The 113091-nt window shown below is 71.8% G+C and carries 110 protein-coding genes and 2 pseudogenes (2 of these 112 cut by a window edge); 60 read left to right on the top strand and 52 right to left on the bottom strand.

Features of this window, described 5'->3' with window-relative positions; translation table 11 throughout:
• From Pdca_RS25035 to Pdca_RS38085, 3 genes and pseudogenes are all read right to left on the bottom strand, one after another.
• On the bottom strand, window positions 1–313 hold the 5' end (the start) of the coding sequence (locus Pdca_RS25035) for a PDR/VanB family oxidoreductase (RefSeq protein ID WP_085915913.1). 674 nt of this gene lie to the left of the window's left edge; the window shows 313 of its 987 coding nt (coding positions 1–313); it begins with the start codon at window positions 311–313; its stop codon lies beyond the left edge, outside the window.
• A 127-nt stretch (window positions 314–440) separates the two neighbouring features.
• Window positions 441–881, bottom strand: a complete 441-nt coding sequence (locus Pdca_RS35775; RefSeq protein WP_158092316.1) for an MFS transporter — start codon at window positions 879–881, stop codon at window positions 441–443.
• A gap of 46 nt (window positions 882–927) precedes the next feature.
• Window positions 928–1755 (bottom strand): annotated as a pseudogene (locus Pdca_RS38085) (MFS transporter); the annotation flags it as partial.
• 189 nt (window positions 1756–1944) lie between these two features.
• Here Pdca_RS38085 and Pdca_RS25025 point away from each other — a divergent pair.
• Both Pdca_RS25025 and Pdca_RS25020 read left to right on the top strand, forming a co-directional pair.
• Window positions 1945–2490 carry a TetR/AcrR family transcriptional regulator gene (locus Pdca_RS25025; protein ID WP_125911546.1) on the top strand — a complete coding sequence of 182 codons (546 nt, stop codon included), beginning with the start codon at window positions 1945–1947 and terminating at the stop codon, window positions 2488–2490.
• Window positions 2491–2667: 177 nt separating this feature from the next.
• Window positions 2668–3903: a cytochrome P450 gene (locus tag Pdca_RS25020; RefSeq protein ID WP_158092315.1), complete on the top strand. Its 1236-nt coding sequence runs from the start codon at window positions 2668–2670 to the stop codon at window positions 3901–3903.
• 95 nt (window positions 3904–3998) lie between these two features.
• Here Pdca_RS25020 and Pdca_RS25015 read toward each other — a convergent pair whose 3' ends face one another.
• The 6 genes from Pdca_RS25015 to Pdca_RS24995 all read right to left on the bottom strand — a co-directional run bounded on the left by Pdca_RS25015 (window position 3999) and on the right by Pdca_RS24995 (window position 9207).
• Window positions 3999–5765 (bottom strand): LLM class flavin-dependent oxidoreductase, encoded by a 1767-nt coding sequence (locus Pdca_RS25015; RefSeq protein ID WP_085915909.1) that lies wholly within the window; start codon window positions 5763–5765, stop codon window positions 3999–4001.
• A gap of 40 nt (window positions 5766–5805) precedes the next feature.
• Window positions 5806–6105, bottom strand: coding sequence for a putative quinol monooxygenase (locus Pdca_RS25010; protein ID WP_085915908.1), 300 nt, complete (start codon window positions 6103–6105; stop codon window positions 5806–5808).
• Window positions 6106–6302: 197 nt separating this feature from the next.
• Entirely contained in the window at window positions 6303–6377 is a 75-nt protein-coding gene (locus Pdca_RS38080; protein ID WP_408635073.1) for a putative leader peptide, read from the bottom strand.
• 100 nt (window positions 6378–6477) lie between these two features.
• Complete coding sequence (locus Pdca_RS25005) at window positions 6478–7362, bottom strand: DMT family transporter (protein WP_085915907.1); 885 nt, start codon at window positions 7360–7362, stop codon at window positions 6478–6480.
• 242 nt (window positions 7363–7604) lie between these two features.
• Window positions 7605–8168, bottom strand: coding sequence for a molybdopterin-binding protein (locus tag Pdca_RS25000; protein WP_125911545.1), 564 nt, complete (start codon window positions 8166–8168; stop codon window positions 7605–7607).
• Window positions 8169–8334: 166 nt separating this feature from the next.
• Window positions 8335–9207 carry an enoyl-CoA hydratase/isomerase family protein gene (locus Pdca_RS24995; RefSeq protein WP_125911544.1) on the bottom strand — a complete coding sequence of 291 codons (873 nt, stop codon included), beginning with the start codon at window positions 9205–9207 and terminating at the stop codon, window positions 8335–8337.
• Here Pdca_RS24995 and Pdca_RS24990 point away from each other — a divergent pair.
• The 18 genes from Pdca_RS24990 to Pdca_RS24905 all read left to right on the top strand — a co-directional run bounded on the left by Pdca_RS24990 (window position 9182) and on the right by Pdca_RS24905 (window position 29329).
• A complete protein-coding gene (locus Pdca_RS24990; RefSeq protein WP_085915904.1) occupies window positions 9182–9847 on the top strand; it encodes a GntR family transcriptional regulator in 666 nt (221 codons plus the stop codon). The genes Pdca_RS24995 and Pdca_RS24990 overlap by 26 nt on opposite strands.
• A 108-nt stretch (window positions 9848–9955) precedes the next feature.
• Window positions 9956–11107, top strand: a complete 1152-nt coding sequence (locus Pdca_RS24985; protein ID WP_085915903.1) for an acyl-CoA dehydrogenase family protein — start codon at window positions 9956–9958, stop codon at window positions 11105–11107.
• The gene (locus Pdca_RS24980; protein ID WP_085915902.1) at window positions 11104–13221 is read left to right on the top strand and encodes an acetate--CoA ligase family protein; all 2118 of its coding nucleotides are present in this window, start codon (window positions 11104–11106) and stop codon (window positions 13219–13221) included. Before Pdca_RS24985 ends, Pdca_RS24980 begins: the two co-directional genes overlap by 4 nt.
• Window positions 13222–13235: 14 nt before the next feature.
• Complete coding sequence (locus Pdca_RS24975; protein ID WP_197719817.1) at window positions 13236–13622, top strand: Zn-ribbon domain-containing OB-fold protein; 387 nt, start codon at window positions 13236–13238, stop codon at window positions 13620–13622.
• Window positions 13619–14767, top strand: a complete 1149-nt coding sequence (locus Pdca_RS24970) for an acetyl-CoA acetyltransferase (RefSeq protein WP_085915901.1) — start codon at window positions 13619–13621, stop codon at window positions 14765–14767. Before Pdca_RS24975 ends, Pdca_RS24970 begins: the two co-directional genes overlap by 4 nt.
• A gap of 36 nt (window positions 14768–14803) precedes the next feature.
• Window positions 14804–15721: an SDR family oxidoreductase gene (locus tag Pdca_RS24965; RefSeq protein ID WP_085915900.1), complete on the top strand. Its 918-nt coding sequence runs from the start codon at window positions 14804–14806 to the stop codon at window positions 15719–15721.
• Window positions 15718–16599 carry a MaoC/PaaZ C-terminal domain-containing protein gene (locus Pdca_RS24960; RefSeq protein WP_085915899.1) on the top strand — a complete coding sequence of 294 codons (882 nt, stop codon included), beginning with the start codon at window positions 15718–15720 and terminating at the stop codon, window positions 16597–16599. The genes Pdca_RS24965 and Pdca_RS24960 overlap by 4 nt, the downstream gene beginning before the upstream one ends.
• Complete coding sequence (locus Pdca_RS24955; protein WP_085915898.1) at window positions 16592–18697, top strand: acetate--CoA ligase family protein; 2106 nt, start codon at window positions 16592–16594, stop codon at window positions 18695–18697. The genes Pdca_RS24960 and Pdca_RS24955 overlap by 8 nt, the downstream gene beginning before the upstream one ends.
• Window positions 18694–19656 carry an NAD(P)H-dependent flavin oxidoreductase gene (locus tag Pdca_RS24950; RefSeq protein ID WP_085915897.1) on the top strand — a complete coding sequence of 321 codons (963 nt, stop codon included), beginning with the start codon at window positions 18694–18696 and terminating at the stop codon, window positions 19654–19656. The genes Pdca_RS24955 and Pdca_RS24950 overlap by 4 nt, the downstream gene beginning before the upstream one ends.
• Window positions 19646–20419 carry an enoyl-CoA hydratase/isomerase family protein gene (locus tag Pdca_RS24945; protein ID WP_085915896.1) on the top strand — a complete coding sequence of 258 codons (774 nt, stop codon included), beginning with the start codon at window positions 19646–19648 and terminating at the stop codon, window positions 20417–20419. Before Pdca_RS24950 ends, Pdca_RS24945 begins: the two co-directional genes overlap by 11 nt.
• 1 nt (window position 20420) lies before the next feature.
• Window positions 20421–21602, top strand: coding sequence for an MFS transporter (locus tag Pdca_RS24940; protein WP_085915895.1), 1182 nt, complete (start codon window positions 20421–20423; stop codon window positions 21600–21602).
• 154 nt (window positions 21603–21756) lie between these two features.
• A complete protein-coding gene (locus tag Pdca_RS24935) occupies window positions 21757–22893 on the top strand; it encodes an ABC transporter ATP-binding protein (protein WP_085915894.1) in 1137 nt (378 codons plus the stop codon).
• Complete coding sequence (locus Pdca_RS24930; protein WP_085915893.1) at window positions 22890–24656, top strand: ABC transporter permease; 1767 nt, start codon at window positions 22890–22892, stop codon at window positions 24654–24656. The genes Pdca_RS24935 and Pdca_RS24930 overlap by 4 nt, the downstream gene beginning before the upstream one ends.
• 1 nt (window position 24657) lies before the next feature.
• The gene (locus tag Pdca_RS24925; protein WP_085915892.1) at window positions 24658–25800 is read left to right on the top strand and encodes an ABC transporter substrate-binding protein; all 1143 of its coding nucleotides are present in this window, start codon (window positions 24658–24660) and stop codon (window positions 25798–25800) included.
• 277 nt (window positions 25801–26077) lie between these two features.
• On the top strand, window positions 26078–27181 hold the full coding sequence (locus Pdca_RS24920; RefSeq protein WP_085915891.1) for a cupin domain-containing protein: 1104 nt from the start codon (window positions 26078–26080) through the stop codon (window positions 27179–27181).
• A complete protein-coding gene (locus Pdca_RS24915) occupies window positions 27178–27936 on the top strand; it encodes a maleylpyruvate isomerase family mycothiol-dependent enzyme (RefSeq protein WP_085915890.1) in 759 nt (252 codons plus the stop codon). The genes Pdca_RS24920 and Pdca_RS24915 overlap by 4 nt, the downstream gene beginning before the upstream one ends.
• Window positions 27937–27989: 53 nt before the next feature.
• A complete protein-coding gene (locus tag Pdca_RS24910; protein ID WP_085915921.1) occupies window positions 27990–28433 on the top strand; it encodes a MarR family winged helix-turn-helix transcriptional regulator in 444 nt (147 codons plus the stop codon).
• Between the two features lie 71 nt (window positions 28434–28504).
• Window positions 28505–29329: a fumarylacetoacetate hydrolase family protein gene (locus Pdca_RS24905; RefSeq protein ID WP_085915889.1), complete on the top strand. Its 825-nt coding sequence runs from the start codon at window positions 28505–28507 to the stop codon at window positions 29327–29329.
• 59 nt (window positions 29330–29388) lie between these two features.
• Here the strand turns inward: Pdca_RS24905 and Pdca_RS24900 are convergent, their stop codons facing one another.
• Entirely contained in the window at window positions 29389–30570 is a 1182-nt protein-coding gene (locus Pdca_RS24900; protein ID WP_085915888.1) for an acyl-CoA dehydrogenase family protein, read from the bottom strand.
• 233 nt (window positions 30571–30803) lie between these two features.
• Between Pdca_RS24900 and Pdca_RS24895 the strand changes: the two genes are divergently transcribed.
• Entirely contained in the window at window positions 30804–31805 is a 1002-nt protein-coding gene (locus Pdca_RS24895; RefSeq protein WP_158092314.1) for a zinc-dependent alcohol dehydrogenase, read from the top strand.
• A gap of 187 nt (window positions 31806–31992) precedes the next feature.
• Here the strand turns inward: Pdca_RS24895 and Pdca_RS24885 are convergent, their stop codons facing one another.
• The 8 genes from Pdca_RS24885 to Pdca_RS24850 form a co-directional block, all read right to left on the bottom strand.
• Complete coding sequence (locus Pdca_RS24885; RefSeq protein ID WP_158092313.1) at window positions 31993–33615, bottom strand: thiamine pyrophosphate-binding protein; 1623 nt, start codon at window positions 33613–33615, stop codon at window positions 31993–31995.
• 74 nt (window positions 33616–33689) lie between these two features.
• Complete coding sequence (locus tag Pdca_RS24880; RefSeq protein ID WP_232021179.1) at window positions 33690–34547, bottom strand: ABC transporter ATP-binding protein; 858 nt, start codon at window positions 34545–34547, stop codon at window positions 33690–33692.
• Between the two features lie 48 nt (window positions 34548–34595).
• Complete coding sequence (locus Pdca_RS24875) at window positions 34596–35435, bottom strand: ABC transporter permease (protein WP_085915885.1); 840 nt, start codon at window positions 35433–35435, stop codon at window positions 34596–34598.
• On the bottom strand, window positions 35432–36244 hold the full coding sequence (locus Pdca_RS24870; protein ID WP_085915884.1) for an ABC transporter permease: 813 nt from the start codon (window positions 36242–36244) through the stop codon (window positions 35432–35434). The genes Pdca_RS24875 and Pdca_RS24870 overlap by 4 nt, the downstream gene beginning before the upstream one ends.
• A gap of 86 nt (window positions 36245–36330) precedes the next feature.
• Window positions 36331–37341, bottom strand: coding sequence for an ABC transporter substrate-binding protein (locus Pdca_RS24865; protein ID WP_085915883.1), 1011 nt, complete (start codon window positions 37339–37341; stop codon window positions 36331–36333).
• Between the two features lie 329 nt (window positions 37342–37670).
• Window positions 37671–38480, bottom strand: a complete 810-nt coding sequence (locus tag Pdca_RS24860; RefSeq protein ID WP_085915882.1) for an SDR family NAD(P)-dependent oxidoreductase — start codon at window positions 38478–38480, stop codon at window positions 37671–37673.
• Window positions 38477–39364, bottom strand: a complete 888-nt coding sequence (locus Pdca_RS24855; RefSeq protein WP_085915881.1) for a LysR substrate-binding domain-containing protein — start codon at window positions 39362–39364, stop codon at window positions 38477–38479. Before Pdca_RS24855 ends, Pdca_RS24860 begins: the two co-directional genes overlap by 4 nt.
• The gene (locus Pdca_RS24850; RefSeq protein ID WP_085915880.1) at window positions 39364–40140 is read right to left on the bottom strand and encodes an alpha/beta fold hydrolase; all 777 of its coding nucleotides are present in this window, start codon (window positions 40138–40140) and stop codon (window positions 39364–39366) included. Before Pdca_RS24850 ends, Pdca_RS24855 begins: the two co-directional genes overlap by 1 nt.
• Window positions 40141–40361: 221 nt before the next feature.
• On the opposite strand from Pdca_RS24850, the gene Pdca_RS24845 reads away from it, so the two are divergent.
• Window positions 40362–41282 carry a fumarylacetoacetate hydrolase family protein gene (locus Pdca_RS24845; RefSeq protein WP_085915879.1) on the top strand — a complete coding sequence of 307 codons (921 nt, stop codon included), beginning with the start codon at window positions 40362–40364 and terminating at the stop codon, window positions 41280–41282.
• Window positions 41279–42043: an SDR family NAD(P)-dependent oxidoreductase gene (locus Pdca_RS24840; RefSeq protein WP_085915878.1), complete on the top strand. Its 765-nt coding sequence runs from the start codon at window positions 41279–41281 to the stop codon at window positions 42041–42043. Before Pdca_RS24845 ends, Pdca_RS24840 begins: the two co-directional genes overlap by 4 nt.
• 85 nt (window positions 42044–42128) lie before the next feature.
• On the opposite strand, the gene Pdca_RS24835 is transcribed toward Pdca_RS24840, so the two are convergent.
• Window positions 42129–44486 carry a penicillin acylase family protein gene (locus tag Pdca_RS24835; protein WP_197719816.1) on the bottom strand — a complete coding sequence of 786 codons (2358 nt, stop codon included), beginning with the start codon at window positions 44484–44486 and terminating at the stop codon, window positions 42129–42131.
• Window positions 44487–44489: 3 nt separating this feature from the next.
• Window positions 44490–45407 carry a polysaccharide deacetylase family protein gene (locus tag Pdca_RS24830; RefSeq protein WP_085915877.1) on the bottom strand — a complete coding sequence of 306 codons (918 nt, stop codon included), beginning with the start codon at window positions 45405–45407 and terminating at the stop codon, window positions 44490–44492.
• A gap of 202 nt (window positions 45408–45609) precedes the next feature.
• Between Pdca_RS24830 and Pdca_RS24825 the strand changes: the two genes are divergently transcribed.
• A complete protein-coding gene (locus Pdca_RS24825) occupies window positions 45610–45948 on the top strand; it encodes a hypothetical protein (protein ID WP_125911543.1) in 339 nt (112 codons plus the stop codon).
• A gap of 88 nt (window positions 45949–46036) precedes the next feature.
• On the opposite strand, the gene Pdca_RS24820 is transcribed toward Pdca_RS24825, so the two are convergent.
• Window positions 46037–47803, bottom strand: coding sequence for an IS1634 family transposase (locus Pdca_RS24820; protein ID WP_085916930.1), 1767 nt, complete (start codon window positions 47801–47803; stop codon window positions 46037–46039).
• Here Pdca_RS24820 and Pdca_RS24815 point away from each other — a divergent pair.
• Window positions 47715–49430, top strand: a complete 1716-nt coding sequence (locus tag Pdca_RS24815; protein WP_425048635.1) for an ABC transporter substrate-binding protein — start codon at window positions 47715–47717, stop codon at window positions 49428–49430. The two genes, Pdca_RS24820 and Pdca_RS24815, sit on opposite strands and share 89 nt — an antisense overlap.
• A gap of 33 nt (window positions 49431–49463) precedes the next feature.
• Here the strand turns inward: Pdca_RS24815 and Pdca_RS24810 are convergent, their stop codons facing one another.
• The 7 genes from Pdca_RS24810 to Pdca_RS24780 form a co-directional block, all read right to left on the bottom strand.
• The gene (locus tag Pdca_RS24810) at window positions 49464–51044 is read right to left on the bottom strand and encodes an AMP-binding protein (protein ID WP_085915654.1); all 1581 of its coding nucleotides are present in this window, start codon (window positions 51042–51044) and stop codon (window positions 49464–49466) included.
• Complete coding sequence (locus tag Pdca_RS24805) at window positions 51041–52213, bottom strand: thiolase domain-containing protein (protein ID WP_085915653.1); 1173 nt, start codon at window positions 52211–52213, stop codon at window positions 51041–51043. Before Pdca_RS24805 ends, Pdca_RS24810 begins: the two co-directional genes overlap by 4 nt.
• A gap of 43 nt (window positions 52214–52256) precedes the next feature.
• A complete protein-coding gene (locus tag Pdca_RS24800; RefSeq protein ID WP_085915652.1) occupies window positions 52257–52979 on the bottom strand; it encodes an SDR family NAD(P)-dependent oxidoreductase in 723 nt (240 codons plus the stop codon).
• Window positions 52980–53016: 37 nt separating this feature from the next.
• On the bottom strand, window positions 53017–53982 hold the full coding sequence (locus tag Pdca_RS24795; protein WP_085915651.1) for a PDR/VanB family oxidoreductase: 966 nt from the start codon (window positions 53980–53982) through the stop codon (window positions 53017–53019).
• Window positions 53983–54088: 106 nt separating this feature from the next.
• On the bottom strand, window positions 54089–54583 hold the full coding sequence (locus Pdca_RS24790; RefSeq protein ID WP_085915650.1) for a Rieske (2Fe-2S) protein: 495 nt from the start codon (window positions 54581–54583) through the stop codon (window positions 54089–54091).
• A gap of 4 nt (window positions 54584–54587) precedes the next feature.
• Window positions 54588–55721, bottom strand: coding sequence for an amidohydrolase family protein (locus Pdca_RS24785; RefSeq protein WP_085915649.1), 1134 nt, complete (start codon window positions 55719–55721; stop codon window positions 54588–54590).
• 14 nt (window positions 55722–55735) lie between these two features.
• A complete protein-coding gene (locus Pdca_RS24780) occupies window positions 55736–56791 on the bottom strand; it encodes an amidohydrolase family protein (protein WP_232021176.1) in 1056 nt (351 codons plus the stop codon).
• A gap of 320 nt (window positions 56792–57111) precedes the next feature.
• On the opposite strand from Pdca_RS24780, the gene ilvC reads away from it, so the two are divergent.
• Window positions 57112–58122: a ketol-acid reductoisomerase gene (ilvC, locus tag Pdca_RS24775; protein WP_085915647.1), complete on the top strand. Its 1011-nt coding sequence runs from the start codon at window positions 57112–57114 to the stop codon at window positions 58120–58122.
• A 149-nt stretch (window positions 58123–58271) separates the two neighbouring features.
• The gene (locus Pdca_RS24770) at window positions 58272–59000 is read left to right on the top strand and encodes a GntR family transcriptional regulator (RefSeq protein WP_085915646.1); all 729 of its coding nucleotides are present in this window, start codon (window positions 58272–58274) and stop codon (window positions 58998–59000) included.
• Window positions 59001–59054: 54 nt separating this feature from the next.
• On the opposite strand, the gene Pdca_RS24765 is transcribed toward Pdca_RS24770, so the two are convergent.
• Genes Pdca_RS24765 through mmsB form a run of 4 tightly spaced genes read right to left on the bottom strand, consistent with a single transcriptional unit; the run spans window position 59055 to window position 63519 of the window.
• Entirely contained in the window at window positions 59055–60263 is a 1209-nt protein-coding gene (locus Pdca_RS24765; RefSeq protein WP_085915645.1) for a CaiB/BaiF CoA transferase family protein, read from the bottom strand.
• A 1-nt stretch (window position 60264) separates the two neighbouring features.
• The gene (locus Pdca_RS24760) at window positions 60265–61125 is read right to left on the bottom strand and encodes an enoyl-CoA hydratase/isomerase family protein (RefSeq protein ID WP_085915644.1); all 861 of its coding nucleotides are present in this window, start codon (window positions 61123–61125) and stop codon (window positions 60265–60267) included.
• Window positions 61126–61132: 7 nt separating this feature from the next.
• The gene (locus Pdca_RS24755; protein WP_085915643.1) at window positions 61133–62596 is read right to left on the bottom strand and encodes an aldehyde dehydrogenase family protein; all 1464 of its coding nucleotides are present in this window, start codon (window positions 62594–62596) and stop codon (window positions 61133–61135) included.
• Between the two features lie 35 nt (window positions 62597–62631).
• Window positions 62632–63519, bottom strand: a complete 888-nt coding sequence (gene mmsB, locus Pdca_RS24750; RefSeq protein WP_085915642.1) for a 3-hydroxyisobutyrate dehydrogenase — start codon at window positions 63517–63519, stop codon at window positions 62632–62634.
• Window positions 63520–63982: 463 nt separating this feature from the next.
• Here mmsB and Pdca_RS24745 point away from each other — a divergent pair, with 463 nt between their 5' ends.
• The 7 genes and pseudogenes from Pdca_RS24745 to Pdca_RS24720 all read left to right on the top strand — a co-directional run bounded on the left by Pdca_RS24745 (window position 63983) and on the right by Pdca_RS24720 (window position 70838).
• Window positions 63983–65332, top strand: a complete 1350-nt coding sequence (locus Pdca_RS24745) for an MFS transporter (protein ID WP_085915641.1) — start codon at window positions 63983–63985, stop codon at window positions 65330–65332.
• Between the two features lie 37 nt (window positions 65333–65369).
• The gene (locus Pdca_RS37830) at window positions 65370–65708 is read left to right on the top strand and encodes an ATP-binding protein (protein ID WP_125911688.1); all 339 of its coding nucleotides are present in this window, start codon (window positions 65370–65372) and stop codon (window positions 65706–65708) included.
• Between the two features lie 337 nt (window positions 65709–66045).
• Window positions 66046–66945 carry a LysR family transcriptional regulator gene (locus Pdca_RS24735; protein WP_085915640.1) on the top strand — a complete coding sequence of 300 codons (900 nt, stop codon included), beginning with the start codon at window positions 66046–66048 and terminating at the stop codon, window positions 66943–66945.
• Window positions 66946–67112: 167 nt separating this feature from the next.
• Entirely contained in the window at window positions 67113–67466 is a 354-nt protein-coding gene (locus Pdca_RS24730; RefSeq protein ID WP_125911541.1) for a hypothetical protein, read from the top strand.
• A 374-nt stretch (window positions 67467–67840) separates the two neighbouring features.
• Window positions 67841–67981: a hypothetical protein gene (locus Pdca_RS35765; RefSeq protein WP_158092294.1), complete on the top strand. Its 141-nt coding sequence runs from the start codon at window positions 67841–67843 to the stop codon at window positions 67979–67981.
• 147 nt (window positions 67982–68128) lie between these two features.
• Window positions 68129–69903 (top strand): annotated as a pseudogene (locus Pdca_RS38075) (aldehyde dehydrogenase family protein).
• Between the two features lie 92 nt (window positions 69904–69995).
• Window positions 69996–70838 carry a cupin domain-containing protein gene (locus Pdca_RS24720; RefSeq protein ID WP_085915638.1) on the top strand — a complete coding sequence of 281 codons (843 nt, stop codon included), beginning with the start codon at window positions 69996–69998 and terminating at the stop codon, window positions 70836–70838.
• A gap of 115 nt (window positions 70839–70953) precedes the next feature.
• Here the strand turns inward: Pdca_RS24720 and Pdca_RS24715 are convergent, their stop codons facing one another.
• Window positions 70954–71271, bottom strand: coding sequence for a helix-turn-helix domain-containing protein (locus Pdca_RS24715; protein WP_158092293.1), 318 nt, complete (start codon window positions 71269–71271; stop codon window positions 70954–70956).
• A 68-nt stretch (window positions 71272–71339) separates the two neighbouring features.
• Here Pdca_RS24715 and Pdca_RS24710 point away from each other — a divergent pair, with 68 nt between their 5' ends.
• Window positions 71340–71789, top strand: coding sequence for a cupin domain-containing protein (locus Pdca_RS24710; RefSeq protein ID WP_085915636.1), 450 nt, complete (start codon window positions 71340–71342; stop codon window positions 71787–71789).
• Between the two features lie 71 nt (window positions 71790–71860).
• On the opposite strand, the gene Pdca_RS24705 is transcribed toward Pdca_RS24710, so the two are convergent.
• Complete coding sequence (locus Pdca_RS24705) at window positions 71861–72376, bottom strand: antibiotic biosynthesis monooxygenase family protein (RefSeq protein ID WP_197719815.1); 516 nt, start codon at window positions 72374–72376, stop codon at window positions 71861–71863.
• 205 nt (window positions 72377–72581) lie between these two features.
• Here Pdca_RS24705 and pdxR point away from each other — a divergent pair, with 205 nt between their 5' ends.
• Window positions 72582–74090 carry a MocR-like pyridoxine biosynthesis transcription factor PdxR gene (gene pdxR, locus Pdca_RS24700; protein ID WP_197719814.1) on the top strand — a complete coding sequence of 503 codons (1509 nt, stop codon included), beginning with the start codon at window positions 72582–72584 and terminating at the stop codon, window positions 74088–74090.
• 13 nt (window positions 74091–74103) lie between these two features.
• Here pdxR and Pdca_RS24695 read toward each other — a convergent pair whose 3' ends face one another.
• Together Pdca_RS24695 and Pdca_RS24690 are read right to left on the bottom strand one after the other, a co-directional pair.
• The gene (locus Pdca_RS24695) at window positions 74104–74967 is read right to left on the bottom strand and encodes a class I SAM-dependent methyltransferase (protein ID WP_085915634.1); all 864 of its coding nucleotides are present in this window, start codon (window positions 74965–74967) and stop codon (window positions 74104–74106) included.
• A 106-nt stretch (window positions 74968–75073) separates the two neighbouring features.
• Complete coding sequence (locus Pdca_RS24690) at window positions 75074–75664, bottom strand: helix-turn-helix domain-containing protein (RefSeq protein WP_085915663.1); 591 nt, start codon at window positions 75662–75664, stop codon at window positions 75074–75076.
• A gap of 89 nt (window positions 75665–75753) precedes the next feature.
• Here Pdca_RS24690 and Pdca_RS24685 point away from each other — a divergent pair, with 89 nt between their 5' ends.
• Together Pdca_RS24685 and Pdca_RS24680 are read left to right on the top strand one after the other, a co-directional pair.
• Entirely contained in the window at window positions 75754–76839 is a 1086-nt protein-coding gene (locus Pdca_RS24685; RefSeq protein WP_085915633.1) for an NAD(P)/FAD-dependent oxidoreductase, read from the top strand.
• Window positions 76840–76870: 31 nt separating this feature from the next.
• Window positions 76871–77074: a hypothetical protein gene (locus Pdca_RS24680; protein WP_085915632.1), complete on the top strand. Its 204-nt coding sequence runs from the start codon at window positions 76871–76873 to the stop codon at window positions 77072–77074.
• Between the two features lie 38 nt (window positions 77075–77112).
• On the opposite strand, the gene Pdca_RS24675 is transcribed toward Pdca_RS24680, so the two are convergent.
• Window positions 77113–77553, bottom strand: a complete 441-nt coding sequence (locus Pdca_RS24675) for a MarR family winged helix-turn-helix transcriptional regulator (protein ID WP_085915631.1) — start codon at window positions 77551–77553, stop codon at window positions 77113–77115.
• Window positions 77554–77678: 125 nt separating this feature from the next.
• The gene (locus tag Pdca_RS24670) at window positions 77679–80438 is read right to left on the bottom strand and encodes a helix-turn-helix transcriptional regulator (RefSeq protein ID WP_085915630.1); all 2760 of its coding nucleotides are present in this window, start codon (window positions 80436–80438) and stop codon (window positions 77679–77681) included.
• A 203-nt stretch (window positions 80439–80641) separates the two neighbouring features.
• Here Pdca_RS24670 and Pdca_RS24665 point away from each other — a divergent pair, with 203 nt between their 5' ends.
• The 5 genes from Pdca_RS24665 (at window position 80642) to Pdca_RS24645 (ending at window position 85097) form a co-directional block, all read left to right on the top strand.
• Window positions 80642–81319, top strand: a complete 678-nt coding sequence (locus Pdca_RS24665; RefSeq protein ID WP_085915629.1) for a flavodoxin family protein — start codon at window positions 80642–80644, stop codon at window positions 81317–81319.
• Between the two features lie 32 nt (window positions 81320–81351).
• On the top strand, window positions 81352–81651 hold the full coding sequence (locus Pdca_RS24660; RefSeq protein ID WP_085915628.1) for a GNAT family N-acetyltransferase: 300 nt from the start codon (window positions 81352–81354) through the stop codon (window positions 81649–81651).
• 174 nt (window positions 81652–81825) lie between these two features.
• Window positions 81826–83343, top strand: coding sequence for an MFS transporter (locus Pdca_RS24655; protein WP_085915662.1), 1518 nt, complete (start codon window positions 81826–81828; stop codon window positions 83341–83343).
• A gap of 42 nt (window positions 83344–83385) precedes the next feature.
• A complete protein-coding gene (locus Pdca_RS24650) occupies window positions 83386–84324 on the top strand; it encodes a DUF5996 family protein (RefSeq protein ID WP_085915627.1) in 939 nt (312 codons plus the stop codon).
• Between the two features lie 194 nt (window positions 84325–84518).
• Window positions 84519–85097, top strand: coding sequence for a GNAT family N-acetyltransferase (locus tag Pdca_RS24645; protein ID WP_085915626.1), 579 nt, complete (start codon window positions 84519–84521; stop codon window positions 85095–85097).
• Between the two features lie 24 nt (window positions 85098–85121).
• Here the strand turns inward: Pdca_RS24645 and Pdca_RS24640 are convergent, their stop codons facing one another.
• The 3 genes from Pdca_RS24640 to Pdca_RS24630 form a co-directional block, all read right to left on the bottom strand.
• The gene (locus Pdca_RS24640; protein WP_197719813.1) at window positions 85122–85628 is read right to left on the bottom strand and encodes a MarR family winged helix-turn-helix transcriptional regulator; all 507 of its coding nucleotides are present in this window, start codon (window positions 85626–85628) and stop codon (window positions 85122–85124) included.
• A gap of 259 nt (window positions 85629–85887) precedes the next feature.
• Window positions 85888–86238: a hypothetical protein gene (locus Pdca_RS24635; protein WP_232021174.1), complete on the bottom strand. Its 351-nt coding sequence runs from the start codon at window positions 86236–86238 to the stop codon at window positions 85888–85890.
• Window positions 86235–86891: a DJ-1/PfpI family protein gene (locus tag Pdca_RS24630; RefSeq protein ID WP_085915625.1), complete on the bottom strand. Its 657-nt coding sequence runs from the start codon at window positions 86889–86891 to the stop codon at window positions 86235–86237. Before Pdca_RS24630 ends, Pdca_RS24635 begins: the two co-directional genes overlap by 4 nt.
• An 83-nt stretch (window positions 86892–86974) precedes the next feature.
• Between Pdca_RS24630 and Pdca_RS24625 the strand changes: the two genes are divergently transcribed.
• The 3 genes from Pdca_RS24625 to Pdca_RS24615 all read left to right on the top strand — a co-directional run bounded on the left by Pdca_RS24625 (window position 86975) and on the right by Pdca_RS24615 (window position 88466).
• Window positions 86975–87439 carry a MarR family winged helix-turn-helix transcriptional regulator gene (locus Pdca_RS24625; RefSeq protein ID WP_085915624.1) on the top strand — a complete coding sequence of 155 codons (465 nt, stop codon included), beginning with the start codon at window positions 86975–86977 and terminating at the stop codon, window positions 87437–87439.
• Window positions 87440–87705: 266 nt separating this feature from the next.
• Complete coding sequence (locus tag Pdca_RS24620) at window positions 87706–88185, top strand: DUF2269 family protein (RefSeq protein WP_085915623.1); 480 nt, start codon at window positions 87706–87708, stop codon at window positions 88183–88185.
• 2 nt (window positions 88186–88187) lie between these two features.
• A complete protein-coding gene (locus tag Pdca_RS24615) occupies window positions 88188–88466 on the top strand; it encodes a hypothetical protein (RefSeq protein WP_232021173.1) in 279 nt (92 codons plus the stop codon).
• A 67-nt stretch (window positions 88467–88533) separates the two neighbouring features.
• Here the strand turns inward: Pdca_RS24615 and Pdca_RS24610 are convergent, their stop codons facing one another.
• The gene (locus tag Pdca_RS24610) at window positions 88534–89064 is read right to left on the bottom strand and encodes a helix-turn-helix domain-containing protein (protein WP_085915622.1); all 531 of its coding nucleotides are present in this window, start codon (window positions 89062–89064) and stop codon (window positions 88534–88536) included.
• Window positions 89065–89124: 60 nt separating this feature from the next.
• Here Pdca_RS24610 and Pdca_RS24605 point away from each other — a divergent pair, with 60 nt between their 5' ends.
• Together Pdca_RS24605 and Pdca_RS24600 are read left to right on the top strand one after the other, a co-directional pair.
• A complete protein-coding gene (locus Pdca_RS24605) occupies window positions 89125–89628 on the top strand; it encodes a hypothetical protein (protein WP_174824345.1) in 504 nt (167 codons plus the stop codon).
• A gap of 97 nt (window positions 89629–89725) precedes the next feature.
• Window positions 89726–90469, top strand: a complete 744-nt coding sequence (locus tag Pdca_RS24600; RefSeq protein ID WP_197719812.1) for a GntR family transcriptional regulator — start codon at window positions 89726–89728, stop codon at window positions 90467–90469.
• A gap of 39 nt (window positions 90470–90508) precedes the next feature.
• Here Pdca_RS24600 and Pdca_RS24595 read toward each other — a convergent pair whose 3' ends face one another.
• Window positions 90509–91909 (bottom strand): aldehyde dehydrogenase (NADP(+)), encoded by a 1401-nt coding sequence (locus Pdca_RS24595; RefSeq protein ID WP_232021172.1) that lies wholly within the window; start codon window positions 91907–91909, stop codon window positions 90509–90511.
• A gap of 275 nt (window positions 91910–92184) precedes the next feature.
• Here Pdca_RS24595 and Pdca_RS24590 point away from each other — a divergent pair, with 275 nt between their 5' ends.
• The 4 genes from Pdca_RS24590 to Pdca_RS24575 all read left to right on the top strand — a co-directional run bounded on the left by Pdca_RS24590 (window position 92185) and on the right by Pdca_RS24575 (window position 96007).
• Entirely contained in the window at window positions 92185–93201 is a 1017-nt protein-coding gene (locus Pdca_RS24590) for a dihydroxyacetone kinase subunit DhaK (protein ID WP_085915621.1), read from the top strand.
• Window positions 93198–93803, top strand: coding sequence for a DAK2 domain-containing protein (locus Pdca_RS24585; protein WP_085915620.1), 606 nt, complete (start codon window positions 93198–93200; stop codon window positions 93801–93803). The genes Pdca_RS24590 and Pdca_RS24585 overlap by 4 nt, the downstream gene beginning before the upstream one ends.
• Before the next feature lie 141 nt (window positions 93804–93944).
• A complete protein-coding gene (locus tag Pdca_RS24580) occupies window positions 93945–94964 on the top strand; it encodes a LacI family DNA-binding transcriptional regulator (protein ID WP_085915619.1) in 1020 nt (339 codons plus the stop codon).
• A 149-nt stretch (window positions 94965–95113) separates the two neighbouring features.
• Window positions 95114–96007, top strand: coding sequence for a dihydrodipicolinate synthase family protein (locus Pdca_RS24575; protein WP_085915618.1), 894 nt, complete (start codon window positions 95114–95116; stop codon window positions 96005–96007).
• A 127-nt stretch (window positions 96008–96134) separates the two neighbouring features.
• On the opposite strand, the gene Pdca_RS24570 is transcribed toward Pdca_RS24575, so the two are convergent.
• Window positions 96135–97139, bottom strand: coding sequence for a LacI family DNA-binding transcriptional regulator (locus tag Pdca_RS24570; RefSeq protein WP_197719811.1), 1005 nt, complete (start codon window positions 97137–97139; stop codon window positions 96135–96137).
• 107 nt (window positions 97140–97246) lie between these two features.
• Here Pdca_RS24570 and Pdca_RS24565 point away from each other — a divergent pair, with 107 nt between their 5' ends.
• From Pdca_RS24565 to Pdca_RS24550, 4 genes are all read left to right on the top strand, one after another.
• Entirely contained in the window at window positions 97247–98245 is a 999-nt protein-coding gene (locus Pdca_RS24565) for a tripartite tricarboxylate transporter substrate binding protein (protein ID WP_085915616.1), read from the top strand.
• The gene (locus Pdca_RS24560; protein ID WP_085915615.1) at window positions 98232–98780 is read left to right on the top strand and encodes a tripartite tricarboxylate transporter TctB family protein; all 549 of its coding nucleotides are present in this window, start codon (window positions 98232–98234) and stop codon (window positions 98778–98780) included. Before Pdca_RS24565 ends, Pdca_RS24560 begins: the two co-directional genes overlap by 14 nt.
• Window positions 98780–100297 carry a tripartite tricarboxylate transporter permease gene (locus Pdca_RS24555; RefSeq protein ID WP_085915614.1) on the top strand — a complete coding sequence of 506 codons (1518 nt, stop codon included), beginning with the start codon at window positions 98780–98782 and terminating at the stop codon, window positions 100295–100297. The genes Pdca_RS24560 and Pdca_RS24555 overlap by 1 nt, the downstream gene beginning before the upstream one ends.
• Before the next feature lie 187 nt (window positions 100298–100484).
• Complete coding sequence (locus Pdca_RS24550) at window positions 100485–101666, top strand: DUF418 domain-containing protein (RefSeq protein ID WP_085915613.1); 1182 nt, start codon at window positions 100485–100487, stop codon at window positions 101664–101666.
• 264 nt (window positions 101667–101930) lie between these two features.
• On the opposite strand, the gene Pdca_RS24545 is transcribed toward Pdca_RS24550, so the two are convergent.
• Entirely contained in the window at window positions 101931–102581 is a 651-nt protein-coding gene (locus Pdca_RS24545) for a TetR/AcrR family transcriptional regulator (protein ID WP_085915612.1), read from the bottom strand.
• An 85-nt stretch (window positions 102582–102666) separates the two neighbouring features.
• Between Pdca_RS24545 and Pdca_RS24540 the strand changes: the two genes are divergently transcribed.
• Together Pdca_RS24540 and Pdca_RS24535 are read left to right on the top strand one after the other, a co-directional pair.
• The gene (locus tag Pdca_RS24540) at window positions 102667–103323 is read left to right on the top strand and encodes an acyl-CoA synthetase family protein (protein WP_085915611.1); all 657 of its coding nucleotides are present in this window, start codon (window positions 102667–102669) and stop codon (window positions 103321–103323) included.
• A gap of 139 nt (window positions 103324–103462) precedes the next feature.
• Window positions 103463–104173: a GAF and ANTAR domain-containing protein gene (locus Pdca_RS24535; RefSeq protein WP_085915610.1), complete on the top strand. Its 711-nt coding sequence runs from the start codon at window positions 103463–103465 to the stop codon at window positions 104171–104173.
• Between the two features lie 69 nt (window positions 104174–104242).
• Here Pdca_RS24535 and tatA read toward each other — a convergent pair whose 3' ends face one another.
• From tatA to Pdca_RS24515, 4 genes are all read right to left on the bottom strand, one after another.
• Window positions 104243–104470, bottom strand: a complete 228-nt coding sequence (gene tatA, locus Pdca_RS24530; RefSeq protein WP_085915609.1) for a Sec-independent protein translocase subunit TatA — start codon at window positions 104468–104470, stop codon at window positions 104243–104245.
• A 35-nt stretch (window positions 104471–104505) separates the two neighbouring features.
• Window positions 104506–105477 (bottom strand): ferritin-like domain-containing protein, encoded by a 972-nt coding sequence (locus Pdca_RS24525; protein WP_232021170.1) that lies wholly within the window; start codon window positions 105475–105477, stop codon window positions 104506–104508.
• A gap of 202 nt (window positions 105478–105679) precedes the next feature.
• Window positions 105680–107248 (bottom strand): alpha/beta fold hydrolase, encoded by a 1569-nt coding sequence (locus Pdca_RS24520; RefSeq protein ID WP_085915608.1) that lies wholly within the window; start codon window positions 107246–107248, stop codon window positions 105680–105682.
• Between the two features lie 36 nt (window positions 107249–107284).
• On the bottom strand, window positions 107285–107959 hold the full coding sequence (locus Pdca_RS24515; RefSeq protein WP_085915607.1) for a CPBP family intramembrane glutamic endopeptidase: 675 nt from the start codon (window positions 107957–107959) through the stop codon (window positions 107285–107287).
• Between the two features lie 130 nt (window positions 107960–108089).
• On the opposite strand from Pdca_RS24515, the gene Pdca_RS24510 reads away from it, so the two are divergent.
• Both Pdca_RS24510 and Pdca_RS24505 read left to right on the top strand, forming a co-directional pair.
• Window positions 108090–109256, top strand: coding sequence for a sensor histidine kinase (locus Pdca_RS24510; protein ID WP_085915606.1), 1167 nt, complete (start codon window positions 108090–108092; stop codon window positions 109254–109256).
• The gene (locus Pdca_RS24505) at window positions 109244–109933 is read left to right on the top strand and encodes a response regulator (protein WP_085915605.1); all 690 of its coding nucleotides are present in this window, start codon (window positions 109244–109246) and stop codon (window positions 109931–109933) included. Before Pdca_RS24510 ends, Pdca_RS24505 begins: the two co-directional genes overlap by 13 nt.
• A 24-nt stretch (window positions 109934–109957) precedes the next feature.
• Here Pdca_RS24505 and ribB read toward each other — a convergent pair whose 3' ends face one another.
• The 3 genes from ribB to Pdca_RS24490 form a co-directional block, all read right to left on the bottom strand.
• On the bottom strand, window positions 109958–111046 hold the full coding sequence (gene ribB / locus Pdca_RS24500) for a 3,4-dihydroxy-2-butanone-4-phosphate synthase (protein ID WP_232021169.1): 1089 nt from the start codon (window positions 111044–111046) through the stop codon (window positions 109958–109960).
• 14 nt (window positions 111047–111060) lie between these two features.
• Window positions 111061–111555: a flavin reductase family protein gene (locus tag Pdca_RS24495; protein WP_085916542.1), complete on the bottom strand. Its 495-nt coding sequence runs from the start codon at window positions 111553–111555 to the stop codon at window positions 111061–111063.
• 235 nt (window positions 111556–111790) lie between these two features.
• Window positions 111791–113091 carry the 3' portion of a spinster family MFS transporter gene (locus Pdca_RS24490; protein ID WP_085916543.1) on the bottom strand. Its footprint extends 61 nt past the window's final position, so 1301 of the gene's 1362 nt are visible here — the last part of the coding sequence; its start codon lies beyond the right edge, outside the window; its stop codon occupies window positions 111791–111793.

The raw sequence follows: 113091 nt of genomic DNA, 5'->3' as shown, positions 1-113091 counted from the left end.
GGCTGCCGGTACGCACGGTGTCATGCAGGTACTCCGACCCACCACGCCCGTTCGGTTCTCGCAGCACTGCGATCCGGTAGCTCGCCCGATGCGCCGGGTCTCCGCACAGTGAGTACTGCCGGATCATCCCGTTGCCGAGCTCCACGTCGACGTGCGCCCCCGCCTCCCACGCCGGAAGGTCACGGCCGTCGGGATCGACGAGCTCGAGTTCGAGGACATCGGGTGTGAGCCGCCGGAGCGCCGACACCTCGAGGTCCAGTGCGTTCCCGGCGAGCGCGACATCGCCGTGTCCTGCCTGGTCGTGCCGTGTCATGAAGCCTCCGCTCCCCATCCGGACGCGAGTGCCGTCGCGTCCCTGCTGTACGGGCGATCCCCGCCCGGACGTCGCCGAGCGCAACGACGGAGTTGTGATCCGGCTGTGGACCGGCTGGTTCCCGGGGTCATCGGTGCAGGTCCTTCCCCTTCGTCTCCGGGGCCGAGTAGAGAACGACGACCGCCAGGAGCGACATGACGGCGACGTAAGCGACGAAGGCCTGATCCCAACCCGCGACGTGCAGCCACTGCTGTAGATAGGGCGCCGTTCCCGCGAAGACGACCGCGGCAAGGGAGTAGGGAAGGACGATCCCCGAGGCCCGAACCCCGGTCGGGAAGTACTCGGCGAGTACGGCGGGATAGACCGACCCGAGGAACGCGAAGACGACGAGAGCTGTCGACATCGCCAGCCAGAACCCCCAGACCGACCCCGACGTGGCGAGATCGAACAGCGGCCAGGACAGCACCGCCGCGGATACCCCGAAGATGAGCACGACCGGCCGGCGACCGATCCGGTCCGACAGCCATCCCGCACACGGAAGCGCGAGCAGGCCCCACCGTGAATGCACCGACGCTCGCCCACAGGGCGGCCTCCGGTTCGAGCCCTCCGGCGCTGATGCTCCAGGTCGATGCCCCGATCGCCCATGTGTAGTAGAAGACGCCGACCGCTCCGCCCAGGATGAAGACCCGAAGCCCGCCCTTCCAATTCGCGCGCAAACCGCCCAGCAAGCTCGGTGCTGCACCGTCGGGCTTCGACTCGGCCATCGAGGTGAAGGCATCGCTCTCACTCATGTTTCTCCGCAGGACGAGCGTGAACAGGCCTGCCACGGCGCCGATGGCGAAGGGGATCCGCCAACCCCACTCGTACATCGCACCGTCGGGCAGTGCGCTGCTGAGCAGGGCACCGAGCGCCGACGCTATGACGATCGCGGCCGTTCCGGAGGTGAAGATCGAGCTCGCCCAGAGCCCTCGACGGTGCTGCGGGGCGACCTCCGCCACGTAGGCGTAGGCGGCCGCCACCTCACCGGTGTGAGCGGCCCCCTGCAGGAGCCGGGCGAGCAGCACGATCACTGCAGCCCATACGCCGACCTGCTCGAACGTCGGGACGACCGCGATCATCGCCATGCCGACCGAGGCGCATGAGATGGCCACGATGAGGGAGATCTTCCGGCCCCGGCGATCGGCGAGCCAGCCGAAGAAGACGGCGCCGATCGGGCGGATGACGAAGCCGACCGCGAACACCCCCAGCGAGGCCAGCAGTGCGGCCGCCGGATCGGCCGGGTTGAAGATCTGTTGAGCGAAGAAGGGGGCCAGGACGGCGTAGATCGTCCAGTCGAACCACTCGAGTGCATTACCGAGGGCAACGCCCAGCAGGTTCTTCCGCTGCCGCCGTTGCTCTCCGGGCCCTGCAGGTCTCGATGTCTCGCGGAGGGATTCGGGCATGGGCGGGACCTCCTTGTCCACTGCTCGATCTGGGTTGCGGGTTCGCGTTCGACGGTTCACCGCCACCGAGTGCACGGTGGCCGGTGGGATAGGCTCCGGTGGTCCGTCGGAGGGGGAGACGTGACGCGGGACGTCCGGGCAGCACTCTCGGCGCAGAGGCCGGCGGATGTGCGACGGCCGAGCAGGCAGGTGTACGACCGGGTCGTCGCTGCCTCGGCGCAGCTCTTCGACCAGGGCGGCTACTTCGCTCTCACCGTCGACGCGCTCGTCGTGCTCTCCGGGGTCAGCAAGAAGACCGTTTACCGGTGGTGGAACAACCGTGCCGAGGTCGCGCTGGACGTGATCGGCGAGGTCTACGGGCCGCCCCCGGGGGTACCGGGCGATGGCAGTGCGCTGGACCGCCTCCTGTCCTATGTGGTTGCCGAAGCTCGTTACGTGGGTGGACCGGCGGGCCCGGTTCTCGCGGGCCTGCTGGCGGATTGTCAGCAGCGGCCGGCCCAGCTCGCGACCGTGCGCGACCGCTTTCTCGCCGGCCCGCGGAGTACCGTGCGCGCACTCGTGGCCGACGCCGTCGACGAGGGGGTCATCGCCGCCGACTCGGATCTCGATGTCGTGACGTCGATGTTGCTCGACCCGATCTACCACGCCCTGCTCACAGGGGAGGGTCCCGCGGGGCCCGACGCAGCCGCCGCGCGCATCCGCCATCTCCTCGTCGGGGTCCGCCGCGAGTCCTGATACCGGATGTCCGTGCGCTGGTGTCTCGGCGCCCGACCCGGGGCGTCGATCCGTGTCGGAATCGTAGATTATTCATCGATGCAGTCAGCAGTCAAGGAGTTTCTGCTGATCAAGATGGTAGACGCGCCGTGTCGTCTGCGCTTACGGTCGAGGTGTAGCCGCCGACGGAGGTGGTACGTGATCGACTCACAGGAGAGCGAAATGGCCCTCGAGCAGTGTCCTGCCCAGGCGACGCCGAGTGCCGGCGGGAGCGGATCCGGCCGGACAGGTTTCGATCCCTACGACCCGGAGTTCACCGAGCCGCGGATCTGGGACGTGTACGAGCAGCTGCGGGAGGACGGCCCGGCCGGGTACTCGCCGGACCGCGGTGGGTTCTGGACGATCACCGACTACGCCCACGTCCGGTCCGCGCTCCGCGATCCACGGACCTTCTCCTCCGCCTCCGGACACCGGATTCCGACCGACGGGACCCAGTGCGCGATCCCGATCGACTACGACGGAGCGGAGCACCGGGCCTACCGCGGTGTGATGATGCGGGCCGTCACTCCCGAGCGGGTCCGGCATCTGCAACCTTTCCTGGGGAGGCTGATCGGCTCGCTGGTCGGCGATTTCCGGGAACGGGGAGGCGGCGACTTCGTCGCCGAGGTCGCGCTGCCGTTACCCCTGCAGGTGCTCACGGAGGTGATCGGTTTCGCCGAGTCCACCGTTGTCCGGCTCCGCGCGCTCACCGAGCAGATGTGGGGGGTGATCACCGAGGTCGATTTCCGCGAGGCGCACAGCGGTGTCCACGAACTGATGCTCGTCGAGATCGAGGAGCACCGAGCGACGCGTCCGGACGACTTCGTCACCAGTCTGCTCGACGCGGAGGTCGAGGGTCGCCCACTCGACGACGACGAGCGGGCCCGGATCCTCGTCACGTTCGCGGTGGCAGGGCACGAGACCACGATGAATGCCGCGAGTTCGCTGGTCTACCTGCTGGCGACACACCCGGAGCAGCAGGATCGATTGCGCGCGGACGCGGAGCTCGCGCCGCGGCTGATCGAGGAGATGCTGCGGCTGCGGAGTCCGGCGCAGAACTTCGCCCGCAGGACCACCCGGGAGGTGGACATCGCCGGAACAACCGTTCCCGACGGCGCCGGCGTACTGCTGTCGTTCGCCGCGGCGAACCGGGATCCGGAGCGGTTCAGCGATCCCGAGATCTTCGATCCTGACCGAGACACCCGCGGTCACCTGGCATTCGGTTGGGGCGTCCACCAGTGCATCGGTGCCACCTTGGCCCGGACCGAGCTGCGTGTCCTGCTGGACTCGCTGCGAGACCATCCCCCGTTCGCCATCGACGGCGATGTCGTGTGGAGCAGCCTGGAGGGGGGCAACCACCTCGGCCTCAAGCGCCTCCCGCTCCGTTTCGGGTAGCTCGGCCCGGGCTCTCGTGGGTCGCAGTCGTCCGGCCGCTCCGGTGTCACCGTGGCCGGGCGGGTCTCTCGCTCCGCCCGGCCGCGCCGAACCCGTTAGCCGGAGCTCGTCTGCTTCACCGCGAGCAGATCGACCTGCCGGATCTTCGGCGGCTCGGCGAGCAGCTCCTGCTGACGGACCCGCAGGGACTTCACGATCTCGCCGTGGATGTGGGCCTCGCGGTCCTGCTGGCCGGGGAAGGTGTCGTAGATCCCGAACGTGTCGTCGTCGACGCGGTAGGCGTACCAGGTCGTCGTCCCGGTCTCCTGCTGGGCGTGGGCCTGCATCTCCCGCAGCCAGTCGGCGAGCTCCTCGCGCTTCTCGGGCTTCGCCCGCAGCGTCACGACCAGGCCGACCCGGCGGGGCACGGTCTCGACCGAGCCGTCGGTACCCACCTCGGTCGTCGTCCGTGGCGCCGGCGACACCCGCTCCGGTGCCCCCGGGCGGAACGCGGCACCGGGATGGTCGTCGCGCAGGCGATCGCGGCCCAGCAGGCGCGAACGGATCGTCGTGTGTCCGGCCGCGTCGGGGTCCTCCGGGATCATCCCGCGGCGGCGCAGCTCCGGCGTGATCAGGTCGCGGAAGTCCTCGAAGGTCCCGAAGTTGGTGACCCGGGCGATGTTGAACCCGTCGACGTCGGCGACGTCGATCCACTCCTGCATGTGGTCGACCACGGTCTGTGGGGAGCCGACGACGCTCGCGCTCATCCCTCCGACACACAGCCACTCGGCCAGGCGCCGCGGCGTCCACACCAGCTCGCTGTCGACCCGGGTCAGCATGTCGCTGAACGCGCGGATCCCGTCGCCCTGGAACTGCTCCAGCGGCGCGTCCGGGTCGGCACCCTGCAGGTCGATCCCGGTCCACCCGCCCCACAGGGCCAGGGCCGCGTCGACCTGGGCGCTGCCCTGGATCTGCGCGAGCTTCTCCTGCGCCTCCTCGTCGGTGGGCGCCACGATGGGCGTCAACATGATCAGGACCTTGAGGCTGCGCGGGTCACGTCCCTGTTCGGCGGCCATCATCCGGTACTGGTCGACCAGGGTGCGGGTGTCCTGGGGATTGACCCCGATCAGGAAGACGGCCTCGGAGTGCGTGGAGGCGAACCGCCGCCCACGGGCCGAGGCCCCGGCCTGGAACAGGAACGGGGTGCGCTGCGGCGACGGCTCGCTCAGGTGTGCGCCGGGCACCGAGTAGTACTTGCCCTTGTGTGCGATGTCGTGGACCTTCGCCGGATCGGTGTAGATCCCGCGCTGGTGGTCCCGGACGACCGCGTCCTCCTCCCAGGAGGACTCCCAGAGCTTGTAGCAGACCTCCATGAACTCGTCGGCCATCTCGTAGCGCTCGTCGTGCTCGATCTGGCGCTCCAGACCCAGGTTGACGGCCGCGGACTGCTGGTAGGAGGTGACGATGTTCCACGCGACCCGGCCCTTGGTGAGGTGGTCGAGCGTGGTCATCGTCTTCGCGAACTTGTAGGGCAGCTCGTAGGTCAACGACACCGTGGCGCCGAAGCCGATCCGCTTGGTCGCCGCCGACATCGCCGGGATGGTCACCAGCGGGTCACCGACCGGGGCCTGGGCCGCGGTGCGCAGTGCGGCGTCGCGGTTGCCGCCGTAGATGTCGTAGAAGCCGAGCACGTCGGCGATGAACAGGGCGTCGAAGCCCGCCTCCTCGAGCAGCTGGGCGAGCTGGACCCAGTACTCGATGTCGGTGTACTGGTGGGTCCGGTCGCCGGGGAGGAGCCACATCCCCGGGTTCTGATGCACCACGCAGTGCATGTCGAACGCACTCAGGATGATGTCGCCCTTGCCGGGCCGCTCGTCGGTCATGTCGTCACTCCGATGCCGTCGGGGGGTCAGTGGTGCGGCGTCAGCCGGCGGCCTTGGCAGCGATGATGTCGACCTTCCGGACGGTGGGCGGACCGGCCAGGAACTCGCCCGCAGCGCCCTGCAGCGCCGTCGCGACCTCGCCGGACAGGTGCGCGTCACGTGCCGCCTCGTCGGGGAACGTGTCGTAGATGCCGAACAGCGAGTCGGTGATCCGGTAGGAGTACCAGGTGGTCGTGCCCGGCTCGCCCAACACCGGGGTGAGGCTGTCCCGGAGGAACTGGGCCAGATCCTCCTGGCGGCCGTCCTTGGCCTCGAGTGTGACCTGCAAGCCGTAGCTCATCGTGGTGAAACCACCTTCGCGGTGTTGGGGCCCGGCGCCACTCGGCCGGCCGGGTTTCTCGTGGACGTCGCGAGAGGGGAGTGCCCCGCAGTCCTGCGAGAACGGGTACTCGACCAGTAGGGATGTCGTGGGCATCGGCCGCGGGCGTCACTGCGCACGGGGCCGCACGTCCGAGGACGCGCTTCGGTCGACGCCGGTCAGTGCGGCAGACAGAGCGCCGCGGCGACGCGGCAGAGGTCGACGGCTCGCCGTCGGGTCAGTCCGTAACGCACAACCGGCACCCTAGACGACCCATCGGCGTCCGACCGGGGGTGTGATCAGCCGCGGGAAAGTCGTACGACCCCGTTCGACCCGGGTGAGCTGTCCGCGGAGTCAGCGGTTCCGTAACGCGGTGACCGCGCCGAGGATCAGCACGACCCCGGCGACACCGTGCGCCGGCAGTGACTCCCCGAGCAGCAGTACGGCCAGTACCGCGGCCGTCGCCGGTTCCAGCAGTGTCGCGACGGCGGCGGTGCCGGCTGACGCGGTGCGCAGGCCGGCGTAGAGCAGGAGGTAGCCGCCCGCCATCGTGACGACGCCGAGATAACCGAGCGCCAGCAGCGAGTCCGGCGCGCTGGTCATGACCGGTCCGGTGAGCACGGCGAGTGGCAGCAGGCCGAGCGCGCCCACGGTGGTCGTCGCCGTGGTCAGGGCCAGTGGTGCGATCCGCGGAGCGGCGTGCCGTCCCACCACGGTGACGGCGGCGTAGGTGAGCCCGGACGTGATGGCGAGCAGCACCCCGGCCGTCGGTGCGGTACCGGTCCGGGCGTCGACGGTCGACACCAGCACGAGCCCGGCGAGGGCGACGGCGATCGTCGCGAGCCCGCCGGGCGACGGCGTCCGGCGGGTTCGCAGGGCCTCCCATGCCGTGACGGCGACCGGCGCGAGACTGATCGCGACGACGGTGGACACCGCGGCGCCGGCCAGCGGGATCGAGGCGAACCACAGTGCTTGGTAGGCGGCGACCCCGAGCCCGATGACGACGACCGGTACCGGGCTGGTCCGCACGGCGGCGAGCACCGCGGTCGTGACGCCGGTCGCGACGGCGAACATGCCGAGGACGACTGCGGCCACCGCGATCCGCCACATGCTGACGGCGAGCGGGGGCAGGTCGCCGACCGCGGCGAACGCGACGGGTGCGGTGCCCCAGAGGGCACCGGCGGAACAGACCTGAAGGACCCCGGCCCGCGAGCGGACAGGGGTGGATGACGAGAACAACGAGGGGCTCCTGCGCGGCAGAGGTGACGGGCGGGCGCACCGGAGCACGGGAGATCGACCGGCCGCACCTCACGCGCGGTCGGTGGTGCCGGCTCCGGTCAGGAGCGCGGCGGGGGAAGGACGAGAAGCCCGATCACGGCGACGACAGTAGCGTGTGCGAACCGTCCGGTCGCCGGGTTTCGCCGAGCGCGCAGCACCCGCTCAGCAGTCGGTCGTGAGCCGGGCCGCGACCGCTCGGTGGATCACCCGGCGATCCGGACCACCCGCAGCTCGACCAGGTCGCTCACGTAGCGGCCGCCCTTCACATCACCCGGCACGGCGAGCCGCGGACGCTCCAGGGCCTTCCCGTCCTCGGTCAGCGCGACGAGCAGGCCCCGGTTGCCGAAGTCGGGGGAGACCTCGCCGTAGGAGACGAGCGCGCGGTAGGCGTCCTCGCCGACGGCCAGTACGCCGAACGACAACAGGTCGTTCTTCGCGTCGGTGGTCGCGAGCGCATCGGGTGGGAGCACCTCGGTGAGCCCGACGCCGGTGAGGGTGCGTTCCTGCGGGCCCTGGCCGCTCTCGTAGCGCACCTCGATCGTCGTCTGCGGCAACGCCGCGAGATCGGAGCGGGTCCACGTGCGCGGCTCCCGGACGTCGCCGGAGACGACGACGTCGCCGGCCGGCGGCACGGGCGGCGCGGACGTCGCGGGCGGCGCGGACGTCGATGTCAGTGCGACGGAGGTCGCCGCCGGTGCGGATCCGCAGCCGCCGAGCAGCGCGAGCATCGCGACGAGCACCGGCAGCAGGACGCGCATGTGAGACATGCGCCGACTCTAGGCTCTGATCCTGCGATGCGGAACTGTTCGCTATTTCGATCCGCATGTGCGGATGGTCTTCGCGAATGCGCGGTGCGAACGCCGACCAGGACTCGACCGGCGGAACAGGTCACGGGTGTGCCACCCGGAGGCGGCGGCGAGCGTCTCGATGAGGTCAGCGAAATCGCGGGTCACGACGTTCGGCGAAGGCCAGGCGGCCTTCGGCGGCGTCCGCGCCGTGCCCGGCGAGCGCCACGGCCATCCGCTCGGACGCGAGGAACGACGACAGATCCGCCGTGGATGACGTCATGAGGCGTTTCGTGACCGCGTTCGACTCCCGCGGCCCGGCCGCGAGCCGTGCCGCGAGATCGCGGGCTCTCCCGGTAGAGGTGGAGGGCTCGACGACCTCGCTCACGAGGCCCGCGTCGAAAGCGGCGTCGGCGGGCAGCCGGTCGCCGAGCAGCAGGTGACGTGCTGCTCGCTGCGGTCCCAGTCGTCGCGACAGGTGGTAGGCCGCGCCGCCGTCGGCGGCGAGGCCGCGCTCGGCGAACGGGGCGGCGAAGAAGGCGTCTTCGGCGGCAACGACGAGATCGCAGGCCAGGACCAGGCCCCAGGACACACCCACGGCGTAGCCCTCGACGGCGGCGATCACCACCATGTCGGAGCGGCGGATGTGTTCGATCAGGTCGTGGATCAGCGCGAGCCGGCCGGCGGCGCCGAACAGGCCGTCGCTCGCGGACGGCATCGAACCGACGTCACCACCTGCGGAGAAGAACGAGTCCCCGCCGGTGAGGACGACCGCTGCGTCCCCTCGCCGTTCCGCGTCGCGGAACCCGGAAGCGAGACCCTCCACCAATGCGTGATCGATCGCGTTCCTCCGGTGCGGCCGATTCAGTCGCAGGACCGAGATTCCCGCATCGACCTCGGTCACGACAACATCTCCGTGCGTCATGGCCACACCGTAAGCAGCCCTGAGCTGGTGCTCCTCCATAACCTCCCTCGAAGGTTTGTACGATCCGACCATGTACGGGATCGAGCGTGGCTCCACGCCGACCGAGTCCGGCAAGGGGTTCGCCCTCTACATCCAGCTCCGTGACGACGTGGTGAACGGCAGGTACCCGCCCGGTACCCGGCTGTCCGAGTCCTCGCTGGGGCGGGAGTACGGGGTGAGCCGGACGCCGATCCGGGAGGCGATCGCCCGCCTCGAGCACGACGGTCTGCTGCTGCGCCAGGGGGCGTACGCGAGCGTGCGGACGCGCTCGGCGGAAGAGGTGATCGACATCTACCGGATCCGGGTGATCCTGGAGAAGGCGATCGCCCACGACGCGGCCCTGCGCCGGCGCGAGACCGATCTGATCCAGCTCCACCGAGCATTCGACGCGGAGGCCGACGTCGACCGGTCCGATGCCGAAGCCGTCGCGGCGGCCAACCGGGAGTTCCATTCGGCGCTCGCGCTGGCAGCACACAACGAGCCGCTCCTGGAGCTCCAGTACCGGCTGACCCTGCAGATCTCGATCATCTCGGGCACCACGCTCTCCCAGGCCGGCCGCTGGGAGCAGGCGCGCAGCGAGCATGCCGGGATCATCGCCGCGGTCGAGGCGCAGGACCCGGACTCGGCGGGGGCGGCGGCCGAGATGCACATGACCTCGGCGCGCGCCATCCGGCTGCGGATGCTCGGCAACGGCTGACGCCGCGGCTCGGCCGATCCGGCGGAATCGACCCGGGCACCGCCTCTTGCTCAGTCTGTCGACAGCTGTATACAGTCGACGACAGTCAACTGCGCAAGGAGGCAGCCGGTGGATTTCACGCTGAGCCAGGAGCAGGAGCAGCTCGCCGAGAGCGTTCGCGGGTTCGCGCGACGACAGCTCGCCGACCGGGCGCTCGAGCGCGCCCACGACCCGAACTTCCCCTGGGACCTGGCCCGCGAGCTGGCGGCACAGTCGCTGCTCGGGCTCACGATCCCGGAGAGCGACGGCGGCCAGGGGGCGGGGCTCCTCGACGCGGTCGTCGCCATCCAGGAACTCGCGATGGTCTGCCCGACCGCCGCCGACGTCGTCCAGGCCGGCAACTTCGGAGCGATCCGCACGCTCGCCGAGTACGCCGACGAGGACCAGAAGAAGCGCTTCCTGCCCGATCTCCTCGCCGGCGACGCGCTGATCGCGCTGGGCATGTCGGAGTCGGAGGCCGGCTCGGCGGTGACCGATCTGCAGACCTCGGTCACCGCGGACGGTGACGGGTACCGGATCAACGGGCGCAAGCTCTGGTCGACCCACAGCACCGACGCGACGGTCTACCTCGTCTACGCCCGCTTCGGTCCGGGTACCGGGGGAATCGGCTCGGTCCTGGTGGAGCGGGACCGGCCGGGTCTCACGGTCGGGCCGCCGTCGCTCTACATGAGCGGCGAGCAGTGGTCCGAGCTCGTCTTCGACGACTGCTGGATCCCCGCCGGGAACGTGCTGCTGGGTGCGGGCGGGTTCAAGAAGCAGATCAGTGGATTCAACGTCGAGCGGATCGGCAACGCGTCCCGCGCGCTCGCCCTGGGCCGGCACGCCTACACCGTCGCCCGGGAGCACGTGCTGACCCGGGAGCAGTTCGGCCGTCCGCTGTGCGAGTTCCAGGGCGTGCAGTGGAAGTTCGCCGAGATGGCGACCAAACTCGAGGCCGCCCAGCTGATGCTCTACCGGGCGGCCCACAACGCCGACCGCGGTCTGCCCTCGGCGCAGGAGACCTCGATGGCCAAACTGGCCGCGAACACCGCCGGGTTCGAGGTCGCGAACGAGGCCGTCCAGCTGATGGGCGCGATGGGGTACAGCAGCGAGAGCCTGGTCGAGTACTGCTTCCGCCGCACCCGTGGGTGGATGATCGCCGGGGGCTCGCTGGAGATCCTCAAGAACCGCATCGCCGAGGGCGTCTTCGGTCGCCGGTTCGACCAGAGGCCGCCCCGGTGACCCGTGGCGCGGCGGTCGCTGCCGCCGGGGTCCCGGCACGGTCGGCGCTCGCCAGGAACCTGTTCGCACCGCGCCGGATCGCACTGGTCGGTGCGACGGACCGGGTCGGCCGGGCCGCCGCGAGGCCGTTGCGCTTCCTGCACGAGCACGGCTACCGGGGCACCGTGTATCCGGTCAACGCCCGGCGTGACCAGGTCGGCGGACACCGGGCCTGGCCCTCGCTGCGCGCGCTGCCCGAGGTCCCCGACCACGCCTTCCTGATGGTGCCCCCCGAGGCGACCGTCGCAGCGGTGCGCGAGTGCGCTGAGCTGGGCGTGCCGCTGGCCACCGTCCTGTCCGGCGGCTTCGGCGAGGCGGGCGAGACCGGCCGGGAGCTCGAGCGGGAGCTGCTCGACTGCGCACGGGCCGGCGGGGTCCGGCTGCTCGGGCCGAACAGCCTCGGCCTGGCCGACCTGCGCAGCGGGTTGAGGCTCACCGGCAACGCCGCCTTCGCCGAGGCCGACCTGCCCACCGGCGGGACGGTCGTGGCCTCCCAGTCGGGCAGCATGATCGGGGCGTTGCTGTCGCGGGGCAAGGCGCGCGGCATCGGGTTCGCCTCGCTGGTCTCGGTCGGCTCGGAGCTCGACCTGGGCATCGGCGAGATCCTGGACTCGGTCGTCGACGATCCGGAGGTGACGGGCTTCGCCCTGTTCCTCGAGACGATCCGGCATCCCGGGGCGTTGTCCGCCTTCGCCTGCCGCGCGGCCGGGCTCGGGAAGCCGGTCATTGCCTACAAGCTGGGCAGATCCGCCGAGGCGGCCGAGCTCGCGGTCTCGCACACCGGTGCGCTGGCGGGGGAGGACGACGTCGCCGATGCCTTCCTGCGCGAGCACGGCATCGCCCGGGTGTCCACACTGGATGGGTTGATCGAGTCCGGTCCGCTGGCCGCCGCGACCGCGTTCCCGGACACCCGCCGAGCCCCCCGGGTCGCCGTCGTCACGACGACCGGTGGCGGCGCGGCCATGGTCGTCGACCAGCTGGCGCTGGCCGGGGTCGAGGCCGGGACCCCGTCGGTGGAGACGTTCGGCCGGCTCGCGGCCGCGGGCGTCGAGGTCGCCGAGGGCCGGATCGTGGACCTGACCCTCGCGGGCACCCGCCCCGAGGTGATGTCCCCGGCCCTGGAGGTGCTCTCCACCGCGCCCGAGTTCGACATGGTGGTCGCGGTGATCGGGTCGTCCGCACGCTTCGACCCGGAGCTCGCGGTACACCCGGTCGTCGAGGCCGCGGGACACGGTCGCATCGCGGTCTTCGTGGTCCCCGAGGCCCCGGAGGCGTTGCGGTTGCTGACCGACTCCGGGGTTCCCGCGTTCCGCAGCCCGGAGTCCTGCGCCGACGTCGTCGCCGCCGTGCTGCGGCGCAGGGCCCCCGGTCCGGTCCGGCCCGGTCCGCGGGCCGACGCCGCGACCGCCGGGGCGGTGAGCCTGAGCGAGGCCCGCTCCTACGATCTGCTCGACACCGTCGGCTTCCCCAGGGCGCCGTTCCTCGAGCACGACGTCGTGCGCCCGGCCGTCCCACCGCCGTTCGGCTTCCCGGTGGTGGTGAAGGTCGACGACGCGTCGCTGGAGCACAAGTCCGACGTGGGCGGGGTCGTCCTCGGCGTTGCGGGGCCCGACGAGCTGGCGGCGGCGATCGAGCGGGTGCGCACCGCGGTACCGCAGCGCGCCCCGGGGCACACGGTGTCCTCGGTGCTCGTCCAGCCGATGGCCCGGGGTCTGGGTGAGGTGCTGGTCGGCTACCGGGTGGACCCGCACGTCGGCCCGATCGTCATGGTCGCGGCCGGGGGCAGGCTGGCCGAGCTGCTCGGCGACCGCGCCGTCCGGCTCGCGCCGGTGACACCGGAGGTCGCCCGGGAGATGCTCGGCGAGGTCCGGTCGCTGGAGGCACTACGCGGGTTCCGCGGGGACGAGCGCGGAGACCTGGCGGCGCTCGCCGACGCCGTGGTGTCGCTGTCGCAGCTGGCCGCCCGCCCGGAGGTGGCCGAGGCCGAGGTCAACCCGGTGCTCGTGCAGGCCGAGGGCGAGGGTGTCGTCGCGGTCGACGCCCTGGTCCGTGTCTACGACGACCGCATCCGGTAGTGAGGAGGACGACCGTGGAACACCAGGAACTGCACGAGCCCGCCACCGTCTCTCCACTGGAGACGTACCGGCAGTACGCCCGGCAGGGCCGGCTCGCCTACCAGTACAGCCCGGCGGCCGGGGCGCCCGTGTTCTACCCGCGGCTGGTCTGCCCGACGACCGGCAGCACCGAGCTGGAGTGGCGGGTCAGCTCCGGCGCCGGCGTCGTGTACTCGACGACGACCGTCGCGGACCCCGCCGGCGCGTACGACGTCTCCCTGATCGAGCTCGAGGAGGGCTTCCGGATGATGAGCCGGGTCGTCGGCGTCGAACCGGACGAGGTGCGGATCGGGATGGCCGTCCAGGTCGCATTCGACGAACACCCGGATGCTCCGCTCGCGGTCTTCGAGGCCCGGCCGTGAGCGGCACGCGGGGGTCGGTGGCGATCGCCGGGGTCGCCGAGTCGGACCTGGGGAAGGTCGCACCCGGGCTCACCCCGACCGACCTGATGGCGCAGGGCGTCCTGCGCGCCCTGGACGACTGCGGTCTGCGCCTGGCCGACGTCGACGGGCTGTTCGCCGCCGCGACCCAGGTACGGATGCCGACCCTGGCACTCGCCGAGTACCTCGGGGTGCGGCCGCGCTACAGCGACTCCAGCTATCTCGGCGGCGCGTCGTTCCCGTCGCTCCTCGCGCATGCGCAGCAGGCGATCGAGGCGGGCATGTGCGAGGTGGCGGTGATCGCCTACGGCTCGACCGCGCGCTCGGACCGCGGGAAGTTCAGCACCCAGCGCGACGTCGTCCCGTACGAGGACCCCTACCGGCCGCGGCTGCCGGTGACCGGGTACGCGCTGGCCGCGGCCCGGCACATGCACGAGTTCGGCACCCGCCGTGAGGACCTCGCCGAGATCGCCGTCGCCGCCCGCGAGTGGGCCCGGCTCAACCCGAAGGCGTGGAGCCGGGACCCGCTCACGGTGGACGACGTGCTGGCGTCGAAGCCGGTGAGCTCGCCGCTGACCGTGCGCGACTGCTGCCTGGTCACCGACGGCGGGGGAGCGCTGGTGGTGGTCGGCGCCGAGCGGGCGGCCGACCTGCGCCGGCGGCCGGTCTACGTGCTCGGCACCGGCGAGGCCCAGGAACACCAGGCCATCTCCACCATGCCCGACCTCACCGAGACCGCGGCCGCACGGTCCGGGGCGCAGGCCTACGCAATGGCCGGGGTCCGGCCGTCGGACATCGATGTCGCCCAGCTCTACGACGCGTTCACGATCACCACCCTGCTGTTCCTCGAGGACCTCGGGTTCTGCCCGAAGGGGTCGGGCGGGGAGTTCGTGCGGGACGGGGGGATCGCCCCGGGTGGGCGGCTGCCGGTCAACACCGGCGGCGGCGGGCTCTCCTACTGCCATCCCGGGATGTTCGGCCTGCTGCTGATGATCGAGGCGGTCCGGCAGCTCCGCGGCGAGTGCGGCGAACGACAGGTGGGCGGCGCCGAGCTGGCGGTCGCCCATGCCAACGGCGGCGTGCTCGCCGCCCAGACGACAACGGTCCTCGGCACCTCCCGGGACTGACCCCGGCACACACCGACACGACACGAAGGACAGACGATGGGACTTCTCGACGACAAGGTGGTCGTGGTCACCGGAGCCGGCGGCGGCATCGGTGAGGCCGTGGCCGTGGGCCTCGCGGCCGAGGGCGCGGCGGTGGTGGTGAACGACGTCGGCGCCAGCCTGCGCGGCGAGGGCACCGACACCTCGCCCGCCGACGCCGTGGTCGCCCGGATCCGGGAGCAGGGCGGCCGGGCGGTGTCCAACTCGGACAGCGTGGCCGAGGCCGACTCCGCCCAGCGGATCGTCGACACCGCGGTGACCGAGTTCGGCCGGCTCGACGGTGTGGTCAACAGCGCGGGCATCCTGCGCGACACCATCTTCCACAAGATGGACGTCGCCGATTTCCGCTCCGTCCTCGATGTGCACCTGTTCGGCGCGTTCCACGTCAGCCGGGCGGCCGCTCCGATCTTCCGGGAGCAGAACGGCGGCTCGCTGGTGCACATGACGTCGACCTCCGGGTTGATCGGCGCGCTCGGCCAGGCGAACTACGCGGCCGCGAAGATGGGCATCGTCGGACTCTCCCGGTCCATCGCGCTGGACATGCAGCGCTACGGCGTGCGGTCGAACTGCATCGCCCCGCACGCGTTCAGCCGCATGATCGAGAGCGTCCCCGGCGCCAACGAGGAGGAGCGGGCGGCCGCGCTGGAGAAGCGCCGCCGGGTCACCCGCCCCGACCAGATCGCGCCACTCGTGGCGTTCCTCTGCTCGGACGCGGCGAGCGGTGTGAGCGGGCAGATCTTCGGGGCCCGCGGCAACGAGATCTACCTCTACGACCAGCCCCGCCCGGTCCGCACCCTGCACAACGGCGACGAGTGGACCCCGAAGAGCCTGGCCGATGTCCTGCCCGGCGCGTTCGGGCCGAGCCTCACCCCGCTGGAGCGGACCAAGGACGTGTTCGGCTGGGAGCCGATGTGAGCGTCGAGACCGCTACCCCGCTCGACGTCGACGCGCTCGAGGCACTGGAGCTCCCCGAGCGCTTCCAGGACTACACCGAGCAGACCTCGGCGCTGTACGCGCTCGGCATCGGCTTCGGGGCGGACCCGCTCGACCCGCAGGAGCTGCGCTACGTCTACGAGAAGGACATGCGGACCGTCCCGACGATGGCCGCGGTCCTGTGCCACCCCGGCCGGTGGGCCGCCGACCCGCGCACGGGCATCACCACCGCCAAGGTGGTGCACGGCGAGCAACGCACCACGGTGCACGCCCCGCTCCCGGCCGCCGGCCGGGTCCGGGGGACCGCCCGGATCGCGGGGGTCGAGGACAAGGGACCGGGCCGCGGCGCGCTCGTCCACCTCGAACGGACCCTGCACGACGCCGCGACCGGCACCCCGTTGGTCACGATCCTGCACACCTCATTCTGCCGCGCCGACGGCGGCGCGGGCCGGGGCTTCGGGATCCGGCCGCAGCGGGCCGCGGTCCCCGACCGTGCCCCGGATGCCGTCGCGGTCGAGCACGTGCGGCCGGACGCCGCGCTGCTCTACCGGCTCAACGCCGACCTCAACCCGCTGCACGTCGACCCGGACGTCGCGCGCGCCGCGGGGTTCGACCGCCCGATCCTGCACGGCATGTGCACCTACGGGCTGGCCCTGCACGCGATCACCCGGACGGTCCTCGGCGGCGACGTCACCCCGCTGCGCTCCTTCGACGCCCGCTTCAGCGGGACCGTCCTGCCCGGCGAGACGCTGGCGGTGGAGATCTGGCGCGAGCCCGGAGCGCTCGCCTTCCGGGCCCGGGTCCCCGCCCGCAACACGATCGTGCTCGACAACGGACGCGCGGAGGTTTCCGATGACTGAGCCGAACGGCCTGTCGACCCTGCTGAACCCGAAGAGCATCGCCGTCGTCGGGGCCTCCGACGACGTGTCCAGGATTCGCGGCAAGCTGCTACGGACCCTGCTGCTCGCCGGCTTCACCGGCGACGTCCACCCGGTCAACCCGAGCCACGCGCGCGTCCAGGGGCTGACCGCCTATCCCGACCTGCACGCGATCGGGCAGCAGGTGGACCTGGTCATGGTCGGCGTCCCGGCAGCGTCGGTGATGGCGGTGCTCGAGGACGCGGCGGCGATCGGCGCGGGCGCGGCGATCGTGCACTCCGCGGCCGAACCCGACCCGCAGGTCCCCGGCGGGACCCTGGTCGCCGACATCGCCGCGTTCGTCGCCCGCACCGGGATGCGCGTGCTCGGGCCCAACGCCGAGGGGATCTGGAACGTCCTCGACCGGGTGGGGGCGAACTTCGCCCCGGTGCTCGACCCGGCCGTCATGGTGCAGGAGCCGGTCGACGACCGCACCGACCGGATCAGCATCGTCTCGCAGAGCGGTGCGCTCGGGTTCGCGCTCTACGCCCAGGGCGTGCAGAACGGGCTGGCGTTCCGGCACGTCGTGACGACCGGCAACGAGGCCGACATCGAGACCCTGGAGGTCGTCGACCACCTGGTCGCCGCGGGCGACTCGGCCGCGATCGTGTTGTTCCTCGAAGGACTCGACCGGCCCGACCGGTTCGCCTCCGTCGCGGCGTCCGCGGCCGATGCCGGGGTGCCGCTGATCGTGATGAAGGTCGGCAGCTCCGAAGCGGGCGCCCGGGCCGCGGTCTCGCACACCGCCCACCTGGCCGGTTCCGACACCGCCTACGACGCGCTGTTCGAGCGCTACGGGGTGCTGCGGGTCGCCGACCCGGAGGAGCTGATGGCGGTGGCCGGTGTGCTGTCCGCGCGCCGCGAACCGGCCGGGACGAACGTCGCGATCATCACCACCACCGGCGGCGCCGGCGGCTGGGCGTCCGACCTGTGCGGCGAGGCCGGCCTGGCCGTCCCGCCGCTCGGCGACGACCTGCGCGCCGAGCTGGCCGGCGTCGTGCCCTCCTACGGATCGACGGCGAACCCGGTCGACGTCACGGCCGCGGCGATCGAGGGAGCCGGGGAGAACCTGGTGACGATCCTCGAGGCCGTCGACCGGGACCCGGACCTGCACGCCGCGATCGTCATGCTGAACATGATCTCCCCGGACCGGGTGGCCAGGCTCGAGCCGTTCCTGCGGCCGCTGCTGGAGCGGATCCGGATCCCGGTCGTGTTCCACTCGCCGAGCCCGCCCGCGCCGGAGAACGTCCGCGCGCTCGGCGCGATGGGGGCGCCGTACGCGGGCATCCGCGGCGCGGCGAAGGGGATCGCCGCCGCCGTCCGGTACCGCCGGTTCCGCGACCGCTGGGTCCGGCCCGTCCCGGCGCCGCCCGGTGCGGGCGGCGACCTCGCCGCACTGCTGGCGCGCCACGGCGTGCCGACGCCACCGGAGGCGGTGGTGCACGACGCCGACGGGGCCGTCGCCGTCGCGCAGGAGCACGGTTACCCGGTCGCGCTCAAGGTGGTCTCGCCGGACCTGCCGCACAAGACCGAGGCCGGCGCGCTGGCGCTCGGTCTCGCCGACGCCGGTGAGGTCCGCGCGGCGCACGACCGGATCCTGGCCTCCGCCCGCGCCTACGACCCCGCGGCCCGGATCGACGGCGTGCTGGTCCAGCGGATGATGCCGCCGGGCCGTGAGCTCGTCGTCGGGATGGTCCGCGACCCCGACTTCGGCCCGCTGCTGATGCTGGGCTTCGGCGGCGTCTACGTCGACGTGCTGCGCGACGTCGCCTTCGCTCCGGCCCCGGTGTCCGCGGCGGACGCGCAGCGGATGGTCGACCGGCTCCGGGGCGCGGCGATCCTGCGCGGTATCCGGGGCGAGGCCGGCTCCGACGTCGATGCACTCGTCCGCCTGCTCGTGGCGGTGTCGTCGATCATCGAGGACGCGGGCCCGGGGCTGCGCGAGCTGGATCTGAACCCGGTGATCGTCTACCCGGAGGGTTGTGTCGCCGTCGACACGCTCGCGGTGTTCACCCCGGCGGCCGAGGAGGAAACCGGATGACCGAGCCACTCGCGCAGGACCTGCGGCTGCCCGTCGTCTGTGCCCCGATGTTCATCGTCTCCGGGGTGGAGCTCGCACTGGCTCAGTGCCGGGCCGGCGTCGTCGGTTCGTTCCCGGCGCTCAACGCGCGCCCCGCCGACGAGCTGCCCCGCTGGCTCGACCGGATGGAGGCGGGGCTGGCCGAGGAGCCGGGTGCCGCTCCCTACGCGGTCAACCTCGTCGCGCACGGCAGCAACTCGCGGTTCGAGCAGGACGCGCAGGTGTGCGTCGACCACCGGGTGCCCCTGCTGCTCACGAGCCTGCACCCGCCGGGCGACCTGGTCCAGGCCGCGCACGCCTACGGCGGCCGGGTGTTCCACGACGTCACCACCGTCCGGCACGCAGAGAAGGCCGCCGAGCAGGGTGTCGACGGGCTGGTGCTGGTGTGTGCCGGCGCCGGCGGGCACACCGGGCTGCTCAGCCCGTTCGCGTTCCTGCCCGAGGTCCGGAAGTTCTTCTCCGGCACGATCGTGCTCGCCGGGGCGATCACCACCGGGCACGCCGTCGCGGCGGCGCGCACCCTCGGGGCGGACCTGGCCTACCTGGGCACCCGCTTCATCGCGACGACGGAGGCGAACGCCGTGCCCCGGTACAAGGAGATGATCGTGGAGTCCGGAGCGGCCGAGATCGTGCACACGTCCTACTTCAGTGGCCTGGGCGCCAATTACCTCGAGCGCAGCATCACCGCCTCCGGGATCGACATCGAACAGGTGCGGGCCGCGGGCACCCGCGGTACCGGCTACCGCTCCGGTGGGCGGCACGAGGTGAAGGCCTGGCGCGACGTCTGGGGCGCGGGCCAGGGGGTCGGGTCCATCGACGGGGTGGCCGACACCGCGGACGTGGTGGCGGTGCTCGCCGCCGAATACGAGCAGGCGCTGGCCGCTTCCCGGCCGGTCGCGGAGGTGCACCGTGCCGGTTGAGATCGGCCGTGACGGCGGGCTGGCCCGGATCCGCTTCGACAACCCGGCCACGCTCAACGCGCTGAGCCCGGAGGAGCGCGCCGAGCTCGCCGGGCAGTTCGCCGCGCTGCGCCATGACGACGCCGTCCGCGCCGTGCTGCTCGCCGGCGCGGGCACGGCCTTCTGTTCGGGCGCCGACGTCGGCCGGATGGGGGAGAACGACCTGCCGGCGGCCCGGACCCGTATGCAGCGTGGCGTGCACCCCCTGGTCACGAACCTGAGCGCGATCGAGAAGCCGGTGATCTCGGCCGTGCGCGGGGTCGCCGCCGGCATCGGCTGGGGGATGGCGCTGGCGTCGGACTTCGTGATCGCCTCGGAGAACGCCCGCTTCAGCTTCGTCTTCGTCAAGCGCGGGCTGGTGCCCGACGGCGGTGCCCTCTACCTGCTGACCCGGCACATCGGGACGATGCGGGCGAAGGAGATCGTCTACACCGGACGGACGGTGCCCGCGGCCGAGGCGCTGGAGCTCGGCCTGGTCACCCGCGTCGTCCCGGACGACGAGCTGGAGAACGCGACCGCCGAACTCGCGGCGTCGATGGCCGAGGGCCCCACCAGGGCACTCGGATTCGCCAAGCGGCTGTTCGCGAACGCGACCGGGCCGGGGCTGGAGCAGTACCTCGAACTCGAGGCGCTCATGCAGCCCCAGCTCAACCAGAGCGACGACTACCGCGAGGGGGTGGCGGCCTTCCGGGAGAAACGCCCGCCCCGGTTCATCGGCCGCTGACGTGGGCGCAGATCCGGGGCTCGGCCGGTGGTACCGGCTGCTCCTCGTCGCCGGGGCGTCCGGCCAGGCGACCGCGTTCGGGATCCGGCCGATCATCAGCTATCACGTGCTCGACGTCGGTGGTGATGCCGTCGCCGTCGGGCTGGTCGCAGCGGGCTTCTCGGTTCTGCCGTTCCTCGCGGCCGTTCCGGTCGGCCGCTGGGTGGATCGCAGTGGGGAGCGGACGGCGGGCGTCGCCGGGGCGCTGCTGATAGCCGGCTGCACGGCGGCGATGGTCGCCACGACCGAGATCTGGCAGATCCTCGTCGCCAACGCGCTCTTCGGCCTGGGGCACCTGATGATCCTGGTCGGCCAGCAGGCGGTGCCGGCGACCCGCGGGCTGGGGCGGCGGGAGCGCGACCGGGTCTACGCGACCTACACGGTCTCCAACTCGGTCGGGCAGATGATCGGCCCGGTGCTGGTGTCGTCGCTGGTGGTGACCACGGTGACCGCCACCGGGGCCCCGCTCCGTGACCTGGCTCCCGCGTTGTGGGCCGGCGTGGCACTGGCGCTGTTCACCGCCGTGGTGACTGCGTGCGTGCCGCAACGGCGCGCGGCCGGCGAAGCCACCGGAACTCCCGACCCGATGCTCTCGATCCTGCGCCGGCCGGGGATGTGGCAGGCCATGGTGGCGGGTATCGGGACGGTGGTGGCCACCGATCTGCTGCTCGTGTACCTGCCGGTGTGGGCCGACGAGCGGGGTGCGCCGGCCTTCTTCCTGGGTGCGCTGCTGGCCCTGCGCGCCGCCACCGGGATCGCCGTCCGGCTCGCCGCCGGACGGCTGGTCGAGCGCTTCGGCTACACCCGGCTGATCGCGGTGAGCTCGGCCTGCGCGGCGCTGTGTTTCGTGGCGCTGCCCCTCGGTGGTCCCGTGGTCGCGGTCGTCGCCGTCGGGGTGATGGGGGGCGCGCTCGGGCTCACCCAGCCCCTGACGCTGTCCTGGGTGGTGACGCTGACCGCCCCGGGACAGCACGGAGCCGCCATGGGACTGCGGATGAGCGGTAACCGGCTCGCCCAGATGCTCGTGCCGTTCGGAGCCTCGGCGCTGGTGGTCTGGGGCGGGACGGCAGGCGTGTTCGGTCTGATCGCCGTGCTGCTCGGCACGGCGAGCGCCACGGCCGCCCGAGCGAGCGACCCGTCATGAGCTGCACGAACAGGATTCCGTGGAATCGCTCTGTACCTGTATACAGCTGTCGACTACTGTACTTCGAGATCTGGCTCACGCATGTCAACGACGACAGGATCCGATCCACTGCGGCCGGCACGGCTGCTCGTGGGGGTCCCGGAAAGGTGAACCGATGAGGGTCCTGCTCTCCGGATTGGAACTGGCCTACGGCGACGTCGTCGCCGTACGAAATCTCGACCTGGAGATCGAGAACGGTGAATCGGTCGTCCTCCTGGGCACGTCGGGCTGCGGGAAAACCAGCACGATGCGCTGCATCGCCGGGCTCGAGGAGCCGACCGGGGGAACGATCACGATCGGCGACCGGGTCGTGTACGACCACGCGACCCGCCGCAACGTGCCGGCGTACAAGCGCAACGTCGGAATGGTCTTCCAGTCCTACGCGGTCTGGCCGCACCGCACGGTGCTGGAGAACGTGAGCTTCCCGCTGGAGATCAAGAAGCTCTCCCGGGCCGAGGTCCGCACGCGGGCTATGGAGGTCCTGGAGCTGGTCGGGCTGGGCGCCTACGCCGAGCGCGGCGCCAGCATGCTCAGCGGTGGGCAGATGCAGCGGGTGGCGCTGGCCCGGTCGATGGCGATGGAGCCGAGCGTGCTGCTGCTCGACGAGCCGCTGTCCAACCTGGACGCCCGGTTGCGCGACGACCTGCGGATGGAGCTGCGGCGGATCCAGGTCGAGCGGGGCCTCACCTCGATGTACGTGACGCACGACCAGAGCGAGGCGCTCGCGCTGGCGGACCGGATCGCGATCATGGAAGGCGGCCGGATCACCCAGCTGGCGACGCCCCGTGAGCTCTTCACCGCGCCGCGCACCGCGTCCATCGCGCGCTTCCTGGGGATGGGCAACGTCTTCGGCGTGCAGAGCTCCGACGCCTCCGGCCGGCACGTGCTGGCCGGGCCCGGGCTCACCGTCGCCGCGGAGGGTCGTCCCGCCGGTACCGGGGCGCACAGCGCCTGCTTCCGGCCGGAGGACGTGGTGATCGAGCCGGCCGGGTCCGGCGGGGCGCCCGAGACGAACTCCTGGAACGGCACCGTGCGGATGTCGGTCTACCAGGGCACCACCGTGCGCTGTCAGATCGAGCTCGACGGCGGATACCTGGTCGAGGCGTCCTGCGACAGCGAGACCGCGGGATCGAGGCACGCGATCGGCGAGCCGGTCCGGGTCCGGGTGGCCCCGGAGCGGGTCCGGATCCTGCCGGACGAGATCGGCGCGGACGCGCCGGCGCCTGCGATGCCGAAGGCGGCCGTGGCATGACCGTCTCGCCCCCCAGGGCCGACCGGCCCGTCGAGGCTCCGCCCGACCCCGCGCGCCGGACCGGCCGGCCCGCTCGCCGGCACTCCGGCTGGAAGGCGAGCGGGCCGCTGCTGGCGATCCTCGCGTTCCTCATCCTCATCCCCGCCGGTCTGGTGCTGTTCGGCGCCTTCAGCGTCGACGTCCCGCGTCCGGGGAGCATCGGACTCGACCTGACGCTGGAGAACTTCGCGGTACTGGCCGAGCCGGAGATCCGTCAGGCGTCGCTCAACTCGTTGATCATCGCGACCGGAGCCTCGCTCCTCGCGGTGCTGCTCGGCGCGGGCGTCGCGTTCCTCGCGGCCCGTACCGACGTGCCGGCCCGGCCGTTCGTCTACCTGGTCGGCCTGACCCCGATGTTCCTGCCGTCCTACGTCGGCGCGCTCGCCTGGTCGATGCTCGGCAGCCCCGGGGCCGGACTGCTGAACATCCTCTTCCGGGACCTCGGGATCGGCCTCGAGGTCAATCTCTACTCGCTCGGCGGCCTGGTGTTCGTGATGGGGATGTACTACGCCCCGTACGCGTTCCTGCTGGTCCATGCGTCGATGTCGATGATGAACCCGGACCTGGAGGAGGCCGCGGTCGTGCACGGCGGCACGCACCGCCGGATGGTCCGCTCGGTCACCGTGCCACTGGCCCTGCCGGCGATCCTCGGCTCGGCGCTGCTGGTGTTCGTGCTGGTGTTCGAGAACTTCCCGGTGGCCCAGGTGCTTGCGAGCCCGGGCTCGATCGACACCATCCCGACCTACATCTACCGGATGATGAACACCTACCCGTCGCGCGGGAACGAGGCCGCCGCGCTGGCGGTCGTCCTGGTGGCGGTCGTGCTGATCGTGACCTGGCTGCAGCGGCGCGCGCTGGCCAAGCGGTCCTACACCACGGTGTCGGGCAAGGGAGTCAAGGCGGGCCGGATCCGGCTCGGCGGGTGGCGGTGGCCGGCGTTCGGCATCGCGGCGGTGTACTTCGCGCTCGCCGTCGTGCTGCCGCTGCTCGCGCTGGCGCTCACCTCGGTGCGCCGCTCGCCCTACATCGGGTCGTTGTCCGAGCTGTTCGAGGAGGGGGCGCTCGACCTGAGCGCCTACGGGGCCGGAACGCTCGGATCGTTCTCGTTCTGGTCCATCGTCGGCAACAGCGTCCTGGTGGCTGTCGGCGCCGCGGCGTTCGGCACGATCCTGTCGTTCCTCGTCGCCTACGTCGTGTACCGCACGAGGGCCCGGGGCCGGGGGGCGCTGGAGGGCATCTCGATGACGCCCCTGGCGGTACCCGCGATCGTCCTCGGCATGGGCCTGCTGTGGACCTGGCTGATGATGCCGGTCCAGCTCTACGGCACGTTGTGGGTGCTCGTCGTCGCCTTCGTGGCGGTGCAGATGCCGCAGGGTCTGCGCAGCGTGGCCGCGTCGATCCAGTCGACCGACCGTGACCTCGAGGACGCGGCGGTCCTGCTCGGTGCGCGACGCCGGCGGGCGATCACGGCCGTCACCGTCCCGCTCATGCGGACCGCGCTCTCGGCGACCTTCCTGCTGCTGCTCATGCTCAGCATGCGCGAGCTCACGGTGCCGCTGTTCCTCTACACCAACGACACGAAGATCCTCTCGATCGCGATCTTCGACCAGTTCGAGAACGGCGGTGCGCTGCACGTCGCGGCCGCGATGAGCCTTCTCTACTGCCTGATCATGTTCGTGCTGTCGTACCTGCCCCGGCGCTTCGGAAAGGGTCTCGGTGAGTGAGATGGGACTGAGTGGGACGGCGCGGCGACGACGCGGTCGCAGCGCGCGTACGGGGCTGGCGGCACTGCTCGCCGTGGTCGTCCTCGGCGGGTGCGCCGCCGAGGCGAGCGGGACGGACGACCTCCTGCCGGTCCCGGCCCGGGACACCTCGGACGGCCTCGTGATCGCCGGGGAGACGATCGCGGACCGCGAGCTGTACGAGGCGGCCCGGGACAGCAGCGTGAGCATCTTCAGCGGGATGGGTTTCGAGACCGAGGACCTGACCGTCCGCCGGTTCCGCGAGGAGACCGGCATCGACGCGGAGTTCATCCGGATGCCGTCCAACAAGCTGCTCGAACGCGTGCTCAGTGAGGCCGGGGCGGACCGGCTGTCGGTCGACATCGTCCGCACCACCGACACCAAGGCGACGGACACGCTCGCCGAGGCCGGTGTGCTCGTCCCCTACCGGACCCCGTTCGACGAGGAGCTGCGGGCCAACGGGGTCGTGTTCGACGACGGGCGTTACATCTCGAGCTTCTACTCGCTCTACGCCTTCGCCTACAACACCCGAGTCGTTCCGCCGGAGGAGGCGCCGACCGAGTGGGCCGACCTGCTCCAGCCCCGCTACCGCAACGCGATCGGCACCGTCCAGATCGGTGCGGGCAGCTACAACATGGCGCTCTCGGACCTGCTCGTCCAGACCTTCGGAGAGGACTACCTCCGCCGGCTGGGGGAGCAGGGCCCGATCGTCTACGACAGCGTGGCGGTGGAGATGGAAGCTCTGAGCCGCGGTGAGATCGCCGCCGCGACCGTCGGGCTGAACAACGGCATCGCGCTGCCGCGATCCGGGGCGCCGATCAAGATGGTGATCCCGGACTCGGGGGCGTCGGCGGCCTACACCCCGCTCGCCCTGACCACCCGCGGCGCCGACAACCCGGCGGCGCAGGTGTTCATGAACTGGCAGATGTCGCGCTCGGGCCAGGAGTTCGCCGCCGCGCAGGGTTTCGTCCCGGCCCGCACGTCCCTCGGGGCGCAGAAGGCGGGCGAGTTCGACCTGCCGATGCCGGGGGATCCGGGATTCCTGCTGATGACCCAGCAGGACCGGGCGGAGCGGGAGAAGGACGTCCGGAAGCTCTGGCGAGAGGTCTTCGACTACTCGGGCTGATCCCTGGTCGAGGCCGCGACGGTCGTCCGGTGGCCGTGTGGGCCACGGGGCGCGTCCTGGACCTGGGAGTCGGTGCCGGACCGACGGCGTAGCCGCGCCGGAGCTCTCCGACGACGTCCGGATCGAACGTATCGATGGCCGGGCCGGGCCGGGCCCGGGGGCGACCCCGGACCCGGCCCGGATGCGTCTTCGCGGGTGTTCCGCCGGGCCCCGGAGGCATATAGTTGGGGTACTGACTACTTTGGCGGTCAGGCCCGACCGATCAGAGAGGACCGGCATGGAGCAGATGGACGGCACCGCCGACACCCCCGAGCTGCAGCGCTTGTACGAGGACTTCGACGCCAACGACCTGGCCCCGCTGTGGACCCAGCGCGAGGGCATCCAGCCGTTCGTCCCGTCGCCGAAGGCGGTCCCGCACGTCTGGCGCTGGAAGATGCTGCTCGAGATCGCCGAGCGCAGCGGTGAGCTGGTACCGGTCGGGCGGGGCGGGGAACGCCGCGCGATCAGCCTGCGCAATCCCGGCCTGCCCGGAACCGCCTACGCGACACCGACCCTGTGGTGCGCCATCCAGTACCTCGGCGGGCACGAGACCGCCCCGGAGCACCGGCACAGCCAGAACGCCTTCCGGTTCGTCGTCGAGGGCGAAGGGGTGTGGACGGTCGTCAACGGTGATCCGGTGGCGATGCGGCGCGGCGACCTGCTGCTCACCCCCGGCTGGAACTTCCACGGCCACCACAACGACACCGACCGGCCGATGGCCTGGATCGACGGCCTCGACGTGCCGTTCGCCGCCTACACCGACGTCGGGTTCTTCGAGTTCGGCTCCGACCGGGTCACCGACGAGGCGTCACCGGCGGTGTCCCGCGGCGAGCGGCTGTGGGCCCACCCGGGGCTGCGGCCGCTGTCCAAGCTGGAGGACACGGCGAGCTCCCCGCTCGCCGCCTACCGGTGGGAGCACACCGACCGCGCCCTGACCGAGCAGCTGCGGCTGGAGGACGAGGGCCATCCCGCCACCGTCGGTCAGGGGCACGCGGCGATCCGCTACGTCAACCCCACCACCGGTGGCGACGTCATGCCGACCATCCGCTGCGAGTTCCACCGGCTCCGGGCCGGCGCGTCCACCCGGCTGCGGCACGAGGTCGGCTCGGCCGTGTGGCAGGTCTTCGAGGGCAGCGGGACGGTCGTGCTGGGCGGCACCGAGCAGTCCGTGCAGAAGGGCGACCTGTTCGTCGTCCCCAGCTGGACGAGCTGGTCGCTGCACGCCGACGGCGAGCAGTTCGACCTGTTCCGCTTCACCGACGGGCCGATCATCGAGCGGCTGCACTTCCAGCGCACCTGGATCCCCGGCGTCTCCGACGACGGCGCCGGCGGCACCCGGTGAGTGCCCGTACCGACCTGGCCACCGATCCGGCGCTGCGGGAGATGCTGTTGCAGGCCCGCCGCGGCCAGGCGTATTTCTCGCGGCAGCTCGAGGAGCTGCGCGACACCGAGCTGGCCGGGCCCTCGCGGCTACCCGGGTGGAGCAGGGCGCACGTCGCTGCCCACGTCGGCCTCAACGCCCGGGCGCTGACCCGGCTCTGCAGCTGGGCCCGCACCGGGGTGCCGAACCCGATGTACGCCTCGCCGCAGCAGCGTGGCTCCGAGATCGACCTCGGAGCGACTCTGCCGGTGCGGGCGATCCGGCACCTGTCCGACCACGCGGCGGTCCACCTCGACGTCGAGTGGCGTGATCTGGAGCCGGAGCAGTGGACGAACGAGGTGGTCACCGCCCAGGGCCGCACGGTCCCGGTCGGCGAGACGGTGTGGATGCGCATCCGCGAGGTGTGGCTGCACGCCGTCGATCTCGGGAACGGCGGCCGCGTCGCCGACTTCCCGGCGATGGTCGTCGACGGTCTGCTGGACGACCTGATCGCCGTGTGGCGCCGCAAACGGGTACCGGGCTCGCCCGGCCTGGTCCTCGATCCGACGGACCGGGACCGCGTCCTGGCACTGGACCCCGGCTCGGCAGGGCCCGACGACACCACGGTCCGGGGGACGGCCGTGGACCTGGTGGCCTGGGGGACCGGCCGGACCGGTGCCGGTGCCGTGCGCACCGCCGCAGGTTCCCCGCCCCCGCCCGCACCGCAGTGGCTGTGACCGCCGCGACGGCCGGCGAGCGGCCGGGCCGCCGCAGGGCGGAGGATCAGGCGATGGACCAGCCTTCCTCCGACGCTCCGCTGCTGGACACGGGCCCGGATGCCTACACCGGATTCCTCATCCGGCGGGCCCAGCAGGCCCACGTCGCGGCCTGGCAGCGCCAGGTGTCGTCGGAGATCTCCAGCGTGCAGTTCGGTGTGCTGTCCACGTTGGCCGCCCGGCCCGGCGCGAGCCAGCGCGACCTGCAGGACGCCCTCGACCTGGACCGTTCCACGATCGCCGACCTGGTCGGCCGGCTGGAACGGCACGGACTGGTCGAACGGGTCCGCGCCGACGAGGACCGCCGGCGCAACGTCCTGCACCTGACCGAACAGGGCCGCACGGCCCACGAGACCCTCCGCCCCCGGGTCGATCTCGTGGAGACCACCTTGACCGGGCGGCTCACGACCGCCGAACGCGACCGGCTCCAGGAGCTGCTGCGGCGCGTCCTGGCCTGACCGGGTGGATCCGGCCGGATCCACCCGACCCCACCACCGGCTCGTTTCGAGAGCCCGAGATCGGAGAAGCGATGAAGCTCGCCACCCTGACGACGCCGCAGGGCACGTCCGCCGCCCGGCTGGACGGCGACCACTACCGGCTGATCGACGGGTTCGCCGACGTCGGCGCCCTGCTGGCCGACCCCGGCTGGGAGACCGTCGCCGCCGCGGCCGACGGCCCGGCGATCCCCGCGGCCGACGCGTCCGTCACGACCCTGGTGCCGCACCCGGGCGCCATCGTCTGTGTCGGGTTGAACTACCGCTCGCACATCCTGGAGATGGGTCGCGACCTGCCCGGTCACCCCACGCTGTTCGCGAAGTTCGAGCGCACCCTGACCGCGCCCTACGCCGACATCGAGGCGGTGCCGGAGGACCCGGAGCTCGATTGGGAGGGCGAGCTCGTCATCGTCATCGGCACCGGTGGCCGGCGGATCGCCGAGTCCGACGCGGCCGCGCACATCGCCGGGTACACGCTGGCCAACGACATCTCGATGCGCGGCTGGCAGATGCGTACCAAGGAATGGCTGCAGGGGAAGGCCTGGGAGGCCTCGACACCGGTCGGGCCGGTGCTGGCGACCGCCGACGAGATCGACACCGCAGTGGCGCGGCTGGCCACCACCGTCAACGACGAGACCGTCCAGGACCACGCGATCGCCGATCTGGTCTTCGATCCCGCGCACCTGGTGTCCTACATCTCGACCATGATGACGCTGCAGCCGGGAGACCTGATCCTCACCGGCACCCCGGGCGGGGTGGGGCGGGCCCGCAACCCGCAGGTCTACCTGAAGGCGGGCGACGAGGTGCGGGTCGCTGTGCCGGGCATCGGCGAGCTGCGCAACCGCATCGTCGCCGGATAGCGGCGAGCCCCCGGACCGTCGGTGGACGGTCCGGGGGCTCCCGGCGGTGACGAGGCCGGTCAGGCCAGCTGGAAGTGCACCCAGCGCTGCCCCTCGGCCAGCCCGGCGAGCTGGCGCCCGGCGGACTGCAGGATCGCCGGGGACGACGAGATGTGCTGCGTCCCGCCCTGGACGTCGCGGAACAGGCGCTGCAGGGTCCCGGACCGCAGGGCGTCGGTGCCACCGGACGCGTAGGCGAAGGCGGCCACCTCCTGCAGCCGCCAGGTGGCGTTGTGCAGGGCGGCCCGGTTCAGGGTCTCCAGCCGGATGCCCATCGGCCGGCCCGCGTACACCTGCTCCTCGATCTCCTCCCAGACCTCGTAGAGCAGGGCGTGCGCGGACCGGAGCTTGAGCTCCGCGTCCGCGTACTGGCCGTGGAAGGCCGGGCTCTCGCCGGGGGAGCCGGGCCGGCCCGACTTGGCCCGGACCGCCGCGGCCAGCTCGTCCAGCAGCCGCCGCCCGGTGCCCAGGGCCCAGGCCCCGTGGTTGATGCTCGCGAAGTTGCCGATCCCGATCGTGTACAGCGATCCACCGGTGACCGGGGCGGTGCTCAGCGACGGGTAGCTGCGCTCGGTGGGGACGAACGTCCCGGACAGGGTGTAGTCGATGCTCCCGGTGCCACGCAGGCCCAGCACGTCCCAGTTCTCGATGAAGGTGACCTCCTCGACCGGCACGATGAAGAACCGCACCTCGCCGGTGCGGGTGTCGGCGGCCGCGGTGTGCAGATGCGTCGCGTGCTTGATCCCGGAGGCGAACGACCACTGGCCGCTGATCCGGTAGCCGCCGTCCACCGGCTCGGCCTTGCCGGCCCGGGTGCCCTGCCCGGCGATCCCCAGCCGCGGTGTCGAGAACAGCTCGGCAGCCGACTCCGCCGGGAAGAACGCGCCTGCCAGCCCGGTGGACAGCGCCAGGGCCATCGTCACCCAGCCGGTGGACGGGTCGGCGTAGGAGAGCGTGCGGTAGACGTCCATCAGCTCGCGGGGCCGGAGCTCGCCGCCGCCGAGTGCCCGGGGGGCCAGCGCGTACACGGCACCGGACGCGTACAGCTGCTCGACGACCGGCTCGGCGATCCGGCCGTTCGCGTCGTTGTCGGCGCCGTGACTGTCGACGAGGTCGTGCAGGCCGGCGACCGCCGCGCGCACGTCCGGCCCCGTCGGGGTCGAATCGGCGGCGGTCAGCTGCCGGTCGGCAAGCTCAGTCATCTGCTGCTCCTCGGTGACGGCACGGTGGCGTGCGGTGGTGGCTTCTCGAAGCTATCCGCGGGCCGCGGTCCCCGACAGGATCCGGTGATAGGACTTGGCCCGGTGGTGACACCGATTGGTTATGACGCCGACCTTGGTCGGGATCCGACCGTCGGGTAGACCGGTGTGCATCCCCCTCCATGCCGCCGCCGGCGTCCTCGGCTGCGGAACCACTTCCGAATCCGGAGGCCCTCATGCAGGCCCTGATCTGGCACGGCCCCCATCGGCACGAGCACGGTGACGTGCCGGAACCCACGCCCGGCCCGGGTGAGGTGCTGGTGCAGGTCCACCGGGCCGGCATCTGTGGATCCGACGTCACCGCCCACAAGGGACTGATGGGGATCAGCCGTCCCGGCGCCGTCCGGGGGCACGAGTTCGCGGGCGTGCTCGCCGGCGGGGCCGACGGCTGGCGGGCCGGGGAGCGGGTGGCGGTCAATCCCGTGCTGGTGTGCGGGACCTGCGACCGCTGCCGGGCCGGACGGAGCTCCTGCTGCCCGGACCTCGAGATCATCGGTGTGCACCGGGCCGGTGCCTTCGCCGAGCTGGTCGCCGTGCCGGTGACGGCGCTGCACAAGCTGCCCGACGGGCTCTCCTACGAGACCGCCGCGGGCGTCGAGCCGCTGGCCCAGGCCTGTCACGACGTCGAGCTGGCCCGGCGGCACGGACCGCTGGGCAACACCCTGGTGATCGGTGCTGGCTCGATCGGGGCCTGGATCGTGCAGGCGCTGCAGTGGGCCGAGCCGTCGGCTGTCACGGTGGTCGACCCGGATCCCCGCCGCCGGGACGCGGCGCTGCGCTGGGGCGCCACCGTCGTCGCGGCCACCGACGACCTGCCCCGGCGCTCCTTCGACACCGTGTTCGACGTGGTCGGTGTGCCCGCCACCCGGCGGGCCGCCGTCGACGCCTGTGCCGGCGGCGGCACCGTCGTCGCGGTCGGTCTGGGCGCCGACGAGAGCGCGATCGGATGGTTCGACGTGGTGCGCCGGGAGATCGTCGTGCAGGGCGCCAACACGTTCACCGACGACAGCTACCGCAAGGCCCTGGACCTCCTGGCCACCGGCCGGGTGGAGGTGCCCGAGGCACGGGTGCTGCCGCTCACCGACGGCGGCGCGGTCTTCACGGCCATGGCGTCCGGGACGGACCCGTTCGCGGGCAAGACGTTCCTGGCGCCGGACCGGGCCCCGGTGGTGACATGAGGCCGGGCCCCGGTGGTGACATGAGGCCGGGCCCCGGTGGCGACATGAGGCCGGGCCCCGGCGGTGACATGAGGCCGGGCCCCGGCGGTGACATGAGGCCGGGCCCCGGCGGTGACATGAGGCCGGACCCCGGCGCTGGCGTGCGTCCGGGGCCGGGGCCGATCGTGAGGTCGGCCCCGGGCACCCGTCACACGTGGTCGTAGAGCGGACTGCGGACCTGCCGGGAGATGTGGCAGTCCAGCACGAGCGGGCCCCGGGCCGGGTCCCAGGACGCGAACGCAGCGGCCTCGTCGCCCACCTCGCGCACCGACCGGCCCTGCGCCCCCATCCCCGTGGCCAGCGCGGCGATGTCGTGATAGCCGAAGATCGCCTGGTCCGGGGGACAACCCCAGTCCTTCATGTGGACCAGCTCGGACCCGGCGGCACCGTCGTTGAGACACACCACCACCAGCGGAACCCGTTCCCGCACCGCGGTCTCCAGGTCGCCGAGGGTCATGAACAGCCCGCAGTCGCCGATGAACAGCACGGTGGTGCGATCGGGATCGGCCACGGCGGAGGCGTAGGCGGCGGCCAGCGAGCTGCCGACCGCCCCGAAGTCGGGCATCCAGATCAGCGACCGTGGCTCCCGGTGGGTCAGGTACAGCACCGGGAAGGCACCGAAGTGCCCGTTGTCGACGACCACCCGGCGCGCCGCCGGCAGCACCGGATCGAGCCGGCGGCACAGCGACCGCGGGTCGAGCGCCCCGGGCACCGAGACGTCGTCGGTGATCGGCTCGGGCCGCAGCGGAGGCTCGGGGGTGCGTGGCGGGGCGCCGCGATCCCGTAGTTCCGCGACCAGCCGTTCGGTCACCGCGGCGGCGTCGCCGGGCAGCGGGACGGTCAGCGCCGCACCGTCGACCGGGCGCGGGTCGGTGTCGATACGGACGATCGTCCGGCCGGTCACGAACGCGCCCTTGCGGGTCTGGAACGCGTCCAGGGCGACCCCGATCACGATCAGGCAGTCCGACCGCGCGACGAGCTCCTCGGTCCGTCCGATCGAGAAGCCGCCGAAGGGCCCGATCACGGCCGGATGCTCGCCCAGCACCCCGGATGCCGGGACGGTGGTCGCGACCGGGGCGCCGAGCAGCTCGGCGAGCTCGGCGATCCGGGCACCGGCCGCGACCGCTCCCCGGCCCGCCACGACGACCGGATATCTGCTGTTCAGGACGGCGGACGCGGCGCGGGCGATCTCGCTCCCGGTCGCCTCCATCGGCGTGGCGGGGGGCGGGCCGGGGACGGGCCCGACGGCCGCCGCGGGCAGCTGGTCCAGCCCGGCGGGCATCACGTAGACCACCGTGCGGGACTGCTCGGTCGCGATCCGGTGGGCGTCGTACAGCCGCTGCACGGCGTCCGGGCCGCTGGTGCGCACGGTGGTGATCCCCAGCGGGCCCAGAATCGTCTCGGGAGCGAGGGCCTGCACCCCACCGGCGAACGGGAACCGCTGCGGGTCCAGGTTCGAGGTGTCGCTGACCAGCAGAATCATCGGGACCCGGCCCCGGTCCGCGGTGAGCAGGGCGGTGATCGTGTTGGTGAAGCCCGGCCCCTGCGTCACCGTGCACCAGCCGACGCGGCCGGTGGCCCTGGCGAGCCCGTCGGCCGCACCGACCGCGCCGTTCTCGTGCCGCAGGTGGTGCACCGGTGTGCCGTGGCGGAGGTCGAGATGGTGGACCAGCCACAGGTTGCCGGCTCCCATCAGGGTGAACAGCCGGTCGCAGCCGAGCGCGACCAGCGCGTCGGCCAGCTGCTCGACGACGGTTGTCGCCGGGGGCACGGTCGTCGGGGCCACAGTTGCCGGGGGCGCAGTCGCCGGGTGCACCGCCGCGACGGCCGGCTCGGCCGGCCCGCTCATCGGCTCTGCGGCATGACGAGATCGAGCAGGTACCGGCGCAGCTCGAGGAACTCGTCGCTGGCCCGGGTGGCGATCTGCTCGCGGTCGCGGCCCAGCGGCACGTCGACGATCTCACGCACCCGCGACGGTGAACCGGACAGCACGACGATGCGGTCGGCGAGGTAGATCGCCTCGTCGATGTCGTGGGTCACCAGCACCACGGTGATGCCCATCTCGCGGCGCACCTGCAGGATGAGGTCCTCCAGGTCGAACCGGGTCTGTGCGTCGACGGAGGCGAACGGCTCGTCCATCAGCAGCAGATCGGGCCGGTAGGACAGCGCCCGCGCGATGGCGACCCGCTGCTGCATGCCGCCGGACAGCTGCCAGGGGTACTGCTTCTCGACGTGCCCGAGCCCGACGGAGGTCAGCACCTCGGTGACCCGCTGGGCCCGCTCGGCCCGGGGCATGCCACGGGCGGCCAGCGGCATGGCGATGTTCTTGGCGTTGGTGAACCACGGGTACAGCGACCGGCCGTAGTCCTGGAAGACCAGGCCGAGCTGGGCCGGGACCTCGGTCAGCCGGGCGCCTTCGAAGTGCAGGTCACCCGAGGTGGCGGGGGCCAGCCCCGAGATGCAGCGCAGCAGGGTCGTCTTGCCGGCGCCGGAGGGGCCGACGATGCAGACGAACTCGCCCTTCTCCACCCGGAAGCTGACGTCGTCGATGGCGACCTTGGCCTCGGGGCGGCCCGCGTCGTAGATCTTGCGCAGGCCGGACACCGACAACACGGCATCGCCGGCGGCGGGTCCGGCCGGGGCGGTGGCGGACCCACGCGTCGTCGGGGACTGCGTTCCGGTCCGGTGGGAGGTGGTGCTCACGTGGTCCTCCGGTTGCTCCGTGGCTGGGGGCTGGGTACGGGATGGCACTCAGGAGCTCCCGAGGGCGCGGGAACGGTGGTGCCAGGCCAGGATCCGGCGCTCCAGCACCACGAACAGCAGGTTGACGGTGGTGCCCACGATGGCCAGCATGATGATGCCGGTCCACATCTTGGGCACCGCGAACACCGTCTGCGCCTGCAGGATGTAGTAGCCGATGCCCTGGCGGGCACCGACCATCTCGCTGACGACCATCAGGATGATCGAGGTCTGCAGGCTGGCCCGCAGGCCCGCCGCCATCTGCGGGGCGGCGGCCGGCAGCACCAGCTGGAACAGCGTCTGTCCCCGGCCGAGGCGCATGGCCCGCGCGGTGTCGAACTTGACCTCGTCGATGCCGCGCATCCCGTCGAGGGTGTTGAGCAGGGTCGGCCAGATCGCGCCGAACGCGATGAGGGCGATCTGCCGGGTCTCGCCGACGCCGAACAGTGCCATCAGCGCGGGCAGCAGAGCCGGAGCGGGCAGCACGTACAGGAAGTACACGAGCGGGTTGGCCGCCACCCGGGTCGAGCGGAACCGCCACAGCACGGTTCCGGCGACGACGCCGATCCCGGCGCCCAGCAGGTAGCCCAGCAGCAGGTTGCGGATGCTCGGCGCCAGCTGCGCCGTCGCCGGCCCGAACACCCATTCCTCCCACCAGAGCGTGAGGATCCGGCTCAGCGGCGGGAAGAACGGTGAGGTGCTGGACGCCGAGAGCACCCACCACAGGGCGAGCAGCGCCAGTGGCGCCCAGACCGCGGTGAGCACCCGGGCCGTGCGACGCCGGCGGCGCGTGCGGCTGGGGGAGGGCGGGGTGACCGTGGCCGGTGACGATGGGGCGAGGGTGTCGGTCATCGCAGGACCCTCCGGTCGTTGGCACGACGGTTGCGCTGCGACTCGTGCCAGTGCATGACGCGGCGTTCGAGCAGGAAGAAGGCGCCGGTCAGCACGATGCCGATGAGCCCGGCGGTGATGATGTAGGCGTACATCACGGGATAGGCACTGGTCCCGCCGTTCTGGGCGCGCAGGATGTTCCGTCCGATGCCCGCGGCCCCGCCGACGAGCTCGGCGACCACCGACAGGATCAGCGCCGAGGCCGACGCGATCCGCAGGCCGGTCGCGATGTAGGGGGCCGCGCTGGGGACGGTGACGCTCACGAACCGGCGCGGGCCCCGGATGCCGAGCGCCCGCGCGGTGTACAGCACGGTGGGGTCCATCGAGCGGACGCCGTAGATGACCTGGATGACCAGCGGCCAGAACACACCGAAGGCGACGAGGAAGACCTTCATCTCCAGGGTGGAGCCGAGGACCATGATCACCAGGGGCAGGATCGCGATCGCCGGGATGGCCTTGAACACCTCGATCACGCCGGCCGCGCTGCGGAAGGCGAAGTCGTTGAAGGCCAGTGCGGACCCGACGAGCAGCGCAAGCACCGAGGCGATCAGGAGTCCGAGCGACCACGACTGCAGGGTCGCCAGCACCGACTCCCAGTAGGCCTCGGTGCCGACGGCCGAGGCCAGCGCGGCGAGCGTGTCGGTCATTGTCGGGAACTGGTCGGCGGTGAACAGCCCGCCGGTGGTGACGGCCTGCCAGAGCCCGAGCACCGCGAGGACCGCAAGCACCGGGGACAGCCCCAGGGCCGCGCGGCGCACCTTCGCATCCATTGCCGTTCACTCCTTCGTCGGTCCGCGGATCGGTGACGGCGCCGCGGGCTCCGCGTCATGCGGGCCCGGGCGCCGTCACCACCGGGTCACTCCTGTTCGGGTGCCAGGGCTCCCGGCCACACCAGCGTCGTCACATCGACCTCGCCGGTCTCCCCGGCGTACTTCTTGAGCAGCTCCTGGGCCGTGGCGAAACCCTCGACGTTGACGTGCGGGTTGCTGTCGGTGTTCCACTTCGCCGCCTCGGCGGCCTCGGGGGTGATGCCGAGGTTGTCCACCAGCGTCAGCTTGGCCTTGTCGATGTTGGCCGTCGCGTACTCCTGGGCCTCGACCATGGCGGTGGAGAACGCCTGGACCTGGGCCTCGTTGGAGTCGATGTAGTTCTGGCTGCTGGTGAACAGGCCGACGGCCATGTCGGGGAAGGTCTCGACGTTCGGCTTGCCGATGATCGTCGCTCCCCGCTCGACGGCGTCGGCGATGAACGGGGCCTGGATGACCGCGGCGTCGACGTCGCCGGCGGCCAGCGCGGCCGCCATCTGCCCGAACGGCAGCTGGACCAGCTCGATGCTTGCCGGGTCGACACCCTGCTTCGCCGCCATGTCCCAGGCGGCCAGGGTGTTGAGCGAGGACAGGCCGATCACGCCGAGGGTCTTGCCGCCAAGGTCACCGGCCGAGCTGATGCCCGTGCCGGGGCCGGCCACCAGAGCGTTGCCCTCCTCGGGGTCCTCGGCCGCCTTCTGCTGGCCCTCCACCGTCGCCACCGCACGGATCGGGATGCCGTTGATGTTGGAGTTGATCACGTGGACCACGGTGGCGAAGCCGAAGTCGTACTGTCCGCTGGCGACACCGGAGATGATGGCGGCGACGTCGGTCTGCGGCACCACCTCGATGTCCAGGCCGTGTCGGGCGAAGATCCCGTCCTGGATGCCCAGGAACAGCGGCGCCGTCTGGGCGGAGGGGTTCACCGCCAGCGTCACCGTGGTGCTGCCGTCGGTGCCGGCCGCGGAGTCGTCCGCTCCGGTGGAGCCACCGGAGCAACCGGCGACCAGGGCCGCGGCCGCCACCAGGGCGGCGACGGTCCCGGGGAGGGTTCGTGCCATCGTGAGTTCCCTTCACGTCATCGGGAGGGTGGTGCCGGCGATCGGTCCGGCTCTGCTGCCGGCGCTCGCCCGGGTCGGTCGCTCCGGACCGTCGTTCGGCCCGGCCGGGGATGGTCAGGAGACCGGGGGCCGCATGTGGATGGTCATCCGTGGCCCGGCGGGAGAACGGATCGCGTCGCTGCGGGGCTCGGGGCGGGATCCTCGGTGGCGTCCGTGGTGCGTCGGCCTCCGTACCCCGCCCAGGTTAGTGCGCGGGTGCGGGCTCGGAACCACCCACAAGCTATTACGTGATAACGGTTCCGACGGCGTCGGTTCCGGTCCGGTGCGGGTCACCTTCGGGCCACCCCCACGCCACCGTCGATGGTGTACACGGCGCCGGTGATGTGCCCCGCGGCCGGCGAGGTGAGCAGCAGGGTCAGACCCTCGATCTCGGCCGGATCGGCCATCCGGCCGATCGCGGTGGCCCGTGTGAGCTCCTCCAGCATCTGCCCGTTGCCGGGGTTGCGGCTACCGATCGAGGTGCGGAACGAGCCGGGCGCGATGACGTTGACGCAGATCCCGCGGGGCGCGAGCTCGTCGGCGACGTTGCGGGCCAGCAGCGTCGTCGCCGCCTTGGAACTGGAGTAGGCGTAACCGACCAGCGGATCGGTGTCCAGGCCTGCGACGGAACCGGTGATCACGATGCGGCCCCCGGAGTTCATCCGCGACGCGCCCGCCCGGAGCGTGTGCAGCACCCCGGTCAGGTTGACGTCGAGCACGGCGCGCCAGCGCTCCGGGTCGACCGTGTCGAGCCCGTTGCCGAAGCGGCGCCCGAGCCCGGAGGAGATGCCCGCGTTGGCGATCACGATGTCGAGCCCGCCGTCCCAGCCGGCGGTCCGGGTCATCACGTCGTCGATCGCGGCGGCATCACGGACGTCGGCGACCGCGGACCGCACGGCCAGGTCCTCGGCGAGGAGCCGCTCGGTGGCCGTGGCCAGCACGTCGGCGTCGGTGTCGACCAGCATCACCCGGGCCCGGTTGCGGGCCAGCACCCGGGCCATGGCGAAGCCGAGGCCGTCGGCGGCGCCGGTGACCACCGCACCGCGACCTGCCACGTCGAACAGGGTGCGGGGATCGGAGGGTCCGAGTTCATCGGTCATGGTCGTGCCTCCCACGAGCGCATCCGAAGGAAATTGGCCAGTACCTCGGGACAGGCCTTGTCGTCCCAGAGCAGGCCGATGTTGAGCCGGGGGGTTGCTCCCACGAGCGGCCGGTAGGCCACCCCCTGCTGGCCGACGAGCTTGGCCGACGACGGCGCGAAGGCGACCCCCAGGCCGCCGGCGACCAGCCCGAGCGCGACCCAGGTGGAGTTCACCGTGTGTGCGATGTCGGGGCTGAAGCCGGCTTCGTTGCACAGCGACGTGTAGTAGTCGTGCAGCTGCGGTTCGACCTGCCGGTCGATCAGGATGAGCTCCTCACCGGCCAGCTCCCGGATGTCGACCGACTCCTGCGCGGCGAGGGGGTGGCTGTCCGGGACGGCGAGTGAGACGTCCTGCTGCGAGATCGGTTCGGCGGTGAGCGCGCCACGCAGGTCGACCGGGAGACGGACGAACGCGCAGTGCACGGTCCGGTCCGAGACCTGTTCCGCCGCACCCCGGTTGGTCAGTTCGGTCAGCCGGATGCGGACGCCCGGATACTCGCGGCGGAACCGCCGCAGGGCGCGCGGCAACAGATCGGCCAGCGCCGGTTGGATGAAGCCGACCGACAGTTGGCCGATCTCGCCCTTGCTGACGGCGACCGCCCGGGCCTTGGCCACGTCGGCCTGGGCGAGCACGGCGATCGCCTCGTGCAGGAAGGCGCTGCCGGCATCGGTGAGTGCCACGTGCCGTCGGTCGCGTTCGAGCAGCTGCACCCCCAGCTCACCTTCCAGCGCCGAGATCTGCTTGCTCAGCGCGGGCTGCACGATGTGCAGGCGTTCGGCGGCCTTGCGGTAGTGCAGCGTCTGGGCCACGGCGACGAAGTAGCGCAGGTGTCGGAGTTCCATCAGACGGCCACCGGGGCGAAGCGGGCGAGGAACTCGTCGGGCCGCTCGACGTGCGGCAGGTGCCCGGCCTCGTCGATGATCTCCACCCGGGTGTCCGCCGGCAGCGCACGCTGCCAGTCGAGCGCGTAACCGACCGGGATGACGCCGTCCTCGGCGCCCCAGAACAGCTGAACGGGCATGCGCAGCGAGGCCAGCCGGGAGGCCAGGGTCGGATCGCACATGTACGGGTCCTCGGCGAGCCGCCGCGCGGTGTCCCGGCTGCGGGCCAGGCCACGGGCGACCCGCTCGTCGGGCGGGGTCGCCCGCAGCGCGGCCCGGCGAGCGGGATCGTGCACCGTGAGATCCAGCATCAGCGCGGGATCGGTGCTGAAGGCGTTGGGTGCGCTGCCGTCGCCGGGCAGGCCCGCCGGGTCGATCAGGGTCAGCGTGCGCACCGACCCGGGAGCCGAGAGGGCGACCTCCGCGGCGATCCACCCGCCGAACGAGCATCCGACCAGATCGACCGGGCCGAGGGCGAGATCGCCGAGCAGGGCGACGTGCACGGCGGCGAGCTCGCGCACCGAATCACCGGCGAAGGGGTCGCTGTCGAGGAACCCGGGGTGGTCGGGGCGGATCACCGTGCGGGTGCCGGTCCGGGCGAGGCCGGCGAGGACGGGCAGCAGCGCGCCGGTGTCACCCAGGCCGTGGAGGTACACCAGCGGCGGACCGGAACCAGCGGTCACCAGCCGGATCCCGTGCCCGTCGACCACCCTCCGGGTGCTCTCGACCTCGGTCAACGTGTACTCCTCCGGCTCGTCGTCGACGTCACACTAGACGCGTCGAAGGGGGTCGATGATGCTCAGTATCACCCACCTGATCACCACAGGTGATCAGGTGGGTGATGATCCCAGGTGATCACCAGGTTCCTTACGGAACTTGGAGTTCATCGCGGATGCCCGGCTAGCGTCGGCCCGTCCGCCGGCTGGGCCGGCTCCCGTCGACGACAGGACACGCCGCGATGAAGCTCGCACTGTTCAACGGTTTCCGGCTCGGGGTCGTGCTCGACGAGTCGACCGGCCACGCGGGGGAGCCGGTCGTCGTCGACGTCTCCGACGCCGTCGGCGCCCACGACCGGGATCCGCTCACCGCGGGCTGGTGGCGGGCCCTGTGCCGGGACTGGCCCGCTCTCCGCTCGGCGGTGGTCGACGCCGTCGACACCGGGACCCGGTACCCGCTGCACGAGGTCCGTCTGGACTCCGCAGCACTCGCCCCCAGCAAGATCATCGCTGCCGCCAGCAACTACGCCGACCACGTCGCCGAGATGCACGCGGTGCAGGAGCGGACGCTGGGCGCCGTGCAGAGCTGGATGATGGAGTTCGACATCTTCCTCAAGTCGCCGTCGTCGCTGACCGGACCGTCCGGGCCGGTACGGCTGCCCGCCGACCTGGTGGCCGCGGGCACCGAGATCCATCACGAGTCCGAGCTCGTCGTGGTGGTCGGCCGCGGTGGCCGCGACATCCCGGTGGAGCAGGCCCGCGCCGCGATCTTCGGTGTCACGGCCGGGCTCGACATCACGGTGCGCAGCCCGGCCGACCGCTCGCGGCGCAAGAGCTACGACACCTTCAGCCCACTGGGGCCGGTCGTGCGGGTGCTCGACGACGACTTCGACGGGGAGGCCCTGGACATCACGATGACCGTCGACGGGCAGGTCCGGCAGCAGGTCAACACCCGTGACCTGATCACCCCGGTCGAGCGGATCGTCGCCTACGCCTCGACGGTCATGACCCTGAACCCCGGTGACCTGATCTTCACCGGTGCGCCTCCCGGGGTGGGGCGCATCCGGCCCGGCGAGACCCTGGTGACCACCATCTCCGGCGTCGGCACGATGACCACCGCCGTCACCCTCGACGAGCCCGCCACCGCGGCGGCCACCGGATGAGCGACGGCCACGGGCTGCTGACCGGCAAGGTCGTCGTCGTCACCGGCGGGGCCAGCGGGATCGGACGGGCGACCTGCGTGCGCGCCGCCGAGGAGGGCGCCGCCGCCGTGGTGATCGGCGACATCGCCGAGCACGGCCGCGACGCCGGCCCGTCGACCGCCGAGCTGGTCGCCGCCACGGGGATCCCGGTCACCCACTGCCCGACCGACGTCACCGACCCGGCCGCCCTGGCCCGGCTGATGGCCGTGGCCGACGACGTCGGCGGGGTGGATCTGATGGTCAACGTCGCGGGGATCAGCGACCGGATCGCGCTGCTCGACATCGACGTCGCCCGGCTGCGGCGGGTGATGGCGGTCAACGTGGAGGGCACCATCTTCGGGGCGCAGGCCGCGGCCCGCTCGATGATCGACGGTGGGCGGGCCGGATCGATCGTGAACATCTCCTCGGTCGGGGGGATGCGGGGATTCGCCATGGCGTCCACCTACTCGGCGTCCAAGGGCGCCGTCCGGACGTTCACCTACGCCCTGGCCGATGCGGTTGCACCGCAAGGTATCCGGGCCAACGTGGTGCTCCCCGGACAGGTGGACACCGAGATGCTGCGGGTCGAGATGGCGGGTGGTTCGCCGATCCGCATCCCGCTCGGCCGCAAGGGCCGCCCGTCCGAGATCGCCGATGCGGTGGTGTGGCTCGGCAGTGACCTGGCGAGCTATGTCACCGGTGCCTCGCTGGTGGTCGACGGTGGCTACTCGGCGGTGATCTGACGGCCGGGCGCACGTCCGTCGAGTACGAGCACCTCCGGCCGGGGCAGGGCGATGACGGCCGGCCGCGGTCCCGGCCGGCCGTCGTTCAGCGGCGCCGCCCGTCCGTCCCCGGCGTCAGCACCAGCCGGCTCACGGCCGCGTCCTCCACGGCCGCGCGGGTGTAGGCGAGTGGGAAGGCCCCGCCCTCGCCCCACATCTCGAGCTGGTCGGCGTAGTGCGGAGAACGCGGGTCCCCCGACTGACCGGGCGAGTTCAGCACTCGGGTCGAGTCCCACTCCCCCACGTCGACCGCGACGCGGAAGCTGCTGCCCATCACGGCGTTGAACGACGGGTCGTGCCCGGTCAGCCCGACCGTGTCGCCGCTGCCCGGCCGTGCCACGGAGGGCAGCGACCGCCACCGCTCCGGGGCATCGGGAGCATGGGTGAACACCGCGTGCCGCAACTCGGTGCGGTGCAGATCCCCCCACGTCCACCCGGCCGGGTCGCCGCCGAGGAGGGTGGCGAGCTCGGCCAGCGCTGCGCCGAGGGTCTCGTCCACCCCGGCCCGGACGAGGTCGGCGTCGGCCTCGTCGGCGAGATCGAACATCTCGACCATCCGCAGGTCCGGGCGCAGATCGGAGAACAGGGTGTCGGCGCGCAGCAGCCGGTGCCGTGCGGCCGCGGCACGCTCCGCGCCGATCCCGAGCCGCCCCAGGCAGCGGTCGACGAGCCAGGGCCGCAGGTGCCGGCGGACCCAGATCTGGAAGACCAGGGTGGGGCGGGAGGTCGTCGACTCGACGCCGTCCCAGCCCTGGAGCGCCACCCACTCCTGCTCCTGTCGCATCCCGCCGCCGGTGAGCGGACGCAGCCGGTCGAGCAGCCGCCGGCCGTGGGTGTTCACGGCGTCGCCCTGCATACGGACGCTGCCCTCGACGTCGACCGGTTCGTCACCGTCGAGCCAGCCGGACAGGCGTTCGTGCCGGGCGTGCGAGTACCAGTCCGTGGTGATCGTCGACCGGTCGTTGTCGAAACCCTCGGGCAGGTTCTCCTCGTTCGACGTCGAGAACCACCCCGCCTCCGGATTGCGGACCCCGGGCAGCTCCTCGAGCGGGAGGAACCCGTCCCACTCGAAGCGGCCGTCACCGGGCACCGGCAGCGCGCCGTCCCAGCCGGGCCGGCGGGGGACGAGTCCGCAGCCCTGCCACCCGATGTCGCCGGTCGCGTCGGCGAAGACCTGGTTGACGCCGGGCGCGCCCCAGCGGCGCAGGGCGCGCCGGAATCCGTCGACGTCCTCGACGTCCTGGTACTCCAGGCTGGCCAGATACGGCGCCATCCCCGGCTCGAGCCAGACGGCGCGCACCGCGACGGCGGTCCGGGTCGCCGGGTCGAGGTGGATCACCGGGCCGTGCCGGGTGTAGGCGAGGTGCAGGGTCTCCTCCGCGCCACCGGCGACGGCCGTGCGCTCCTCGACCGCGGTGAAGCGTTCCCAGTTGTCGCGGTGGCGGTACCGGGTGTCGTCGTCGGGGTGGAGCTCGTAGACGTAGAGGTCCTCGTGGTCGACGGGCCAGATCGTCAGGCCGAAGGCGACCCGCCCGTTGTGACCGATCGAAACGCCCGGCAGGTTCGGCTCACCGGCACCGATGACGCTCATCCCCGGCGCCTCGAGATGGGTCAGGTAGCGCAGCGACGGCACGGTCACAGCCCGGTGCGGGTCGTTCGCCAGCACCGGCCGGCCGGTGGCCGTCCGATCCGGTGCGACCACCCAGTTGTTGCTGCCCGACGGCGCGGTCGCCGGCGGTGCGGCGCCGGCCAGGCCGGTGAAGTCGACCGGGGCGAAGGCCAGCCGGTACACGTCGAGCACATCGTCGGACAGGTGGGTCAGCGCCGCGGCGTCGGGTACCGCGAGGTCGGTGTGCGGTTCGCGCACCGACCGGAGCTCCTCGGCCGCCGGACCGAGGTCGCGCACGGTCAGGGCCCGGGCCAGCTCCTGCTCGGCGTTGTAGAGCAGACCGTGGGTACGGATACGGACGACGTCGTCGGGCTCCCAGCGCGCGGGCTGGTGGCCGAGCGCGTGGAACTCCGGCGGGAGCCGCTCGTCCGGAGCCTCCATGGCCCAGCCGACGAAGGCGTTCACACCGGACACGAACGCGGTCACGACGTCCCGGGTGGCGTTGCCGTAGGCCAGCCACTCCGCCCGCATGTCGCCGCGGTAGAGGAACAGTCGGGTCGCTCGGTCCTGGGCGAGGAAGCGGGTGCCGAAGACCTCCGAGAGTAGGCCGAGCCCGCGACGACGCCACAGGTCGATCTGGAACAGCCGGTCGCGGGCGGCCTGGAACCCCTGCGCGAGGTAGGCGTCGTGCCGGGTTCCGGCGTAGATGTGCGGGACGCCCCAGCGGTCGAGGACGATCTCGACCTCGCCGTCGAGCCCGGACAGCGGGAGCGAGCCGATCGGGGACGCGGTCACCGGTCAGGCCCAACCGGAGTCGGCGGGTGCGGGCTCGACGCCGCGCACGTCGGGGAGCGCGAACTTGGCCTGGTCGGTCTCGTCGTCGACCCAGGCGCGGGCGATCTCCTCGATCGTCGCGAACCAGACACCCTCGTGCCCGCTGATGTACTCGACCAGCCGCTCGTACCAGAGCATGTGGTGCGCCTGGCCGATGATCTGGGGGTGGACGCAGGTCGCATAGACCGGGTTCGTCTCGTTGGCGTAGGCGTAGTCGAAGATGTCCTTCCACCGGTTGTAGATCGTGTTCGAGTCCTGCATACCGGCCTGGGCGCCGGTGTAGGCCAGCGGCGGGAAGTCGTCGAGGTACCAGTTCACCGGGATCTCGAGGACCTTGCTCGCGCGGCCGGCGACGTTGCCCTGCTCCCAGCGGACCTGCCAGCGCTGCGGGTGGTATGGATGGAAGTCCCGGCCCATCAGGCTGGTGTCGTAGATCAGTCCGGCTTCCTCGATGATGTCCAGGGTGGACTCGCTGTAATCCCAGTACGGCGACCGGTAGCCGACCGGCCGGACGCCCAGCACCTTCTTGAAGGTCTGGAACGCGAGATCGACCAGGCGGCGCTCGGTGTCGCCGGAGATCATGGTCGGGTTCTCGTGGTAGTAGCCGTGGTGGCCGAACTCGTGGCCGTCGTCGAGGATCTTCTTGCACCATTCGGGGAAGGTGTCGATCGAGTGCCCCGGCGTGAACCAGGTCGTGCGCACGCCGTAGCGCTTGTACAGCGACAGCAGGCGCGGCACGCCGACCTCGGCGCCGAACTCGCCGCGCGACATCGACGCGGGCGAGGGCCGGTTGAACGCCCCGAGCCAGAGGCACTGGGCGTCGAAGTCGGTCCCGAGGTTGACGGCGATCTTCTTGCCCGGGGGCAGTTGCAGGTGTCCCATGATGGCTCCTTCGACCCGGCCGATCCCGTCGGCCGATCACGGATCCGGCGCGCTCGGCCGGCGGTGACGAAGCTAGGAACCGCGTGCCCAACTGCCATCGTCAGATGTACGTACCGTCGTCGGATGCGCATGAATGGGGCATGCTCGACGGGGACACGAGGAGTGCCCGCGGCGTTGCCGGGTGCCGGGAAGAGGTGAGGCGATGACGTCGTCCGGTTTCCCGCGAGCCCGCCCGGCCTGGTCGGGTGCCGCCTTCACCGTGCAGGTCCGCACCGACGGACGACTCGGGCTGTGCGACCGCGGCAGTCACTCCGACGTGCCCGCAGAGCTGCGCCGCCTCGCCGTCGCCCTGTGGCGCACGGGCATACCGGAGTGCCGCTTCCACTGGCGGGCACCGTCCCCGGGCCGGCTCTGCCGGGTCTCACTGGTGGCCCGCACCGACCTCGGCTTCGACCACGTCGAGCTCAGCGGTGACCTCGTCGATCACCTCCCGGCGGGATTGTCCCCGCGCGAGCTCCCCGGGTTCCGCAGCTGGTGTTGAGCCTGGACACGGAATCTAGGGTGTGACCTGCGGGAACGCGAGAAGCCGCCCGGACAGGCGTGTGTCCAGGCGGTGGTGTTCGTGCTGGTCAGGACGTTGCAGGCGGGCCGAGTTCGATGATCTTCTTCGGTGCGTTGACGACGAGCTTGCCCAGGATGTCGCGCTGGGTGGTGGTGAGCTCGGTGCGTTGCCGGAAGGTGCCGGCGGGGCCTTCGAAGGTGCCGACGTGGAGTTCTTGCAGGTCGTCGCGGACCTGGTTCCAGGTGCGCCCGGTGGTGGTCTCGACGATCCGGACCAGCAGCAGCGCGAGCCAGCAGAGGATGACGTGGGCGCGGATCCGGTCCTCGAGTCGGTGATAGACCGGGCGCAACTCGAGGGTGGTCTTCATGTCTCGCCAGCCGCGTTCGACCTGCAGGAGCTGCTTGTAGCCCAGCGCGATGTCCTCGGCCGAGATGGTGGGGTCCGAGCAGCGCAGCAGGTACTTCCCGTCCAGGTGTGTCTCGCTGGTGACCTTCTTCTTGTCGACGCGGAGCAGCCCGCCGGGTGTGGTGCGCAGGTACCGGTTCAGCCCGGGCATGGTGGAGATCCGTCCCCGCAGCTCGGCCCGTTTCTCGGCGGTCAGCCGGTCGCTGGCGGCGATCAGCGCGGCCAGCTTGCCGGTCATGACCTCGCGCAGCGCGGCGTCACGCTCGGCCTGTTCGGGGTTGAAGCAGAGCACGAACCGCTCATCGTCGGCGATCCGTACCTCTTTGACCTGCAGGTTGTCCCGAACATGCTGGTAGCGGCCCGGTCGGGACAGCGCCGCGGTGGCCTCCGCGGAGCCGGAACGCAGCTTCTCGCCGATGATGTAGTGCCCGCCGCCGCGGCGCAGCTCCCGGCGGTTCTGGGCGGAAGAAAAGCCGCGGTCGGCGACCCACATGACCCGGGCCAGGGTCCAGTCCCGCATGTCGGCGCGGGCCTGGCGGATCAGGGCGGAGTCGGTGGTGTTGCCCGGCCAGCACCACACCCGGACCGGGATCCCGGCCCTGGTGACGGCCATGCCGATCACGACCTGGGGCAGGTCGTCGCGGGAGTCCTTCGACTTGCCGTAGGTCCGGAACCCCACCGGGTCGCCTGCGGTGTCCCCACCGGCCGTGCCGGTGCCGTCGTCGCCGACCGGGCCGCTGGCCGGGTCGCCGGCCAGGTCGGGGACCGGGCGGCCGTGGGCGTCCCGGGCGACTGGGTCGTCGGGGCCTTCGGTCTCGAAATAGGTGGAGGTGGTGTCGAAGAACAGCAGGTCAACCTCGTGATCGAGCAGCGTGGCGACCTGCCAGAACACCTCCCGCTCCAGATCCGGTGCGATCTCGAGCAGCCAGTCCATCGCCCGGTAGCAGGCATCGTCGCTGGTCTCGGGCAGGCCGTCGATGTGGCAGCGCCGGTTGATCCACCCGGCGGCGGCCAGCTTCGAGCCCGGTTCCAGTGCCCGGTTCGCGACCAGCGCGAACAGCACCCGCTCGGTGCGCGGGTCACGCTTGCACCCGTCCAGCAGCCGTGCCATGACGGTGTCGATCCCGAGCCGGCGCCACAGCGCATCGAGTACCAGCGTGCCGCCGACCGGGCGCGACGAGGTGAACGCCAGATCCCCCGGATCGGCACCGGACGATGTCCGCAGGGCGGTGGCCGGATCGAGTAGCCGGGAGAGCGACGCGACCAGGCGCTTGATGGCGTCGCGGTCGAGCTGGTCCTCGCGGCCGAAGCTGTGCAGCACCTTCGGCCGGGACGTCTTCGTGGCCGGGTCCCACTCGTTGTGCGTCAACTGCAGGTACCGCACGGCTGCGCCGTCCTTGTTTCGCCGTGTCGCCACCCGTACGTGCACGTGTCCAGACGATACACGAATACCAGCAGTTCAACGATTCGAACATCTATCGAACGTGTGTCCAGGACTTCTGCCGGTATCAGGCCTACTACGACACACTGACCTGGGACGATACCGCACCGTGTGTCCAGATCGGGCCATCAGCTGCGGAACGCGGGAGCTCGAGGTGCTGACGATGCTCGTCTCGGGCCCGTCGAACGCGGAGATCGCCGACGAGCTCGGCATCACGCAGCGCACCGCCGCCACCCACATCACCCACCTGATGCAGAAGCTCGGGACCCCGACCCGTACGGCCGCGGCCACCTGCGCCCTGGACGCGGGCCTGCTCTGCGTCCCGCTGCCGGGGCGCGTGGAACGCTACGCCGAGCTGTCGATCGGACGGCTGGTGGCGGCCGCGGCGCAGGACGGGACCGCCCCGGCCGTGCCCCGCCCGCGAGCACCGCGCTCGCAGCGCTCGCCGCGCGAGCTCGTCGTCGGCGCCGCGCTGCCTTTGTCGGGCACCGGCAGCGACGACGGCCGGGAGATGGTCAACGGGCTGCGGCTGGCGATCGAGGAGATCAACGCGACGGGTGGGGTGCGCGGGCGCCGGGTCCGCGCCCGGGTGCACGACGTCGAGGTGACCAGCTCCGCCTCGGTCCGGACCGCCTTCGCGTCGTTGCTGGGCGACGGCGTCGACGTCCTCACCTCCGGCTACCTCTCGGGGCAGGAGATCGGCCACGAGATGGCTGCGGTCGCGGGCGTGCCGTATCTGCACGCGGCGACCAGCGGCGCGATGGAACGGATGGTGCGCGACGATCCTGCCCGGTTCAGCCGGATCTTCCAGGTGTGCGCCAGCGACACCGAGTACGCCCCGCGTTTCGTCTCGTTCATGACGTCGCTGCGGGACCGGGGCCCGTGGCATCCTCGGGCCGATCGGCTGGCGATGGTGGTGCGGAACTGGCACGGAGTGGACTTCGGTATCGAGCGGGCCCGCGCCGTCGCCGCCGCGGACGGCTGGGAGCTCGACGTCGTCCCGGTCGTCCGGGCGGGCGGGGGTGACGGTTGGGCGCGGGCGGTGGCGGCAGCCGTCCGCACACCGGCTGCGGCGGTCATGATCGGCAGCTTCTTCGTCGACGACGCCGTGCAGGCCGTCTCGGCGCTGCACGAGCTGGAGTCCTCGGCGCTGCCGTACGCGATCTACGCGCCATCGGTGCCGTCGTTCCGGCACCGGCTCGGTCCCCTGGCCGAGGGCGTCGTGTGGGCCACCACCACCGGTACCTACTCCGACCGGACCGGCCGGGCCTTCGCCCGCCGCTACACCGACCGGTTCGGCGTGGTCCCGGGGCGCTCGCACGCCGGGCTCGCCTATGACCGGGTACAGCGCATCGCCCGGGCGTGGAGCTCCTGCGGCGACATCGCCGACGCCGACGGCATCGCGGCCCACCTGCGCGCTGAGCCCTACCGCGGGGTGAACGGCACCTACAACTTCGACACCCCGGGGCAGGCCGCGCTGGGCGTCGAGGACCACGGCGACCCGTCGCTGGCACAGCCGCAGCTGATCTACCAGATCCAGGAGGGGCGGCAGACCATCATCCGGGGAGGACCGTTCCGGACGGGCGACTTCCGCGTGCCCGCGCACCTCGCCTGACACGCTCCGCGCCGGGCAGGTGACCGGTCTTCGTCAGGCCGGGGCGGTCCATCCCGACGACGTGAGCTCCTCCCGGATGGTCCGTTTGACGACCTTCCCGTACCCGGACTTCGGCAGCTCCGACCAGCGGATCAACTGCTTGGGCAGCTTGTACCGGGCCAACCGCGGTTCGAGCCAGCTGAGCAGCTCGGCCTCGTCGGCGTCGGCTCCGGGCCGGGGCACCCAGATGGCCACCCCGATCTCGCCCCACCGGGGGTGCGGCATCCCCAGTACGGCGGCCTCGGCGACCGCCGGGTGGGCGACGAGCTTCTCCTCGATGTCGCGGGGATGGATGTTCGACCCGCCCGAGATGTACATGTCCGAGGCCCGGCCGGTGATGTAGAGGTAGCCGTGCCCGTCGATCATCCCGAGGTCGCCGGTGTGGAACCAGCCACCGTCGAAGGCCGCCGCGGTCGCCGCCTCGTTGCCGAGGTAGCCGGCGCAGACCGCCGGGCCGGCGACGCAGATCTCGCCGATGCCGCCCGGCCCGAGCTCGGTGCCGTCGGAGTCGACCACGGCGATCTGCATGCCGGTACGCGGCCTGCCGCAGGTGCCGACATCGACCCCGTCGGGCTGCGGCCTGCGGTGGTCCTGCGGCGGCAGCACCGTGATGTTGCCGGTCACCTCGCCCAGGCCGTAGTACTGCACGAGTACCGGGCCGAGTGCGTCGAGTGCGGTGTCCCGGTCGGCGTTGAGCATCGGCGCGCCGGCGTAGACGACGTGCCGCAGCGAGGAGTGGTCGACGGTCCCGGCGGCCGGGTGCTCGGCGAGGGTCTTCAGGATCGTGGGGACGGTGAACATGTTGGTCACCCGCTCCCGCTCGACCAGCTCCCACACCTCTTCGGGACGCAGGCCGGGCGAGGTGGGGATCACCGTCGCCGCGCCGCGGGCGACCTGCGGCAGCAGGTGCACCCCGGCGCCGTGCGAGAGCGGCGCCACCGCCAGTGACACGTCGGCCTCGGACAGCCCCGGCATGAGGTCGGCGGCGTGGTTGGTGGTCACGAACCCGAGCTGGTCATGGGTCAGGATCGCCGCCTTGGGCGAGCCGCTCGTACCGGAGGTGAAGAAGTACCAGGCGTGCGCCCCGGCCTCGACCCGGGCGGTCGCGGCCTCGCCGTCGGCGGCGGCCGGCAGCGCGGCGACGGCGTCCGGGCCCTGGTGATCGCCGATCCACAGTGTCCCGGCCGGCAGGCCGGTCGTCGCGCGGACGGCGTCGACGTGGGCCTCCGTGCCGGACGAGGCGATCATCGCCACCGGGCGGCAGACGTCGGCGATCACGGTGACGTCGGCCGGGGTCAGACGCACGTTGGTGGGAGCGACGGCTGCACCGGCCCGCCAGGCGCCGTAGAGGGCCTGGATGTACTCGGGGTGGTTGTGCCCGTGCAGCAGCACGCAGTCGCCGGTCCGCGCGCCCGCGCGGCGCAGCGCGGCGCAGACCCGGCCGGCGCCCTCGTCGAGCTCGCGCCACGTCCAGCGGGTGCCGCCGTACACCACGGCGGTGGCGTCGGGAAGCCGGCGGGCGGTCTGGGACAGCATCTCCGCGACGTTCACGGCGCGGACCCGCGGCGTCGTCATCGGGTGCCCTCCAGGACCGTCGCGTAGTTGGCCACCGCGGCGCCGCCCATGTTGAACACCGCGGCCCGTTCGGCCCGGGGGAGCTGCATGTCGCCGGCCTCCCCGACGAGCTGCATCGCCGCCAGCACGTGCTGGGACACCCCGGTCGCGCCGATCGGGTGTCCCTTGGCCTTCAGCCCGCCCGAGACGTTGACCGGGAGCACCCCGCCGGGTTCGGTCCGGCCCTCGGTCAGCACGGTCGAGGCCTTCCCCGGCTCGGCCAGCCCGAACGCCTCGTACTGCAGCATCTCGGCCACGGTGAAGCAGTCGTGGGTCTCGATCAGGTCGAGATCGTCGAGCCCGGCGCCCGCCTCGGCGAGCGCGGCCCGGAAGGCCCGGCCGGCGCCGGCGAGCGCGAGCGGATCGGGCCGCGACACGATCGGCATCGGGTCGTTGGCCTGGACGCGGGCCCGGACCCGCACCGCGCGCCGGGCACCGGCGGCGAGATCGGGCGAGCTGACGACGACGGCCGCCGCGCCGTCGGAGACCATCGAGCAGTCCGTCCGCAGCAGTGGATCGGCGACGACGGGATTGCGCTCGGAGACCGTCGAGCAGAACTCGAGGCCCAGGTCGCGTCGCAGGTGCGCGAACGGGTTGGCGACCCCGTTGCGGTGGTTCTTCGCCGCGATCCGCGACAGCGTCTCGCGCGGGTCGCCGTAGCGCTCGGCGTACCGGGCGGCGAGCCAGGCGAATACCGCGGGGAAACTGCCGAACTCTCCCTCGACCGGGAGGTAGGCGGCGCCGAGGAGCGTCTCGGTGACCTCCGGGCCGGGTGTCCTGGTCATCTTCTCGGCGCCGACGACGAGGACTGCCCGCGCCCGGCCCGCCTCGACCATGTCCAGGGCTGCGTAGAGCGCGGCGCTGCCGGTGGCGCAGGCGTTCTCCGAACGCACCGCACGGGTGCCGGCCAGTTCGGGGGCGCCGGTGCCGACCAGGGCGGCGTCGAACCGCTGGCGGGTGGTGTCGGTGCCGAACACGCCGACGGAGACCGCGTCGACGTCGGCCGGTTCGAGACCGGCATCGCATACCGCGGCGAGGGAGACCTCGGCCATCAGCGCCTCGACGTCGGGGAGCTCGGAGCGGCCGAACCGGCTGTGGGCCCAGCCGGTCAGATGTGGGGTGGGGGACATGGATGCACTCCTGGGAGATGGCGGGAACGGATGTCGGGCCCGATCAGAGCCGGATGCCGCCGTTGACGTCGAGCACCGCGCCGGTCATGAACGAGGAGGCCGAGGACCACAGGTACAGCGCGGCCTGCGCGATCTCCTCCGGCGCCGCGAGCCTGCCGACCAGCGCGCGCTCCGAGAGCGTCGCGATGACCTCGGGATCGTCGCCGATCATCGAGGTGGAGGTGCAGCCCGGTGCGATGCAGTTGACGCGGATCTGCCGGTCGGCGAGCTCGCGGGCGGCCCCCTTGGTCAGGCCGATCACCCCGGCCTTGGAGGCGCCGTACACGGGGCCGCCCACGTATCCGCCGCCGGTGTAGGCGGCGACCGATGCGCACAGCACGATCGACGCACCGGCGGCGAGGTGCGGCGCCGCCGCCTGGATCGCGTTGATCGACCCCATGATGTTGATCATGAGGCAACGCTGGGCGTCCTCCTGGGTGACCTCCAGCAGCGGCGTGGGCAGGGTGATGCCCGCCGGGACGAACACCGCGGTCACCGGTCCGCTCTCGGCGGCGAGGGCGAATCCCTTCTCCAGGGATGCCCGGTCCAGCACGTCCGCCTGCAGGTAGCGCGCACCGGGGAACGCCTCCGTCACCTGCGGAGCCGTTTCCGGGAGGTCCAGCACGGTCATCGCGGCGACGTGCGAGGTGGCGAGCCCGACGGCGGCGAGGCCGATGCCCCGCGCGCCCCCGACGACGACGGCCGAGCCGGTCGGCTTCTCGCTCATGGATGTGCTCCGATCATGTCGGTGCCCCGGGGAGGGGTCACAGGTCGAGGACGAGCCGGTCGGAGTGCGAGCGCGAGCAGCAGACCATCATGACCTCGTTCGAGGCCTTCTCCTGAGCGGTCAGGAAGGAGTCGCGGTGGTCGGGGTCGCCCTCCAGGACGACGGTCTCGCAGGTGCCGCAGGTGCCTTCGCGGCACGAGGTGGGTACGTCGACCCCGGCGGCCTCGATGGCCTCGGCGACGGTCTGGTCCGCGGTCACGGTGATGCTGATGTCGGAGTGGTCCAGGACGACCTCGAACGTGGAGTTCTCGCCGTCCAGCGCGCCGTCCTTGGGGCGGAACCGTTCGAGGTGCAGCGCGCCGACCGGCCAGGTCGCGCAGCGCTCCTCGACGGCGTCGAGCAGGGCGCCGGGTCCGCAGCAGTAGATCTGTGTGCCGGGCGACGGGGTGGCGAGCAGCCCGCCGAGGTCGAGCAGGCCCTTCTCGTCCTGCGGCCAGACGGTGACCAGGTCACCGTGGGCATCGAGCTCGGTGCGGAACGCCATCGAGGCCTCGGTCCGCCCGCCGTAGACGAGCCGCCAGGGTTTCCGCTCGGCTGCACAGGCGCGGATCATCGGCAGGATCGGCGTGATCCCGATGCCGCCGGCGATGAAGAGGTACTCCTCGGCGGCATCGAGGGCGAAGTTGTTGCGGGGGCCGCGGCAGAGCACCTCGTCGCCCACGACCAGCTTCTCGTGGACGTGCGCCGAACCACCGCGGCTCGCCGGCTCGCGCAGCACCCCGATCCGCCAGCTGCGCAGGTCGGTGGGGTCGCCGCAGAGCGAGTACTGCCGCTCGAGGTCGGGGCCGAGCACCAGATCGATGTGCGCACCCGGCTCCCAGGCGGGCATCTTGTCGCCGGCGGCGGGTTCCAGGCGTACGGACACGACGCCGGTCGCTTCCGGTCGGATCTCCGCGACGACCGCGCGCACCTCGGCAGGAGCGTTGCGGGGGGTGTTCGGCATGAGGGTCATCCGTTTCGAGGGACGGGCCGGCAGGATTCGACGAGGCTGAACGGAGATCCGCCGGGTCGGCGGAGCACGCCGGCCCGGCGGACGGGCGAGGAGCCGATCAGGATCGGCTGGTCGCCTCGGCGCGAGGGCCGCGGGCCGGGCGTCGGCGGCTGGTGTCGACCACGACCATGTCGCCGTCGATCGAGACCGCGTAGCCCTCCATCACGTACGGGCCCTTCTGCACGCCACCGTCGGGATCGACGGTGTCCTCGGGGGAACCGGGAACGACCTCGACGTTGTACTTGCGGACCCGCGCGTTGCGCGGGTCGAAGAACGACTCGCCGGTGCGGATGTCGTACTCCCACGCGTGCCACGGGCATCGGATGGACCGGTTGCGCTCGTAGGTCACCGGCATGTCGGGAGCCTCGGACTCCGACACCCCGAAGACGGTGCCGAAGCTGCAGAGTGCGGCCCCCGCGTGCGGGCACCGGTCGAGCAGGGCGTAGTACTCGCCCTCGACGTTGAACACGCCGACGGCGCGGCCCTCGATCTCGACGATCCTGCGCTCGCCGGGGCCGATGTCGGCGACGTTGGCGACTGCGTACTTGGTCATGACCTCACCCGTCCAAGCCGAAGAACGTCAGACCGTTGTCGCGGAAGATCTTCTGCTTCAGCTCGTCGGGGAACTCGGCCGGGAAGACCGTCTCCGGGGAGTCGAAGTCGAAGTGCGGGTAGTCGGAGGCGAACACCACGTTGTCCGGGCAGAACTCCTCGATCATCTCGGCGAGATGATGCGGGTTCTCCGGCTCGTCGATCGGCTGGGTCGAGACCCAGATGTGGTCCTTGATGTACTCCGAGGGCTTGCGCTGCAGGTCGGGGACCTCGCTGCGGAGGTTCTTCCAGTGGTAGTCGAGCCGCTCGGCCAGCGGCGCGAAGTGCAGCACGTTGCCCTCGACGAACATCACCTTGAGCTCGGGGAAGCGGTCGAAGGTGCCGGTCAGGATCAGGCTGAGCATCTGCGACTGCAGGCTCTGGGTGTGCCCGACGTGGTACTCGGTGTGGTACGAGGTCCAGCCGGTACCGGTGTTGGCGTGCCCGCCGCCCTGCGAGAGGTGGAACTGGATCGGCAGATCGTGCGCGACCGCGGCCTCGTAGATCGGCCAGTAGCGCCGGCTGCCCAGCGGCTCCAGCGTCTTGCTCAGGCCCAGCAGGGACACCACGCCCGGGTTCGAACCGATCCGCTCGATCTCCTTGATCGCCAGGTCGGCGGCCTCGAAGGCGACCGGTGCCGAGGCGCGCAGGCGCGGCTCGGGGTAGACGATGTGCTCGAGCTGCCAGTCGTTGATGGCCTGGGTCAGCACGTGCGCGAGCCGAGGATCCAGTGCCTGGCTGGCCGGGTTCAGTGTCTGGCCGCCGGGGGCGAGGCACTGCAGGACCCCGATGGTGATGCCGTAGGGATCCAGCAGCTGCTCACGGATCAGATCCAGTGAGGAGCCCGGGTAGGTCCCGTCGGTGGGCCACGCGTCGTTGCGCATGGCGCCACCGAACATCTGCGGGTACTCGGTGACGGTGGACAGGCCGTTCGTGGTGCGCACGCCGTACTCGGCGATGTGCTTGCGCCAGCGCTCGGGCAGATAACCGGCGATCAGCCCCTCCTTGGGGACCGGGTGGATGTCGACGTCGAAGATGCCAGTGCCGAGGACGGGCTCGCTCACCGGCGCGGTGGCGGGAGCGTGGTCGATGACAGTCATGGTGGAGGCGCCTTTCACTCGTCGGCCGGGACGGCCAGGTTGTAGAGGTCCCAGGCGTTGTGCCGGTAGATGCGCTCGAGGACCTCGGGGTTCGACGTCCCGTCCGCGATCGCGTGCGGACCCGTCGTGTGCTGGTGCGGGTAGTCGCTGGAGTAGACGAGCATCCGGTCGCTGCCCATCCGGTCGACCACGGTGTCCAGGCCGCCGAGCTCCTCGGCGCCGTCGGAGGGCGCGGTGGTGAACCGGAAGTGCTCCCGGATCAGGTCGGAGGGGGCGCGATCCAGCCACGGCATGTCGGGCCGGTAGCTCTTCCAGAGCTTGTCGAACTTCCAGACGAAGGGCGGGAGCCACTTGAATCCCACCTCGCTGACGACGACCTTGGTGCCGGGGAACTTCTGCAGCACGCCCTCGGACACGATCGAGTTGATCTGGGCCTCGAGGTTCGCCTGCTGGCCGACGTACCACTCCAGGTACGAGGTGGGCCACCCGACCGAGGTCGGGGCCTGCCGGAACACACCACCGATGTGGATGGTGACCGGCAGCCCGTTGCGCTGCGCCGCCTCCCAGATCGGCCAGTTGATCTGGCGGCCGTAGAGGAGCTCGGACTGGCCGAGCAGCAGCACCTGCACGAACCGGTCGTCGCCGGCGCGGTGGTCGATCTCGGCCGCGGCGAGTTCCGGGGTGCCCTGGGGCACCACGATCGAGGCGCGCAGGCGGTCGTCCTGGGCCAGCCACTCGTGAGCGACCCAGTCGTTGAGTGCGCGGGCGTGCGCGGCCTCGCGTCGCGGCTGGTGCATCTGCTGAACCGCGTAGAGGCAGTTCAGGATCGCGTAGTCGGTGCGCCCGTCGGCGAACACGTCGGCGACGAAGTCCTCGACGCGGGTCGAGGCACGGCCGTTGTCGTCGGTGCGGGCATCGGGAAGCTGCGCGATGCGCGAACCCCGCGGGTGGTAGTTGGGGTCGTAGTACGGCGCCAGTGCGCCGATCAGCTGATCGCCCCAGTACTCGTCCAGGTAGGGGAGGAGATCCCGGGCCGAGGGCAGGATCGGGTGGGTGTCGCAGTCGACCACGGCGGCACGGGTGCCTGGCGCGGGTTCGGCGAGCTTCCGTCTCTGAGTAACGGCGGTGTCAACCATGTTCGGGAACGGACCTTTCGACTGACGGGGGCCATGGGAAGGGGCTAAGAGAAGACGGGCGGTCGCCCGAACAGCGGTTCAGGTGGTGAATCGCAAGCGTGGATCCAGGATCAAGGATAACGCGACACCTCCGGCGACTCAAGGTTCGAGCGAAGAAGTCACCGCGCGTCCTGGATCCAGGAGCCGCATAGTAGGTTCACCATCGGCTTCGCATCGGCGGGGTCGCGCACAACGTCTGACAAGGGAGTGGATCGATGACCGCCACCGTCTACTACGAAGCCGACTCCGACCTGGGACTGCTCCAGGGCCGGAAGGTCGCCGTGCTCGGGTACGGCAGCCAGGGCCACGCCCACGCACTCTGCCTGCGGGATTCCGGTGTCGACGTCCGTGTCGGCCTGCCCGAGGGGTCGAGGTCGCGGGCGAAGGCGGAGGAGGAGGGCCTGCGGGTCGTCACTCCCGCGGAGGCGGTGGCCGAGGCCGACGTCATCTCGGTCCAGGCTCCCGACACCGTCCAGCGCACCCTGTACGCGCAGGACATCGCGCCGAACCTGAAGCAGGGTGACCTGCTCGTCTTCAGCCACGGTTTCAACATCCGGTACGGCTACATCCAGGCCCCCGAGGGAGTCGATGTCGCGCTGGTCGCTCCGAAGGGGCCGGGGCACCTGGTCCGCCGGCAGTTCGTGGACGGGCACGGGGTTCCCGCGCTGGTCGCGGTCGAGCAGGACGGCGGCAACGCCAAGCCGCTCGCGCTCGCCTACGCGAAGGCGCTCGGCGCCACCCGGGCCGGGGTCATCGAGACGACCGTGGCGGAGGAGACCGAGACCGACCTGTTCGGTGAGCAGGCAGTGCTCTGCGGCGGCGCCTCGGCGCTGATCCAGGCCGGGTTCGACACCCTGGTCGAGGCGGGATACCAGCCGGAGATCGCCTACTTCGAGGTGCTGCACGAGATGAAGCTGATCGTGGACCTCGTCTACGAGGGCGGGATCGCGCGTCAGCGCTACTCGTGCAGCGACACCGCCGAGTACGGCGACCTCACCCGTGGCCCGCGGATCGTCAATGACGACACCCGCCGGGAGATGCGCAGGATCCTGACCGAGATCCAGGACGGCACCTTCGCGAAGGAGTGGATCGCCGAGGACGACAACGGCCGGCCGAACTTCCTGCGACTTCGTGCGGAGGGCAAGGCGCACGGCATCGAGCAGGTCGGCGCCCGGCTGCGCGACATGATGCCGTGGGTGGACCGGAAGATCACCGAGACCGCCTGACCCGCTCTGCCGACGTCGCGGCCCGCCGCCCCCGTACCGGCCATCGGCCGGTACGGGGTTGCCGCACGTTCCGACCAGAATGGCTCGGGGATCCAGGAACCCCGCCGCTGCTAGATTGGCCGCGAAGACGACGAAAGGTGCGCACGTCCATGGCGACCACGAATGCCGATTCCGAACCGGCCGGAAACTCACTGTCGCGAGGATCCGCACTGGAGCAGCTCCCACCGCGCGACACGACGACGCTGGTGCGCACCGTACGGGATCGGCTGCGGCTGGCGATCGCGCTCGCCGAGATCCCGGACGGGAAGCTGAACCAGGTCCAGGTCGCGCGTCAGCTCGGCGTGAGTCGGATGCCCATCCGTGCGGCCATTCCCGAGCTCGTGGCCGAGGGGCTGCTCGAGTCGTTGCCCGGCGGGGGAGTGGCGGTGCGCCCGCTGACCGAGACCGACGTCCGGCAGGTGTACGAGGTACGTCTCGCGCTGGAGTCGCAGGCGGTGCGCAGCGCCGCCGAGCACGGCTCGGACTGGAACCTGCGCCAGATCCAGACCATTGTGGATACGCACGGCCGCGCGTTCGCGTCCTACGACGCGGCGAAGCTGCTCGCGGCCGATCGCGAGTTCCACATGGCGATCCTGTCCGCGTCGCAGAACCAGCACTACCAGCGGTCGATCGTGCCGGTGTGGTCGATCGTCGAGCGGGCGATGGTGAGCGTGCTGCACATCACGACCGTGTTCGACAACGCCTGGACCGAGCACGCCGAGATCGCCGGGCCGCTGTGCGATCGCGATCCGGACGCGGCGGAGGCTGCGATCCGTCGGCATCTGGGCGATGCCGCGGAGAAGCTGGTGACCTCGCTCGCCGCGACGATCGAGGCGTGATCCGACGAGAGGGGGCCCGAGCGGATCTCCCGGGCCCCCTGGTCGTGCGGGTGCTCAGTCCTCGCCGCGGCGCCACTGGGCCGCGTGTCCGGCGACGATCATGAGGTCGATCTCGTCGGGGCTGTAGCCGGCTGCGGTGAGGACCTCCTCGGTGTGCTGGCCGAGCATCGGAGCCGGCCGGCGCAACCAGTCGGAATCCGTGCCGCCCACGTTGATCGACTGTCCGAGGACCCGCATGGAGCCCAGCGTCGCGTGATCCACCTCGGCCACCATGTCGAGCCCGGCGGTGATCGGGTGCTCGAGCGCCTCCGGGATCGTGAGTACCGGCCCGCAGGGGACCCCGGCAGCACCGACCGTGTCGAGCCACTGCTCGGTGGTCCCGGTGGCGAGGACCTCCTCGATGAGTTCGCGTAGCTCGGTGCGGTGGGCCATCCGGTCGGCGTTGCTGGCGAAGCGGACGTCGCGCGCCCACTCAGGCCTGTCGAGGGCGTCGCACAGCCGCTGCCACATCTTCTCGTTGCCGCAGGCCAGGGTCATCGCGGTGTCCCCGGTCCGGAAGGTGCCCTGCGGGAACATGATCGGGTGGTCGTTGCCGTCCTGCCCGGGCGTGACGCCCAGGCTCAGGTACTTCTGCGCCTGATACGACAGCAGTGTCAGCATCGACTGCATCAGCGAACCCTCGACCAGGGTGCCCCGGCCGGTGCGCTCGCGCTCGTGGAGGGCGGCGAGCACCCCGACCGCGCCGAACACCCCGGTGGCCGAGTCGGCGACCGCGATCCCCACCCGCAGCGGGCCGGTCTCCGGGGTACCGGTCACGCTCATCAGACCCGACATCGCCTGGGCGGTCTGGTCGAACCCCGCCAGCTCCGATCCGGGGGTCTTCTGGCCGAATCCGCTCAGCGAGACATAGACCAGCCGCGGGTTCAGCTCGAGCATCTCCGCCGGCCCGACGCCCATCTTCTCGGCGGTGCCCGGCTTGAAGTTCTGCACGAAGACGTCGGCCTCGGAGATCAGCGTGCGCAGCGCCGCAGCACCCTGATCGCTGCGCAGGTCGAGAGCGACACTGCGCTTGTTCCGGTTGGACGCCATGTAATAGACGCTCTCGCCGTCGGAGAACGGGCCCGACTGGCGTGCGGGATCCCCGGTCGGCAGCGTCTCGACCTTGACGACGTCCGCGCCGAGATCGGCGAGGAGCATCGTCAGAGTCGGGCCAGAGAGGTAGCGGGTGAGGTCGACGACGCGGACCCCGTCCAGTGCCCCCATGTCAGTCCTCTCGCTTTCTGTGGAAGACCGGGGCCCGGCGTTCGCTGAACGCCGCGACCCCTTCACGAAGATCGGGTCCGTCATAGGCCGCGATGTGCAGCCGCGACAGCAGATCGGCGTCGGAATCGGTGAGCGGCCGGCCGGCCATGTCGGTCACGACCTTGGCGGCGCCGATGGTCACCGGAGCCTGTGCGCGGATCCGGGAGACCAGCGCGGTGACGGTGTCGACCAGCTCGTCGGGTTCGACGACCCGCTGCGCGAGCCCGATCCGATGTGCCTCGGCGGCAGTCACGATCTCCCCGCTGAACAGCAGGTACTTCAGCTCCGCCGGTCCGATCAGCCGGGCCACCGCCGAGGTCTCGGTGTATCCCAGCGTCACGCCCAGCTTCCCGATCGGGATGCCGAACCGGGCGGCGGTGGAGGCGATCCGTACATCGCAGGCCGCCGCCAGCTCGCACCCGCCACCGACGGCGAGTCCGTGGATCGAGGCGATGACAGGCACCGGCACGGCGGCGACCGCTCGCAGCGCCCGTGCGATCGACTCGTTGTAGTCGGTCGCCGCGGCGGCGCCGAACCGGGTCCGGGGGAACTCCGTGATGTCGGCGCCGGCAGCGAGAGCGTCCGGACCGGCGCCGCGGACGACGACGGCCCGCAGGCCGGCGCGGCCTTGGAGCTCGGTGAACACGGTGAACAGGCGTCGCCAGCCGGCCAGCGACAGTGCGTTGCGGGCCTCGGGCTTCGACAGGGTCACCACCGCGACGTCGTCGACGTGCTGCACGGCCACCCGGTCCGTGACGAGATCGGGCGTGGGGTCCTCGCGCAGGACCCGTCCCAGCTCGCGGCCGAAGGTATCGATGTTCATCACGGCCTCAGCGGGAGGTGTCGACGGAGATGTGCTTGCGCTCGGTGAAGCCCTCCAGCATGCCCTCGAGCGAGAACTCCCGACCGATGCCGCTCTGCTTGTAGCCGCCGTAGGACTGGCCGAGCACCTGGCCTCCACCCTGGTTGACCTGGACCCAGCCGGCGTCGATCGAGTGCGCGGTGCGCAGCGCCTTGCCGATGTCGTGGGTCCAGATGAACGCCGACAGCCCGTAGTGGGTGTCGTTGGCCATCCGGACGACCTCCTCCTCGTCGTCCCACGGGATCACGCACATGACCGGACCGAAGATCTCCTCCTGGGCGATCCGCCACGAGTTCTCGATGCCGACGAAGACGGTGGGCTCGACGTAGAAGCCTTCCGAGAGCGGGCCCTCGGCCGGCGGGCGGCCACCGATCGCGACCCGCGCGTCGTTGCGCGCCAGGCCCTCGTCGATGAAGCTGCAGACCCGGTCGAACTGCTTCTGGTTGACCACTGCGCCCATGTCGGTGGCCTCGTCGAGCGGGTCGCCGACCTTGAGCTTCGCCAGGTGGCCGGTGACCTTCTCGACGAACGAGTCGACGATGGAGCGGTGCACGAACAGCCGCGATCCCGCGGTGCAGGACTGGCCCTGCCGCACGAAGCGCATGCCGGTGACGGTGCCCTGCGCGACCCAGTCCTCGTCGGCGTCGGGGAAGACGATCTGCGGGTTCTTGCCACCGAGTTCGAGCGAGACCGGCACGATCCGCTCGGCCGCGGCCGCCATGACGCGCTTGCCCACCGCGGTGGAACCGGTGAACGACAGCTTGCGCACGGCGGGGTGGGTGATCAGTGCTTCGCCGGCCTCGGTGCCGTAGCCGATCAGCACGTTGAGCACACCGGCCGGGAGGAAGTCGGCGCAGATCCTGGTGATCTCCAGGACGGCGAGCGGCGCGTCCTCGGCTGCCTTGAGCACCAGCGAGTTGCCCGCCGCCAGCGCAGCGGCGATCTTCATCGAGGCGAGCTGCACGGGGGCGTTCCATGGCACGATCGCGCCGACGACGCCGATCGGTTCGCGCCGTGAGTAGTCGAGCACGTGCGCGTTGAGCGGGATCGTCTCGCCCTTGGTCTCACTGGCCACGGAGCCGAAGTAGCGGAAGACGTCGACGGCGTACTGGACCTCCCCGCGGGCCTGGGTCCGCAGTGCGTTGCCGTTCTCCTCGGCGATCTGGCGAGCGATCCGCTCGATGTGCGGCTCGATCGCGTCGGCGATCTGCTGCAGCAGGCGGCCGCGGGCGCGCGGCGCGGTGTCGCGCCAGCCCGGGAACGCCCGGCCGGCCGCATCCACGGCGTCGTCGACGTCCTTCTCGGCGCCGCGCGGGACGCGGGCGATCACCTGGCGGTTGCGGGGGCTGACGACGTCGATCCACTCGCCGTTGCGCGGGCCGACCCAGCTGCCGTTGACGAAGTTGAAGAACTCGGGGGTGGTCGTGCTCATGATGAGGCCTCTTCCGAAAGGTTCTGGGCGAGTGGTCAGTCAGTGACGCCGACGGACTTGATCACCACGGAGGAGTCGAGATGCCCGTGGACCGCGGCGGCCTTGTCGACCTGCTGCTGGGCCCCACAGCCGACGACGAGCTCGACGCCGACGCTCTCGGCAGCCGCGGCGGCGAGCCCGAGGTCCTTGGCCAGCAGGGCGGAGGCGAACTTGGGCGCGTAGTCGTTGTCCGCGGCGGAGCCCTCGACGAGGCCGGGGCGCGGGGTGAAGTTGTGCAGGGCCCAGCAGTTGCCCGACGAGGTGCTCAGAACGTCGAAGAGGCTCTGGTTCGACACCCCGAGCCGCTCGGCGAGAACGAACGCCTCGGACACCGCGACCAGGCTCGCGCCGACGACCATCTGGTTGCAGGCCTTCACGGCCTGACCCGCGCCGGCCGCGCCGACGTGGAAGAACTTCGTGCCCATCGCCTCGAGGACCGGGCGAGCCGCGGCAAGAGCCTCCTCCGCGCCGCCGATCATGAAGGTCAGCGTCGCGTTGGTCGCACCGCCCACACCGCCGGACACCGGTGCGTCGAGCACCAGCAGCCCCCGGTCGGTCGCCGCCGCGTGCAGATCCCGGCTGGTGGCGACATCGATCGAGGACGCGTCGATGACCAGCCCACCAGGCTTGAGAGCGGTCAACGGACCGTGCTCGCCCAGCAGGACGCTGCGCACGTGCTCGCCCCTCGGCAGCATCGTCACCAGTACATCTGCGCCCTCGGCGGCCTCGGTGGCCGAGGCGACGACGGTGACCCCCGCCTGCGTGGCCCTGGTCTTCGCTTCCTCGCCGAGGTCGAATCCTCGAACCGCGTACCCGGCCTCGACCAGGTTCGCCGCCATGGGCCCGCCCATGTTCCCCAGACCGACGAATCCGATGACGCTCATGGTGGTGCTCCGTTCGTGTCGAGTTCCGAGCCACTATCGGTAGATCACGTGTGCACGCTCAAGACGAACTTGGGCACATCAGCTGTGCAGCGATGCACACACCAATCTGAAGCACCCGGCCGGGGCCGGTGACTGGCGCCGCCGGACGCCTCATCCTGTCGATGGTTGCATCACCGCAGGTCGGAGGGATGGCAGCGAGGATTTTCAACGCCCACGCGGTACTTGCAGGCGCGGCATCCGGCGTTGACACCCCCCTGAGGCATGGTTACCGTCCTCACACGGTGGATCCAGGAGTCTGGATGCACACTTCTCGAGCTGCCTCGTATTCCGCCAGTAGCAAAGGAGCGCTGTGTGACTGTGTGCCCTGCTCGATTGCGCCCGCCGGCACTGCTGGAGGTGCGCAGGCGATCGAATCGTCTCGCAATCGGTTCGAGGCGCCGCGGCGTCGTGCGGAGGTGTCCCCGTGCCGACTGGTGACAGCTCCGAGACCGAGGTTCGGGACCGCCTGCGCAAGAAGATCTTGTGGCGGATTTCTCCGTTCCTGGGGTTGATGTACCTGGTCAACTATCTGGATCGAACGAACCTGGCATTCGCAGCTCCGGCTGGAATGAATGCCGACCTGGGGCTCACCGCCGCCATGTTCGGCCTCGCATCGGGGATCTTCTTCCTCGGCTACCTGCTCTTCGAGGTTCCGAGCAACTTGGCGCTGCACCGGTACGGCGCGCGTCGGTGGCTGGCGCGGATCCTCGTGAGCTGGGGGATGGTCGCCTCTCTGATGGCCTTCGTGCCGAATGCCGGCAGTTTGTATGTGATGCGACTGCTGCTCGGTATCGCAGAGGCGGGATTCGCGCCGGGCGTATTGTTGTATCTGACCTATTGGTTCACGAAGCGCGACCGCGTCCGTGCGATGGCGCTCTTTCTGGTGGCGATACCTCTCACCTCCGTCATCGGTGCCCCTATTGCAGGAATGCTGATCCAATGGGGAGACAGCATCATTCCCGGCTTCGCCGGTTGGCGGTTCATGATTCTCATGACAGGACTCCCCGCAATCGTGCTCGGCGTCATCTGCTGGTTCTACCTCACCGACCGCCCCGCGGACGCGAAGTGGCTGACCGAACACGAGAAGGCCCTTTTGTCTGCGGATCTGGCCGAGGAGCAGGGTGATACCACGAAGTCCCACCGGGTGCGCGACGCGCTCTTGCAGCCGCGGGTCTGGCTCCTGGGCATGATGTATTTCGGCGTGCTCTACGGAATGTATGCGATCGGGTTCTTCCTGCCGACGATCATCGCAGGCTTCCAGGAGACCTTCGGAGTCGAGTACTCGACTCTCGAGGTCGGTTTGCTGACCGCTGTTCCTTACGGTTTCGCAGCGATCGGTATGGTTCTGTGGGCTCGGCACTCGGACCTGTCGAACGAGGTGGTCAGGCACTTTGCCGTTCCGGCTCTGGTGGGTGCGGTTGGCATCCTGATTGCGATGTATGCCAACAGTCCCTTCCTGTCGATGGTGGGCGTCACCATCGCCGCGACTGGAATCCTGAGTTCCATGCCACCCTTCTGGGGGATGCCGACCAGGTTGCTGACCGGAGCGGCCGCAGCCAGTGGGATCGCGTTGGTCAACACACTCGGAAACGCCTCGGGCTTTCTTGGTCCGGTGCTCACCGGGTGGCTCGCTGATGTGACAGGAGACAACCGCAGCGGAATGTGGGTGATCCTGGCCTTCTTGTTCCTGTCTGCGGTGGTGTCGATCATCGTGTTCCGGTCCATGTTCAGCACGCCGGACCGAGCCGATGAGTTCGAGGAGCGAACTGTCTGACGAGCGCCTCCGGTCTCTCGATATCGCGAGACCCTGACTGGCGTCGGGTGGCGCTCCGGCGGGTGCCTGCCGCCCGGGGCGTCGACCGGCGCTGCGTCCGGAGAGGTCGGCGCCGAAGCGGGCTCGCGGCGGCCTCGGGGTCTGTACCGGTTCCCGAATCGGCAGGGGGTCGACGTTCCGGAAGGTCCTGGCCGGCGCCGATGGCAACGCTGTGCACCTGTTCGAGCGGGAATGCTCCGTGCAGCGCCGGGGCCGGCAGGTCGTCGAGATCCTTCCGGCGCCGACCTCTGATGGAGCTGCCGTAGCTGCGGCCCTGACCGCTGATCACCGATGCGGTGATCCCGACAGCGGTGAACGCGGCCGCGGCACGTTGTGATGCTGCGGAGAGATTGGTGACCTCGCTCGCCGCGACGGTGGGGGCGTGATCCGGCGATGGCGGGCCCGGGGAGGATCTCCCGGGCCCGCCATCGCCGTGCGGTGGTGCCGGCCGGTGCGTGCTGCGTCGCCACCGGGCCGCGTGCCCGCCGATGATCATCAGGACGATCGCGCCGGGGGCGTCGGCCGGATGCGGTGGCGGCCTCCTCGCCGAGGTCGAGTCCCCGAATCTCGTACCCGGGTTCGACCAGGATCGCCATGTCCGCAGGGTCGCCGAATACGGTATGCGTGCACACTCAAGGCGAACTCGGGCGCGTCCTGCGTGCAACGATGCACACATGAACCTGGAGGATCTCCGCTACTTCCTGGAGCTCACCCGGTACGGGCGTCTGACCGTCGCCGCGCAGCGCATGGCCGTGGAGCACACGACGATCCGACGGCGGATCACCGGCCTGGAGAAGCAGCTCGGGCAACGGCTGTTCGACAAGACCGCGCAGGGCTGGACGCCCACCGCCGCGGGCCGTCGTCTGCTGCCCTACGCGCAGCGCATCGAGGCCGAGGCCGATGCCGCACGAAGCGCCGTCTCCGACGACAGGCACAGTCCGCGTGGCACCGTGCGGATCGTGGCCACCGACGGATTCGGGGGATCGGTCATCGCGCCGGGCCTGAAGAGGTTGCGCCGGCAGCACCCCGGAATCGAGGTGGAGCTGGTGACCAAGAGCCATCTTCTCGACTACGGCGTAGGGGAGTTCGACCTGGCCGTCACCATCCATCGCCCCGAACGCCCCGGCTTCAAGGTCGACCATCTGTGCGACTACGACCTGCGCCTCTACGGAAGTCCGGGCTATCTCGCCGAGCGTGCCCGGATCCGGGAACCGGAGGATCTGGCCGACCACGACATGGTGTGGTTCGTCGCCTCGCTGCTCGATCTGCCCGAGCTCCAGAGCGCGGAGGACATCGCTGCCCAGGCCAACGTCGTGTTCCGGACGACGAACCTGTTCGCCCAGGTCGAAGCCGCTGCTGCGGGGATCGGCCTGGGGCTGGTGCCCTGTTTCCTCGCCGACGGCGACGACCGGCTGCGTCCCGTGCTGCACGACCGGATCTCCGCGCGCCGGAGCTTCTGGGTGATCACTCCGAACCGGCTGCTCAACACCGAGCGGATCGCGATCGTGGCCGAGCACCTGGCGGAGACCGCTCGGCTCGCGGCAGCTCGGCTCATCCCGCCGGCGGTGGCATGACCGCAGGTCGGGGCTGAGACGGCCGGCCGGGGTTCTGGTCGTCGCGGGCGACGTGTGCGCCGGTGTCGACGCCTGTGCATGACCACCTCTGCTTTAATCCTGGATCCAGGAGTCTGGATGCGTCGAGATTGGTTCGCTACGCATCTCGCCGGTGCATGGAGGAGTCGATGATGCTTCCGCTGGTCGAGTCCGACCGCGTCGCGCGTGAGATGCACGCGTTGTCCGAGGTGCTGTTCCTGCTCGACGCGTGCGTGGTGAGCGTGGCCGCGCTGACGGCGGCACGGGTGGCGTTCGGGCGGCCCGACGATCAGCTGTACGCGTGGGCGGCCGGGGTCGTCCTGAGCGCCTGCGCGACATTCGCCGCCCGGGTCGTTCCGGGCGTCGACGGTCCGCTCTTCATGCGTCTGGTCCCGGTGCTGTCGATCGCCCTGGTCACGACCGGATTCGCGATCCGGGGCTCGTGGCCCGAGAGGCGAGGCCCGACCGGCGGGACAGGTGGATTCTCCACCGGCTCGTCCTGACCGACGGTCGGTGGAGACCTGTCGCTCGGGTCCGGGGGCTGCGGGGCCCGGGCTCTCCGGCGGGCCGCTCCGTGTCCGGGGCCGGGGCGGACGTTCGTCCGGCGCTGTTCGCGGAGCGCCTCGTGGGTGGACGCTCCGTCGTGGTCGTCCGGGCCGCACTGTCGCCGGCCATGTTGCGAACAGATCTCACGTGGCTCCCTCGCTCGGCCCCGAATTGGCTCTGGCGTACCTGGCCGGCTTGGCTAATGTGAGGGAACCAACAGGCCGTCCATGAACGACGGCTCGGTGGCAGCATCCGCACGATCGAGCGGCGCCCCGGGTGTCGTCGCGACACCGCCGGGCTTGCCGCCCACCCACCACGAAGGGAGGCTGTCGTGCCGACCCACCCGGGCATGCAGGACGAGCGGTTCGCCGGCCCGGACGCCTTCGGGGCGTCCGACGTGATCCCCGCCGTCACTCAGGGCAAGATCAAGATCGGAGACACCGTGGAAGGCCGACGCCCCGTCCCGGTGTGAGCGGTCGGCCGCGTCGCCGAGGTGGGCTCCTGCTGTCGCAGTCCTCGCCGCATCTCCCGGGTCTCGGTGGCGGAGCTCCACGAGTCCTCGACCAGCATGTGTGTAGTGGCCGGTTCGTCTCGGCACTGAATTTCAGCTCGTAGCAAGATGTTGACGATCATATCGGGATGTGGCTACGGTCACATCCGGGATCCAGGAGACTGGATTCATAACCCAGATCTCCGAAAAGCCCCGAGATCGTGCGTGTCCGCTCGATCCGGGCCTCGGAGAGGCGTGGGCGACGACTACGCCATCCATTCCGGCCAAGGCCGCGCGACCGGCCGGGATGGGGAGTCCTCGCCACACCGCTCACATTCGCCACCGGCAACTCCGCCGCCATCACCAGGAGGACAGATGTCCCTCGCCAGCGTGCGACACGCCCTCACGCTCGACTCGGACGCGCGCACCACCGGCCCGGCCGCGCTGTTCATCGACGGCCGGTTCGGCCCCGCGACCGCCGGGGCAACGTTCCCGACGGTCGACCCGAACACCGGCCGCACCATCGCGGAGATTCCGCGCGCCGACGGCACCGATGTCGACCGCGCCGTGGCGGCCGCCAAGCGGGTCGCGGTCGAGTGGCAGTTCACCGACGCGATCGCCCGGGCAGGCCTGCTGCGGACCCTGGCGGGGCTGGTCACCGAACACGCCGACGAGCTCGCCCGGATCGAGGCGCTCGACTCGGGGCACTACCTGTCGAAGGCACAGGACCTGGTCGCGGCCATTCCGCTCTGGCTCGAGTACTGGGCCGGTCTCGCCGACAAGGTCGGCGGCCGGACGATCGAGGTACCGGGCAACAAGCTGTCGTTCACCCTGCTCGAGCCGCTCGGCGTCACCGCGCACATCGTTCCCTGGAACTACCCGCTGCTGGTGATGGTCCGGTCGATCGCCCCGGCGCTCGCGCTCGGCAACACCGTCGTCGTCAAGCCGGCCGAGGACACCTCGCTCTCGGCGTGCAAGTTCGCCGAGCTGGTCCAGGAGGCGGGCTTCCCGGACGGCGTGTTCAACGTCGTCACCGGTTCGGCGCCGAGGCCGGAGCGTCACTGGTCGCGCACCCGGACGTCGCGGGCATCACCTTCACCGGCTCCACCGAGACCGGCAAGACCGTCGCGAAGCTGGCGGCCGACCACGTCGCCCAGGTCAACCTGGAGCTCGGCGGGAAGAGCCCGACGGTGGTCTTCCCGGATGCGGACCTCGACGACGCCGTCGAGCTCGCCATCCAGGGCTTCTGCTCGCACGCCGGTCAGGTCTGCGTCGCCGGAACCAGGTTGTTCGTGCATGCCGACGTCCGGGAGGAGTTCCTCGCCAAGCTCACCGCGCGGCTGAGCACGACCCGGGTCGGCGACGGGTTCGACCAGCGGACCGAGATGGGACCGCTGATCTCGAAGAAGCAGTACGACCGGGTCCGGGAGTACATCGAGATCGGCAAGTCCGAGGCCACCCTGTTCCACGGCGGCGGACGCCCGGACGGCGTCGGGGATGACGGGTACTTCGTGGAGCCGACGGTGTTCGTCGACGTCGCCCACGACGCCCGGATCGCCCGCGAGGAGATCTTCGGCCCGGTCGCATCGGTGCACTCCTGGACGACCGAGGACGAGCTGGTCGACGCCGTCAACGACTGCATCTACGGGCTGTTCGCGGTGCTGCTGGGCTCGGACATCAAGCGGCTGCTCTCCACGGCACGCCGGCTCCAGGTCGGCGGCGTGATGATCAACGAGTGGTTCGGCGAGCTGCCGATGACCCCGCACGGCGGACACAAGCAGTCCGGCACCGGCCGTGAGGAGGGCCTCGAGGCCGTCCACGGATACACGCAGGTCAAGCACGTGAGCGTCAACCTCGACGCGTCGCTGCGTGCGGGCTCCAACTGGGTCGACGCACCGCTGTAGGACCGCGTCCGCACCCTCCGGATTCGAGGTGCCGGTCCCGCCCCGGGACGGCACTCCGTCAAGTTTCGACCCATCTACGAAGGAGTAGGTTGATGACTGCTGCAACTCAGACGGCCTTCTACCACGGCCACCGCAACCTCAACCCGGCCGGCGAGTGGACCCCGTTCGAGTGGGAGGACCCCAAGCACGGCTCGCAGGCGAAGGGCGAGGTCGTCGTGATCCGCCCCGAGGGCACCTCGGGGTCGCTCATGTCGGGCCTGTGGCGGACGGGCCACCAGATCGCCGGCTGCGAGGCCGACGGATCCTGCGACGTGGTGTACTCCGCGCCGCTCGGCGACGAGACCATGGTCATCCTCGAGGGGTCGGCCACGATCACCGAGACCGCGACCGGCCGCAAGCACGAGATCGCGGCCGGCACGATCCTGAGCCACCCCAAGCACGTCGACCTCCACTGGGAGATCCGCGAGCCGTTCCTCAAGAAGTTCTGGGTGATGTGGGACAGCCCGAACCCCGCCACCCCGAAGGACGAGCTCGTCGTCGCCCACATCAGCGACGACCGGCCCGGCGAGTGGACCCCGTTCGAGTGGGACGAGCCCGAGCACGGCCGCCAGGTCGCCGGTGAGCTGCTCACCATCCGCGACACCGGCTCCACCGGCACCTACATGTGCGGCCTGTGGCGGACCGGGGTCGGCATCGCCGGGTGCAACCCGGACGGCACCGCCACGATCCGCTACACGGCTCCCCTCGGCGACGAGACGATCCTGTTGCTCGAGGGGCAGGTCCACGTCAAGAACGAGGCGACGGGGGAGGAGTTCGACTTCGCCGCGGGCGATGTCATCGGCTTCGCCTCGGGGACCCCGGTCACCTGGACCTCGAAGACCCCGTACGTGAAGAAGTTCTGGGTCATCACGAACGAAGCGGTGCCGACCGCCTGATCCACGGTTCCCCCGCCGCGGACACCGGCGGGGGAACGGCCCCGCCGCGGATCCGGTGATGTCACCGGACCCGCTGCGGGGCCTCGCCGTGCTCCGGCCACGGCTGCAGGGCGGTTCACCGGCGGGCGCGGAGCCGGCACTCCCGTGGCGTCAGACCGAACCGCGCGGTGAACTCCCGGCTGAAGAACGAGGCGTTGGTGAAGCCGTGCTGCGCGGCGACCTGGTGGATCGGCAGGTCGCCACCGCCCGGTGCGGACAGCGCCCGCCGGCACGCGTCGAGACGGCGGGCCTTGATCCAACCGGCGACGGTCATGTCGTGGCGGGCGAACAGGCGGTGCAGCGTGCGGGTGGAGATGTAGAGCTCCCGCGCGATGCACCCGGCATCGAGTCCGGGGCGGGTCAGGTTGTCCTGCACGAACTCCTGCACCTGCACGAGCAGGTCGTGCTGCGGGTCGACCGGGAGGTGCCCGGCTGTCTGATGGTGGTCGGTGGAAGTACTGGGTGATCTGGGACGGCACCGACGTGAACCCCGCCGCGCCGACGAAGGTCACGGTCGTCAACCACAACGACAACCCGCAGGAGTGGTCCGAGTACCACTTCACCGAGCCCGCCGAGGGGCCGCAGGTGGCGGGGGAGCTGTTCTTCATCCGGGAGGGCGGCTCCACCGGCACGCACCTGAGCGGGATGTGGCGCTCGGGCAAGGGGATCGCCGGCTCGGACACCGACCCGGACGGCACGCTGCGGACGCCGTACACGGGGGTGCTGGGTCACGAGACGATCCTGCTGCTGGAGGGGGAGGTCGAGGTCCGCGAGACCGAGTCCGGGCGGGTGACGAACTACCGTGCGGGCGACCTGATCGGTCTCAACTCGGGCCAGCACATCACCTGGACGTCGAAGGGGTCGTTCACCAAGAAGCTCTGGGTGATCACCACGGACCGGCTTCCGGAGTGACGGTCTGCTGCCGGTCCGTTCGCGGACCGGCAGCAGACCTGTCTCCGGCGCCCGGCTCGGTGTCGGGACCGTCAGGACCGCGCGGGCTCCTGCTCCGTGCCGGCCTCGGCGCTGCCGCCGTTCGAGGGACCGTCGAGCTGGTCGAGCGGGACGTCCTTGAACACCGCGAAGCTCGACGGCTGTTCGGTCATGTACGGGAAATGGAAACCGCACTTGGGGCACTGCTCACGCAGTACGGCCTGTTCCTGGGCGAGTTCGTACTTCTTGTCCTGCAATTCGTTACAGCAGGGACAGATGCGCAGCAGCCGCGTTCCGACCAGTTCGAAGTTCGTGATGATGTCTTCCATGATCGCGCCGTTGGCCGCCCAGGCCTTCGCGTGCTTGTGGTAGGTGTCGGTGTGCCAGTCGTAGAGCGCTTCCTTGCTGGTCCAGAAGCTGCACTCGTTGTACCAGCTCCGGTCGTCGGGGTGCTCCCACCAGGTCAGGTGCAGGAATCCCGGGAGCTGCATCAGGTGGTGGCGGGTGTCGCCGAAGACCACCTTGAACTTCTCGTAGGCGTCCGGGCTGGAGAATCGGACACGTTGCATGCTGAGGTAGATGGGCACGGTTTCGGATCTCCTCGAGATGGGTGGCGACGTCGTCGGGAATCGACCGGCGGGCGCCCGCATGCGGCGGTGCCGTGTTGCGGGTCGATGACATTCTGAGTGTTTTTCTGGCCACCGGTTGGTTCCTGAGATTAGCGTTCACTCATGGGTTCGCCAGAGCCAATTCACGAGTGGGCAAGGGAGCCACGTGAGACCTGTCGGTAACACCCCGGAGGGCGACGGGCACCTGACCGCTGCCGGCGGCGCGGGCCCCGTGCCGGCGTACAAGGCGTTGTACGAGCAGCTCCGTACCGCCATCCTGAGCGGGCAGTTCGCGGCCGGAACCCGTCTTCCCCCCAGTCGCTCGCTCGCCGAGGAGACTGGCCTGTCGCGTAACACCGTGCTCGCGGCCTTCGACCAGCTCCGGTCCGAGGGATACATCGACGGCCGGCAGGGATCGGGGACCTACGTCGCCCGGATCCTGCCCGAGCAGATGACCACCGCGGAGCCTGCCGCCGGTCCGCGGTCGACCGCGGCGGCGCCGCGGGCCCGGCTGTCGGCCCGGGGGGAGCGGCTGGTGCGGACCCGGCGGGTGCCGCTGCCCGCGGTGCTGGGCAGCAGGCCGCGCGGCACGTCGTTCCTGATCGGTCTCCCCGCGCTGGACGCCTTCCCGTTCGAGACCTGGGCGAAGCTGCAGGCGTCCCGGTTCCACCGGTCGGCGCCGCAGCTGATGCGCTACGACGACCCGGTCGGTTACCGGCCGCTGCGGGAGGCGATCGCGGGCTACATCGGCACGGCGCGCGGGGTGCACTGCACCGCCGACCAGGTCCTGATCACGACCGGATCGCAGCAGGCGCTGGAGTTCTGTGCCCGGATGCTGCTCGATCCCGGTGACGCCGCGTGGCTGGAGGACCCCGGCTACCTCGGCGCCCGCGCGGCCCTGGTCTCGGCCGGTGCGCGGATCGTGCCGGTCCCGGTCGATGCCGACGGCCTCGACGTCGCTGCCGGGACCCGGTGCGAGCCGGCAGCCCGGCTGGCCGTGGTGACCCCGTCGCACCAGTTCCCGCTGGGACACACGATGTCGCTACCGCGCAGGTTGTCGCTCATCGACTGGGCGAACGACCACGACGCGTGGATCGTCGAGGACGACTACGACGCCGAGTTCCGGTACGTGGGCAGGCCGCACGCCGCGCTGGCCGCCATCGACCCGCTGCACCGGGTCATCTACGTCGGCACCTTCAGCAAGGTGCTGTTCCCCGGGCTGCGGCTCGGTTACGTCATCGCCCCGCCCGAGCTGGTGGACGCGTTCGCCGCCGCGCACCTGAGCGCCGACATGCACGCCCATCTGATCGATCAGGCGGTCGTCGCCGACTTCATCGATCAGGGGCACTTCGCCCGCCATCTGCGCAGGATGCGCGTGCTCTACGACGAGCGCCAGCACGATCTGGTGCGCCGGGTACAGGCCGCCGATCTCCCGCTCGATCTCGCTCCGTCGAAGGGGGGCCTGCATCTGGTCGCGCGTCTCGAGGGCGATCGTGACGACCGGGCGGTGGCCCGCGCGGCGCTCCGCCAGGGGGTGCACGTGTGGCCGTTGTCCTCGCACTACATCGGCGACCCGCAGGATCAGGCGTTGCTGCTCGGCTACGCCGGGACGACTCCGGCGGACATGCGCACCGGGGTGGAGGTGCTGGCCGACGCCCTCGGCCGGCGCCGCTGACCGCTCCGGCCGCTCACGGGCGGGCGAGCAGCACGGAGCGGGTGGTGCGGACGACGAGATCGTCGCGCCGGGTGACTGCGGCGGGGTCGCCGTCGTCGAGGAGCCTGTCGAGTGCGGCGAGGTCGGCGGCCGGCAGATCGTCGGCCAGCGCCCGTCGCATGCCACCCAGGACGAGCAGCGCGTAGCGGCCGACGACGCCGGCCGGTGGCCGGGGGTTGTCGACGGTCAGGGTGCGGTCGCTCTCGATCGTGTAGCCCGCCGCGGCGATGACGGGGCCCCAGTCCGCTCCGCGGTGCGGCACGTGCGCGTTCACGCGCCGATCGGCGGCGTCGTGGCAGCGATCCTCCAGGCCGGGGCGCTCGACCGGCACATCCGCCGGCAGGAACCGAGGCGGCCCGGCGAGTTCCAGGACGGCGAGCAGGCCGTCGGGGGTCAGCAGTGCGCGAACCCGCTCCAGGGCCGCCGACGGGTCGCTCAGGTGGTGCAGCGAGGCCGAGGCCCACACCAGGTCGGCGGGTGCGAGATCGGGCCATGCGCCGTTCAGATCGGCCCGGACCGTCTTGACGCGATCGCTCACCCCCGCCTGCTCGGCCTTGTGCTGCAGTCGCCGCAGGTGTTCGGCGGAGGCGTCGACGGCGACCACCCGGGCGTCGGGGAACCGCTCCAGCAGGGCGAAGGTGCCCGCGCCGGTGCCGGCGCCCAGGTCGACGATCCGCACGGGGGCCGTGCGCACCGGCAGCGATGCGACGATCGCGGCGATCTGCTCGCCCAGCAGGTCGGCGTCGAGATCGAGTATCTCGCCGACGTCGTGGCCGTGCGGGTCGTCGTGGGGGGTGCCGTGCGGGGAGTCGTGGTCGGAACGTGCGCTACCGGTCATGGCCGCGACGCTAACCAGTACATGCCTGTGGTGCACACCGTATTGCGGGAACGGCAAGGGATGTCGATGCCGGGTTGCGGACCGGGCACCCGGGACGCCCGGCCGGTCAGTGCGTCGGGGCCGCGGGTTGCTCGTCGAGGTCCTGGCGGTGTCCGCGGCGGGCGTCGCGGTCGAAGACGATCAGAACGTCGACCGGGCCGCCCGCGCTGCCGATCGCGTGCGGCAGCATCGTGGGGAACTCCGCCGCCTGGTTGGTCTCGACCCGCAGGCGTCGCTCCCCGAGCGCGAGGATCGCCGTGCCGGACAGGACGACGAACCACTCGTGGCCGGAGTGGGCCCGGAGCCGGGCGGTGTTCTCCGGGGGCGGGTCGGTGATCCGGCGGCGCACGACCGTCAGGTCCGGCTTGGCTGCGATCGACCAGCGGCGCTGACTGTGGCTGCCCTCGATCATCGGGCTGCTCACGACGTTCTCGTCGGCGGCCTCGACGAGCTGGTCCAGCGAGGTGTCCAGAGCTCTGGCGAGTGTGACGAGCTGGTCCAGGGCGAGGCGGCGGCGGCCGGTCTCGATCCGGCTCAGCGAGGACGGGCTCATGTTCGCGCGCGAGGCCAGCTCGTCCAGTGACCACCCGTGGGCGACGCGCAGTGCGCGGAGCCGGTTGCGCACCAGGCCGTCCAGCTCGCCAGTTTCTTGCGTCATCGGCATGACTGTATGCGGTTACGGCACGGCGGGTCCAGTATGGCGTCATCAGGGCCGCGCCGGCGGCCCGTTCGTCCCGGGAGGATTCGATGTCATCACCCACCCCCACACCGGACGCGTTCTCCGACGCCGGCCGGCTCGCCGGTTCCACGGTCGACGTCGTCGTGGTCGGCGGCGGGGCCGCCGGTCTGAACGGTGCGCTGATGCTGGCGCGCTCGCGTCGCTCGGTCGTCGTGGTCGACGGCGGGAACCCGCGCAACGCCCCCGCCGAGGCGGTGCACGGCCTGTTCGCCCACGACGGCACGCCGCCCGCCGAGTTGCTGCGCCGTGGGCGGGCCGAGGTGCGCGACTACGGCGGGATCGTGGTGCGCGACGAGGTCTCGGCGGTCCGGCCCGCACCGTTCTCCGCCGAAGGTGATCCCCGCTTCGACGTGGTCCTGGCCGGGGGCGCTCGGCTCCGCGCCCGCCGGATCCTGGTCGCGACCGGCCTGCGCGACGAGCTGCCGGAGATCCCCGGGCTGGTCGAACACTGGGGCCGCGGCGTCGTCCACTGCCCGTACTGTCACGGCTGGGAGGTGCGCGACGAGCCGATCGCGGTACTCGCCACCGGGCCCGCGTCGATCCACCACGTGCTGCTGTTCCGTCAGCTCAGCGACGACATCGTCTACTTCACCCGCGGCACCGACCTCGACGACGACACCCGCGACCGGTTCGCCGCGCGGGGAGTGCGGGTGGTCGAGACCCCGGTGGCCGCGATCGAGTCCGGCTCGGAGGGCATCACCGGTGTCCGGCTCACCGACGGCACCGTGGTGGCCCGGCGGGTGGTCGCCGTGGCGACGAGGATGATCGCCCGGACCGACGGGGTGGACGGCCTGGGCCTGACACTCGTGGATCATCCCGGCGGGATGGGCCGCGGGTTCGCGACCGGGGCGGCCGGGACCACCTCGGTGCCCGGGGTGTGGGTCGCGGGCAACGCCACCGACCTCGCCGCCCAGGTCGGTGCGAGCGCGGCGGCCGGCGCGCTGGCCGGTGCGCACATCAACGCCGATCTCGCCGTGGCCGACACCGACGCGGCACTGGCCGCCTCGCGGGTCCCGCCGTTCTCGCCGTCCGCCGAGGGTGTGGTGAGCGAGCTCGTCCTGGGGGAGCGCAGGCACGGGCTGGAGCCGGTGTAGGCGATGTCGCCCAGCCGTCGACGAACTCGTCGTGGACGAGTCGGGGGCTCCCGGGACGTCCCACGTCGTCGCTGCGGTCTCCTTCTCCTGGCGTGGCGCGACGACCATCCCGATGCGCGCGCTGGAGTGGTTCACCATCCGGCACGGCAGGGTGTCGGAGATCAGGGTGTTCCTGTGGGACACCGGTGCCGCGGTGTCCGCACTCGGCGGAGACGGACCACCCGCCACGACGTGACCGTCGCGGCGCGCCGGAATCCACCGCATCGGTGCCACTCATCGGTCGATCTCGTGGGACCGGGAGATGAGGTCGGCCATCGCGGTGTGCAGGTCGTCGCGCCGCTGCCGGCTCCAGCCCACGGTCAGCTCGTCGAAGATCTCCTCCTGCCCGGCATGGGCCTGCCGCAGGGCGGAGCGTCCGGCGGGCGTGACGGACGCCTCGCGGCGGCGGGCGTCCGACGGTGCGGCCGTCGACGCGAGGTAGCCGGCGTCGACCGCGCGCCTGATCAGGCGCGAGGCACCGCTCTGGTCGATGCCGATCTCCTCGGCGACCGCGTTCACCGTCGGTGGGACCGCACGATCGGCCAGTGCGGCCACGGCCTCGGTGACCAGGATCAACCGTCCCTGCTCGGCGGCGGATCCGTCACCCGACGCCGCGCGGCGGGACCAGTGCCGGACGAAGCCGAACAGCAGCCGGCCCGTTCCCCGTCCGGTCATTCGGTCGCGGCCAGCTTGCGGTAGAGGTACGCCAGGTCGAGCGCCGGCCTCAGCTCCGGGAGCCGGAGCGCGGCGGTGACCGTCGCGTTCGCGACGCGGAACACGGTCGCGACGCGCCGGACTGGTCAGCGGCCGCGGGCGTCCACGCGGAGTCTCAGGTCACCGGCGAGATCGACCCGGGAGAGCTCGGTGCGGGAGGTGATACCGAGCTTGGGGTAGACGTTGGCCAGGTGGTGACCGACCGTGCGCGGGCTGATCAGGAGCTGCGCGGCGATCTCCCGGTTCGTCAGGTGGTCGGAGGCGAGCCGCGCGACCCGCAGTTCCTGGGCGGTCAGCCCGGCCGACGATCCGGGCCCGCGGCGGAGGGTCGGGCCGTCGGCCAGGTCCTGCTCGCGCAGCGCCCGCCGACGCAGCGGATCGGCACCGAGACGATCGAACACCGCCGCGGCGGCCGCGAGCTGGCGCCGGGCGTCGGACCGGCGCCGGGCGCGCCGTAGCCACTCGCCGTACAGCATCCGGGTGCGGGCCTGCTCGAACGGATTGCCGGCCGCCTCCGCCAGGTCGAGCGCCGTCCGGTACGACGCCTCGGCCGATTGCCCTCCCCGGATGAGAGCGCTCAGGCGGTGCACGATCGCCTGCGCCCAGGGCGCCCCTGAGTGCCGCGCCCACGCCTGCACCGTCGTGAGCCGGGACTCGGCGAGGTCGAGGCGCCCGACGTGCACCGCGGCCTCGGCGGTGTCCGCGGCGGCGAGCAGCACGAACGTGGGATGGGCGGCGTCGTGGCCGGGCTGGGCCACGGGCATCAGGTGCTCCAGTGCCTCGTCGGGACGCCCGGCGAACAATGCCACCCGGCCGCGGATCCAGTGGACGGAGCTGGTGAAGGCTCGCACCCCCTGCGGGACGGAGATCTCCAGTACGCGTGTCGCGTACTCCTCGACCGTGCGCTCGTCGCCCCGGGCGGCGGCGAGGAGTGCCAGGGAGCCACGGCATTGGGTGGCCACGTGGTCGGCGCCGACCTCGTCGGCGAGGTGCAGGCCGTCGATCGCCGCGGACTCGGCGGCACCCCATTGGCCGGCTGCGAGGTCGAGGACCGCGCCCTGGGAGAGCACCACCGCCAGCGCGGCGAGCTCGTGGCGCTCCCGGAGCGCGGCGGCCTGCACGCGCAGCGCGTCGCGCAGCGGTCCCTCGACGCCCCAGATCTGCACCAGCGGGGCCGGTGGGAGCAGCTCCCACGCGGCCGACACGAGCCGGCCGGTCGTCTCGTGGGCCCGGTCCGGAGTGATCGGGGAGAACTCGCCGGTCTGGTCGTAGCAGGACCAGAGGGCCCGCAACGCCGGTAGCTGCTCGGTCAGCGCGGGGTCGTCGTCGGCTTCCACCGCCAGCAGCCGTTGCAGGGTCTCCTGCTGGAGGTCGGTCCGGCCCGCCGACCATGCGGCGCGGACCGCCACCGAGCCCAGCTGCACCACGTCGCGGGTGCGGGGGGCGACGGACATGTCGCGGGTCAGGTACTGGTGGGCGCGCTCCGGGATGCCGGTGGTGAACTCGAGGATCCCGCGCAGACCGCTGCTGGCCCGGGCGACGTCGGTCCCGCTCTCCAGGCGTTCGGCGTCGTCGAGCAGCTGCCGGGCCGCCTCCGCCTGCCCGGCGTCCCACGCCGCGCGGGCCGCGGCGGCCAACCGGCGTGCGGCCTCGGCCGGAACCTGTGACAGCTCGGCCGCGCGGCGCAGGGCGCGCACGCCGGCGGGGCCCGCCCCGCACCGCAGCGACTTGCCGGCGGCGAGCTCGAGCAGCGCAGCGATCTCCTCGTCCGGTGCGTCGGCCGCGGCGGCCATGTGCCAGGCGCGTTCCTCGATCGCGTCGGTGGGCTGCGCCGCGGCGAGGGCCCGGTGCGCCGCCTGCCGGTCCGGGAACGTGGCGCCCTCGTAGATCGCTGCCGGGATGAGCGGATGCCGGAACTCCACCCGCGACCCCGAGGTACGGATCAGGCCCGAGCGCAGGGCGTCCTCCCAGGCGGACGCGTCGACACCCCGGCCGGTCCCCGCCCGGTCCACGACGAGCCGGTCACCGCGGTCCTCGGCCGCGGCCAGCAGCAGCAGTGCCCTGGCCGGCTCCGGCATGGCCGCGACCCGGTCGCGGAACGCCCGTCGCAACCGGGGACCGATCGGCACCCCGGCGCCCGGGGGGCGCGGCGACGTGTCGTCGGCGGCCGCCCGGTCGAGGGTGGGCAGCTCGTGCAGGGCCAGCGGATTACCCCCGGCCGTCCGGACGGTGTCGTCGATCAGCGCGTCGTCGGCGCCGGGCACCGCGGCGGCGACGAGGGAGCGGGCGTCGTCGTCGGCGAGGCCGCCGATACGGAGGGCGGCCAGACCGTCCCACGGCCCCGACGCGGGATCCTCGTGCCCGGAGAGCAGGACCAGCACCGGGTCGTTCGCGACCCTGCGGGCCAGGAACCCGAGCGCGTGCGCGGACGCCTCGTCGATCCACTGGACGTCGTCCACCACGACGAGCACCGGTCGTTCCGCGGCCAGGTCGGAGACCAGCGACAGCACCGCCGCGCCGATCAGGAAGCGGTTGGCCGTCTCGCCGCTCAATCCCAGCGCCCCGTGCAGGGCCGCGGCCTGCGGTGCGGGGAGCGTGCCCAGCCGGTCCGTGACGGGCCACAGCAGCTCGTGCAGGGCGGCGAACGCCAGTCCGGCCTCCATCCGCGTGCCGCGGCAGCGCAGCACCGTGGCGCAGGGCGCCGCGCCCACCGCATGCTCGAGCAGCGCGGTCTTGCCGATCCCCGGCTCGCCCCACAGCAGCAGCCCGGAGCCCGCGCCGTCCGCCGCCCGCTCCAGCAGCCGGTCCAGCACCGCGGTCTCGGCGCCCCGGCCCAGCAGCTCCATCGTTTGCGCAGTCCCTCCCACGGGGCCACGTGCGACGGCCCGGAGCAGTTATAACAAGCAGCCTGCGGCTCGAACAGGACGCACCGACCGATTGAGCGACGGATTCGGCCCGGGGCCCGCCGCCCGACAATCGGCGGGTGAGTACGCCCCCGTCCGCCGCCGCCCCGTCGTCCACATCCCCCGACTTCACCGGGCTGCGCGCCATGTACGTCAATTGCACGCTGAACCGATCGCCGGGGCGCAGCCACACCCAGGGTGTGATCGACCGGAGTGTGGCGATCATGGAGGCGAACGGCGTCTCGGTGGACCGGATCCGCGCCGTCGACCACGACATCGCCACCGGCGTGCGTCCGGACATGACCCAGTTCGGCTGGGACAGCGACGAATGGCCCGCCCTGCTGGCCCGGATCCTGGCCGCCGACATCCTGGTGATCGGTGGGCCGATCTGGCTGGGCGACAACAGCTCGGTGACCCGCCGGGTGATCGAGCGGCTCTACGGCTACTCGGGTGTGCTCAACGAGCACGGGCAGTACGCCTACTACGGGCGGGTCGCGGGCTGCCTGCTCACCGGCAACGAGGACGGGCTCAAGCACTGCGCGATGAGCATCCTCTACAGCTTGCAGCACATCGGGTTCACCGTCCCGCCGCAGGCCGACGCGGGCTGGATCGGCGAGGTCGGCCCCGGCCCGTCCTATCTCGACGAGGGGTCCGGCGGCCCGGAGAACGACTTCACCAACCGCAACATCACGTTCATGACCTACAACCTGTTGCACACCGCGTCGATGCTCCGGGACGCCGGCGGGTTCCCGGCCTACGGCAACCAGCGCTCGGCCTGGGACGCCGGCGCCCGCCCCGGCCACGCCAATCCCGAGTACCGCTGACGCAGCGGACGACCACCGAGAGAGGACCTCACATGATCGTTGTGACCGACAACCGGGCGGCGAACCGATTCGAGGCCCGCGACGGCGAGACCCTGGCCGGTGTCGCCGAGTACGCGCGCACATCGGAGCTCGTCGCCTTCGTGCACACCGAGGTCGATGCCGCCTTCGCCGGGCAGGGAGTCGGCTCGTTGCTGGCCCGCGAAGGCGTCGCATCGGCACAGGCGGACGGGCTCCGGGTGCTCGCGGTCTGCCCGTTCATCGCCGGCTGGCTGGCCCGCCACCCGGAGCTCGCCCATCTCGAGTACCGGGCCGCCAGCACCGTCACGGACTGATCCGGCCCGCACCGGCGTCGATACTCACGGCCGGGCCCCGGGCCCCGGGCCCCGGGCCCCGGGCCCCGGGCCCCGGGTCGCGACGGCGCCGGTCCGGTGCAACCGTGTGCTGCGGGCCCACCGCATCACCAGGAGGGGATCGAGTTGACCGGGGTGGACAGGCCGGAGCTGCGGATGGGAACGCCCCGCGGGCGCTGGGTGCTGTTCACCACCGTGCTCGGCTCCGGTCTGGCGATGCTCGACGCCACCGTCGTCAACGTCGCGCTGGGGCGGATCGGTGCCGAGTTCGACGCGGGCTTCTCCGGTCTGCAGTGGACGGTCAACGCGTACACGCTGACGCTGGCGTCGCTGATCCTGCTCGGCGGATCGCTGGGCGACCGGTTCGGGCGGCGACGGGTCTTCGTGGTCGGGGTCGTCTGGTTCGCCGTGGCGTCACTGCTCTGCGGGGTGGCGCAGAACATCGAGATGCTCGTCGCGGCCCGTGCGCTGCAGGGCGTCGGCGGGGCGCTGCTGACGCCGGGGAGCCTCGCGATCATCTCGGCGTCGTTCCGGGGCAGCGACCGGGCGGCGGCGGTCGGTGCGTGGTCCGGGCTCGGCGGGATCGCGGGTGCCGTGGGCCCGTTCCTCGGTGGCTGGCTCGTCGAGTGGAGCTGGCGCGCGGTGTTCCTGGTGAACCTGCCGGTCGCCGTGCTCATCGTGGTGGTGGCCGCGCGGCACGTCCCGGAGTCGCGCGATCCCGACGCCGCCCCGCGGCTCGATCTCGCCGGTACGGCGCTGGCGGTGCTGGGGCTGGCCGGGCTGACCTATTCGCTGACCGCGGCCGGTGAGCAGGGGGTGGACACCCTGGTGCTGTCCGTCGGCGTGGCCGGGGTACTGGCGCTGGCCGGTTTCGTGCTGGTCGAGCGCCGCTCGACCCATCCGCTGGTGCCGATGACCTTGTTCCGGAACAGGCAGTTCAGCGCCGCGAACGCGGTGACGTTGATGATCTACGCCGCGCTCGGCGGGCTGTTCGTGCTCCTGGTGCTGCAGCTGCAGATCGTCGTCGGCTTCTCGCCGTTGCAGGCCGGCGCGGCGCTGCTGCCCGTGACCGTGCTCATGCTCGTCTTCTCCGCCGGTGCCGGACGCCTCGGTCAGCGGCTCGGGCCGCGGATCCCGATCACGGCGGGCACCCTGATCGCCGCCGGCGGCCTGGTGCTCATCTCCCGGATCGGAGCGGACGCGTCGTTCGCGGTGGGCGTGCTGGTGCCGGTGATCGTGTTCGGCTGCGGGCTCACGCTCGTGGTGGCGCCGCTGACCTCGACGGTGCTGGACTCGGCGTCGGACCGGCACGCCGGCGTCGCCTCGGGGGTCAACAACGCGATCGCGCGCGCGGCCGGCCTGCTGGCCGTCGCGGTGATCCCGGTGGCGGCCGGGATCACCGGCGAGGACTACACCGATCCGGCCGCGTTCGGCGCCGGCTTCCGGACGGCGATGCTGATCAGTGCCGCCATGATGGTCCTCGCCGCCGTGCTGGCGGCGGCGTTCCTCCGGCGCCCCGGCGCCGAGCCGGACGAGGCGGAGCCGGGAAACCGCATACGGCCCGATTCCTACGCGCAGTGCGCGATCACCGGTCCGCAGATCCACCCCGGTCCCCCGGTCGCGGCTCTGCCTCCCGAGCCGGGAACCGGCCGCGGCGGCGGACCGACCGATTGACCGACCGATGCGGTCGGTAGCGGACTGCTCGACACTGCGTGGATGACCACATCGACGACGGCCTGGCCGAGCCTGCGGGTCTCGGACTGGACGCCCACCCGCGACACCCTGCACATGTGGACACAGATCGTGGGCAAGATCCGCATGGCGCACGCCCCGCTGGTGAACCACTGGTGGCAGGTCGCCCTCTACGTGACCCCGCGCGGGCTGACGACGTCGGCCGTCCCGTACGGCACCGGGGCCTTCGAGATCGAGTTCGACTTCATCGACCACCGGCTCGAGATCCGCAGCAGCGAGAGCGGCACCCGGACCGTCCCGCTCCGGCCGATGCCGGTCGCCGAGTTCTATGCGCAGGTCATGGCCGCGCTCGGCGAGCTCGGCATCGAGGCCACGATCCGGCCGCACCCCAACGAAGTCGATCCGGCGATCCCGTTCGCCTCCGACCACACCCACGATTCCTACGACGGCGAGGCCGTCACCCTGTTCTGGCGCCAGCTGCTGCAGGCGAACCGGGTGATCGGCGAGTTCCGGTCGCACTTCGTGGGCAAGGTCAGCCCGGTGCACTTCTTCTGGGGTGGCATGGACCTCGCCTGCACCCGTTTCTCCGGCCGGGCGGCCCCGCCACACCCGGGTGGGGTGCCCAACTGCGGGGACTGGGTGATGGTCGAGGGCTACTCCCGCGAGCTGTCCAGCTGCGGCTTCTGGCCCGGTGGCGGTGAGGAGGGCGCCTTCTACTCCTACGCCTATCCCGGGCCGGACGGGTTCGCCGAGGCGCCGATCGCCCCCGACGGCGCGTTCTTCAGCTCCGAGTTCCAGCAGTTCCTGCTGCCCTACGAGGTCGCCCGCGCTGCACCCGATCCCGACCGGGCGGTCGCCGAGTTCCTCCGCACCAGCTACGAGGCCGCCGCCGACCTCGGGCACTGGGACCGCATCGCGCTGGAGGACAACCCCCGCCGCTGGCACCGGACCCCCGACGCCTGACCGATCCCGGAGCGCTCCCCGGGCGCCCGACGAGACCGGGCCCCCGGGAGCGACCGTGCACAGCCGCGCCGCGATCCGGCGCACCGTCGCCGGATCGGCGGTGACCGGATCCGCGGCGGCGACATCGCGTTGCCGCCGGTCCGGACCGGCGGCGAGGTGCGAAGTGTTCGGGCTGCGCGCACTACCCTCGGTGGGTGCCCTTCGACGTCCGCCCGGCCGGCTCGTTCGACGACGTCGCGACCATGCTGGGCCCGCGGAAGAACCCCGACGCGAGCGTCTGCTGGTGCCTGTCGCACCGACTCCCCGCAGCACGGCACCGGTCGCTGGTGGGGCGGGCCCGCGGCGCCTACGTCCGGGAGCTGACCGAACGCGATGTGGCGCCGGGAGTGCTCGCCTACGACGGTGACGACGTCGTGGGCTGGGCGGCGGTCGCACCGCGGGCGGAGCTGCCGTTCGCCCGTTCCCGCACGATCCCGCGGGTCGACGATCTCGCCGTCTGGTCGGTCTGGTGCTTCCGGGTCCGCGCCGGTCACCGCGGCCGCGGGATCGCGCACGCCCTGCTCGACGGCGCGGTCGGGTTCGCGCGCGGGCACGGCGCGCCCGCGATCGAGGGCTACCCGGTCGACAACGGCGGGGAGAAGGTCGACCTGACGATGGCCTACGTCGGTACCCGGGCGTTGTTCGAGGCGGCCGGGTTCACCATGGCGTCGCCGACGTCGGGGGTGTCCGGCGGGTTCCCGCGGGTGGTCATGCGGTTGCCGCTGCCGGGCTGAGCGAGGCGATCGGCTCCGGCCGGCTCACCGGCCGGTGGGGGGCCGCCCGCACCGCAGGGCGGCCTCGACGGCGGTGCCGATCCGGCGCAATGCGGCCAGGTCCTCGGGTTCGAGCCGGTCGATCAGGTATTCGCGGACCGCGGCGACGTGACGGGGGGCGGCCGCCTCGACGGCGCGCATCCCGGGGTCGGTCAGGGTCGCGGTGGTCCGCCTGCCGGATCCGGGCACCCGGGCCCGGCTGAGCAGGCCGCGGCTCTCCAGGCGCCCGGCGACGTGCGACAGCCGCGACAGCGACGCCGCTGTCCGGGTGGCGAGGTCGTTCATGCGCATCGTCCGGTCCGGCTCCTCGGACAGTACCGAGAGCACCATGTACTCGAAGAACGACAGCTCGCTCTCGCGCCGCATCCGCGCGTCCAGGGCGGCCGGCAGGCTGATCATGAGGGCCGAGTTCGCCAGCCACGCGCCGAGCTCGTCGTCGTTCAGCCACCGGGTTGCCGGGATCGCGTCATCCTGCTCCGCCGTGTCGGTCACGAGCGCATGCTAGCCGACTTGTTGACACTTCAAGTCCGCGGGTGTACATGGTGAAGTATCAAGTTCGAGGGCGGTCGTCCGGAGGGAAGAGCAGATGCGGAGAACTGTGCGGCGGACGAGGTCCGGCTCACCGCTGCGCAGTTTCGTTCGGCTCGACGAGCTGGTCCCTGCCTCCGGTGACCGCCATCGGGAGTCCGACGCGGCATCCATCGACCGGTGAGCCGACCCTCGGGTGGGGCTCCCCGGCAGGACCGGCGGATCAGGTCTCGGCGTCCTCCGGCCCCCGGAGCCGGGTTCCGCTGACCCGGGAGCGTGGCAGTCGCCCCGCCCGCGAATACCCGCTCATGCGATCCCCGGTGACGACCACGTCGAAATGCAGGTGGAGCCGGATGGGCCACCGGACCGCCTGGTTCCAGCCGGCCCGGAGTCCGTCGGGGTCCTGATCGAGCTCCACGTCGGTGACCGGCACGGTCTCGCGACTGCTGGTCGCGGTCCCGGACAGCGCTCCCGCCGTGCGCGTGAACTCGTAGGTCGTGTCCAGGGTCCCGATCGGGGTCACGACGGAGACCTCCCAGGTGCCCAGCAGGGTGGCACCGTCCACCGGGCTCACCACGCCACCGGCTCGCGGCCGCGGTCGGCCCACACCACACCGCGGCGCTCGTACTCGAAGAGCCGTTCCACCGCGTGCGCGATGCGGGGCCCGTACATCCGGTCGAGCAGGTGCAGGCCCAGATCCAGGCCCGAGGTCACACCACCCGCGGTGATCAGGTCGCCGTCGTCGACGACGCGGGCCGCGACGACCTCGACCCCGGTCGCATCGAGGAGATCGATGCCCAGCGCGTTCGTCGTCGCCCGACGCCCCTCGATCAGCCCGGCCATCGCGAGCGCCAGTGAGCCGCCACAGACCGTCGCGACCAGCACCTCCGGCTCGGTCAGCGCGCGGCGCATCAGGGGTGCCAACTCCGTCCGGCCCACCCGGGCGAGGAGCACCGGGATCGTCTCGTCACCGGCGTCGGGGTCGCCCTCGACGGGGCCGGACGCCCCCGGGACGACGACGACCCCCGGGCGCACGGGATCGAGTGCCCCGGTCGCCCGCAGGGTGAGGCCGGGGGTGCCGCTGACCACCTCGCGCGGTCCCTCGGCGGCCACCAGCTCGACGGTCAGGTCGCCACCTGCCGCCGCACCGCCCGCAACGAGAACCTCGAAGGGCGCGACGACGTCGAGCGGATCGAAACCGTCGAACAGAACGAATTGTGCGTGCACGTTCCACGTCCTTTCCTCCCGGCCCGCCGTTCCGGCCGACCGGCGTGCGATAATGGCGAACCCCACAGTTGTTGCGGAGATGAATGTCGGACGACACCGGCGGGCGGCCTCCTGAGCCCCATGCGGCCTTCCTCGTCATGGCCCTCGGGCGCCGGATCCGGGAGGCGACGGAGAAGCGGCTGCGTGCCCGCGATCTGTCGATGCGTCATCTCGCGGCCCTCGGTCACCTGAGTCGCGATCCGGGCTGCTCGTACAGCGAGCTGGCCCGCCGGGCCGGTGTCACGGCGCAGAGCATGCAGGCCACGTTGGTGCAGCTGGAGAAGCTGCAGGCGGTGGAACGCCGCACTCCGGCCGGGCGCGGCCGCCGGGCCCGGCTGCACGTCACGGTGATCGGGGAGGAGCTGGCCGCGTGGGGCCGGTCGGTGCTGGCCGATCTCGACGACGAGTTCTTCGGGCACGTTCCGGAGGAACTGCGGAGCACCGTCACCGGTGTTCTTCTGGGGGTATTCGCCGGCGGCGTCGACGATCGGGTTCCGGAAACCGGGTGAGTCCGACCGGAGTGCGGAGTGCGTCATTGTGCCGGTCGTCGTGATCAGGCTTTCGGCGGAGGCGTGAACTCTGCCTTCGGTACCGGCACGCGAGCCCGCGCGACCGCCCCCGGTGTCGAGCACGCGGGAGTCCGGGAGCCGGACGGCGGCTGCGGGCCGATGAAGCATGGGGCCTCCACGAGTTTCAGTCAGACTGTAACATCTGGGCGGTAAGTTCCAGGCAGGCTGTAAGTCGGCCGGAATCGCGGAGGTCGGAAGGACGTGCGATGGGAAAGGTGCTGCTCAGCCTGCACGTGGTGGCGGCGATCATTCTGATCGGACCGGTGACCGTCGCCGTCAGCCTCTTCCCCCGGTACGCGGGCGTGGCCCTCGGAACCGGCGGGGCGAAGGCGACCGGGGTGCCGGTACTGCTGCACCGGATCAGCCGCGTCTACTCGGTCGCGGGCCTGAGTGTCCCGGTCCTCGGAATCGCGCTGGCGGTGCAGATGGGCGTGCTGGGCGACCCCTGGGTGGTGGTGTCGCTGGTCCTGACCGTGGCCGCCGGTCTGGTGCTGGCACTGGTCGTGCTGCCAGAACAGCAGAAGGCGATGGATCTCATCGCCGATCCGGATCGGGGGCCCATCGACACGGGCGGATGGGCCGGGCGCGCACGGCGGCTCAGTGCGGCGTCGGGGGTCTTCGGGCTGCTGTGGGTGGTGGTCGTGGTGCTCATGGTCGTCCGGCCCGGCTCGACGACGGGGGTCTGAGCGTGCCCGGGATCTCCCGCGACGCCACGGCGGAACGAGGCTGGCTGGCCGTTGCCTCGGTGGTCGAGACGGTGTCGCTGGCCCTGCTGCTGCTCAACCTGGCAACCGTGCACCTGCCCGGGGTCGCGTCCGTCCTCGGTCCGGTGCACGGCCTGGCCTACCTGGTCACCATTGCCGTCACCTGCCTGATGCCGACGACCGTCGCCACCCGGCTGCTCTCGGCCGTCCCGGCCGTCGGCGGGCTGCTGGTGCTGCGCCGGACGCGCAGCTCGGTGCTGTGAACCACCGTGTACGCCACACGGTCGCGGGTCTCCGATGAGGTCGAGGTCGCCGCCCGCAGACGGGCCGCTATCCCCGGTCCGCCGGCAGGAATACCGTCGAGAGGATGCGTCGGGTCCGTTCGTCGGCGGGTGAGTGCTCCAGGAACGGTGCGAACGCCTCGGTGATCCGCTCCTGGAGCTCGGCGAGCTCCTCGTCGGACAGCCACAGCGCGGCCTGTCGGAAGCTCACCCCGTCCCGCACGGGATCGACGTCGTCGTTCGCGAGGTAGCGGTCGAAGTCTCCGGCCAGGCCGGCGAGGTACACGGTGAACATGGTCCGTAGCCGGTCGCGGTCGGGTGCGGTGTTGTCGCCGTCGGCGGCGGCGGTGTTCAGCTCGTAGGTCCGTTCCACCGCTCCCCGGATACGTCGTTCGCCGGTCACGTGCAGGACGTCGGCCTGCACCAGGACCGCGACGTGCCGGTACAGGGTCGTCGTCGGCACGTCCGGGAGTCGTTGCGCGAGCTGCGCGGTCGTGAGTGGGCGGCCGATGAGGTTCTGCACGATGCGCCAGCGCACCGGCTGATGCAGGAGATCGGCCAGTGAGTGCGTCGGTGGCACTGGTCCTCCATTTCCAAATCTGGTATCAATAGCAGAAGTGGGAACAGTCTAGGGGGGATCATGGTGAGCATCCATGTCGGTGACGATGCGATCACGGTGCGGCTCTCCGCGGTCGAACGGCTCTTCAGCGGCGGGCGCGCGGAACTGGTGGTGCCACTGGCCGCGGTGTGCGCAGCCGACTACGTGGAGCGACCCACCCGGGCCTCGGTCACCGGTGTCGGACAGGCGGGCCTGGTGGTCACCGGAGTCGTCAAGATCGGCCGCTGGGGCGTGGGAAGTCCGGTCAGCCGGTTCGTGAGTGCCCGCCGTCGGATCCCGGCCGTGCGCATCGTGGTCGACGAGGACTTCCGTCGGCAGTTCGGCTACGACGAGCTGGTGGTCAGTACTCCGGATGCCGCCGCGGTCACGGCCGCGCTGGCCGTGCCGGGTGATCCCACGCAGCCCCGGGGGCCCGCTGCCGGATCACCGGAGCCGGGCCGGGCTGACGGCGGGACGGGTCGCCCCGGGCCGTGCCGGTGTTCGAGCCGGCAGGGGCGCCGTCCGGTGACGTGGTGGTGCCGGTGACCGTCGCGGCCGGCCGGGCATCCACCCCGCCGCACGCCGCAGGTCCGAGGCCTGAGCCGGTGGCTGGCATGTCAGATCTGACCGACCGGATGGCGGGATGGGATACTACGGCCCCGGCGCACCCGGAACCGCCGAGTCGCCCGGAGCAGAGGTGGTGATGCTGGTGAGCGTGTCGCGACTCGTCACGGAGTCACTGGCGGACCGGGTCTACCGGGTGCTGCGCGAGGAGATCACGCACGGCAGGCTCGCCCAGGGCGAGCGGCTGGACGTCACCGCGATCAGCGAGACGATGGGGGTCTCGAAGACTCCGCTGCGCGAGGCCCTGGGGCGCCTGGAGACGGACCAGCTCGTGATCACCCGTCCGCGGTCGGGCACCTTCGTCGCCCGGATCACCGCCGAGGACATCGCCGAGATGTGCGGCATGCGCAAGGCCATCGAGTGGTTCGCGACCTTCGAGGCGACCCACCGCATGCCCGACCGGGTCAAGCTCGAACTGCGCGAGGAGATCGAGCAGGCCGACCGGGCGATGGCCGACGGTGACTACCAGCCGTTCTTCACCTCGGACATGAACCTGCACCGCACGATCATCGAGCATGCCGGCAACACCAGGATGATCGCCGTGCGGGACAGCATCGAGGCCTACGTGGAGTGGCTGCGGATCGCCGGCGCCACCGGGATCGGGCGCACCGGGGGAGCGGCCGCGCGCCATCACGAGATCATCACCGCCATGATCGACGGTGACGCGGAGAAGGCGCAGCAGGCCGCCGTCGTGCACATCGACGAGGTCCGGGACTGGACACTCGAGGACTTCCACGCCATGCGGCAGTCGGTCGCGACCTGAGCCTCCTCCCGGCCCGGCGGCGAGGAGGAGGCTCAGCGCTCAGACCGTCGGGGCACCGTCCAGCCGGCGCGGACCCTCGGCACCGTCGCGCAGCTCGGCCGGCAGCAGCGCGTCCGGGACACTCTGGAACGCCACCGGGCGCAGGAACCGCTCCGCGGCCGCGGTGCCGACCGATGTATGTAGCGGCGCGGTGCTGGACGGGTACGGGCCACCGTGGTGCTGTGCGTCGCTGACGGTCACCCCGGTGGGCCAGCCGTTCCAGATCACCCGGCCGGCGTGCTCGGCGAGCCGGGCGATCACCTCGCCGGCGTCCGGATCGTCGGCGGCGCCCTGCACCGTGCCGGTGAGCTGGCCCCCGACGACGTCGAGCACGGCGAGCGCCTGATCGATCCCGGCATAACCGACGACCAGGGCCGCCGGCCCGAATACCTCCTGCCCGAGGAGCTCGGGCCGGGCGAGCACGGCATCGGCGTCGGTGCGGAACAGGACCGGCCCGCCGGAGCCGAGGTCGCCGCGCACGACCTCCGCCGCCCCGGCCATCTCCTCGGCCGCGGTGCGGTATGCCGAGGAGATGCGCTCGTTGAGCATCGGGCCCGCCGACAGCTCGGGGACTGCGTCGAGGAAGGCGTCCGCGTCCGGTACCAGCACCACGCCGGGCTTGGTGCAGAACTGCCCGGATCCGAGCACCATCGATCCCGCGAACCCGGTCGCGATCTCGCCGGCCCGCTCGGCCCACGCCGCCGGGGTCACGACGACCGGATTGGTGGAGCCGAGCTCGCCGTAGAACGGGATGGGATCCGGACGCCGCGCGGCGAGATCGAACAACGCCCGCCCGCCGCGGGTGGATCCGGTGAAGCCGACGGCCCGGATGCGCGGGTCCTGCACCGCGTCCGCCCCGGCCTGTTCACCCTCGATCAGCGCGAACACGCCCTCGGGGAAGGCTGCGGCGACCAGCTCGGCGGTCCGCCGGGACAGCTCCGGGTGACCGGGGTGCGCCTTGACCACGACCGGGCATCCCGCGGCGAGCGCGGAGACCGTGTCCCCGCCGAACACCGAGAACGCGAAAGGGAAATTGCTCGCCGCGAAGACCAGGACCGGTCCGATCGGCACCTGCGTCCGTCGCACGTCGGGACGGGCCCCCATCGGCCAGTCCGGATCGGCGTGGTCGATCCGCACGTCGTGCAGCAGGCCGGCCTCCAGCCGGTCGGCGAACAGCCGTGCCTGGAAGGTGGTGCGGGCGAGCTCACCGGTCAATCGGGCCTCGGGAAGGCGGGTCTCCGCCATCGCGATCGGGACCAGCTCGCCGGCGGCGGCGTCGAGGGCGTCGGCGGCGGCGCGCAGCCGGACCGCCCGCTCTCCGGGGGCGGTCCGGGCGGTCGCGCGGGCGGTGTCGGCCGCTCCCGCGAGGGCCTGTTCGAGAGGGGTCGGAATCTCGGTCACTCGGGTCCTTCCCGCGCCCTCACCGGGAGGGCAAGGTGGTGTCGGTGATGTCGGTGTGTCGCGTCGTCGGAGCGGGCGGGATCGGCCCGCGCGGGGCCGGTTCCGGACGCCCGGCAGAGCTTGTGCAACCGCTGACGTCTGATATTTTAGCGCCCGGTCGTGCGGGTGATCGGCACCCCGGGGAGCATGCGCTGCCGTCGACCACCGCCACCCGCGTCCCCTGGGCGCCCCACGGTCGATCCGACCACCCTCCATCACCTCCGGGAGAACGCCTGATGAGCCTGCCCTTCCATCCGCACGACGGTGACCCGGTGCCGCCCGCGCTCCGCGGGTTCGCCAGGGCCCACGCGGATCTCGTCGAGTTGCACGAATCCCCGGCTCACCTGGTCGCGCGCCACCGGCATCCGGACCGCCGGGTCGGCCTGGTGTCCGGTGGCGGCTCGGGGCACGAGCCGCTGCACGGCGGGTTCCTCGGGCGCGGGATGCTCGATGCCGTCGCGCCGGGCAAGGTGTTCGCCTCCCCGCACAACCGGCAGGTCCTGGAGGCCTCCCGGGCCGCCGCGGGCCCCGGCGGCGTCGTGCACGTGGTGAAGAACTACACCGGCGACCGGATCAACTTCGGGATCGCCGCGGAACGGCTGCGGATGGACGGGGTGGAGGTTCGTCGCGTCCTGGTCGACGACGATCTCGCCACCGAGTCCGCCGAGACCGCCACCGGCCGCCGCGGCACCGGCGCGACCGTCGTCGTCGAGAAGATCCTCGGCGGCGCCGCCGATGCCGGACTCGGGCTCGACGAGCTCGCCGAGCTCGGCTCGGCCGTCGCCGGGGCCTCGCGCAGCCTCGCGGTCGCCTCCCGGGCCCAGACCTCGATGCACACCGGTGAGCCGTCGTTCGACCTGCGCCCGGACGAGCTCGAGTACGGCGTCGGGATCCACGGCGAGCGCGCGCAGCGATCGATCACCCGTCCCGCCACCGAGGAGCTCGTCGAGCAGATGCTCGGCGAGCTCGTCGACGCGCTGCCCGGCGACGGGGACCAGGTGATCACCGTGGTCAACGGCCTCGGCGGCGCCACCCTGCTGGAGCTCTACGGACTGCACGAGCTGGTCGCCGAGGGGCTGGAGCGGCGCGGTCTGGCGACGGCCGGGCAGCTCGTCGGCACGCTGGTGCCCGCCCTGGACATGACCGGGTTCTCGATCTCCCTCACCCGTACCCCCGCCGCGTGGCTGCCCTGGTGGAACGCCCCGGCCACGACCCCCGCACTGACGATCGACCGCCAGGAGGCGACCCCGTGACGTTCGACCAGGAGGCGGTGCTGCGCGCCTACGCGACGGCCGCTGAGCACGGCCACGCCCGGCTGACCGCGCTCGACCAGCGCAGCGGCGACGGGGACTTCGGCGACAACCTGCGTGGTGGGCTGCGCGAGGCCGTCGCCCGGTTCGATGCCGGGAGCGGTGAGACCGCGTTCGGCGCGCTCGGGGCGGTGTTCCTCGACGAGGTCGGTGGGACGAGCGGGCCGCTGCTGGGCCTGCTGTTCACCGAGATCGGCCATGCGCTCGCCGCCGGCGATGATCCGGTCGCGGCGTTCGGCGCCGGGGCCCGGGCAGGCCTGGACGCGATCCAGCGGGTGGGGGAGGCGCAGGTCGGCGACCGCACGCTGGTCGATGCACTGGCCCCCGCCGTCGAGGCGTTGCCCGGCGGGTTCGCCGCCGGTGCACGGGCCGCCGCCGAGGGCGCCCGGCAGACCGCCGAGCTGCGGGCCCGGATGGGCCGCGCCAGCTACGTCGGCGACCGTGCGATGGGGGAACCGGACCCGGGCGCGGTCGGGATCGCGTTGCTGTTCCGGGCCGCGGCCGAGGTGGCCGAACCGGATGCCGAGCTCCCGACGGTGCTCTGAGCAGGGGACCGTCCCCGGGATCCGGCCGGGCCGCTCCGATCGTGGACGCCCGGCCGGACCCACGGCCCGCCCGCCGACGAGGCCCGGGCCGGGCCACGGGTACAACTAGGATCGCGTCGTCCGGCGGGAGGGAGCGCATCGGTGGCGAGCATTCGTGACGTGGCACGGGTCGCGGGTGTGTCCACCGCGACCGTGGTGCGGGTGCTCAACGGTGGCGCGACGGTCAGCCCCGATCGCACCGAACGGGTGCTGCGCGCGGTGCAGGAGCTCGACTACGTCAGCAACGGCGTGGCGGCGAGCCTGTCCCGCGGCCGGACGCAGCTGCTGGGTCTGCTGGTCTCCGACATCGCCAATCCGTTCACCGGACAGGTCGCCCGCGGCCTGGAGGACGAGGCGGTCCGGCACGGCTACCAGGTGCTGATCTCCAGTTCGGACTTCGACCCGGATCGCGAGGCGCAGATCCTCGAGTCGTTCGCCCGCCGAACCGTCGACGCCGCCGCGCTGCTCTCCACGAGCGAGGCCGCCCAGGGGGTGCACCGGCTGCTGCGCAACGAGATCCCGACGGTGCTGATCGACCGGCGTCCGCCGGACCTGCCGAGTGTCCCGCTGGTCCGCACGGACAGCCTCTCCGCCGCGCGGGAGGCGGTCCGCCATCTCATCGATCTCGGGCACACCGATCTGGGCATGATTGCCGGGCCCTCCGGGATGGCCACGGCGTCGCAACGGCTCGCGGGGTTCCGCGCAGCCTGTGCCGACGCCGGCCTGCACGTGCGTCCGGAGTGCGTGCGGGAGGGCTTCCTCGGCGTCGACGGTGGTCACCGGGCGATGCTCGAGGTGCTCGACCTGCCGGTCCGGCCGACGGCGGTGTTCTCGTTCAACAACGTGCTCGCGATCGGCGCGCTCGGCGCGTTGCGCGAGCGCGGGGTGCGGCTGCCCGGCGAGCTGTCGCTGATCACCTTCGACGACACCGACCTGTTCCCGTTCGTCGATCCACCGCTCACCGCGATCGCCCAGCCCGCCTACGAGATCGGTGCCGCGGCGGGCCGGATCCTGTTCGAGGAGCTGGCGGGGGCATCGCATCCGGCCGCCGGCCGGGATGTCGTGCTGCCGACGGAACTGCGCATCCGGAACTCGTGCGCGGCGCCCGCCGGAGTGAGCTGACCAACTCTTGACACGCATCCGGCGGCCCGTCAGGCTAACGATGTTACCGGTTACATTTCACCGGCACGGCCGTCCCGGAACTCTGTCCGACGGCCTTGGGCCGCGGACATCCCCCGCATGTCAACCCCATCGGAAGAGGCTTTTCGACGATGACCCTCGACATCCACGGCATCATTCCCCCGCTCGTCAGCCCGTTCACCGTCGACGAGCAGCCCGATCTCGACGCCCTGCGGGCCGAGGTTCGCTACCACCTCGATCTCGGTGTGCACGGCCTGTGCGTCACCGGCAGCACCGGTGACGGCCAGATGCTGTCGCTGGAGGACTCGGTGGCCATCGCCCGGGCGACCGTCGAGGAGACGGCGGGCCGGGTCCCGGTGATCGCCGGCATCATCCAGGACAGCACCAAGGAGGTCATCCGCTACGGCAAGGCGATCGCCGAGACCGGTGTGGACGCGCTGCAGGTGACCCCGGTGCACTACCTGTTCCAGCCCGACGAGGACACCACCGTCGCCTACTACCGCCGGATCGCCGACGAGACCGCGCTGCCGATCGTCGTCTACAACGTCATCCCCTACGCCCTGATCCCGGCCACCACGGTCGCTCGGGTCATGAACGAGATCCCCGCCGTGATCGGCGTCAAGCAGTCCGGCGGCAACATCCACCAGCTCGCCGATCTGCTGCACATGAACCCCGAGGGCGGCAAGGTCTTCACCGCCGTCGACGACCTGCTCTTCCCCAGCTACCTGATGGGCGCCCAGGGCGCGATCAGTGCGACCCTGACCGTCGTCCCCGAGCTGTGCATGGCGCAGTGGGACGCCGTGCAGCGTGGTGACCTCGCCGCCGCACTGGAGCTGCACAACAAGCAGCTGCCGGTCTGGCGGGCGATCGACGGCCCGAACATGACCGCCCGGATCAAGGCGGCACTGGCTCTGCAGGGTCGCGACGGCGGTGCGAGCCTGTCCCCGCTGACCCCGGTCAGCGACGCCGAGCGCGAGGCCCTGCGGGCCGCGCTGCTGGCTGCGGACGTCAAGCTCGCCGCCTGAGATCCGGCGGGTGGGGCGGGGCCGAGTGGCCCCGTCCCCTCGCGTCACTCCCACGACGACGTGCGACGGAGGGCTCGGTCCGATGAGGACGATCGGCGAGGTCGCGGCCGAGCGCGTATCCACCGGCTCAGCCCGGCGGGGCCGCACCCGCGCCGTCCAGTACGACGCGGCGGGCGGCGCCCCGGAAGCCCTCGAGGCGTTCGAGGAACATCTCGGCCGCCCGGATCCCCAGCTCCCGGGGTCGCAGCGGCACCTGCACCAGTCCGGACACGTCCGTCGTGGCGAACGGGAGGTCGCCGATGACGGCGACCTCGGGCCGGGTGGCGCCGCCGGGAGCGGCGGCCATCGCCTGCAGTGCCCCGATGGCGACCATGTTGTTGGTCGCGAGCACGGCGTCCGGCCACGGGGTGACGCGCAGGAGGTCCTCGGTGGCCCGCCGGCCGCCGTCGACCCGGAAGTTCGCGTGCCGCAGGAACTCCGGCGACGCGTCCAATCCGGACTCGGTCAGGGCGGCCCGCCAGCCGATCTCCCGGTCACGGGCGGTGCCCATGCCGCGGGGGCCGGAGATGCAGGCGATCCGCCGGCATCCCCGGGCGATGAGCCGGTGCGTCGCCTCCCGTCCCAGTGCGACGTTGTCGAACCCGACCTGATCGACGTCGGCCTCGATCGACCGGTCGATCACCACGACGGTGGCGCGCTTGCGGGCGAGGCCGCCCAGCGACAGATCGGACGCCGCCGGGGCCACGATCGCGCCCGCCATGTTCTCGCTCGCGGCGATCGCGAGGTAACGGCTCTCCTTCTGCACGTCGTCGTCGCTGTTGCACAGCACGACCGACAGCCCGGCACGGCGCGCGGTGTCCTCGACCCCGCGTGCGACGGCGGTGAAGAACGGGTTCTCGACGTCGGGCACGACGAGCGCGAGCAGGTCGCTGTAGCGGCGGCGCAGGGAGCGGGCGGTCCGGTCGAGCTCGTAGTCGAGCGCGGCCGCGGCCGCGCGGACCGCCTCGGCGGAGTCCGGCCGGACCGGCTTTCCGGCCAGCACCCGGGACACCGTGGCCGTCGAGACACCCGCACGTGCCGCAACCTCGGCCATCGTCGCCATTCCCACCTCCACGCCCGCCGTGGCAGGCATCCGACACCCGATAGTCACCGACCGGGCACGTCACCCGGTCGGGTGGTTCGATCAACTGTAATCGATTACAGTAACGTTCCCCGCCTTCACTCCGAAAGGACGGCTCAATGATGCGCACCGGGCGTACCGCCGCTGCGGGCCTGCTCGCAGCCCTGACCCTCACCCTCGCCTCCTGTGCTCAGACCCCCGGTTCCGGTGGTGGTGAAGCCGACGGTGACTACCCGAGCAAGCCGGTCTCGATGGTCGTGGCCTGGAGTGCAGGCGGTGGCACCGACATCATGACCAGGGCCTTCACCCAGTCCGCTGCCGAGCACCTCGGGCAGCAGATGAATGTCGTCAACAAGCCCGGCAGCTCCGGCGCGATCGGCTGGGGCGAGATCGCCCGCTCGACCGCCGCCGACGGCTACACGCTCTCGATCGTCTCCCCGGAGATCTCCTTCCTGCGTGAGCAGGGGCTCTACGACTTCGGGCTGGAGGACTTCACCCTCATCACGATGATCAACCAGGACCCTGCCGCCCTCGCGGTGCGTGCGGACGCCCCGTGGGACACCGTCGAGGAGTTCGTGACGGCCGCGAAGGCCGAGCCCGCCGGACTGAGCATCGGCAACTCCGGGCCCGGGCTGGCCTGGGACCTGGCCACCGCTGCCATCGAGCGTGAGGCGGACATCGAGGTCACCCGGGTGCCCTACGACGGTGCCGCGGCCGCGGCCCAGGCCGTTCTCGGCGGTGATCTCGACGCGATGTCGTTCTCCATCGGCGAGGTCTCGGCCCAGGTGGCCGCCGGTGAGATGAAGGTGCTCGGCGTCGCGTCCGCGGAGCGTCTGGAGACGCTCCCGGAGCTCCCGACCTTCACCGAGCAGGGCTACGACGTCGAGATCGGCACCTTCCGCGGGGTGGCCGGGCCGGCCGGTATGGACCCGGCCGTGGTCTCCACCCTGAACGACGCGTTCGTCGCGATGGCCGACGAGCCCGGCTTCGTCGACGTGATGAACTCCAACAGCTTCGGTATCGACGTCCGGCCGACCGCGGAGTTCCAGCAGTTCTTCGAGGAGTCCTCGGAGCTCTACGTCGACCTGTTGCAGGACGGCTCCGGTGCCACGTCCTGACGAGCTCCCCGAGGCGGTCGAGCACCCGGCCGGGACCGGGGCAGGGATCGGAGCCGAGCCCGCCCCGCCCACGGGTGGGCGGGTCCCCGTGTTCGTCGTCGTCGCGATCCTGGTCGTGGCCTCGGTGGCGATCGGCATCGAGGCCCCGGGCTACCGGCCGGGCGCGGGCGGCGAGCCCGGACCGGCGGCGGTGCCGCTGCTGCTCGCCGGGCTGATGCTTCTCGTCGCCGCGTTGCTGGTGGTCGCCGAGCTGCGCACCGAACGCCCGCAGGGCGCCGGCGGTGTCCTGCCGCCCACCCCGGTCCTGCTGACGGTCGGGGCGTTGCTGGCTGCGTACGTGCTGCTGCCCCTGCTCGGCTTCTTCCTGGTCTTCACCGGATTGCTCACGGTGCTCGGATTCCTCAGCGGGGCCCGTACCTGGTGGAGCCCGCTGCTGGTCGGCGCCGTCAGCAGCTGGGTGGCGCTGCTGCTGTTCGGCCGAGGATTCGCCGTCCCGCTGCCGGTGGGACCGATCGATCTGCTGCTGGGGGGCTGATGGACCTCATCGCGCCGCTCCTCGGCGGATTCGTATCGCTGTTCACCTCGCCGATGGTGCTCGGGGCGCTGGTCGCCGCCGTGACCGCCGGGCTCGTGATCGGCGCGCTGCCCGGCCTCACCGCCACCATGGGCATGGCCCTGTTCCTGCCGTTCACGTTCCTGATGCCCCCCGAGGTGGGTCTCTCGGCGATGGTCGGCATCTTCGCCGGTGGCATCGCCGGTGGCGCCATCCCCGCGATCCTGCTCAACGTGCCGGGGACCCCGGCGTCGGCGGCGACCGCGCTCGAGGGTTATCCGATGTCGCGAGCCGGGCACGGCCGCGAAGCACTCAACATCGCGATGCTGGCCGGGGCCGTCGGCGGCATGGTGTCCGGCCTGCTGATGGCCGTGCTCGCGCCGACCATCGCCCGGGTCGCACTGAACTTCCAGGCCCCGGAGTTCTTCGTACTCGCCGTCTACGGCCTGACGATCATCTCCGCGGTGTCCGGCAAGTCGCTGATCAAGGGGTATGCGGCCGGGCTGCTCGGACTCGTGCTCGGCGTGATCGGACTCGACCCGGTCTCCGGGCAGCTGCGGCTGACGATGGGGTCCGACGAGCTCTACGGCGGGATCTCGCTGATCCCGGTGCTGATCGGCGTCTTCGGCGTCACACAGGTGCTCGTCATGATCGCCGACCGGGGCGGGACGCAGCGCCTGCCCGAGATCCGCGGTCCACGGTGGATCTCGCGGCAGAACCTGCGCGACACCGCCCCGACGATGGCGCGCGGATCGGTGATCGGCTCGATCGTCGGTGCGATCCCCGGCACCGGCACCGACATCGGCGCCTTCCTCGCCTACTCCGACGCCAAGCGCCGGAACCGGGGCCGCGTCCCGTTCGGGAAGGGCAACCCCACCGGTGTCGCGGGTCCGGAGTCGGCGAACAACGGCGTCGTCGGTGGCGCGATGATCCCGACCTTCACCCTGGGCATCCCGGGGGAGGCCGGCACCGCCGTGCTGCTCGGTGGGCTGCTCGTGCACGGCCTGACCCCGGGGCCCGACCTGTTCACTGGGCCGCAGTCGGGCATCGTCTACACGATCTTCGCCAGCTTCATCCTGTCGGCGCTGCTGGTGCTGGTGGTGGGGACGACGGCCGTCCGGGCCTTCTCGCACGTCGTGCGGATTCCGCCGCACGTGCTCATCCCGATCATCGCTCTGCTCTGCCTGATGGGCGCCTACGCGATCGACAACCGGTTCACCGACGTGCTCGTCGCGGTCGTGTTCGGGGTGCTCGGTTATCTGATGGTGCGCAACGACTTCCCGGTCTCTCCGCTGATCCTGGGGCTGATCCTCGGGCCGATGGCGGAGGTGAACTTCCGTCGGGCGATGACGATCACCCACGGCGACTGGACGGTGTTCTTCACCCGCCCGGCGTCACTGTTGTTCTGGGCGCTGATCGTGCTCACGCTCTTCTGGGTGTGGCGATCGGGCCGCAAGGAACGCCGGCAGACCGAAGCGGTTGCCGCGCAACACGACTGACGGGTGCGGCCGGGGTGGCACCGGGGGCGGTCGGGTGCCCCCCGGTGCCACCTCGTCCCGGGCGTGGCCGGAGCGGGCCGCACTCCGGGTACCGGGACCGACGGCTCCGTCCACTACGACTTCGGTCGGGTGGATCGAGCCGCACGACCGATCCCGGGCGCCGGGAGGTGGCTCTACCGTCGGCCGCATGTCTGGATCTCGTGCGCCGTTGAGCGCCCGGCCGTCGCCGACACCGGCCTCGGAACGTCTGCTCGCCCCGGACCTCGCGCGGGGGATGATGCTGCTGCTCATCGCCCTCGCCCACTCGCGGATGCTGCACGCCGGCGGCAACTCGCTGACCACGCCCGCCGGGGGCGGCCCGGTCGACGTCGCCGTGCAGTGGCTGCTGACGTCGTTCGTGGACGGTCGATCCGCGCCGCTGTTCGGGCTGCTCTTCGGCTACGGGCTGGTGCAGATGACCCGGCGGCTCACCGGCCCCGACGGTGACCCGGCAGGGGCCCGGCGGTTGATCCGCCGGCGCGGAGCCTGGCTGGTCGTGTTCGGGATCGCGCACGTCGTGCTGCTCTACGCCGGTGACGTGATCGGTGCCTACGGCGCGTTCGCCGTGATGTTCGCCGGGGCGGTGACCTGGCCCGGCCGTCGGCTGTGGGTGGTCACCGCGATCACCCTTGCGATCGGTGCGCTGGCCATCGCCCTGCTCCAGATGGTGGCCGGACCCGACACACCGCTCGCGGTCGGGCCCACCCTCCTCGACAGCGCGGCCCTGCGTGCGATGGCACTGCCGGTGCTGCCGATCTCGGCGCTGTCGGTGGCGCCGTCGGTGTTGCTCGGGGTCTGGGCCGGCCGGCTGCGCCCGCTGGAGGACCCCGGATACACGCCGCTGCTGCGCCGCGTCGCACTGATCGGGTTCCCGGTGGCGGTGCTGGGGGCGCAGCCGGTCGCGCTGCAGGCGATGGGTGTGTGGACCCCGGACTCGACCGGGATCGGCGTTCTCGCGGTCGTGGTGTTCGGCGTGACCGGCATCGCGGGCGGGCTCGCGTTCATGGCGGTCATCGCGCTCGTCGCCGGCCGGATCGGGGACCGGCGTGGGCCGGTGACGACCGCGCTGGTGGCATGTGGACGCCGGTCGATGACCTTCTACATCGCACAGTCGCCGGTGTGGCTGATCATGACCGAGCCGTCGCTGCTCGATCTCGGTGGCCGACTGGGTGCCGCGGCGGCGGCCGCGGTCGCCGTCGCCACCTGGGTCGTCACCGTGGTGATCGCCGACCTGCTGGGGCGGGCCGGGCGGCGCGGGCCCGCGGAGACCCTGCTGCGGTATCTCACCTACCGCGACCGGTCGCGGCACCTCGGCGTCGCGCGGTCGTAGGCGTCCCCACTCGCGGCCGGCCGGCGCCCCGGCCACCGCGGCGCGGGCCCTCAGTTCAGGTAGGACGAGACCGTCTTCCGGAGTGCGTCGGCGTGGTTGTAGATGTCGCACAGGGCATCGATGCCACCTCGAAGGTCCGTTACGTCGCATTTATCCCATCATCAGGACTGATGAGACGAGCTTGTGCGGCACGAGTGCCGTGTCGTCGACCTAGCGGGGCTCGCGGTCGCGCGGCTCGAGGAAGAGCTGGCGCACCCGGAGCACTCAGTCGCCGGCACCCTGCCGGAGCCCGGATCCGCCTGACCCCGTGGCCGGGAGGGTCAGTACGCAGTCGACGGCCATCTGCAGGGTGTCGTCCTCGGACTGCAGAACGGCCTGCTCGGCCGGCATCGCGCGGGTGAGCCCGAGCCCGTCGACGACCGCCATCAGGAACCGCGCCCGCCGGGCGTTGTCGCCCTCGGGGAGGGCGCCCTCCTTCTCCAGTGCCGTCAGCCAGTAGATGGTCCGGCGGAGAATCTCGCGCTCGATGGCGAGGTAGGCGGCCCGGATCTCCTCGTCCGGTTCCGGCTGGACGAACTGCTCGACGACCCGGAGCAGGTTCGCTCGTGCCTGCTCGCCGACCCCGGCGCCGCCGAGCACCTGCCGCAGGCAGTCGACCAGCCGGTCCCGGGCGGGCACCGACCGGTCGTTGATCCGATCGTCCGGGATCGCCAGGTCGTAGACGCGGGTGAGTACCTCGTCCTGGAGCGCGCGCTGGGTGGGGAAGTGGTAGCGCAGCGAGCCGGTGCTCACACCGGCCCGCGCGGCGACCGCCCGCACGCTCAGCCGCGCGCCCGGGCCCTCGCCGAACAGCTGCATGGCTGCCCGGAGGATCTTGTCCCGGCTGCTCAGCCGGTCGGTGTCGTGCGTGGTCATATCGCCTCCACGCGCAGTGTACTAGTACACCGTGCTAGTCTCCCTGCCAGTGATTAACACAGTGTATTAGTCGATCGGAGGCGGCATGGTGACCCAGTGGCAGCAGCGTCGGGCGGCCCGGCGTCGCACGGACGGCGACGGGAGTCCGCTGAAGCGGTTCCGCTGGTGGCAGGTGATCACCGGGCGTTCGCTGCTGCACCTGGAGCCGGCCGCGGCCGAGGGGCGCCCGGTCCGGTACTCGGTCGACGTGCGCTACCTCGGCGACAGCTCCGACGGTGCGGTGCGGGCCCGCCTGTACCGCGACGGCCGGCAGCACACCGTGTCGAAGGTCCCCGCGATCTTCCCGGTCGAGGGCGGCGCGATCGAGATCGCGACGAGTGGCGTCGGCGTCAAACGCGCCCACTACGTCACCGACGACGGCACGGAGCGCCGGCTCGTGCCGGATCCGCGATCGGGCGAGGGACGACGGGCCCGCTTCCAGCGCGACCACCCGTCGGTGAGCCGGTTCGTCGGCGCCGTGTCGGTGGTCGTGCTGATCATCGGGATCGGCGTCAACCTCCTGCAGATCCTGGAGCCGCTGTCCCGGATTCCGCCGATCGCCGAGAACATCGGAGTCTTCGTGTCGCCGATCCACCTGCCGCTCTGGCTCAACATCACGCTGGCGGTCGCCGCAGCGCTCGCCAGCTGGGAGCGCGCACTCCGGCTGCGCTACCACTGGCTGCTCGACGGCGCCGGGAACTGACCGGGGCCGGGTACTGGACCGCCCTGCACGACGATCTCGCCAGGCGGATCACGGGGACACCGGCATTCACCGGCGCACGATTCCGGCCGGATCGCGGACCGGACAGAACCGGACGTCCTCCGCAGCCGAACGTCTCTGAATGGTGGACTCGAGCGGTCTGGACGTCGCCGCGGCGACACTCGCGCTGGCCACGACGGACGCGCGTGATCCAGCCCCTGCGCTCGGCAGGCTGGCCGAGAGCGTGAACCTGCTCCTCGGGACGGCCGCCGGCGCCGCGATGATCACCGACGGCGCCGTGCACGGGGTCGTCTCCGCCGGACCCATCGGCCAGCGCAGCTCGGTCCCCGCCGGTTTCGGTCAGGGCCCCGGCGGGGACTGCGCGCGCAGCGGCCGCCCCGTGCTCTGCGCGGACCTGGCCCGCGAACGCCTCCGCTGGCTGGCCTTCGCGGCGAAGGCGGCGGCCGCAGGCGTCACCGGCGCGTGGGCGCTGCCGATCCGGTCCGGATCCGGTGCGACCGTCGGGGCGCTGCTGCTGCTCGGCGGCCGGGACACCGTCCCGGACCTGCGCGCCGCCGATCTCCTGGCGGGCGCGACGGGTGGCGCCATCGGCCACGCGGCCGAGCTCGACAGCGTCGAGGAGGAACGCGGGCAGCTGCGGGACGCGCTGCGCAGCCGGATCCCGATCGAGCAGGCCAAGGGGGTGCTCGCGGCCGGGACCGGCCTGGGTGTCGACGAGGCGTTCGAGCTGCTGCGCGGCTACGCCCGTCGTCGTGGCCAGTCGCTGACCGAGGTCGCGGAGGCCATCGTGGACCGGCGGATCGGCCCGGCCGCGTTCACCGCCGAGCAGTAGGCGAGCCGGACACACCGATGCACCGCCGCCCGGATCGGGCGGCGGTGCGGACCGGAGCGTGCCGCCGGATCAGACCTCGGTGGGCACGGTCCGGGCGGTGGTTCCGCTGTCGCGGACCGCTGCGGGCCGGTCGTCGGCGTGACCCGGCTCGTCCTCGTGCAGGCCCCGCATCTCGCCCTTGAGTACCCGGGTGGACTGCCCGAGCGACCGCGCCAGCTCGGGCAGCTTCTTCGCGCCGAACAGCAGCACGAACACGGCGATGACGATCAACCAGTGGGTGGGACTCATCGCGCCCATCGGCGTCTCCTTCGGAGTGGGTGACCCGCGCGGACTCAGCCGTTCGCGTCGCTGGTGTTGACCTCGCCGTTCACCCCGGCCGGGAAGAACCCGCCGGAGGTGACCGCGTCGGGGTTGAGGTAGGCGATGTTGAGCACCTGGCCCGGGGTACGGGAGTAGGCGATCGAGTTCTCGTCGGCCGGCACGATGTTGGCGTTGCCGTTGCCGTCCACGATTCCCTGGTCGAGGTCGGACGGACCGTCGAGCGAGTCACGGGCGTCCGAGATCAGCCCGACGACGTCGGCGGCGCCGCCCTGCAGCAGCAGGGTGCGGACCAGACCGGCGTGGTAGGCCTCGACGGCGAGGATCCCGGCCGCCGCCTCCAGGAACGTCTTGTTGGAGACCAGGGGCGCCGCGCCCTTGTAGGCGGTGACGCCGACGTCCTCGAAGATGAAGGCGCCGAGCAGGAAGCTCGTCTCGTCCTTGAACGGGTCGAACGTCTCGCCCGCCTTGATCACGCCGGCCGCGGTGGCCGCGGCGGTGAAGGCGTCCTGCAGGTCGATCGCGGGCCGCGCGACCTTCGCGTCGCCGAGAGCGGCACGCAGGAAGTCGACGTGGGCGCGCTCGTCCTGGGCGATCTCCTCGGCGTACTGGCGGCCGATCTTGGTCTCGAACGAGACCTTGTAGCCGCCGGTGACCCCGCCGAGCTCGCCGCGGCCGTCGATCTGGGAGTCGGCCAGGCCGGCGCCGGTGACCGCGCGCAGGTAGAACTCGGCCTCCAGGTACTCGAGGTTGAGCGCGAAGTTCAGCACCGCCGCGTCCGACACCGCGTTCTCGCTGCCGGAGCCGGAGCCGCCCAACAGGCTGAGGTCGGAGGCCGACGCCACGCCGGCGCCCAGGACACCCAGACCTGCGACACCGGCACCGGTCAGGCCGGCGGCGCGGAGGAACCGTCGACGGTCCATCCCGTTCTCGGCACTGCGCTCGATCGAGTCGTGCAGGAACTTCTTGGTGAAACCGTGGAACACGAGTTCTCCTCGTGCAGGCCCGACTCGGGGGGCGACCGGGGTCCGGGGTCGTCGCGTGTCGGTCGGGCGGGGAACGGGCACCCGTGCGGTGTCCGTACCTCCGTCAACGACTCCGCCGCACGGTGGATACGGAACTGCGATGGATACGGAACTGCGGTGGATACGGAACTGCGGTGGATACGGAACTGCGGTCGATACGGGACTACAGCGAGCAACGGGCGTCGGCCGGTGGGGTCCGCAGGTCGATCAGGTGGCCGCCGACGATCTCGTCGACGCACTCGCTCTGCCCGAGCAGCGAGATGCCGTGCTGGACCCCTTCGACGGTGAGCAGGCTCCCGCCGAGGAGGCGGGCCATGGCGATCCCGCCCTCGTGCGGTGTGCCCGGGTCCCCGGTCACCGAGACGGTCAGGGTGGGCGGCAGCTCCCCGTCGACCCCGCCGACTCCGCCGAGCCATGGCAGGTCCCGGTCGACCGGCTCCGGCCAGGCCTCGCACTCGTAGTGCGCCCGATCGAGCGGGCGGCCCGGGTCGAGGAACGGGGCGGCCGCGAACGCCTGCCTGCCCAGCTCGGTGTGCTCCTCGGCGGTGCGCCGCGGGTTGTCCATGCACCGGGTCGCGAGGTTCGCGTCGATGTCGAGCGAACCGCCGTAGCTGCCGTCGGGGCCGCGCCCCACCGCGAGATCGCGCAGCGCCAGCATCGGCTCGCCGCGCCCCCGGGCCAGCTCGTCGAGCGCCCGGACGACCACCGGCCACTGCGCCTCTGCGAACTGCATGAGGGTGACCGCCTCGATCGTGTCGTCGTAGGTCAGCTCCCGGCCGTCGGCGGTGGACAGCGGCCTGTCCTGCAGCGGGCGCACGAGATCCTGGAACCGCTCGGTCGCCTGCGCCGGGTCGGTGCCGAGCGCGCAGTCCGGGCCGGTCGCGCACAGCGCGGCCATCCGCTCGAACGTCTCCTGCCAGGCGGTGAACTGGGTCAGCCGGAAGTCGGGCTCGGACAGCTCGGGATGGACCGCCCCGTCGACCACCATCGCCCGCAGGTTCTGCGGGAAGGCCTCGGCGTACATCGCGCCCAGCTCACTGCCGTAGCTGAAGCCGAGGTAGGACAGCTTCTCGTCGCCCAGCGCGGCGCGCAGCACGTCCATGTCCTGCACGACGTTCACGCTGCCGACACTGGTCAGCGCCTCGACCCCGCCGGGGGTGTTCTGCACGCAGCGCTGCGCGATGTCGCGGGCGGACCGCTCGTCGGGGACGTCGAACCTGTAGGGGCCGGGTGGCACGCCCCGGTCGATCTCGGCGTCGGTCCAGCACGTCACCCGCGGGGTCGACGCGCCCACACCGCGCGGGTCGAACCCGATCACGTCGAACCGCTCACCGACCGGCCCGGTGTCCCACGATGCCCCCAGCGACGCGACCAGGTTCATTCCCGAACCACCCGGGCCGCCCGGGTTGACCAGCAACGATCCGATCTTCTCGCCGCGCGCCTTCGCGCGCAGCAGGGCCACCTCGCCGCGCGGGCCGTCCGGCTCGGCGTAGTCCAGCGGGACCTGCACCCGGGCGCAGTCGAACCGGCCGGAGCCGTAGAGCGCCTCGTCGGTGGCCGAACTCGCGTAGGGCTCGCACGGCCCGAACACGACCTCCTGGGCGTGGAACTGCGCGAGGGCGGTGTCGGCCGGTTCCGGTGGTGCCGGCGGCCGGGCCGGCGCGGCACAGGCGCCGACGAGCAGCAGCGATGCCAGGCCCAGCACGGGCAGCATCGAGCGGGCACCGAACATGGGGATCTCCTTCGTGTGTGACGGCCGGGTGCGGGATCAGGCCGCGCCGAGCGACGCCGGCAGCAGGGCGGTCAGGGCGAGGTTGTGGACGGCGTGCGCCGAGACAGCGGGCCACAGCGAGCCGCTGCGCCGGCGCAGCTCCGCGGTGACCAGACCGAGGATCAGGGCGGTGCCTGCCGCGGGGACCGGGCCGTGCGCGGCCGCGAACACCAGCGCGCTGCCCAGCACACCGACGGTGGCGCCGTACCGCAGCAGCACCGTCGTGACGATCCCGCGGAAGAGCAGTTCCTGGCCGAGCGGGAGCACGACGACGAGCAGCAGCAGCGCCGCCGGGACCGGAACCGCGCCCGCTCCGGCGACGGGCCCCGCGCCGAGCACGGCCGAGACCGCACCCGAGACAAGTGAGCCGAGCAGGCCTGCCGCGGCCGCCACGGCGATCCACCAGCGCGTCGTCCGGACCAGCCCGAAGGCCGCCCACGGGCGGACCCGGACCCGCGCGGCCGCGGTGAAACCGGCGATCGCGGCGACCCCGGGGAGCGCGATCAGCATCAGGCCGTACAGCACGGGCCCGAGCGCCAGTTCGTGCGGCGCGAGCAGCGGTGGCACCCGGAACGCGACCACGCCCATGATCACCAGCGCGACCACGGCCTCGGGCCACCCCGGCGGCGGGGCCTGGGTGGGAAGGAACGTCGGTGCGGGCGATCCGGGCATGGCGCCGACGCTAGGAAGGCCGCCCGGCCGCGCGGATCGGCTGACCGGCTCGGCTGCTCCGACCGAAGTCGGAGTGCCCAGCGCCGTGTGACGGAGGAGCGGACCCGGTCCCGCGCCCTAGGCTCGGCGCGTGGAACCGGATCCGGACCGACGTCGGGGGGCCTGGCGGCAACGCGCCACCGACATCGCGCTGATCGTGCTGTCGGTCGCGATCGGGCTGTCCTCCGCGAACAGCCGTCTGGCGGACCCGGGGGCGGTGCCGCCGGCGCTGCTCTACACCGACATCGCGCTCGGGTTGCTCGGCTGCCTCGGCCTGTGGTGGCGGCGGCAGTACCCGCTGCACGTCGCCACGGTGCTGATCGTGCTGAGCAGCTTCTCCGAGGTGGCGTCGCTGGGGGCGCTGGTCGCGGTGTTCACCGTGGCGAGCCGCTGCCCCGCCCGTACGGCGGCGACGACCGCCGTGGCGAGCCTGCTGGCGCTGGGCCTGTTCTTCGTGCTGCGCCCGGAACCGGCGGTGCCGCTCTGGGTGCTGCTCCTGCTGCTGGTCAGTGTGTACGCCGCGGTGGTCGGCTGGGGCATGCTCGTCCGCAGCAGGCGCCAGCTCATCGAGTCGCTGCGGGAGCGGGCCGCCGCCGCCGAGATCGAGGCCGCGCTGCGCTCCGAGCGTGCCCAGCACGAGGCGCGCGAGACCCTCGCCCGGGAGATGCACGACGTCCTCGGTCACCGGTTGTCGCTGCTCAGCGTGCACGCGGGTGCGCTCGCCTTCCACCGGGGCGCCTCGGCGGAGGAGGCGGCCCGCGCCGCGGACGTGATCCGGGAGAACGCGCACCGGGCCCTGCAGGACCTGCGCGAGGTCATCGGCGTGCTGCGCGCTCCGGTCGGTGAGGTCCCGCTGCCGGACGTCGGCGACATCGGCGAACTGGTCGGCGAGACGGTCCGCTCCGGGACCCCGGTCGAGCTGCACGACGAGCACGGGGTGGCGAGCGGGGGACAACCGGTCCCGGCGACCGCGGGCCGCACCCTGTACCGGTTCGTCCAGGAGAGCCTGACCAACGCGCGCAAGCACGCCCCCGGCGCCCCGGTCGTCGTGCGCATCACCGGTGTGCACGGGGACCGGCTCGAGGCGGAGGTCGAGAACGCCGCACCGGCCGGACCGCCGGCGCCGGCCCCGGCCGGGTCGGGCGCGGGGCTGCGCGGCCTCGCCGAGCGGGCGACGCTCGTCGGCGGCGCGGTGGAGTACGGGCCGACCGGTCCTGGCGGCTGGCGGGTCGGGATGCGGTTACCGTGGCCGGCGTGACCGACGCACCCGGGCCGACCATCGACGTTCTGGTGGTCGACGACGACCCGGTCGTCCGCTTCGGACTCACCATGATGCTGCGCGGCGCCCCCGATCTGCGGGTGGTCGCCGAGGCGGGTGACGGCGCCGAGGCGATCGAGCTCGCCGGGCGGCACGCGCCGGACGTGGTGCTGATGGACATCCGGATGCCCGGCACCGACGGGCTCACCGCGACCGAGACGCTGCGCCGCCGCCCGGGGGCGCCGCAGGTCGTCGTGCTCACGACCTTCGACGCCGACGCGCACGTGCTGCGCGCGCTGCGGGCCGGTGCGGCCGGGTTCCTGCTCAAGGACACCCCGCCCGACGAGCTGGTCCTCGCCGTCCGGCACGCCGCGCAGGGCCGCCCGGTGCTCTCGCCGGAGGTGACCCGGCGCCTCATGGACCACGTCGCCGGATCCACACAGGACAGCACGCGGGAGACCGCGCGACACCGGCTCGGGCTGCTCGCCGACCGCGAGCGGGCCGTCGCGCTCGAGCTGGGTGCCGGGCGGTCCAATGCCGAGATCGCCGCCCGGCACCACATCAGCGTCGCGACGGTCAAGACGCACGTGTCGGCGATCCTGACCAAACTGGATCTCAACAACCGGGTGCAGGTGGCGCTGCTCGTGCACGACGCGCGGCTCGAACCGCCCGCCTGACCCGCCCGGATCCGCCCGGCCGGGTCAGCCGGCGAGCCGCCGCACGGCGCCGGTGCCGACGCCGGCACTCGACCGGGACCGCAGATCCGCCAGGATCCACTCGGCGACGATCGGGAGCTGCCCGCTCAGGCCGCTGACGGCCGGATCGGACTGCAACCCGCAGGCCCGCACCCCGCCGACCGGCCGCAGGTAGGTGATGATCCCGCGGCCCTCGGCGGCGAACCGGGCCATCGCCTCGGTGAGCGAGCGCCCGCACGCGCAGGAGGTGGCCCGCAGGACGTCGCCGCTGAGGCACTCGACGTGCACGTGCACGGGGGTGTCCGCGGTGATGTCGTCGAGCTCGCCGGCGATCAGGGCGACGTGCTCGGCGCCGTCGGTGCCCCGGTAGCCGACGGCCCGGAAGTGGCCGTGCTCGGTCGGCAGCGCGGTGGTGACGACCCGCTCGACCTGGGCCTCGGTGCGCAGCCGGTACCGGATGATGTCGTCGACCGACACCAGCGCCAGCCCGTGCTCGGCGGCGAAGCGGGTGAGCTCGGTGCCGCGGGCCATCGTGCCGGGCCGCTCGGTCGAGACGATCTCGCAGAGCGCTCCGACCGGCGGCAGCCCGGCCAGCCGGGCCAGGTCGACGGCGGACTCGGTGTGCCCCGGCCGGGTCAGCACGCCGCCGGGCCGGGCCCGCAACGGCACGACGTGTCCGGGCCGGACGAAGTCGCGCGGGACCGACGACGGCGCCGCGAGTGCAGCGATCGTCGCCGCCCGCGAGCTCGCCGAGATCCCGGTCCCGGTGCCGGCCAGATCGACCGTGACCCGGTAGGCGGTCCGGAAGCGGTCGCCGTCGCGATGGTGCATCGGCGGGAGGTCGAGCCGGTCGCACTCGTCGTCGGGGAGTGCGACGCAGATGAAGCCAGAGGTGTGCCGCACGGTGAAGGCGACGAGCGACGGGGTGGCGAGTGCGGCGGCGAAGATCAGGTCGCCCTCGTCCTCCCGGTCGGCGTCGTCGACGACCACGACCGGTTCGCCTGCGGCGATCGCGGCGAGGGCGGCGCGCACGCGCTCCTCGGCCGGATCGATGTCGGGCGGGTCCGCGGGGGAGATGCTGTCGAGCGACTTCACGGGGAGCTCCGGTCTCAGATCGCGGCCAGGCGCCGGAAACGGCTGCCGTGGAAGACGAGGGGAGGGGTCGCCGGATCGGCACGGATCCCGTGCACGTTCAGCAGGATGATGTCGTGGTCACCGCTGGGGACCTCGGCGTGGACGGTGCAGTCCAGCCAGAGCGTCGCGCCGTCGACGAACAGCGCACCGTCGGGGGCGACGGTGGTGGGGGTGCCGGCGAACCGGTCGCCCTTCTTGCTCGCCAGGCGTGCGCAGGCGTCGTCCTGACCCTCGGCGAGGACGCTCAGCCCGAGCCGCGGCAGCTCGCGCAGCTTCGGCCAGGTCGTCGAGCTGTGCTGCATGCACACCGACACCAGCGGCGGCTCGATCGAGACCGAGGTGAAGGAGCTCGCGGCCAACCCGACCGGGACGCCGTCGACCTCGGCACACACCGCCGTCACACCTGACGGGAAGCAACCGAAGGCCTGACGGAGCTGTTCACCGGCGGTCACCGGCTCGATCACGGACATCGCTGCCTCTCCCTCCGGCGCAAGCGGCGGTGCCTGCGCCCGTCCACCGACGCTAGTCGTGCGTTCGGTGGTCCGACTGTTCTGAAAACGGACGGTCCGGTCCCATTGAACGCCTGGAGACCTGCTGTCACGCAGTGACTGAGGTGTGACGAGTCTCCCGGAAGCCCTCCGACAAGTGGGTTGACTCCGGTGCTCGACGATGATCGGGACCGGCCCTGCGGGGCCGGCGTCGGGGTCAGCCGGCGGCCACCGCGGCCTTCATCGCGGAGTTGTCCCGGCCCACCCGGGACGCCGCCAGGAACAGTCCGACCGCGGTGATCGCCATCGAGATCGGGACGATGACCGCGAGCGCCTGCCGCAGCCCGGTCGCGGCCGCCTCGGCCTCCCCGGCCCCCGCCACCAGCGCGGCCGCGGCGAACGAGTCGGACAGCGCGCCCGCGATGACCGGGCCGACCGCGCCGCCGAGCAGGTAGAAGGCGGCGAAGAAGACCGCCGTGGCGGTGGAGCGCAACCGTGGCGGGACGACGTCGGCGACCGCGGGGTAGGCCGATGTGTAATAGAGGTACTGCAGCAGCCAGCCGGCGCCGAACAGCAGCACGAACAGCCCGGTCGCGTCGGGACCCAGGCTCAGGGCGGCCCAGGTGAGCGGCACCGACAGCAGCGTCGCCACCGCACCGACCATGACCCGTGCCCCGGTGGACCGGCCCGCGGCCCGGTCCGACACCCAGCCGCCGACCAGCAGCCCGATCAGACCGGTGATCCCGACGACGACTCCGGTCAGCACGGCTGCGGTCGTGAGGGACACGCCGAAGTAGCGCTGGAACAGCGGCACCGTGAACGTGTTGACCGAGTAGGCGGCCAGGTTCGCGCCGATCCCGGCGACGATCAGGAACCACATCGTCGGTACCGCGAGGATCCGCCGGAACGGCCGGTCGACCTTCTCCGCGGTGGTGGGCGCCGCGACCTTCTCCGAGGCACCCCGGCGCGGCTCGCGGACGAGGAAGAAGCCGACCGCGATCAGCAGGCCGGGGATCGCCGCCAGCACGAACGGGGCCCGCCAGGAGCCGAACGCCTCGGTGATCGCACCGACCGAGAAGTACGCCAGGATCAGGCCGACCGGCAGACCCAGCTGGAACAGCCCGAAGGCGCGAGCGCGCTTGCCGGCCGGGTAGAGGTCGGCGATCGTCGAGTTGGCGGCTGGGGCGTAGCTCGCCTCGCCGATGCCCACCCCGACCCGCATGAGCAGCAGCGACACGTAGTTCCAGGCGGCGCCGCTGGCTGCGGTCAGCAGGCTCCAGGCGACGATGCCCCAGCCCATGATCCGCGCCCGGGACCGGTTGTCGGCCAGCCGGCCCAGTGGCAGCCCGAACAACGCGTAGACCACGGTGAACGCCGCCGCGAGCACCCCGATCTGCAGATCGGACAGTCCGAACTCGAGCTTGATCGGCTCGGCGACGATCGCCGGGATGGCCCGGTCGTAGAAGTTGAAGGTGTTCGCGGCGAACAGCAGCAGCAGGAACCGGCCGGCGTTGGACG

The organism is Pseudonocardia autotrophica (assembly GCF_003945385.1).
Classification (GTDB): domain Bacteria; phylum Actinomycetota; class Actinomycetes; order Mycobacteriales; family Pseudonocardiaceae; genus Pseudonocardia; species Pseudonocardia autotrophica.
This window is presented reverse-complemented; position numbering and strand designations above follow the sequence as displayed.

Excerpts from the sequence above, each read along its gene's own strand:
- Pdca_RS24515 (WP_085915607.1), bottom strand. The coding sequence starts at position 107,959 with ATGCCCGGATCGCCCGCACCGACGTTCCTTCCCACCCAGGCCCCGCCG.
- Pdca_RS24800 (WP_085915652.1), bottom strand. The coding sequence starts at position 52,979 with ATGAGCGAGAAGCCGACCGGCTCGGCCGTCGTCGTCGGGGGCGCGCGG.
- Pdca_RS24695 (WP_085915634.1), bottom strand. The coding sequence starts at position 74,967 with ATGACCGGTAGCGCACGTTCCGACCACGACTCCCCGCACGGCACCCCC.
- Pdca_RS24855 (WP_085915881.1), bottom strand. The coding sequence starts at position 39,364 with ATGGAACTCCGACACCTGCGCTACTTCGTCGCCGTGGCCCAGACGCTG.
- Pdca_RS24845 (WP_085915879.1), top strand. The coding sequence starts at position 40,362 with ATGAAGCTCGCACTGTTCAACGGTTTCCGGCTCGGGGTCGTGCTCGAC.
- Pdca_RS24565 (WP_085915616.1), top strand. The coding sequence starts at position 97,247 with ATGATGCGCACCGGGCGTACCGCCGCTGCGGGCCTGCTCGCAGCCCTG.
- Pdca_RS24555 (WP_085915614.1), top strand. The coding sequence starts at position 98,780 with ATGGACCTCATCGCGCCGCTCCTCGGCGGATTCGTATCGCTGTTCACC.
- Pdca_RS24895 (WP_158092314.1), top strand. The coding sequence starts at position 30,804 with ATGCAGGCCCTGATCTGGCACGGCCCCCATCGGCACGAGCACGGTGAC.
- Pdca_RS24685 (WP_085915633.1), top strand. The coding sequence starts at position 75,754 with ATGTCATCACCCACCCCCACACCGGACGCGTTCTCCGACGCCGGCCGG.
- Pdca_RS25000 (WP_125911545.1), bottom strand. The coding sequence starts at position 8,168 with ATGTCTCACATGCGCGTCCTGCTGCCGGTGCTCGTCGCGATGCTCGCG.
- Pdca_RS24540 (WP_085915611.1), top strand. The coding sequence starts at position 102,667 with ATGGTGACCCAGTGGCAGCAGCGTCGGGCGGCCCGGCGTCGCACGGAC.
- Pdca_RS24795 (WP_085915651.1), bottom strand. The coding sequence starts at position 53,982 with ATGCCGAACACCCCCCGCAACGCTCCTGCCGAGGTGCGCGCGGTCGTC.
- Pdca_RS24770 (WP_085915646.1), top strand. The coding sequence starts at position 58,272 with ATGGCGACCACGAATGCCGATTCCGAACCGGCCGGAAACTCACTGTCG.
- Pdca_RS24605 (WP_174824345.1), top strand. The coding sequence starts at position 89,125 with ATGGTGAGCATCCATGTCGGTGACGATGCGATCACGGTGCGGCTCTCC.
- Pdca_RS24600 (WP_197719812.1), top strand. The coding sequence starts at position 89,726 with ATGGGATACTACGGCCCCGGCGCACCCGGAACCGCCGAGTCGCCCGGA.
- Pdca_RS24520 (WP_085915608.1), bottom strand. The coding sequence starts at position 107,248 with ATGTTCGGTGCCCGCTCGATGCTGCCCGTGCTGGGCCTGGCATCGCTG.
- Pdca_RS24785 (WP_085915649.1), bottom strand. The coding sequence starts at position 55,721 with ATGACTGTCATCGACCACGCTCCCGCCACCGCGCCGGTGAGCGAGCCC.
- Pdca_RS24730 (WP_125911541.1), top strand. The coding sequence starts at position 67,113 with ATGATGCTTCCGCTGGTCGAGTCCGACCGCGTCGCGCGTGAGATGCAC.
- Pdca_RS24955 (WP_085915898.1), top strand. The coding sequence starts at position 16,592 with ATGACTGAGCCGAACGGCCTGTCGACCCTGCTGAACCCGAAGAGCATC.
- Pdca_RS24765 (WP_085915645.1), bottom strand. The coding sequence starts at position 60,263 with ATGGGGGCACTGGACGGGGTCCGCGTCGTCGACCTCACCCGCTACCTC.
- Pdca_RS24535 (WP_085915610.1), top strand. The coding sequence starts at position 103,463 with ATGGTGGACTCGAGCGGTCTGGACGTCGCCGCGGCGACACTCGCGCTG.
- ilvC (WP_085915647.1), top strand. The coding sequence starts at position 57,112 with ATGACCGCCACCGTCTACTACGAAGCCGACTCCGACCTGGGACTGCTC.
- Pdca_RS24675 (WP_085915631.1), bottom strand. The coding sequence starts at position 77,553 with ATGACCGGACGGGGAACGGGCCGGCTGCTGTTCGGCTTCGTCCGGCAC.
- Pdca_RS24790 (WP_085915650.1), bottom strand. The coding sequence starts at position 54,583 with ATGACCAAGTACGCAGTCGCCAACGTCGCCGACATCGGCCCCGGCGAG.
- Pdca_RS24625 (WP_085915624.1), top strand. The coding sequence starts at position 86,975 with ATGTCGGACGACACCGGCGGGCGGCCTCCTGAGCCCCATGCGGCCTTC.
- Pdca_RS24925 (WP_085915892.1), top strand. The coding sequence starts at position 24,658 with ATGGGACTGAGTGGGACGGCGCGGCGACGACGCGGTCGCAGCGCGCGT.
- Pdca_RS24930 (WP_085915893.1), top strand. The coding sequence starts at position 22,890 with ATGACCGTCTCGCCCCCCAGGGCCGACCGGCCCGTCGAGGCTCCGCCC.
- Pdca_RS24965 (WP_085915900.1), top strand. The coding sequence starts at position 14,804 with ATGGGACTTCTCGACGACAAGGTGGTCGTGGTCACCGGAGCCGGCGGC.
- Pdca_RS24900 (WP_085915888.1), bottom strand. The coding sequence starts at position 30,570 with ATGACTGAGCTTGCCGACCGGCAGCTGACCGCCGCCGATTCGACCCCG.
- Pdca_RS24655 (WP_085915662.1), top strand. The coding sequence starts at position 81,826 with ATGGGAACGCCCCGCGGGCGCTGGGTGCTGTTCACCACCGTGCTCGGC.
- Pdca_RS24760 (WP_085915644.1), bottom strand. The coding sequence starts at position 61,125 with ATGAACATCGATACCTTCGGCCGCGAGCTGGGACGGGTCCTGCGCGAG.
- Pdca_RS24705 (WP_197719815.1), bottom strand. The coding sequence starts at position 72,376 with ATGCAACGTGTCCGATTCTCCAGCCCGGACGCCTACGAGAAGTTCAAG.
- Pdca_RS24690 (WP_085915663.1), bottom strand. The coding sequence starts at position 75,664 with ATGACGCAAGAAACTGGCGAGCTGGACGGCCTGGTGCGCAACCGGCTC.
- Pdca_RS24575 (WP_085915618.1), top strand. The coding sequence starts at position 95,114 with ATGACCCTCGACATCCACGGCATCATTCCCCCGCTCGTCAGCCCGTTC.
- Pdca_RS24650 (WP_085915627.1), top strand. The coding sequence starts at position 83,386 with ATGACCACATCGACGACGGCCTGGCCGAGCCTGCGGGTCTCGGACTGG.
- Pdca_RS24810 (WP_085915654.1), bottom strand. The coding sequence starts at position 51,044 with ATGACGACGCCGCGGGTCCGCGCCGTGAACGTCGCGGAGATGCTGTCC.
- Pdca_RS24875 (WP_085915885.1), bottom strand. The coding sequence starts at position 35,435 with ATGACCGACACCCTCGCCCCATCGTCACCGGCCACGGTCACCCCGCCC.
- Pdca_RS24805 (WP_085915653.1), bottom strand. The coding sequence starts at position 52,213 with ATGTCCCCCACCCCACATCTGACCGGCTGGGCCCACAGCCGGTTCGGC.
- Pdca_RS24990 (WP_085915904.1), top strand. The coding sequence starts at position 9,182 with ATGTACGGGATCGAGCGTGGCTCCACGCCGACCGAGTCCGGCAAGGGG.
- Pdca_RS24550 (WP_085915613.1), top strand. The coding sequence starts at position 100,485 with ATGTCTGGATCTCGTGCGCCGTTGAGCGCCCGGCCGTCGCCGACACCG.
- tatA (WP_085915609.1), bottom strand. The coding sequence starts at position 104,470 with ATGGGCGCGATGAGTCCCACCCACTGGTTGATCGTCATCGCCGTGTTC.
- Pdca_RS24665 (WP_085915629.1), top strand. The coding sequence starts at position 80,642 with ATGTACGTCAATTGCACGCTGAACCGATCGCCGGGGCGCAGCCACACC.
- Pdca_RS25010 (WP_085915908.1), bottom strand. The coding sequence starts at position 6,105 with ATGAGCTACGGCTTGCAGGTCACACTCGAGGCCAAGGACGGCCGCCAG.
- Pdca_RS24590 (WP_085915621.1), top strand. The coding sequence starts at position 92,185 with ATGAGCCTGCCCTTCCATCCGCACGACGGTGACCCGGTGCCGCCCGCG.
- Pdca_RS24620 (WP_085915623.1), top strand. The coding sequence starts at position 87,706 with ATGGGAAAGGTGCTGCTCAGCCTGCACGTGGTGGCGGCGATCATTCTG.
- Pdca_RS24910 (WP_085915921.1), top strand. The coding sequence starts at position 27,990 with ATGGACCAGCCTTCCTCCGACGCTCCGCTGCTGGACACGGGCCCGGAT.
- Pdca_RS24570 (WP_197719811.1), bottom strand. The coding sequence starts at position 97,139 with ATGCCTGCCACGGCGGGCGTGGAGGTGGGAATGGCGACGATGGCCGAG.
- Pdca_RS24870 (WP_085915884.1), bottom strand. The coding sequence starts at position 36,244 with ATGGATGCGAAGGTGCGCCGCGCGGCCCTGGGGCTGTCCCCGGTGCTT.
- Pdca_RS24660 (WP_085915628.1), top strand. The coding sequence starts at position 81,352 with ATGATCGTTGTGACCGACAACCGGGCGGCGAACCGATTCGAGGCCCGC.
- Pdca_RS24545 (WP_085915612.1), bottom strand. The coding sequence starts at position 102,581 with ATGACCACGCACGACACCGACCGGCTGAGCAGCCGGGACAAGATCCTC.
- Pdca_RS24735 (WP_085915640.1), top strand. The coding sequence starts at position 66,046 with ATGAACCTGGAGGATCTCCGCTACTTCCTGGAGCTCACCCGGTACGGG.
- Pdca_RS24840 (WP_085915878.1), top strand. The coding sequence starts at position 41,279 with ATGAGCGACGGCCACGGGCTGCTGACCGGCAAGGTCGTCGTCGTCACC.
- Pdca_RS24935 (WP_085915894.1), top strand. The coding sequence starts at position 21,757 with ATGAGGGTCCTGCTCTCCGGATTGGAACTGGCCTACGGCGACGTCGTC.
- Pdca_RS24670 (WP_085915630.1), bottom strand. The coding sequence starts at position 80,438 with ATGGAGCTGCTGGGCCGGGGCGCCGAGACCGCGGTGCTGGACCGGCTG.
- Pdca_RS24720 (WP_085915638.1), top strand. The coding sequence starts at position 69,996 with ATGACTGCTGCAACTCAGACGGCCTTCTACCACGGCCACCGCAACCTC.
- Pdca_RS24905 (WP_085915889.1), top strand. The coding sequence starts at position 28,505 with ATGAAGCTCGCCACCCTGACGACGCCGCAGGGCACGTCCGCCGCCCGG.
- Pdca_RS24825 (WP_125911543.1), top strand. The coding sequence starts at position 45,610 with ATGACGTCGTCCGGTTTCCCGCGAGCCCGCCCGGCCTGGTCGGGTGCC.
- Pdca_RS24860 (WP_085915882.1), bottom strand. The coding sequence starts at position 38,480 with ATGACCGATGAACTCGGACCCTCCGATCCCCGCACCCTGTTCGACGTG.
- mmsB (WP_085915642.1), bottom strand. The coding sequence starts at position 63,519 with ATGAGCGTCATCGGATTCGTCGGTCTGGGGAACATGGGCGGGCCCATG.
- Pdca_RS24495 (WP_085916542.1), bottom strand. The coding sequence starts at position 111,555 with ATGTCCGTGATCGAGCCGGTGACCGCCGGTGAACAGCTCCGTCAGGCC.
- Pdca_RS25015 (WP_085915909.1), bottom strand. The coding sequence starts at position 5,765 with ATGACCGACGAGCGGCCCGGCAAGGGCGACATCATCCTGAGTGCGTTC.
- Pdca_RS24950 (WP_085915897.1), top strand. The coding sequence starts at position 18,694 with ATGACCGAGCCACTCGCGCAGGACCTGCGGCTGCCCGTCGTCTGTGCC.
- Pdca_RS24920 (WP_085915891.1), top strand. The coding sequence starts at position 26,078 with ATGGAGCAGATGGACGGCACCGCCGACACCCCCGAGCTGCAGCGCTTG.
- Pdca_RS24755 (WP_085915643.1), bottom strand. The coding sequence starts at position 62,596 with ATGAGCACGACCACCCCCGAGTTCTTCAACTTCGTCAACGGCAGCTGG.
- Pdca_RS24865 (WP_085915883.1), bottom strand. The coding sequence starts at position 37,341 with ATGGCACGAACCCTCCCCGGGACCGTCGCCGCCCTGGTGGCGGCCGCG.
- Pdca_RS24830 (WP_085915877.1), bottom strand. The coding sequence starts at position 45,407 with ATGGGACACCTGCAACTGCCCCCGGGCAAGAAGATCGCCGTCAACCTC.